The sequence below is a fragment of the Leucobacter sp. GX0328 genome (assembly GCF_053567315.1).
In genome coordinates this window covers 1187557-1301635 of sequence record NZ_JBSGPC010000001.1, presented here as the reverse complement: position 1 = coordinate 1301635, position 114079 = coordinate 1187557, and the positions used below count along the sequence as shown (strand labels likewise).

The 114079-nt window shown below is 68.7% G+C and carries 101 protein-coding genes (2 of these 101 running past the window's edge); 30 read left to right on the top strand and 71 right to left on the bottom strand.

Translation table 11 applies throughout. The annotated features are described in order from the left end of the window. The 6 genes from ACUYTF_RS05975 to ACUYTF_RS05950 all read right to left on the bottom strand — a co-directional run. Positions 1 to 485 carry the 5' portion of a hydantoinase B/oxoprolinase family protein gene (locus tag ACUYTF_RS05975; protein WP_434141987.1) on the bottom strand. Its footprint begins 1483 nt before the window's first position, so only the first 485 of its 1968 coding nucleotides appear in the window; it begins with the start codon at positions 483 to 485; the stop codon falls past the left edge of the window. Then, positions 485 to 2602 carry a hydantoinase/oxoprolinase family protein gene (locus tag ACUYTF_RS05970; protein ID WP_449279488.1) on the bottom strand — a complete coding sequence of 706 codons (2118 nt, stop codon included), beginning with the start codon at positions 2600 to 2602 and terminating at the stop codon, positions 485 to 487. Before ACUYTF_RS05970 ends, ACUYTF_RS05975 begins: the two co-directional genes overlap by 1 nt. Before the next feature lie 138 nt (positions 2603 to 2740). Beyond that, positions 2741 to 3478 carry a class II aldolase/adducin family protein gene (locus ACUYTF_RS05965; RefSeq protein ID WP_434141990.1) on the bottom strand — a complete coding sequence of 246 codons (738 nt, stop codon included), beginning with the start codon at positions 3476 to 3478 and terminating at the stop codon, positions 2741 to 2743. Next, complete coding sequence (locus ACUYTF_RS05960; RefSeq protein ID WP_434141993.1) at positions 3475 to 4230, bottom strand: SDR family oxidoreductase; 756 nt, start codon at positions 4228 to 4230, stop codon at positions 3475 to 3477. Before ACUYTF_RS05960 ends, ACUYTF_RS05965 begins: the two co-directional genes overlap by 4 nt. 93 nt (positions 4231 to 4323) lie before the next feature. Then, positions 4324 to 5838: an aldehyde dehydrogenase family protein gene (locus ACUYTF_RS05955; protein ID WP_434141995.1), complete on the bottom strand. Its 1515-nt coding sequence runs from the start codon at positions 5836 to 5838 to the stop codon at positions 4324 to 4326. Positions 5839 to 6079: 241 nt separating this feature from the next. Next, positions 6080 to 6865, bottom strand: a complete 786-nt coding sequence (locus ACUYTF_RS05950; RefSeq protein ID WP_434141997.1) for an IclR family transcriptional regulator domain-containing protein — start codon at positions 6863 to 6865, stop codon at positions 6080 to 6082. Positions 6866 to 6956: 91 nt separating this feature from the next. Between ACUYTF_RS05950 and ACUYTF_RS05945 the strand changes: the two genes are divergently transcribed. Next, the gene (locus tag ACUYTF_RS05945) at positions 6957 to 7619 is read left to right on the top strand and encodes an MBL fold metallo-hydrolase (RefSeq protein ID WP_434142001.1); all 663 of its coding nucleotides are present in this window, start codon (positions 6957 to 6959) and stop codon (positions 7617 to 7619) included. Positions 7620 to 7658: 39 nt separating this feature from the next. Here ACUYTF_RS05945 and ACUYTF_RS05940 read toward each other — a convergent pair whose 3' ends face one another. Both ACUYTF_RS05940 and ACUYTF_RS05935 read right to left on the bottom strand, forming a co-directional pair. Next, on the bottom strand, positions 7659 to 9119 hold the full coding sequence (locus ACUYTF_RS05940; protein ID WP_449279487.1) for a DUF222 domain-containing protein: 1461 nt from the start codon (positions 9117 to 9119) through the stop codon (positions 7659 to 7661). Between the two features lie 343 nt (positions 9120 to 9462). Continuing rightward, complete coding sequence (locus ACUYTF_RS05935) at positions 9463 to 10254, bottom strand: IclR family transcriptional regulator domain-containing protein (RefSeq protein WP_434142007.1); 792 nt, start codon at positions 10252 to 10254, stop codon at positions 9463 to 9465. A gap of 171 nt (positions 10255 to 10425) precedes the next feature. Here ACUYTF_RS05935 and ACUYTF_RS05930 point away from each other — a divergent pair, with 171 nt between their 5' ends. From ACUYTF_RS05930 to dmpG, 6 genes are all read left to right on the top strand, one after another. Then, positions 10426 to 11991 carry a bifunctional 3-(3-hydroxy-phenyl)propionate/3-hydroxycinnamic acid hydroxylase gene (locus ACUYTF_RS05930; protein WP_449279486.1) on the top strand — a complete coding sequence of 522 codons (1566 nt, stop codon included), beginning with the start codon at positions 10426 to 10428 and terminating at the stop codon, positions 11989 to 11991. A 106-nt stretch (positions 11992 to 12097) separates the two neighbouring features. Next, positions 12098 to 13075: a VOC family protein gene (locus tag ACUYTF_RS05925; protein WP_449279485.1), complete on the top strand. Its 978-nt coding sequence runs from the start codon at positions 12098 to 12100 to the stop codon at positions 13073 to 13075. A gap of 1 nt (position 13076) precedes the next feature. After that, the gene (locus ACUYTF_RS05920; RefSeq protein WP_449279484.1) at positions 13077 to 13967 is read left to right on the top strand and encodes an alpha/beta fold hydrolase; all 891 of its coding nucleotides are present in this window, start codon (positions 13077 to 13079) and stop codon (positions 13965 to 13967) included. A 2-nt stretch (positions 13968 to 13969) separates the two neighbouring features. Next, entirely contained in the window at positions 13970 to 14800 is an 831-nt protein-coding gene (locus ACUYTF_RS05915; protein WP_449279483.1) for a 2-keto-4-pentenoate hydratase, read from the top strand. Between the two features lie 33 nt (positions 14801 to 14833). Beyond that, the gene (locus ACUYTF_RS05910) at positions 14834 to 15793 is read left to right on the top strand and encodes an acetaldehyde dehydrogenase (acetylating) (RefSeq protein ID WP_434142018.1); all 960 of its coding nucleotides are present in this window, start codon (positions 14834 to 14836) and stop codon (positions 15791 to 15793) included. After that, positions 15790 to 16803: a 4-hydroxy-2-oxovalerate aldolase gene (gene dmpG / locus ACUYTF_RS05905; RefSeq protein ID WP_449279482.1), complete on the top strand. Its 1014-nt coding sequence runs from the start codon at positions 15790 to 15792 to the stop codon at positions 16801 to 16803. The genes ACUYTF_RS05910 and dmpG overlap by 4 nt, the downstream gene beginning before the upstream one ends. 69 nt (positions 16804 to 16872) lie before the next feature. On the opposite strand, the gene ACUYTF_RS05900 is transcribed toward dmpG, so the two are convergent. The 8 genes from ACUYTF_RS05900 to ACUYTF_RS05865 are packed head-to-tail and all read right to left on the bottom strand — an operon-like array spanning position 16873 to position 28463. Beyond that, the gene (locus tag ACUYTF_RS05900) at positions 16873 to 18450 is read right to left on the bottom strand and encodes a sugar ABC transporter ATP-binding protein (protein ID WP_449279481.1); all 1578 of its coding nucleotides are present in this window, start codon (positions 18448 to 18450) and stop codon (positions 16873 to 16875) included. Next, entirely contained in the window at positions 18447 to 19619 is a 1173-nt protein-coding gene (locus tag ACUYTF_RS05895) for a sugar ABC transporter substrate-binding protein (protein WP_449279480.1), read from the bottom strand. Before ACUYTF_RS05895 ends, ACUYTF_RS05900 begins: the two co-directional genes overlap by 4 nt. Before the next feature lie 44 nt (positions 19620 to 19663). Further along, positions 19664 to 20695, bottom strand: a complete 1032-nt coding sequence (locus tag ACUYTF_RS05890) for an ABC transporter permease (RefSeq protein WP_449279479.1) — start codon at positions 20693 to 20695, stop codon at positions 19664 to 19666. Between the two features lie 42 nt (positions 20696 to 20737). Then, entirely contained in the window at positions 20738 to 21466 is a 729-nt protein-coding gene (locus ACUYTF_RS05885; RefSeq protein ID WP_449279478.1) for a class II aldolase/adducin family protein, read from the bottom strand. 33 nt (positions 21467 to 21499) lie between these two features. Continuing rightward, positions 21500 to 23002, bottom strand: a complete 1503-nt coding sequence (locus tag ACUYTF_RS05880; protein ID WP_449279477.1) for an aldehyde dehydrogenase family protein — start codon at positions 23000 to 23002, stop codon at positions 21500 to 21502. Positions 23003 to 23057: 55 nt separating this feature from the next. Beyond that, on the bottom strand, positions 23058 to 24164 hold the full coding sequence (locus ACUYTF_RS05875) for an iron-containing alcohol dehydrogenase family protein (RefSeq protein ID WP_449279476.1): 1107 nt from the start codon (positions 24162 to 24164) through the stop codon (positions 23058 to 23060). Then, positions 24161 to 26317 (bottom strand): hydantoinase B/oxoprolinase family protein, encoded by a 2157-nt coding sequence (locus ACUYTF_RS05870; RefSeq protein ID WP_449279475.1) that lies wholly within the window; start codon positions 26315 to 26317, stop codon positions 24161 to 24163. Before ACUYTF_RS05870 ends, ACUYTF_RS05875 begins: the two co-directional genes overlap by 4 nt. Before the next feature lie 16 nt (positions 26318 to 26333). Continuing rightward, on the bottom strand, positions 26334 to 28463 hold the full coding sequence (locus ACUYTF_RS05865; RefSeq protein ID WP_449279474.1) for a hydantoinase/oxoprolinase family protein: 2130 nt from the start codon (positions 28461 to 28463) through the stop codon (positions 26334 to 26336). A gap of 88 nt (positions 28464 to 28551) precedes the next feature. Here ACUYTF_RS05865 and ACUYTF_RS05860 point away from each other — a divergent pair, with 88 nt between their 5' ends. Beyond that, a complete protein-coding gene (locus tag ACUYTF_RS05860; protein WP_434142038.1) occupies positions 28552 to 29349 on the top strand; it encodes an IclR family transcriptional regulator domain-containing protein in 798 nt (265 codons plus the stop codon). Position 29350: 1 nt separating this feature from the next. Here the strand turns inward: ACUYTF_RS05860 and ACUYTF_RS05855 are convergent, their stop codons facing one another. The 6 genes from ACUYTF_RS05855 to mdlC form a co-directional block, all read right to left on the bottom strand. After that, complete coding sequence (locus ACUYTF_RS05855; RefSeq protein ID WP_434142041.1) at positions 29351 to 30280, bottom strand: 2-dehydropantoate 2-reductase; 930 nt, start codon at positions 30278 to 30280, stop codon at positions 29351 to 29353. 14 nt (positions 30281 to 30294) lie between these two features. Next, entirely contained in the window at positions 30295 to 31782 is a 1488-nt protein-coding gene (locus ACUYTF_RS05850; RefSeq protein ID WP_449279473.1) for a benzaldehyde dehydrogenase, read from the bottom strand. 64 nt (positions 31783 to 31846) lie between these two features. Then, positions 31847 to 33250, bottom strand: coding sequence for a TRAP transporter large permease (locus ACUYTF_RS05845; protein ID WP_449279472.1), 1404 nt, complete (start codon positions 33248 to 33250; stop codon positions 31847 to 31849). Beyond that, positions 33247 to 33900 (bottom strand): TRAP transporter small permease, encoded by a 654-nt coding sequence (locus ACUYTF_RS05840; protein ID WP_449279471.1) that lies wholly within the window; start codon positions 33898 to 33900, stop codon positions 33247 to 33249. The genes ACUYTF_RS05845 and ACUYTF_RS05840 overlap by 4 nt, the downstream gene beginning before the upstream one ends. A 25-nt stretch (positions 33901 to 33925) precedes the next feature. Beyond that, positions 33926 to 35026: a TRAP transporter substrate-binding protein DctP gene (gene dctP, locus ACUYTF_RS05835; RefSeq protein WP_449279470.1), complete on the bottom strand. Its 1101-nt coding sequence runs from the start codon at positions 35024 to 35026 to the stop codon at positions 33926 to 33928. Between the two features lie 98 nt (positions 35027 to 35124). After that, positions 35125 to 36726 carry a benzoylformate decarboxylase gene (gene mdlC / locus ACUYTF_RS05830; RefSeq protein ID WP_434142051.1) on the bottom strand — a complete coding sequence of 534 codons (1602 nt, stop codon included), beginning with the start codon at positions 36724 to 36726 and terminating at the stop codon, positions 35125 to 35127. 232 nt (positions 36727 to 36958) lie between these two features. Between mdlC and ACUYTF_RS05825 the strand changes: the two genes are divergently transcribed. From ACUYTF_RS05825 to ACUYTF_RS05770, 12 genes are all read left to right on the top strand, one after another. Then, on the top strand, positions 36959 to 37861 hold the full coding sequence (locus ACUYTF_RS05825; protein WP_434142053.1) for a LysR family transcriptional regulator: 903 nt from the start codon (positions 36959 to 36961) through the stop codon (positions 37859 to 37861). An 11-nt stretch (positions 37862 to 37872) separates the two neighbouring features. Next, entirely contained in the window at positions 37873 to 39126 is a 1254-nt protein-coding gene (locus ACUYTF_RS05820) for an MFS transporter (protein ID WP_449279469.1), read from the top strand. A 259-nt stretch (positions 39127 to 39385) separates the two neighbouring features. Next, a complete protein-coding gene (locus ACUYTF_RS05815) occupies positions 39386 to 40360 on the top strand; it encodes an ABC transporter substrate-binding protein (RefSeq protein WP_449279468.1) in 975 nt (324 codons plus the stop codon). 7 nt (positions 40361 to 40367) lie between these two features. Continuing rightward, the gene (locus ACUYTF_RS05810; protein WP_434142059.1) at positions 40368 to 41171 is read left to right on the top strand and encodes an ABC transporter permease subunit; all 804 of its coding nucleotides are present in this window, start codon (positions 40368 to 40370) and stop codon (positions 41169 to 41171) included. Continuing rightward, on the top strand, positions 41168 to 42019 hold the full coding sequence (locus ACUYTF_RS05805) for an ABC transporter permease subunit (RefSeq protein ID WP_434142061.1): 852 nt from the start codon (positions 41168 to 41170) through the stop codon (positions 42017 to 42019). The genes ACUYTF_RS05810 and ACUYTF_RS05805 overlap by 4 nt, the downstream gene beginning before the upstream one ends. A 3-nt stretch (positions 42020 to 42022) precedes the next feature. Further along, positions 42023 to 42850 (top strand): ABC transporter ATP-binding protein, encoded by an 828-nt coding sequence (locus ACUYTF_RS05800; protein WP_449279467.1) that lies wholly within the window; start codon positions 42023 to 42025, stop codon positions 42848 to 42850. 201 nt (positions 42851 to 43051) lie between these two features. Continuing rightward, complete coding sequence (locus ACUYTF_RS05795; protein WP_449279466.1) at positions 43052 to 43981, top strand: SDR family NAD(P)-dependent oxidoreductase; 930 nt, start codon at positions 43052 to 43054, stop codon at positions 43979 to 43981. A gap of 35 nt (positions 43982 to 44016) precedes the next feature. Beyond that, complete coding sequence (locus ACUYTF_RS05790) at positions 44017 to 44910, top strand: amidohydrolase family protein (RefSeq protein WP_449279465.1); 894 nt, start codon at positions 44017 to 44019, stop codon at positions 44908 to 44910. Continuing rightward, complete coding sequence (locus ACUYTF_RS05785; RefSeq protein ID WP_449279464.1) at positions 44907 to 46118, top strand: acyl-CoA dehydrogenase family protein; 1212 nt, start codon at positions 44907 to 44909, stop codon at positions 46116 to 46118. Before ACUYTF_RS05790 ends, ACUYTF_RS05785 begins: the two co-directional genes overlap by 4 nt. A 175-nt stretch (positions 46119 to 46293) precedes the next feature. After that, entirely contained in the window at positions 46294 to 46989 is a 696-nt protein-coding gene (locus ACUYTF_RS05780; protein ID WP_449279589.1) for a FadR/GntR family transcriptional regulator, read from the top strand. A gap of 83 nt (positions 46990 to 47072) precedes the next feature. Next, positions 47073 to 48044 carry an ABC transporter substrate-binding protein gene (locus ACUYTF_RS05775; protein WP_449279463.1) on the top strand — a complete coding sequence of 324 codons (972 nt, stop codon included), beginning with the start codon at positions 47073 to 47075 and terminating at the stop codon, positions 48042 to 48044. Positions 48045 to 48046: 2 nt separating this feature from the next. After that, a complete protein-coding gene (locus ACUYTF_RS05770; protein ID WP_434142071.1) occupies positions 48047 to 48949 on the top strand; it encodes an amidohydrolase family protein in 903 nt (300 codons plus the stop codon). Positions 48950 to 49007: 58 nt separating this feature from the next. Here the strand turns inward: ACUYTF_RS05770 and ACUYTF_RS05765 are convergent, their stop codons facing one another. The 4 genes from ACUYTF_RS05765 to ACUYTF_RS05750 all read right to left on the bottom strand — a co-directional run bounded on the left by ACUYTF_RS05765 (position 49008) and on the right by ACUYTF_RS05750 (position 53386). Next, positions 49008 to 50216 carry a multidrug effflux MFS transporter gene (locus ACUYTF_RS05765; protein ID WP_449279462.1) on the bottom strand — a complete coding sequence of 403 codons (1209 nt, stop codon included), beginning with the start codon at positions 50214 to 50216 and terminating at the stop codon, positions 49008 to 49010. A 38-nt stretch (positions 50217 to 50254) separates the two neighbouring features. Next, on the bottom strand, positions 50255 to 51784 hold the full coding sequence (locus ACUYTF_RS05760; protein WP_449279461.1) for an acyl-CoA synthetase: 1530 nt from the start codon (positions 51782 to 51784) through the stop codon (positions 50255 to 50257). Positions 51785 to 51863: 79 nt separating this feature from the next. Then, positions 51864 to 52859 (bottom strand): ABC transporter substrate-binding protein, encoded by a 996-nt coding sequence (locus ACUYTF_RS05755; protein WP_449279460.1) that lies wholly within the window; start codon positions 52857 to 52859, stop codon positions 51864 to 51866. Positions 52860 to 52933: 74 nt separating this feature from the next. Beyond that, positions 52934 to 53386, bottom strand: coding sequence for a MaoC family dehydratase (locus tag ACUYTF_RS05750; protein ID WP_449279459.1), 453 nt, complete (start codon positions 53384 to 53386; stop codon positions 52934 to 52936). Between the two features lie 104 nt (positions 53387 to 53490). Here ACUYTF_RS05750 and ACUYTF_RS05745 point away from each other — a divergent pair, with 104 nt between their 5' ends. After that, positions 53491 to 54006, top strand: coding sequence for a MarR family winged helix-turn-helix transcriptional regulator (locus ACUYTF_RS05745; RefSeq protein WP_449279458.1), 516 nt, complete (start codon positions 53491 to 53493; stop codon positions 54004 to 54006). Between the two features lie 22 nt (positions 54007 to 54028). On the opposite strand, the gene ACUYTF_RS05740 is transcribed toward ACUYTF_RS05745, so the two are convergent. After that, positions 54029 to 55012, bottom strand: coding sequence for a PDR/VanB family oxidoreductase (locus tag ACUYTF_RS05740; protein WP_449279457.1), 984 nt, complete (start codon positions 55010 to 55012; stop codon positions 54029 to 54031). A 2-nt stretch (positions 55013 to 55014) separates the two neighbouring features. Further along, positions 55015 to 56160 carry an aromatic ring-hydroxylating dioxygenase subunit alpha gene (locus ACUYTF_RS05735; protein ID WP_449279456.1) on the bottom strand — a complete coding sequence of 382 codons (1146 nt, stop codon included), beginning with the start codon at positions 56158 to 56160 and terminating at the stop codon, positions 55015 to 55017. Positions 56161 to 56271: 111 nt separating this feature from the next. Between ACUYTF_RS05735 and ACUYTF_RS05730 the strand changes: the two genes are divergently transcribed. Then, on the top strand, positions 56272 to 56856 hold the full coding sequence (locus ACUYTF_RS05730; protein ID WP_449279455.1) for a PadR family transcriptional regulator: 585 nt from the start codon (positions 56272 to 56274) through the stop codon (positions 56854 to 56856). An 82-nt stretch (positions 56857 to 56938) separates the two neighbouring features. Here ACUYTF_RS05730 and ACUYTF_RS05725 read toward each other — a convergent pair whose 3' ends face one another. The 10 genes from ACUYTF_RS05725 to ACUYTF_RS05680 form a co-directional block, all read right to left on the bottom strand. Beyond that, positions 56939 to 58432 carry an aldehyde dehydrogenase family protein gene (locus ACUYTF_RS05725; RefSeq protein ID WP_449279454.1) on the bottom strand — a complete coding sequence of 498 codons (1494 nt, stop codon included), beginning with the start codon at positions 58430 to 58432 and terminating at the stop codon, positions 56939 to 56941. After that, complete coding sequence (locus tag ACUYTF_RS05720; protein ID WP_449279453.1) at positions 58429 to 59100, bottom strand: HD domain-containing protein; 672 nt, start codon at positions 59098 to 59100, stop codon at positions 58429 to 58431. Before ACUYTF_RS05720 ends, ACUYTF_RS05725 begins: the two co-directional genes overlap by 4 nt. 13 nt (positions 59101 to 59113) lie before the next feature. Then, complete coding sequence (locus ACUYTF_RS05715) at positions 59114 to 60388, bottom strand: NAD(P)/FAD-dependent oxidoreductase (RefSeq protein WP_449279452.1); 1275 nt, start codon at positions 60386 to 60388, stop codon at positions 59114 to 59116. A 2-nt stretch (positions 60389 to 60390) separates the two neighbouring features. After that, the gene (locus tag ACUYTF_RS05710) at positions 60391 to 60711 is read right to left on the bottom strand and encodes a 2Fe-2S iron-sulfur cluster-binding protein (protein WP_449279451.1); all 321 of its coding nucleotides are present in this window, start codon (positions 60709 to 60711) and stop codon (positions 60391 to 60393) included. Between the two features lie 29 nt (positions 60712 to 60740). Next, positions 60741 to 61502 carry an SDR family NAD(P)-dependent oxidoreductase gene (locus tag ACUYTF_RS05705; protein ID WP_449279450.1) on the bottom strand — a complete coding sequence of 254 codons (762 nt, stop codon included), beginning with the start codon at positions 61500 to 61502 and terminating at the stop codon, positions 60741 to 60743. 5 nt (positions 61503 to 61507) lie between these two features. After that, entirely contained in the window at positions 61508 to 63340 is a 1833-nt protein-coding gene (locus ACUYTF_RS05700; protein WP_449279449.1) for a PEP-utilizing enzyme, read from the bottom strand. Between the two features lie 30 nt (positions 63341 to 63370). Further along, a complete protein-coding gene (locus ACUYTF_RS05695) occupies positions 63371 to 64453 on the bottom strand; it encodes a PEP/pyruvate-binding domain-containing protein (RefSeq protein ID WP_449279448.1) in 1083 nt (360 codons plus the stop codon). Continuing rightward, entirely contained in the window at positions 64450 to 65730 is a 1281-nt protein-coding gene (locus tag ACUYTF_RS05690; RefSeq protein WP_449279447.1) for a cytochrome P450, read from the bottom strand. The genes ACUYTF_RS05695 and ACUYTF_RS05690 overlap by 4 nt, the downstream gene beginning before the upstream one ends. A gap of 86 nt (positions 65731 to 65816) precedes the next feature. Continuing rightward, positions 65817 to 66623 carry an IclR family transcriptional regulator gene (locus ACUYTF_RS05685; protein ID WP_449279446.1) on the bottom strand — a complete coding sequence of 269 codons (807 nt, stop codon included), beginning with the start codon at positions 66621 to 66623 and terminating at the stop codon, positions 65817 to 65819. Between the two features lie 27 nt (positions 66624 to 66650). Beyond that, a complete protein-coding gene (locus ACUYTF_RS05680) occupies positions 66651 to 67331 on the bottom strand; it encodes an HD domain-containing protein (RefSeq protein ID WP_449279445.1) in 681 nt (226 codons plus the stop codon). A gap of 111 nt (positions 67332 to 67442) precedes the next feature. On the opposite strand from ACUYTF_RS05680, the gene ACUYTF_RS05675 reads away from it, so the two are divergent. Then, the gene (locus tag ACUYTF_RS05675) at positions 67443 to 68195 is read left to right on the top strand and encodes an IclR family transcriptional regulator domain-containing protein (RefSeq protein ID WP_434142104.1); all 753 of its coding nucleotides are present in this window, start codon (positions 67443 to 67445) and stop codon (positions 68193 to 68195) included. A gap of 99 nt (positions 68196 to 68294) precedes the next feature. Further along, a complete protein-coding gene (locus tag ACUYTF_RS05670) occupies positions 68295 to 69476 on the top strand; it encodes a 4-hydroxybenzoate 3-monooxygenase (protein WP_449279444.1) in 1182 nt (393 codons plus the stop codon). Between the two features lie 181 nt (positions 69477 to 69657). On the opposite strand, the gene ACUYTF_RS05665 is transcribed toward ACUYTF_RS05670, so the two are convergent. The 8 genes from ACUYTF_RS05665 to ACUYTF_RS05630 form a co-directional block, all read right to left on the bottom strand. Further along, positions 69658 to 70899, bottom strand: coding sequence for an MFS transporter (locus tag ACUYTF_RS05665; protein WP_449279443.1), 1242 nt, complete (start codon positions 70897 to 70899; stop codon positions 69658 to 69660). A gap of 81 nt (positions 70900 to 70980) precedes the next feature. After that, positions 70981 to 71679: a substrate-binding domain-containing protein gene (locus ACUYTF_RS05660; protein ID WP_449279442.1), complete on the bottom strand. Its 699-nt coding sequence runs from the start codon at positions 71677 to 71679 to the stop codon at positions 70981 to 70983. Next, complete coding sequence (locus ACUYTF_RS05655; RefSeq protein ID WP_434142110.1) at positions 71676 to 72650, bottom strand: aldo/keto reductase; 975 nt, start codon at positions 72648 to 72650, stop codon at positions 71676 to 71678. The genes ACUYTF_RS05660 and ACUYTF_RS05655 overlap by 4 nt, the downstream gene beginning before the upstream one ends. After that, positions 72647 to 73609 carry a Gfo/Idh/MocA family oxidoreductase gene (locus tag ACUYTF_RS05650; protein WP_449279441.1) on the bottom strand — a complete coding sequence of 321 codons (963 nt, stop codon included), beginning with the start codon at positions 73607 to 73609 and terminating at the stop codon, positions 72647 to 72649. Before ACUYTF_RS05650 ends, ACUYTF_RS05655 begins: the two co-directional genes overlap by 4 nt. Before the next feature lie 76 nt (positions 73610 to 73685). Further along, positions 73686 to 74996 carry a protocatechuate 4,5-dioxygenase subunit alpha/beta gene (locus ACUYTF_RS05645; protein ID WP_449279440.1) on the bottom strand — a complete coding sequence of 437 codons (1311 nt, stop codon included), beginning with the start codon at positions 74994 to 74996 and terminating at the stop codon, positions 73686 to 73688. A gap of 1 nt (position 74997) precedes the next feature. Beyond that, complete coding sequence (locus ACUYTF_RS05640) at positions 74998 to 75933, bottom strand: amidohydrolase family protein (RefSeq protein WP_434142115.1); 936 nt, start codon at positions 75931 to 75933, stop codon at positions 74998 to 75000. Between the two features lie 2 nt (positions 75934 to 75935). Beyond that, positions 75936 to 76628 (bottom strand): 4-carboxy-4-hydroxy-2-oxoadipate aldolase/oxaloacetate decarboxylase, encoded by a 693-nt coding sequence (ligK, locus tag ACUYTF_RS05635; RefSeq protein ID WP_434142117.1) that lies wholly within the window; start codon positions 76626 to 76628, stop codon positions 75936 to 75938. Between the two features lie 28 nt (positions 76629 to 76656). Further along, positions 76657 to 77688, bottom strand: coding sequence for an amidohydrolase family protein (locus ACUYTF_RS05630; protein WP_434142119.1), 1032 nt, complete (start codon positions 77686 to 77688; stop codon positions 76657 to 76659). A 106-nt stretch (positions 77689 to 77794) separates the two neighbouring features. Here ACUYTF_RS05630 and ACUYTF_RS05625 point away from each other — a divergent pair, with 106 nt between their 5' ends. Next, on the top strand, positions 77795 to 78688 hold the full coding sequence (locus tag ACUYTF_RS05625) for a LysR substrate-binding domain-containing protein (RefSeq protein ID WP_434142121.1): 894 nt from the start codon (positions 77795 to 77797) through the stop codon (positions 78686 to 78688). 27 nt (positions 78689 to 78715) lie between these two features. Here the strand turns inward: ACUYTF_RS05625 and ACUYTF_RS05620 are convergent, their stop codons facing one another. Both ACUYTF_RS05620 and ACUYTF_RS05615 read right to left on the bottom strand, forming a co-directional pair. Continuing rightward, positions 78716 to 79369, bottom strand: a complete 654-nt coding sequence (locus ACUYTF_RS05620; protein WP_434142123.1) for a hypothetical protein — start codon at positions 79367 to 79369, stop codon at positions 78716 to 78718. 167 nt (positions 79370 to 79536) lie between these two features. After that, the gene (locus tag ACUYTF_RS05615; RefSeq protein ID WP_434142125.1) at positions 79537 to 84246 is read right to left on the bottom strand and encodes an NAD-glutamate dehydrogenase domain-containing protein; all 4710 of its coding nucleotides are present in this window, start codon (positions 84244 to 84246) and stop codon (positions 79537 to 79539) included. Positions 84247 to 84447: 201 nt separating this feature from the next. Here ACUYTF_RS05615 and ddaH point away from each other — a divergent pair, with 201 nt between their 5' ends. Next, on the top strand, positions 84448 to 85218 hold the full coding sequence (gene ddaH, locus ACUYTF_RS05610) for a dimethylargininase (RefSeq protein WP_449279439.1): 771 nt from the start codon (positions 84448 to 84450) through the stop codon (positions 85216 to 85218). Positions 85219 to 85412: 194 nt separating this feature from the next. On the opposite strand, the gene ACUYTF_RS05605 is transcribed toward ddaH, so the two are convergent. Next, positions 85413 to 86075 (bottom strand): histidine phosphatase family protein, encoded by a 663-nt coding sequence (locus ACUYTF_RS05605; protein ID WP_449279438.1) that lies wholly within the window; start codon positions 86073 to 86075, stop codon positions 85413 to 85415. Between the two features lie 79 nt (positions 86076 to 86154). Beyond that, positions 86155 to 87330, bottom strand: coding sequence for an acetyl-CoA C-acyltransferase (locus tag ACUYTF_RS05600; RefSeq protein ID WP_449279437.1), 1176 nt, complete (start codon positions 87328 to 87330; stop codon positions 86155 to 86157). Positions 87331 to 87466: 136 nt separating this feature from the next. Between ACUYTF_RS05600 and ACUYTF_RS05595 the strand changes: the two genes are divergently transcribed. Next, positions 87467 to 88732, top strand: a complete 1266-nt coding sequence (locus tag ACUYTF_RS05595; RefSeq protein WP_449279436.1) for a D-alanyl-D-alanine carboxypeptidase family protein — start codon at positions 87467 to 87469, stop codon at positions 88730 to 88732. Positions 88733 to 88766: 34 nt separating this feature from the next. Here the strand turns inward: ACUYTF_RS05595 and ACUYTF_RS05590 are convergent, their stop codons facing one another. The 4 genes from ACUYTF_RS05590 to ACUYTF_RS05575 form a co-directional block, all read right to left on the bottom strand. Further along, entirely contained in the window at positions 88767 to 89090 is a 324-nt protein-coding gene (locus tag ACUYTF_RS05590; RefSeq protein ID WP_434142132.1) for a type II toxin-antitoxin system PemK/MazF family toxin, read from the bottom strand. A 2-nt stretch (positions 89091 to 89092) separates the two neighbouring features. Next, complete coding sequence (locus tag ACUYTF_RS05585) at positions 89093 to 89326, bottom strand: ribbon-helix-helix domain-containing protein (protein ID WP_434142134.1); 234 nt, start codon at positions 89324 to 89326, stop codon at positions 89093 to 89095. Between the two features lie 132 nt (positions 89327 to 89458). Then, on the bottom strand, positions 89459 to 90823 hold the full coding sequence (locus tag ACUYTF_RS05580; RefSeq protein WP_449279435.1) for a M20/M25/M40 family metallo-hydrolase: 1365 nt from the start codon (positions 90821 to 90823) through the stop codon (positions 89459 to 89461). A gap of 29 nt (positions 90824 to 90852) precedes the next feature. Next, positions 90853 to 92319 carry an aldehyde dehydrogenase family protein gene (locus tag ACUYTF_RS05575; RefSeq protein WP_434142137.1) on the bottom strand — a complete coding sequence of 489 codons (1467 nt, stop codon included), beginning with the start codon at positions 92317 to 92319 and terminating at the stop codon, positions 90853 to 90855. 136 nt (positions 92320 to 92455) lie between these two features. Here ACUYTF_RS05575 and ACUYTF_RS05570 point away from each other — a divergent pair, with 136 nt between their 5' ends. Further along, a complete protein-coding gene (locus tag ACUYTF_RS05570; RefSeq protein ID WP_434142139.1) occupies positions 92456 to 93670 on the top strand; it encodes an alanine racemase in 1215 nt (404 codons plus the stop codon). After that, positions 93667 to 94995 carry a D-arabinono-1,4-lactone oxidase gene (locus tag ACUYTF_RS05565; RefSeq protein ID WP_434142140.1) on the top strand — a complete coding sequence of 443 codons (1329 nt, stop codon included), beginning with the start codon at positions 93667 to 93669 and terminating at the stop codon, positions 94993 to 94995. Before ACUYTF_RS05570 ends, ACUYTF_RS05565 begins: the two co-directional genes overlap by 4 nt. Positions 94996 to 95020: 25 nt before the next feature. On the opposite strand, the gene ACUYTF_RS05560 is transcribed toward ACUYTF_RS05565, so the two are convergent. The 12 genes from ACUYTF_RS05560 to ACUYTF_RS05505 all read right to left on the bottom strand — a co-directional run bounded on the left by ACUYTF_RS05560 (position 95021) and on the right by ACUYTF_RS05505 (position 108263). Then, the gene (locus ACUYTF_RS05560) at positions 95021 to 95233 is read right to left on the bottom strand and encodes a hypothetical protein (RefSeq protein WP_434142143.1); all 213 of its coding nucleotides are present in this window, start codon (positions 95231 to 95233) and stop codon (positions 95021 to 95023) included. 160 nt (positions 95234 to 95393) lie between these two features. Beyond that, positions 95394 to 96470: a 2,3-butanediol dehydrogenase gene (locus ACUYTF_RS05555; protein WP_434142145.1), complete on the bottom strand. Its 1077-nt coding sequence runs from the start codon at positions 96468 to 96470 to the stop codon at positions 95394 to 95396. Positions 96471 to 96747: 277 nt separating this feature from the next. Next, positions 96748 to 97716 (bottom strand): class 1b ribonucleoside-diphosphate reductase subunit beta, encoded by a 969-nt coding sequence (gene nrdF, locus ACUYTF_RS05550; protein WP_434142147.1) that lies wholly within the window; start codon positions 97714 to 97716, stop codon positions 96748 to 96750. Positions 97717 to 97754: 38 nt separating this feature from the next. Further along, positions 97755 to 99896, bottom strand: a complete 2142-nt coding sequence (nrdE, locus tag ACUYTF_RS05545) for a class 1b ribonucleoside-diphosphate reductase subunit alpha (RefSeq protein ID WP_434142205.1) — start codon at positions 99894 to 99896, stop codon at positions 97755 to 97757. Beyond that, entirely contained in the window at positions 99896 to 100297 is a 402-nt protein-coding gene (gene nrdI, locus ACUYTF_RS05540) for a class Ib ribonucleoside-diphosphate reductase assembly flavoprotein NrdI (protein ID WP_434142150.1), read from the bottom strand. Before nrdI ends, nrdE begins: the two co-directional genes overlap by 1 nt. Before the next feature lie 16 nt (positions 100298 to 100313). Continuing rightward, positions 100314 to 100550, bottom strand: coding sequence for a glutaredoxin-like protein NrdH (gene nrdH, locus ACUYTF_RS05535; RefSeq protein WP_434142152.1), 237 nt, complete (start codon positions 100548 to 100550; stop codon positions 100314 to 100316). Positions 100551 to 100800: 250 nt separating this feature from the next. Beyond that, entirely contained in the window at positions 100801 to 101142 is a 342-nt protein-coding gene (locus ACUYTF_RS05530; RefSeq protein ID WP_434142154.1) for a hypothetical protein, read from the bottom strand. Positions 101143 to 101251: 109 nt separating this feature from the next. Further along, on the bottom strand, positions 101252 to 102025 hold the full coding sequence (locus tag ACUYTF_RS05525; RefSeq protein WP_434142156.1) for an ATP-binding cassette domain-containing protein: 774 nt from the start codon (positions 102023 to 102025) through the stop codon (positions 101252 to 101254). After that, positions 102022 to 104280 (bottom strand): amino acid ABC transporter substrate-binding protein/permease, encoded by a 2259-nt coding sequence (locus tag ACUYTF_RS05520; RefSeq protein ID WP_434142159.1) that lies wholly within the window; start codon positions 104278 to 104280, stop codon positions 102022 to 102024. Before ACUYTF_RS05520 ends, ACUYTF_RS05525 begins: the two co-directional genes overlap by 4 nt. Positions 104281 to 104431: 151 nt before the next feature. Then, entirely contained in the window at positions 104432 to 104890 is a 459-nt protein-coding gene (locus tag ACUYTF_RS05515; RefSeq protein WP_434142161.1) for a 23S rRNA (pseudouridine(1915)-N(3))-methyltransferase RlmH, read from the bottom strand. 167 nt (positions 104891 to 105057) lie between these two features. Continuing rightward, positions 105058 to 106284 carry a pyridoxal phosphate-dependent aminotransferase gene (locus ACUYTF_RS05510; protein ID WP_449279434.1) on the bottom strand — a complete coding sequence of 409 codons (1227 nt, stop codon included), beginning with the start codon at positions 106282 to 106284 and terminating at the stop codon, positions 105058 to 105060. Positions 106285 to 106394: 110 nt separating this feature from the next. Further along, positions 106395 to 108263: an ABC transporter ATP-binding protein gene (locus ACUYTF_RS05505; RefSeq protein WP_449279588.1), complete on the bottom strand. Its 1869-nt coding sequence runs from the start codon at positions 108261 to 108263 to the stop codon at positions 106395 to 106397. 180 nt (positions 108264 to 108443) lie between these two features. On the opposite strand from ACUYTF_RS05505, the gene ACUYTF_RS05500 reads away from it, so the two are divergent. Continuing rightward, a complete protein-coding gene (locus tag ACUYTF_RS05500) occupies positions 108444 to 108935 on the top strand; it encodes an aminoacyl-tRNA deacylase (protein ID WP_434142165.1) in 492 nt (163 codons plus the stop codon). A gap of 7 nt (positions 108936 to 108942) precedes the next feature. On the opposite strand, the gene ACUYTF_RS05495 is transcribed toward ACUYTF_RS05500, so the two are convergent. The 5 genes from ACUYTF_RS05495 to ACUYTF_RS05475 all read right to left on the bottom strand — a co-directional run. Then, positions 108943 to 109527, bottom strand: coding sequence for an N-acetyltransferase family protein (locus ACUYTF_RS05495; protein WP_449279433.1), 585 nt, complete (start codon positions 109525 to 109527; stop codon positions 108943 to 108945). A 64-nt stretch (positions 109528 to 109591) separates the two neighbouring features. Continuing rightward, on the bottom strand, positions 109592 to 110479 hold the full coding sequence (locus tag ACUYTF_RS05490) for an ABC transporter permease subunit (protein WP_434142168.1): 888 nt from the start codon (positions 110477 to 110479) through the stop codon (positions 109592 to 109594). Then, the gene (locus ACUYTF_RS05485; protein WP_434142170.1) at positions 110476 to 111831 is read right to left on the bottom strand and encodes an ABC transporter permease subunit; all 1356 of its coding nucleotides are present in this window, start codon (positions 111829 to 111831) and stop codon (positions 110476 to 110478) included. The genes ACUYTF_RS05490 and ACUYTF_RS05485 overlap by 4 nt, the downstream gene beginning before the upstream one ends. Before the next feature lie 10 nt (positions 111832 to 111841). Then, positions 111842 to 113170 (bottom strand): ABC transporter substrate-binding protein, encoded by a 1329-nt coding sequence (locus ACUYTF_RS05480; protein WP_449279432.1) that lies wholly within the window; start codon positions 113168 to 113170, stop codon positions 111842 to 111844. A 152-nt stretch (positions 113171 to 113322) separates the two neighbouring features. After that, a protein-coding gene (locus ACUYTF_RS05475) for an MFS transporter (RefSeq protein ID WP_449279431.1) crosses the window boundary here: on the bottom strand, positions 113323 to 114079 show its 3' portion. Its footprint extends 485 nt past the window's final position; 757 of the gene's 1242 nt are visible here — the last part of the coding sequence; its start codon lies off the right edge, out of view — the gene reads right to left on this strand; it ends in the stop codon at positions 113323 to 113325.

Genomic DNA, 114079 nt, shown 5'->3' with positions numbered 1-114079 from the left:
ACCGCGCCGGTCCAGCAGAACAGCTCGCCGTCATGGAAGACCGGGGCGAGCACCGTCACGTCGTTCTGGTGCAGGCCGCCTCCGACCCACGGGTCGTTGCAGAGGAACTGGTCGCCCTCGTGAATGCCGGGCTCCTCGAAACGATTCTCGAGCGTCCACCGCGCGGCCATATCGAGCGACGACCCGAGCTGGGTGTTGTAGAGACCCACTTGGATCGTCTCGCCGCCTTCGTCCATGATGCCTGCCCCGAAGTCGTTGCAGTCGGTGACGACCACTGATCCCGACATGCGCTTGATCGTGTCGCCCATCTCGTTGGTGATGGCGACGAGGCGGTGGCGCACGACTTCGTAGGTGAGCGGGTCGACGCCGGCGATCTGGTCGTCATCGACCGTGTGCAGCGTCAGGCCGCCGAAATCCTGCTCGGTATCCACCGGCTGCCCGTTCTGGGCGAACCGTTCCGAACCGGCGACTGGGATGAGTGCCATCAGTTCTTCTCCTTCGTTTCTGCCTCCGCGAAGCGGATGGCCAAGTTTCCAAAACGGTCAACCTTCGCGATCGTCCCGAGCGGCAGCGCGACGGTGGTCGTCGGAGCCTCGATGACGGCGGGACCGGCGATCGCCTGGCCGGCGCCGAGCGCGCGGTAGTCGTAGATCGCGGCATCCTCCTTGCCCCGACGCGGGTCGAGGAAGACCTCGCGCCGACCGCTCACTTCGGGAGCACCCGCGTGCACGGCGTACTCGGGCAGCTGAGGGCGGATCTTGAGCTTGCCGATAGCTCGCACTCGGTAGGTGAGCACCTGCAGGCCGGCATCTGGGAACCCGGATCCCTCGCCGTAGAGCTGCTCGTAGCGAGCTTCGAATGCGTCGCCCACACCCACCACGGCCCGCTCATCGAGCACGCCGCCGGGGATCGATGTCGAAACCTCCCCCATCTGCATCGTGTACTTCATGTCTACTTCGCGTTCGAACTCGATCGAGTCGAATTCGAGGCCCTGCTCGGCGAGGCCGGTTTCGAGCTCCAGTTCGAGGTCGCGGCAGATCGCGGTCATCTCGGCGGGATCGACCGGCATCGCAGCCGGCTGCGAGCGCTCGGCCGTGAGCACGATGTCACTGGCAGCGAGACCGTACGCGGAGAACACCGCGGAAGTCGACCCGATCGGCACGACGACCTCTTTCACACCGAGCTCGGCCGAGTAGCTGGCGCAGTGCATCGGCCCCGCTCCGCCGAAAGCGTAGAGCACGAAGTCACGCGGGTCGTTGCCCGAGTCGACGACGACCTTGCGCACGAGGTCCGCGGTCTGCGCATTCTGGATCGCATAGATCGCGGCGGCGGCCTCATCGACCGTCATGCCGAGCGGGTCTGCAATGGTGCGCTTCATGATCGCCCGCGCACGCTCGACCGACAGCTGCTTCTTGCCACCGAGGAAGTTGTCCGGGTTGATGATGCCGAGAATCAGATCCGCATCGGTTACTGTCGGTTCTTCACCACCGTCGACGTAGCAAGCGGGGCCGGGGTGGGCGCCGGCGCTGCGCGGCCCGACCTTGAGGTTGCCTCCGGCGTCGATCCAGGCGATCGCTCCACCGCCCGCGCCGATCGTATGCACGTCGACCATGGGAGTGCTCACCGTGAACTGATTGAGAGTGGTCGAAGTCGCGGCAACGGGCTTGCCATCGATCACGAGTCCAACCAGGAAGGTGGTGCCGCCCATGTCGGTGGATATCACGTTGCTATCGCCGCGTGCATCTGCCAGACGGGTGCACCCGATCACACCGCCGGTGAGCACCGAACCGATGGTACTCACCGCGTACTTCGGGGCGATTTCAGAAGTGATGCAGCCACCGGAACCCTGCATGACGAGCAGCTTGCCGTTCAGGCCGCGCTCGCGCAGCTCTTCCTCGAGCGGGCGGAGATAGGCGCCGAGCTTCGGACCGACCTGCGTGTTCATGATCGTGGTCACGCTGCGCGAGTACTCGCGAATGCGCGGGCTGATCTCGCTCGAGATCGCGACGTAGAGTTCGGGCGCCTCTTCTTGGATGATCTCGCGGGTGCGGACTTCATGCGCATCGTTCTGGAACGACCACAGGTACGAGACGGCGATCGCCTCGACTCCGTCGGCGAGCAGGCTGCGCACGGCATCGCGTACCTGCTGCTCGTCGAGCGGCACGATCTCGGCTCCCTTGTAGTCGAAGCGCTCGCTGATCTCGATCACGCGATCGCGCGGCACGAGGCCGGCGGGCTTCGCAGTGCGGGCCATGCTCTGGATCTGGTCGCTTCCGAGGCCCGCGTAACGGCCTTCGAGGTTCATGATCCTGATCGAGTCGGCGTGGCCCTCTGTGGCGAGGAAGCCGACGTTCGCCACCTCGCCCGTGACGATCGCGTTGAGCGTCGAGGTCGTGCCATGCACGATGTAGTCGGTCTCCGAGAGCAGCTCATGCGTCGAGAGGCCGAGTTCGATAGCGAGTTCATCGATCGCGTTCAGAAAGCCGGTCGCGAAGTTCGGCGGCGTCGACGGAGACTTCGCGGCCGCCAACCGCTGCTGGTCGTCCGCCACGAACGCGTCGGTGAACGTACCGCCCGTGTCGATACCGATGACAAAAGACATCTTCCACTCCTTTGGGGATGTTTCGATCCGCTGCTCAGCGGATCTGTGAGTTTGAGCATAGGAAGACCGGAAACGGTCGTCCTAAGTGTTTCTGGCTGGCGGAAAGAGGCTCTCGTACGGAGACCTCAACCGGCCGTTCTATCGGGCTGCAGCTGGGCCTTCCAGTTTCCTCAGCAGGTACGACCATACGTTCGCCATCGCTCCGGGCGAATAAATGCGGTCGCGCTTCTCGACTGCCTCGGCCTCATCGGTCCAAGTGCTGATCTCACCGTAGCCCGCGGTGCGCAGCTGCTGCTCGCACGCCTCTTCGAGCAGCAGCGCCGTGATCGTCGCGCTCCGCAGATCGGGCCCGACGGCAGCGATCCCGTGATTCATGAGGAAGACCGCGTTGCGATCGCCGAGCTGCTTCGCGACATCGGCCCCGAGGCCCATGGTGCGGATCAGGTCGGAGGTATCGGCGTAGACCGGCGGCGATCCCGGCGCGAAGTGCGTAGCCTGGTGACTCACCGGCAACAGTTCGGATCCCGAGGCGGCGAGCGCGACGGCGTGCGGCGGGTGGATGTGCACCACGCCGCCGACATCCGGGCGGGCCTTGTAGATCTCGGTGTGGATCGGGTACTCGAGATGCGCCACGCCCTCGCCGTCGAGCACATCGCCCTCAGGGGAGACGAGATGCACGTCTTCGGGGGAGATCTCCGAGAGCCCGATGCCGGAGCGCTTGATCCAGGCACCGCGGCCCTGCGGGTCGCGCGCGGAAGCGTGGCCCCAGATGAAGTCGTCGAGTCCGGCTGCGCCGATGATCCGCGACGACTGAGAGACGAGCAGGCGGATCTCGTCGATCTGCTCCGTGGTCGGAGTCTGAACTGAAGTATTCATCGGTGGTAGAGCCCTCCGTTGACGCTGATGGTCTGCCCGGTCACATACCCGCTGTCGTCCGACAGCAGGAAGGCCGCGACCGCGGTCATATCGTCGGGGCCGGCCTTCCGGCCGAGCGCCGTGTTCGCGAGCATCGCCTTCGTCTGTTCCTCGGTCACCGTATCGCGAGCGACCTCGGTGTAGACGGGTCCGGGCGAGAGGGTGTTCACGCGGATGCCGAAGCCGCCGAGCTCTTTCGACATCCCGTAGGTCATGCCGGTGACAGCGGCCTTGCTCGCGGTGTAGTGCAGGTAGTTGGTGCGCCCCATCGGCACCGAATCGGAGCCGATGTTCACGATGCTGGCCTTGCCCGAGGCCTTGAAGAGTTCGAAGAGCGCGGTGCTGAGCTGCCAGACGCCCTTGAGGTTCACGTTCATGAGCAGATCCCACTCGCGCTCCGTGATCTCCCAGAAGGGGGCCATGCGAATGGTCGAGAAGATCGCGGCGTTGTTGATGAGTCCGTCGCAGCGGCCGTAGTCGGCAGCGAGCCGGTCGGCGAGCGCCCGGCACGAGTCGACGGATGAGACGTCGATCGCCACGGGTACAACTCGTTCGCCGAGCGAAGCGGCGAGCTTCTCGACCCCGTCGAGGTTGAGGTCGGCCGCGATCACGGTCGCCCCTTCCGCGACGAGGCGCCGCACGTAGGCGGCTCCGATGCCCTGGGCCGCGCCGGTCACGACGATGACCTTCTCGTCCAGTCCTGTGTATCCCATTTCTGGTCCTCTCCTTGTTCCGCGCAGCCGGTCTGCTTCGACCCGGTCCGCGCTGCTACTGATGCCTGCACTGCGCCCTTGACGGCGGTCGCGTCAGTATGTGATGTTGATGGTCTTGAGTTCGGTGTAGCTGAGCAGTTCTTCCATGCTTTCTTCGCGCCCCATGCCCGACGATTTCACGCCGCCGTACGGCACGTTGAGGAAGTGCTTGGAGGAGTCGTTGATCCAGGTGAAGCCGGCTTCGACGTCGTGCACGACCCGCAGGGCACGACCGATATCGCTGGTCCAGACGCTCGCGGTGAGGCCGTAATCGAGGGCGTTGGCGATCTCGAGGGCTTCCTCTTCGGTATCGAAAGGGATCACCGACAGTACGGGGCCGAAGATCTCCTCGGTGACGACCCTGCCGTCGAGCGGCAGCCCGGTAATCACGGTCGGGGGCACGAAGAGTCCGTCGCCGAGGGCGGGGTCGGCGGGCTTCTCGCCGCCGGTGACGATGGTGCCCCCTTCGGCGCGCGCCTGGTCGATGTAGCCCATGACGGTGTCATAGTGGCGTTCGTGGATGACGGTGCCCTGCTGCGCCTCGGGGTCGAGGGGGTCGCCGAGGCGGTGGCCCTCAAGATTCTGCGCGATGCGCTCGACGAGACGGTCGTGAATTCCCCGCTGCACGAGCAAGCGCGAGTTCGAGCCGCACGACTGGCCCGACCAGGTGAAGTTCATGCCGGCGATGGCGCCCTGCGCGGCCTTATCGAGGTCGGCGTCATCGAACACGATCATCGCGTTCTTACCGCCGAGCTCGAGCGATACGCGCTTGAAGCCGGTTTCGGCGGCGGCCCGGGAGATCGCCGCTCCCGTCGACTCCGAGCCGATGAAGGCGATCTTCGCGACTCGCTTGTGGCGTACGAGCGAGTCCGCGAGGGCGCGACCGCGAGCGGTCGATACCTGGAGCACGCCGGCGGGGAATACGTCGCGCATGAGCTCGCCGAGGCGCAGCGCCGACAACGGGGCGACTTCAGGCGACTTCAGAATGACGGGGCAGCCCGCGAGGATCGCGGTGAACACCTTCGCCGCGAACATGAAGGGATGGTTGAAGGGAACGATGCGCACCACGACGCCGACAGGTTCGCGCACGGTGAGGTGCAGCCCGCGGCTGGCGGGGATCGTCGTGCCCTTGAGCTCCATCGCAATGCCCGCGAAGAGTCGCATGTGCGCGAGGGCGAGGCCGATGTCCATGTTGGCGTTGGCGAGCGTCGAGCCAGCGTCGATCGCGTCGAGGAAGGCGAGCTCATCGCGGTGCTCCTCGATGATGTCGGCTGCGCGTGTGACAGCCGCGATGCGCTCGGGCATCGGGGTCTTGGCCCAGCCCTTCTTCGCGGCCCAGGCCGCCTCGGCGAGCACGTCGGCGTCGCCGGCGTCGCCGCTCGGCACGGTCGCGATCGCGTCTCGGGTGAACGGGCTGATGCGCTCGAACGTGGCGCCGTTCACCGCACCTCGCAGTTCGCCGTTCACGAGGAACCGCCACTCGCGGTCGCGCACCGCATGGTGGCCGCCGGTCGTGTCGATCCGGGGCGGCGCGCCCTGGTCCGCCGCCCGTTCCGTCATACTCGCCATCGAGATCTCCTTCCAGTTCCTGCCCTCGGTCGGTGAACCGAGGTCGCAGAAATGCGACGGATCACCCTCGCAGAGTCAGCTCAGAACTTCGGTATGCCTTGCACCGACCTCTTGCGTTCGAGGTTGGCCCCAGGCTATGAAGCCCGACACTGCTACTCGTATGACTTTCTGCTGGGAAGAAAGCAACCCGGGCACCGGCAAGTGCCTCAGAAGGGCGTGCACAGGTCTTGGATGGTCGGTTTCAGTCCTCGACCTGGAGCTGATCTCCGAGCAGCGTCGCAGCTCGTGCGATCTGGTCCATGCGATTCGCGTCGGCCAACAGTGCCTCGAAGCGATCGGCGGGAGTCAGCACAGCAATCGTGATTGAACGGGTACCCGTATATGAGGTCGGAAGAGCGACCGCGCTCACGCCCTTCACGGCATCTTCCCGCGACAGCGCAAAGCCTCTGGTCTTCGTCCGGTTCAACTCCCTCACCAATGAGCCGAATGCCTCATCATCGAGTGCCGTGCTCGCACGCTCCGCCGCCGGTCCTCGGAAAAGATGCTCGAGTTGTTCTGCACTGACTCCCACTAGCGCAGCTCGACCAGCCGCGGTCGTGTACGCCGGCAGGACTGCACCGCTGCGATCCATCTCCGCTCGACCATTCGTCCCGACCGCAAGGAGCACTCGCGCATGCGGTCCGACCCTCAGCGTCAGGTTCACCGTTTCTCCGACCTCGGCAGCAAGTCTCTCGATGATCGGTTCGGCGATCTGCCTCAACTGATCGACGTCCCGCGACATGAGGACCGGAGCACCCAAAGCGGGGCCAGGCAAATACTGGCGTTTGGCATCCTGCACGGCGAACCCGTGGAACACCAGCATCGCCATGATTCGATGAGCTGTCGAAACTCCGATATGTAGTTCTTTCGCAACATTGCTCACCCGAATCGGGTTGCCATCACGCAGCATGTGAATAACGCGCAAGGTCTTGTCCACCGACCCCAGTGCATAGGCCGGCAGGTCGAGATCCCGCACGTCACGCTTCATGATTCATATCGTAGGGCTCTCGAGTCTGATCGCCGCCGTGCGACCGCCTAGGATGCCTCACGGAACACGGATGTTCGAGAGGATTCTGGTTATGGAGATCACACGGTTCGGTCAGTCGGCGGTGCTCGTGGAAGACGGGGAGACGCGCATTCTTCTCGACCCGGGCACGCTCTCGGGCGACGCGGTGTTCGAAATCGATCGCCTCGATGCCCTGCTGATCACCCATGAGCATCAGGATCACGTCGACCCGGACCGCATCGGCGCACTGCTCGCGGCCAATCCCGCCGCACCCGTGCACGCGCCCGCCGCTGTGCTCGAGCTCATCGGGCTCGCGGGCGACCCGCGTGGCCGCATCGCTGTAGCAGGCGCCCCGTTCTCGATCGGAAGCATCGGCATCGAGCCGGTCGGCGAACTGCACCAGGTCATCCTGCCGTCGATGCCGCGCTGCACGAACGTCGGCTTCGTGCTGACGGGCGCCGACGGCGTGCGCGTCTTCCACCCCGGCGACAGTTACGAGACTGTGCCTGCAGGGATCGATCTGCTCGCCCTGCCGCTGCTCGGCCCGTGGAACAGCCTCCGCGAGACGGTCGAGTTCGCGAGCGCGGTCGCGGCGCCCCGCGTCTTCCCGATCCACGATGTGCACCTGAGCGGCACCGGCTTCGCCCTGTTCTGGTCGCTGATCACGCAGTCGGCCGCGCCCGGCGTCGCGTGCCTCGATGTCGAGCAGGGCGTGTCGTTCTCAACGACCCCGTAGCCCGGCGCGCACCACAGCCGAGCGGTCAGCGCTCTCCTGTCAGAAGGGTGGGGGTTCGCCGGTCTCGACGAACCTGACCCGGCCCTCCGGCACCGTCCGGGTCTTCCGGTCGGTCGGCGAGGTCCATTCGTAGGTCGCGTCCGGCAGTTGGACCACCCGCCAGCCTCCGTGATGCTTCACGAGATGATGGTTACGGCACAGGAATCCGAGGTTCGTCATCGCGGTCTCGCCGCCGTCTTGCACGGCGATCGTGTGGTCGATATCGCACCGGAACCCCGGCATGCGGCAGCCCGGCCACCGGCAATGCACGTCTCGGACCTGGAGCTTGCGCTTCTGATCCGCCGACGGCACCCGCGATGCGACCTCACGGATGTCGCCGGTACCGGGATGCACGGTGACTTCCGTCCACGAGGTCGCGGCCCCCGCGATGCGGCGGGCCATGTCGGCCGGGATGGGGCCGCAGCCCTCGAGCTCGGGCTGGAGCGTGGACTGTGGTCGTGCACCGGGGCCCGAGGATGCTTCAGTATCGGGGTCGCGTGCCATGTCGGTGTCGAGGCCGGGGTCGAGGTCGGGGTCGAGGTCGGTGTCGAGGTCGTCCGCGTGGACGATCACCTGCACGATGCCCTGCACATTCCCCGCAGCCGTCGACTCCGCCTGCGCTGCCGCATCCGCGACAATCTGCGCGCTGTCTTCGGTGGTGAAGTCGATGCCGAGGAAATCGGCGAGCAGATCCGCCCGGATCTCCCCCGCACCCCGCGGCCGCACCACCGGCAGTTCAGTGCCCTGCTTCTGGGCGTCCTCCCGCGCTGCGCGTGCCTCTGCCGCCTCGGACTGGGCGGTAGCTTGCGCCATACGGGTGAGGCGCGTGTAGATCGCCTGCGCCCGATCCACCGGCAGATACGCGCACAACAGCGCCATACCGTCGCCTGCCGTCTCGATCCACACTCGTCGGTGCTGCTGTTCGCGTGCATGCCGGTCATCGATCGATTCCAGCGCATACCGTTCCGCGATACGCCTCGCATACGGGCGCAGCTGGTTCGGAGACACGGTGCGGGCCTTGTCGAGCACGAGCCGCTCATACACCGCACGACGATCTCTGATCTCCGAAGTATCTTCACTGCCGGGGATACCGATGATGCGGCCGGCCTCCGCGATCACGCCCGCATGCTGCGGCGCCACCTCCCCCGCCTCGAGCGCCGACACGACCTGCGCGTACTGGGTGGTGAGCTCGACCGCTTTCTCGATGCGCTGCTGCACCGACTGCTCCGATAGTTTCACGGACGCCGCGACATCCGCCACCGCGCTCCGGTATGCGAGCGACCGCTCCACCGGACCATCCCCCGCCTTCCCGGCGCCCGAAGCGGCTTCACTCGAGCCCGGCTCCCGCACCACGAGGCCCGCGTGTTCGGCGGCAGCGACGGCCCGCACATACGCGTGCGCCCGCAGACGTTCCGCCTCCAGCGCGCGGGAGCGCCGCTCGATATCCTCGACCCACGACACCGCCTGATCCAACGCCGCAAGATTGCGACTGCCCGGCCCGAACACCCCCACCGGCACCGCACCCGAACGAGCACCCACACCCGCCCCGGCGCGAGCATCGGCAGCACCCGCACGCGCCTCAGAAGCACTGGGCTCCGCGGGCGAAAAACCTGGGCCCTGGGGCGCGTGGTCTGGGGTGGTGAACATGCTTCTATTGTCCCAGTTCCCACCGACATTTGCACCCCGAAAAGTGCTTCTGATCAGGAATTGTGGATAACTCGCCCGATTTGAGCGAATCCGCCCAAAACGCCACCCTGTGGAAGAAGAAGGTAGCCCGAAGAACCCCGAGAATCAGACCCAGGTCTCACATCGTGCGGCTCGCGTGCGGCAGCGCGCTGGCCTGTCTGCGCAACGCATCGATGGTCTCGCGCAGGGCGCGCTCGCTCGCCTCCAGATCCATATCGGCGAGCGCACCGGCGACCGAGAGCGCCGCGATCGGGCCGCTATGACCCTCGGTCAGAATCGGTGCGGCGATGCAGGCGACGCCTGGCGCCGATTCCTCCTTCTCGATCGCGATGCCATTCGAGCGCACCCGCCAGAGCGCGGCCCGCAGTGCGTCGGGGTCGGTGATGGTGCGCGGCCCGAGCCGCTCGAGCCCCGAGGCGATCAGCCGCTCGCTGACCTCGGGCGGCGAGAAGCCGAGCATCGCCTTGCCGAGCGCGGTCGCATGGGCGGGCACGCGACCGCCGATGCGACTCGGAATCATGGGGGTCGTGCGCGAGCGCAGAATCTCGATGTAGACGACATGCGACCCGTCGAGCACCGCGAGGTGCACGGTCAGCCCGGTCGTATGCCGCAGCCCGACCATGTGCGCATAGGTGAGCCGGCGCAGGTTGCGGGGCCGGGACGCCTTCTCGCCGAGCTCGAAGAACCGCAGGCCGAGCACATAGCCCTCCTCCTGCGCCTCGACGAGCCCGTGCGGCAGCAGCGATCGCACGATGCGCGCGGTCGTCGATTTCGGCAGGCCGGTGCGGCGCGAGATCTCCCCGATCGAGATCGGGGCACCGTGCTCCGCGACGCAGTTGACGATCGCGGCGATGCGATCGACCACCGCGGTCGGGTTGTCCCGCTCAGCCGGATGCCTCATCTGCGCCATATCGACCACCCTGTTTGCAATCGCGCCCGGTTCGAGCCCTCAGTCTCGCCCATACAAGCACACCTCGAAACCACCCGTCTCACTCAGTGGCACGGATGCTGGGGCATTCGGCCCGCCGCGACCTAGCTTGGTCGCAGTTGCAGAGGTCAAGGACGATCTGAAGGAGAAGCGATGCACCACGCAGACAGCACGGAGACGTTCGACGTCGCCATCATCGGTTACGGCCCCTCGGGGGTGATCGCCGCGAACACGCTCGCCTCGCGCGGGCTGAGCGTCGCAGCGATCGAACGCGACATCGATATCTATCCCCGCGCCCGCGCCGTCACGGTCAACGACTGGACGATGCGCATCTTCCAGGAGCTCGGCCTCGACGAGGACGTGCTGAAAGTCGTCGATCCGCAGCGCGCCCTGCGCTGGGTCGCCTACGACGGCACGGAGCTCATGCGCGTGAGCTTCACCCCGTCGACGCTCGGCACCGTCGAGGGCACGCGCTTCTACAACGTCTACCAGCCCGCGATGGAGCCGATCCTGCGCGCGGGAGTCGAGCGGCAGCAGGGCTCCGTCGAAGTGAGCTTCGGATGGGAGTCCACCTCGGTCGAACAGGACGAGACCGGCGTCACCGTGACCTCGCGCAACCTCGAGACCGGCGAGGAGCGCCGCGTGCGCGCCCGCTACCTGCTCGCCTGCGATGGCGGCAGCAGCGCGACGAGGCGCGCACTCGACATCCCGCTGCTCGGCGACACCCTCGATGTGCTCTGGATCGTGATCGACTGCAAGGTGAAGCGCTGGTGGCCCGACCGCGACTACCTCACCTTCTGGTCCGACAAGCAGCGCCCAGTCGTCGATATCCCCCTGCCCCTCGGCAACCACCGCTGGGAGATCCCGCTCCGCGAGAACGAATCGGAGGCCGATTTCACGACCGAGGAGCAGGTCTGGCCGCTGCTGCGCGACCTCGGCGTCTCGCCCGACGACGTCGAGATCCATCAGCACGCCTTCTACCGGCACCACGAGCGCATGGCCGAGCGCTGGCGCGACGGCCGCGTCTTCCTCGTCGGCGATGCCGCGCATCTCATGCCGCCTTGGGCCGGCGCGGGCATGCAGTCGGGCATGCGCGACGCCTACGACCTCTCGTGGAAGATCGCCCGCGTGCTCGACGGCACGGCTCCCGAGGCGATCCTCGACACCTACGAGACCGAGCGCCGCCCGAACGTCGAGTTCTTCACGAACCTCGCGATCGGTCTCGGCAAGATCATCAAGCAGGAGCTCAGCGACGAGGAGCTCGCCGCCGCGACGGCCCCGCCGCCCCCCGGCGTCGAGGTGCCCGACGCGCCGCTGATCGCTCCCCCGGTGCTCGTGGACGGCTGGCTGCGCGGCCCGATCGGCGATGACAGCATCATCGGCCGCATGGCGCCGCAGCCCCGCGTCGAGACGACCGACGGCTGGATGCTGAAGCTCGACGAGGCCCTCGGCCGCGAGTACGTGCTGCTCGGCGACGGCATCGACCCGGCCTCGCTGCTCACCGCCGACGAGAAGGCCGCCTGGGATGCCCTCGGCGCCCGCTACCTGGTGGTGCGCCAGCGCGATCAGGGCACCGACACCCCCGACGAGATCGTCGATCTGCAGGGATCGCTGCAAGCCTGGATGCAGCGCTACGGCGTGCGCGCCGTCGCCCTGCGGCCCGATCGGTTCGTCGCCGCGGCCGACACGAGCGGACTCGCCGCCCCCGACTGGGCATAGCGGCGATCCCTGTCGAGCGCCCTCGCACCCCAGCACCCCGCACCGAAGCACCGAAGCACCGCGGCGTCGCCCGCACCCGCACACCCCGAATCGAAAGAAGAAGACGATGACGTTTCAGCACTACCCGGAGGTCGCCAAGCTCGGCGCCGCGCACCTCTTCACCCCCGATCTCGAGAAGTCGCTCTGGTTCTTCCGCGACGTGATCGGCCTCGAGGTCACCGCGCAGACCGAGACCAAGGTGTACCTGCGCGCCGCCATGGAGCGCGAGCACCACAGCCTCGTTCTCGAGGCCGGCGACCGCGCGCGCCTCGATCATGTCTCGTGGCGGGTGAAGCGGCCCGAAGACCTCGAGGGCTTCCACACGCTGCTCACCGAGAACGGCAACGAGGTCGCCGTCGAGGCGCCGAACCGCGAAGACGGCTACGGCGAGTCGCTGCGCCTGCAGATGCCGTCGGGCCACAAGTTCCGCCTCTACTACGATGTCGACAAGCCCGGCGTCGCCGAGGCCGACCGCTCGGTGCTGCTCAACCAGCGCTACAAGTCGTGGAACCGCGGCATCGGCGTGCGCCGCATCGACCACGTCAACCTGTGGACCACCGAGAACCCCGAGGCGCAGCACGACTGGCTGACGCAGAACCTCGGGTTCAAGCTGCGCGAGTTCATCCAGACTCCCGGCGGCCGCGTCGGCGGCTGGATGAGCGTCACGCCCCTCGTGCACGACGTCGCCGTGATGCAGGCCGGCCCGCACGAGACGACACCGGCGCGCATGCACCACCTCGCGTTCTGGCTCGACAACGCCGCCGACGTGCTTCGCGCCGCCGACATCTGCGTCGAGGCCGGCATCATCCCCGACCAGGGCCCCGGCAAGCACGGCGTCAGCCAGGCGTTCTTCCTCTACGTTCGCGACCCGGGCTCGGGCCACCGCGTCGAGATCTTCAGCAACGGCTACCTCATCTTCGACCCCGATTGGGAGCCGGTCGAGTGGGGCATGGACGACATCGCGACGGCGCTCACCATGTGGGGCCCGACCGACTACGTGCCGCACACCGATGACAACATCATGAACACGACGACGGAGGCCTGACATGACCACGAGCACTGCGACCGCCGGATCGGCAGCGCACCCCGGTTTCACGGTGGAGCGCATCCGCACTGGCGACATCACGACCGAGTACCTCGATTCGGGCGGCGACGGCGACGTCGTGCTGCTGCTGCACGGCGGCGGCCCGGGCGCCAACGCGCGCACCAACTGGCAGGGGTTCATCCCGGGCCTGTCGGATCGCTACCGGGTCATCGCGCCCGACATCTTCGGCTGGGGCAACACCGATCACCCGGCCGAGGGCGAAGCGCCCGGTTCGAAGACGGCATGGATGCGCGCCCGCGTGAACCAGATTCTCGCCCTGCTCGACGCCCTCGGCATCGACAGGGTGCGCCTCGTGGGCAACTCGGCCGGCGGCGCGCTGTCGCTGTGGATCACGGTCACCGCCCCCGAACGGGTCGAGGACATCGTGCTCATGGGCAGTGCGGGCGGCAAGATGGCGGTCCCGCCCACCGAGGTCATCCGCATGGTGTCGTTCTACAAGGATCCGACGCAGGCGAACCTCGAGGCGCTCACCCGCTGGTTCGTGTACGACGAGAGCACGCTCGGCTCGTCGATCGAGGACATCGTCGAAGACCGCTTCGCCGAGGTCAGCCGCCCCGAGATCCGCCGCTCGTTCACGTCGATGTACGCGACCCCGACGTCGCCCGCCGAGATGACGCTGCCGCTGTCGGCGCTCGTGCGCATCAAGCACAAGGTGCTGCTCGTGCACGGCCGCGAGGATCGCTTCATCACACCCGACTCGTCGGTCTACTTCAACGGCCTGCTCGAGAACTCGCAGCTGCACATCTTCGAGAAGTGCGGCCACTGGGTGCAGATCGAGCGCCGCGACGGCATGCTCGCGCTCGTGCGCTCCTTCTTCGGGGGCGAGCTCTAGCCATGGCGCTCACCGAGCAGCAGCGCGAGGAGCTCGCGGCGGCACTGCACCGGGCCGAGACCACGGGCGAGCCGATCGAGCAGCCCTCGGCGGCATCTCCAGGGATCGCCGGGTCCGGCCCCGGCTCCGGCCTCGAACTCGACGATGCGTACCGGGTGCAGCAGCTCGGCATCGCACGGCGGGTCGCCCGGGGCGAGCGCGTGGTGGGGCGCAAAGTCGGCCTCACCTCGCTCGCCATGCAGCAGCAGCTCGGCGTCGACAGCCCCGATTTCGGGGTCGTCACCGACGCGATGGTGCTGGACGACGCCGGGGCGCTCCCGCTTCGCGAGCTCATCTCGCCGAAGCTCGAGCCCGAGTTCGCGTTCCGCATCGACCGCGCGCTGCCCGCGTCGCCCACCGTCGACGAGGTGCGCGACGCGATCGGAGCGGTCGCGCTGTCGATCGAGGTCATCGATTCGCGGGTGCGCGACTGGCGCATCGGCCTCGTCGACACCGTCGCCGACAATGCGTCGTCGGCGCGCATCGTGGTCGGCGCGTGGCGCGAAGCGAGCCCGGAGCTGCTGCGGCAGCTGCTCGAGACCGAGATCGTCATGACCCGCGGCGGCGAGCGCGTCGCTTCGGGGCCCGGCTCGGCCGTGCTCGGCGACCCGGTCGTCGCGCTGCACTGGCTCGCGGAGGCGGTCGGCCGGTACGGGCAGGCGTTCGCCCCCGGCGAGGTGGTGCTCGCGGGCGCCGTCACCGGCGCCGTCGCGGTCACGACCGCCGACATCGGATCGATCTGGCGCGCCGAGGCCGACGGCTTCGCACCGGTCTCGCTCGACATCGCCGCGTAGCCGGACACATTTCTCGACAACCAAGGAGGACAGATGTCGAAGACGAAGGTCGCCATCATCGGCTCGGGCAATATCGGCACCGACCTGATGTTCAAAGTGCTGCGCTCGGAGGGACGCCTCGAGATGGGCATGCTCGTCGGCATCGACCCGGCATCCGACGGCCTCGCCCGCGCGGAGCGGCTGGGCGTAGCGACCACCGCCGACGGCGTCGACGGCCTCATCGCGAGCCCGGGTTTCGACGGCATCGGCGTCGTGTTCGACGCCACGAGCGCCTCGGCGCATCGGGCGAACGCCGAGAAGCTGCTGCCGTTCGGCAAGCGGCTCATCGACCTGACGCCCGCGGCGATCGGCCCCTACGTCGTGCCGCCGGTGAACCTCGACGAGCACCTCGATGCCCCCGACATCAACATGGTGACGTGCGGCGGTCAGGCGACCATCCCGATCGTGCACGCGATCGCATCGGTCGCCCCGGCGCTCTACGGCGAGATCGTCGCCTCCATCGCATCGCGCTCGGCGGGCCCCGGCACGCGGGCCAACATCGACGAGTTCACCGAGACCACGGCGGCCGCCATCGAGCAGGTGGGCGGGGCCGCGCGCGGCAAGGCGATCATCGTCATGAACCCGGCGGAGCCGCCCATGATGATGCGCGACACCGTGCAAGTGCTCACCCGGCCCCTCGCCGACGACGAGCGCGCACGCGTCGCAGAGGCGGTGGCGGAGCGCGTGGCGGAGGTCGCCGAGTACGTGCCCGGCTACCGCCTGAAGCAGGAGGTCGTCTTCGACGACGAGCAGCTCGATGTCGGGCTGCTCGTGCCCGCCGAGCACCGTCGCACCGACGGCTACACCCGCGTCACCGTGTTCCTCGAGGTCGAGGGAGCCGCGCACTACCTGCCCGCCTACGCCGGCAACCTCGACATCATGACCTCGGCGGCGCTGCGCACGGCCGAGCGCATCGCCGCGTCGCCCGCCACCGCTTCGAAGGAGTCCGCATGAGCACCAGCACCCCCGTCTTCCTGCAGGACGTCACCCTGCGTGACGGCATGCATGCGATCAGGCACCGGATCACCCCGGAGCTCGTGGCGCGCATCGCCCAGGCCCTCGACGCCGCGGGCGTCGACGCGATCGAGGTGGCCCACGGCGACGGCCTCGCCGGGGCGAGCCTCACCTACGGGCCGGGCTCGCACGACCCGCTCGAGTGGATCGAGGCGGCGGCATCGGTCGTGCAGTGCGCCCGCCTCACGACGCTGCTGCTGCCCGGCATCGGCACGATCGACGATCTGCGCGCAGCCTTCGACCGCGGGGTGCGCTCGGTGCGCGTCGCCACGCACTGCACCGAGGCCGACGTGTCGCGGCAGCACATCGAGACCGCGAAGTCGTGGGGCATGGATGTCTCGGGGTTCCTCATGATGGCGCACTTGAACGACCCCGCGTCGCTCGCGCAGCAGGCGAAGCTCATGGAGTCGTACGGCGCCGACTGCGTCTACGTCACCGATTCCGCGGGCCGGCTCACCATGGACGGCGTGCGCGCCCGCATCAGGGCCTACCGCGATGCGCTCGACGAGCGCACCGAGATCGGCATCCACGCACACCAGAACCTCTCGCTCGCCGTCGCGAACTCGGTCGTCGCGGTCGAGGCGGGCGCGCTGCGCGTCGACGCCTCGCTCGCCGGGCACGGAGCCGGCGCGGGCAACACCCCGATCGAGCCGTTCGTCGCGGTCGCCGAGCTGCAGGGCTGGGAGGTCGCGGCCGATCTCTTCGCGCTGCAGGATGCGGCCGACGACCTCGTGCGCCCGCTGCACGATCGCCCCGTGCAGGTCGACCGCGAGACGCTCTCGCTCGGTTTCGCCGGCACCTACTCGAGCTTCCTCAGGCACGCCGAACGAGTGGCCGCAGGCTACGGGCTCGATGCCCGCGCGCTGCTCGTCGAGGCCGGCAAGCGGGGGCTCATCGGCGGGCAGGAGGACATGCTCGTCGACGTCGCCCTCGATCTGCAGGGCGCCTGAGGCAGGCGAACGCAGTAAGCGGCGCATCGCTTCGGACGAACCGGAGACGATGCGCCGCCGCGCCGTCGATCACGCGGCCACTGCGCCGGCTCCGAGCAGGGCGGCGGAGGTGATCGACTCGGTGGTCAGGGAGTCCCCGCTCAGCTCCGCGACGATACGGCCGTCTCCGATGACCAGTACGCGATCGCAGAGGTGAGCAAGATCCTCGTACTCGACGCTCGCCACGACGGTCGATAACCCGGCCTCCGCCGAGTCGGCGATCAGTGTGAAGATATCCGACTTCGCGCCGACGTCGACGCCGATCGTCGGCTCGTGGATGACGAGAACCGAGGGCTCCACCGACATCCATTTCGCGAGCACGACCTTCTGCTGGTTGCCGCCGCTGAGGTTGCTCGCCGCGAGTCGCGCATCGGGCGGCCGCACTCCGAACCGGTCGAGCAATCGCTCGGAATCAACCTGCTCGGCCCGTCTGTCGAGCCCCCCGCGCTTGACGAAGTCGCGCAGCCTCGGCAGCACCATGTTCTCGCGCAGACTCAGGTCGAGAGCGAGCGCACGACGCTTCCGATCCGCAGGTACGAGGGCGAGACCGAGCCGCAAGCGCTCCGAGATGGATGCGCGCCGCGGGTCTATCTCGGTCCCATCGATGAGGATCGACCCATCTGCCCCCGCCTCGGGGTCGACGAGAGCGTAGGGCAGGTCCTCGAATCCGGAACCCACCAGACCGGTGACCCCGAGCACCTCGCCTCGGCGCACTTCGAACGACACTTCGGTCAGTCGATGGTGCGACAGACCTCGTACTCGAAGGGCGGCTCCTCCCTCTTCCAGAGCAGAGCCCTCCCGCTCGGGGTAGAAGGAGTCGATCTCGCCTCCGACGATCTGCTGCACGAGACCGTCCGGAGTCAGGTCGGCGACCGCGCTCTCGGTGACGATCCGGCCCGCTCGCAGTACGGCGACCCGGTCGGCGGTGGCGAGGATCTCGTCGATGCGGTGCCCGATGAGCAGCACGCCGACGTGCTCCCGGTTCGCGAGCTCGCGCACCCAGTGCAGGAGCTCCTGCGAGTCGGCCTTCCCGAGCGAGGCCGTCGGCTCGTCGAGCACGAGTCCGGTGATGCGCTCGCCGGGCTCGGTGCGCAGCGCGCGGATGACGGCGAGCTTCGCCACCGTCGCGATCGGCAGCTCGCTCGGGTCCCGGTCGAGGTCGATGTCGATTCCCCAGCGGTCGAGCATGGCCTGCACACTGCGGCGTTCGGATCGCCAGGCGATGCGCCCGAGCCACCCGGTGCGGTAGACACCGATGAGCATGTTCTCGAGAACGGAAATGCCGGACACGAGCATCGAGTCCTGGTGCACGAAACGCATGCCCGCGGCCCGGGCTTCGTCTGCGCGCACCTGCCCCTCGACTCGGTGGTCGCCGATCATGATCTCCGAACCGTTATCCGGGGCCTGGTACCCCGAGATGATCTTGACGAGCGTCGACTTGCCCGACCCGTTGGCGCCGACCAATGCCGTGACTCGTCCACGCGGGATGTCGAGGTTCACATCGGTGAGCACGGGAATGCCCTCGATGTACGACTTCTTCACATTGCGGAGCCGGATGGCGGGCCGGTCCTCCGCCCCGCCATCCGTGAGCAAGGCCGTGCTGGTCATTTCTGCCAGAGCTCCGTGAAGAACTTATCGACGGTACCGGCGCCGCTGTACCACGAGCTGTCGTTCGCCGACGCCTCGTCGAGCGTCAGTTCGGCGACGTTCTCCTTCGTGAAGATGCGGGCCGGCGGGTGCACGCCCGCCACTGTCGGCTCGCCGGCCATCGCTCGCAGCGCGAGGTCCGCCTCCTGCCAGCCCTGCGCGTTGAGATCGAGGCCGATCATCGCGTGGATGAGGCTGTCGGGCTGCGCCAGCTCCTGCATGAAGGGCAGATTGCCGTTCACCGTGATGACCTTCACCGATCCCGCTCGCCCGGCCTGCTGGATCGCCGGGTTCGTGAACTGGGTCATCGGGTCGAATACCGGGAAGACGTAGTCGATGTTCGGGTCGCGCGACAGCGCGCCGCTCACCGTCTGCCCGAGGTCGGTCGCCCAGTTCGCGAGCGTGACGCCCTGCACGGTCACCTTGCACTGCGGGCAGAACTCCTGCATCTCGGCTTCGAAGCCCTCCTGCTGGCTGATCGATCCGACGACGTCGGGGGTCGTGATGATGAGCACGTTCGCGCTGGCATCGGAGTCGGAGATGATCCAGTCGGCCGCGAGTTGGCCGCTCAGTGCGAACGGCTGGCTGCTGATGCCCGACACCTCGGCGGGCACCGGATCCTCGGCGGCTCCTGCGGCTCCGACGAGCACGGGGATATCGGCGGCCGCTGCCGCCTGCAGGGAGTTCAAGTACATGTCGGGTTCGGGCCCGTCCACCTGGATCGCGTTCGCCTGCTGCGCCGTGGCCTGATCCACGCAGGTGCCGATGTCCACGGGGTTCGCCTTGCCGTCGCATTCCTTGACCGCGACTTCCTGCGATTCGAGCGCCCGCTCGAAGTTTCCTCCGACGGTCACGAGGAAAGGATTCTGCGAGGTCATCGGCACCCACCATACGGTGGAGCCGACGGCCGATGAGGCATCGAATGCGGGGCCGTCGTATTCGAACGGCTGCGCCGCACTGTACTGGTCGATCCGGTCGAGCACCTCTTGCGCGACCTCGGCATTCGTGCCGTCGCCCGGGGCATCGCCTCCGGCACCGCTCGAACAGCCGACGAGTGCGAGTGCGGCCGCAGCCGAGATCGCGGTGATGAGCGTGAGGCTCCGTCGCCTCACGAGCCTGGAAGTACGCATGACTCCACGCCTTTCTGATGAATGTTGATGGGAGGGGGAAAGTTCTAGACGAGATTCTTCTTGCGGGCCCGGACGTAGACGATCCGCGAGATCGTCACGGCGAGGATGACCGCAGCGCCGTAGAAGACGTTGTTGACCCAGGACTCGGCGCCGAGCAGGATCAGGCCGTTGATCCCTGTCGCGAGGAACAGCACCGCGATGATCGTGCCGATCGGATTGTGACTGCCCGGGTCGATGATGGCCGAACCGAGGAATGCGCCGGCGAAGGCTGGCAGCAGCAGCGTTTGCAGCGAGGTGGGCTGCAGGCCTCCCGCGATGGAGACGACCATGACCCCGGAGAGGCCCGCGAGGAAGCTGGTGACGACGAATGCCCCGAGCTTCAGCTTCGCGACCGGTAGGCCGGAGAGCCGCGCGACTTCGGCATTCTGACCGATGAACACGATGTGCCGGCCGACCGCGGTGTGGCGGTAGGCGTACCAGAGCAGAATGCCGATCGCGATCGAGATCCAGAAGGCGAGGTTGATTCCGAGCACCGGTGTGTTCACGAACCGTCCCAGCTCGGGCGAGACGCCGGTGATCGTGAGCGTGTTGCTCAGCCAGACCGAGAGCCCGACGAGCAGCGTGCTCATACCGAGCGTCACGACGATGCTGGCCACACCCACCCTGATGGTGAGCAGACCGTTGACCAGCCCGACCAGCACCGAGATCGCGAGCGCCGCGACGATCGACACCGCGATGTCGATCTTCCAGACGCCGTTGAGCTGGCCGACCGTCGTCGCGGCGATCGTCATAACGCCCGCGATCGACAGGTCGATCTCCCCGGCCGCCAGCACCGGCAGCACCGAGAGGGAGAGCAGAATCAGAGACGCCTGCGAACTCAGCATCGCGGACAGGTTGTTCGTCGTGAGGAACACCCCCGGCGAAAGCACGCTGAAGAGCAGGAAGATGGCGACCCAGACCAGCACGATGCCGTAGCGATAGCCGATGCCGTTCCATCGGTTTCGCGACGGCCCTCGCTCGTGCTGCTGTGGGTTGGAATCAGCCGCGTGCGATCGCGGTTCCGATACGAGTGTCATGTCAGACTCCTTTGTCTGTCGGTGTCGGTTCGAGGAGGACGCTCAGGATCGCAGCGCAGGGAGTTGGCGCACGAGGTAGTCCCAGACCTGGTGCCGCGCGTTGCCCCCGTAGATGTGCTCCCGCTTGGCCAGGGACTCCTCGGGACCGGACCAGCTCGGCTCGCCGCCGTACCCCGCGGTCAGCAGCTGCTGCCGGCAGGCGCGGTCGAGCACGACCGCGGCGACCGTCGCGGTCTGCAGGTCGGGGCCGACGACCGCCACGCCGTGGTTCACCAGGAACAGCGCTTCCGCCTCCCCCAATGCTGCGGCGACCGAACGACCGAGTTCCGTCGTCAGGATCAGGTCGGCGGTCTTCGTGAAGCGGGGGACGCCGTGCGGCGCGAAATAGTTCGCCTCGTGGCTCACCGGATGCAGCTCGGCCCCTGCGGCGGCGAGGGCGACGGAGTATCTGCTGTGCACATGGACGACGCCGCCGACATCGGGGCGCGCCGCCATGATCTCGGTGTGGATCGGGTACTCGCTGTGCCGCTGCCCGCCGCCGGCCAGCACCTCTCCATCGGAGTTCACGAGGTGCACGCGTTCCGGAGTGATCTCCTCCAGACCCCACGATGCCTGCTTCAGCCAAACGCCCCGCCCCTCGGGGTCCCGTGCCGAGACGTGGCCCCAGATGAAGTCGCCGCTGCCCGATGCCGCCATGATGCGGCTGGAGAGAGCGACGGTCTCCCGCAGTTCCTGGTAGTCGGTCATGATTTCCACTTGCCTTTCAGTCATTTCGTCATGCGTATCGCGATGCAGCCGTGCGCCTCACACGAGATTGATCACCTTCTCCTCGGTGTAGCTCAGCAGCTCTTCGAGGCACTCCTCCTTGCCGCCGACACCGGAGCCCTTGACCCCGCCGTAGGGCACATTCGGGTAGTGCGCGCTCGACCCGTTGACCCAGACGAAGCCGGCTTCGAAGGCCCGCGCGACGCGGAGCGCCCGGTCGATGTCCTTCGTCCAGACGCTCGCCGTGAGCCCGTAGTCGACGCCGTTGGCGATGCGCACCGCTTCCGCCTCGGTCTCGAAGGGGATGACGGAGAGCACCGGCCCGAAGACCTCCTCCTGCCCGATACGCGACTCGGGGGTCACCCCGGTCAGCACGGTTGGGGCGACGAACAGTCCGTCGCCGAAGCGCTCCCCGACGGGTCGCCCGCCTCCGGTCACCACGCGCGCTCCTGCAGCCTGCGCGACGCCGATGTAGTCGAGCGACTTCTCGTACTGGCCGCGGTCGATCATCGTGCCCTGCTGCGAGGCTTCGCTCAACGGGTCGTCCTGCCGCCGGGCCTCGACCAATGCGACCACCCGTTCGACGAGCGCGTCATGGATATCGCGATGCACGAGCAATCGCGAGGTCGATCCGCAGGACTGGCCGGACCAGGTGAAGTTCATGCCGTTCACCGCGCCGGCCGCGGCCTCGTCGAGGTCGGAGTCGGGGAAGACGACCATGGCGTTCTTACCCCCGAGTTCGAGGGTCACGTGCTTGACCGCGCTCTCTGCGGCCGCCCGCTGGATCCGGCGGCCGGTCGGTTCCGAACCGATGAACCCGATGCGTCGCACCGCGGGGTGACGAACGATACGGTCGGGCACCTCGGCATCGCTGCCGACGACGACGTTGACCACCCCTGGGGGGAACACTCGGGCCACGAGCTCGGCGAGGGCGAGCGGTGACAGCGGTGCCGTCTGCGGAGGCTTCGCGACGACGGTGTTGCCCGCGACGAGCGGAGCCGCGATACGGCAGAAGAACATCAGCGGGTGGTTGTACGGCCAGATCTTGGCGACCACACCGACCGGCTCCCGCACGGTGATGTGCAAGCCGTTCGACGCAGGGATCGTCTGCCCCTTCATCTCGAGGGCGAGACCCGCGAACATGCGCATCTGCTGCAGCGCGATCTGCACATCGAAGCGGGCGTTGACGATGGGCGAGCCGGCGTCGATCGCGTCGAGCAGGGCGAGGTCGTCCGCATGCTCCTCCACGAGGTCCGCGAACTCCAGCACCAGTGCCGCCCGTTCGAGCGCCGGGGTCTCGCGCCAGCCCGTGCGGGCCGCTTCGGCGGCCGCGACGGCCGCATCCACATCTTCCGGAGTACCATCGGGCACATCCGCGATGGGCTGCAGCGAGAACGGGTCGGTCGAGGCGAAGGTGCTGCGGTCGCTCGCGGCGCGCAGCTCGCCCCCGATCAGCATGCGCCATTCGCGGTTCAGCAGACGCTCCACCTCGGCCGCGTGCTCGCGGCCTTCGAGCGCTGAGCTCAGGTCGATTCCAGTCATCATTTCCTCCTCGGTCGGCTCGGTCGTACGGGGCCTCGCGATCGCACCCGCGGCATCACGCGGCGGCTGCGCCGGCGAGCCGGAGCAGCTCGTGCAGCTCGCCATCGCTCGAATTACGGGCGTTATTGTTTCTGAACACATGTCCACGGCTGGCATCGATCATCGCCTCGGCCTGCGCCTGACCCGCATCGAAGCGGGCTTCGAAGCCGATCCGGTGATAGAGCTCGTCGATCCGGTCGACGAGCTCCTGCCCCTCGCGGGAGAGCTCGCCCCGGTTGAAGTCCGCGACGTAGGGCAGCAGGATCCCGTTCTGCAGGCCATGGGGCACCTGCACCGCGGGGGACGACGAGAGCGCGTGCACGAGCGCGAGGCCGCTGTTGCCGCACGCGATGTTCGCAAGACTCGCGGCTTCGAGCAGACGCTGCAGCGCATCGTCGTTCTCGCCGCGCGCATTGCGCCCATCGATCGCCCCCTCGACGGTCTCGGGCAGCGCATCGAGAATCTCGGAACCGGCGTGCAGTGCGCACGCATCGGTGAAGACGTTGCGCCCGCGCGACCACAGAGACTCGAGCGCATGGGTGAGCGCGTCGAGAGCGGCGAACACCAGCGGCTCCTTCGGGAGCCCGCGCAGCACGGTCGCATCGAGCACCGCAGCCACGGGTTCGTATCCAGTGCCTCTGATGACCATCTCCCGGATCTTCCCGGGCTCGTGCAGAACGAGCGCGTTCGAGACCTCGCTCCCGCTGCCGGCGGTCGTCGGCACCGCGACGGTCGGAGCGGGCGGGTGCGCGGCCCGACCATCGCCCTCGAGACTGCCGATCGCCACGGGATTGGTCATCAGCAGGGCGACGGCTTTCGCCGCGCTCAACCCGCTGCCGCCGCCGATCGCGAGGACGCCGTCGGCGCCCGCGGCGAGCGCTTCGGCCGCCGCCGCTTCGACCTCGGCCGGGGCGGGGTTCACACCGACGAGGGACGTCCCGACGATGAGATCGCGTACCCCGGCGGATTCGACCAGGCCGTCGAGGAGCCCGAGCCGGGCGAGGCCGCCGTCGACGACCACCATCACCCGGGATACGCCGATGCCGCGGAGGATTCCTGCGGTGCCGGCGAGCGTTCCGAGCCCCGAGTGGATCCGGGTGCCGACGGTGAACCCGGTACTCATCGGAGTTCCACCGGGACGAGGTCGGGCGTACCGATGCGGCTGACCGCGGTCCACAGCAGTCGACCGCTGACGGGGCACAGGTACTCGCGCAGTTCGAGCTCCTCGTGCAGCGCGATGTACGGGCCGTGCTCCGCGGCCGGCACGATCCGTCGGACCGCTCCCGTCGCCCAATCGTGCGGGCCGCCGAGCAGCGCGCCGGCGCGGGTGCGCACCTCTTCGCCGCTCTGGAACACGTCCGGGGTGATCCATACCGCATCGTCAGGGACCGGGACATCCGTCTCGGAGCTCGCGCCGGCGACGCGCGCGGCGCGGATCGCGGCCCGCCGTGCTTCGGTCGCGGCGGCATCGAAGTCGGGTCCCGCGACCTCCACCCCGTAGATCTCGCGCGCCGCCGATTCGCTCACATAGCCGTCGAGCACGTCCGCCACGACCGAGAGCGGGTCGCGATCGAGCGGGTCCCCGAAACCGCCGCCGCCCTGGAAGCTGTAGGCGATGACGTCACCGCGTTCGAAACCGAAGAAACCGGGCTTCGCCCCGAAGTTCTCTGTTTCGCCCGGCCACTTCGGCAGATCGTCGATGCCCGAGATGCGGCCCACCGGGCTGCTCCCGTCCGCATGCAGCTTGGCGTTGCGATTGCACGACCCTTCGAGCCCGCCGAAGAGACCGAGACTGTTGGGCACCTCGACACCGTGCCCGACGATCATCCCGTTCAGACTCTCCGTGTCGTGCGGGGTGATGGCCAGGCCGAGGGATGCCCCGCCGCGGTGCCGCCCGGGGCCGCCGGTGTCCGCGATGATGCCGCGGTAGAGGAAGAGGATCGGACCCGATGCCTCGTGCGATTCGACGTTCGTGATCGCCGGGCGCGGCACGCAGAAGTCGCCGGATCCGTTGAGCCCGTCGTGATCGTCGTACGCCCCGCCGCCGCCCGCGGTGGAATCGAGGAGGAAGTTGCCGTAGGGGGTGCCGTCGCGGTTCATCCCGTTGATGACGAACGCGCTCATCGACCCCTTGGTGACCGCGGTCGCATCGGCGAGGGTCTCGGGCGTGGTCGCGGCGAGCCTCGAGAGCGCCTGCACCGCGACATTGGTGACGACCCAGGTCGCCGAGATCGTCGCGGCCGAGACCGGGGAGGGGAAGCTGGCGTTGCACACGATGCCCTCGGGGGCCTCGATCTCGATGACTCGGAGCAGTCCTTCGTTCCAGCGCAGGGTCGGGGCGAGCGTCGGCAGCAGGGCCGAGAACACGCCGGCGAGCATGCCCGACCAGGTGCAGTTGATGAAGCCGGGCGCCTGCTCGCTCGTGCCGGTGAAGTCGAAGACGAGCCGGTCCCCCGTCTTGCGCACTTCGAGGCGGAACTCGTAGAGCTTGTTCGTGTGGCCGTCGTGCTCGATGTAATCCTGTCCCCGGTAGACGCCGTCCGGCAGTTCCCGCAGGCGATCCCGCAGCTGCTCTTCCGAGTGCTCGATCTCGAGCCTCATGACCTGCTGCACCTGATCGAGCCCGTAGCGATCGAACAGCTCGATCAGACGCTTGGCCGCGACGTTGTTCGCCGCGATCATCGCCTTGAGATCGAGCCCCACTGCGAGCGGCATGCGCGTCATGCCGAGCACCATGTTCCAGACGTCCTCGCGGATCTCGCCGGCCTCGACGATGCGGACCCCGCTCATCAGCACGGCCTCCTGCTGCACCATCGTCGCACCGATGCCCCAGGATCCGAAGTTCAGGCCGCCCATATCGATCTGATGCGCGCAGCATCCGACCCAGGCGACCCGCTTGCCGCCGGAGAAGACGGGGGCGACGATCGACACGTCCTGCTGATGCAACGCGCCCTTGTAGGGATTGTTCAGTATGAACATGTCGCCCTCCCGGATGCCTGGGTTCTCCGCGCAATCGGCGACGATGTTGCGCACGACGCTCGCCATCGATCCCGAGTGGAAGAGCACCTGCGGGCCCATGGTGACGATCTCGCCATCCGTGAGGTAGGTGCCGACGTTGAAGTCCGTGGCGTCGGTCACCACGGGCGACCCCGACACCGCTTTCAGCGTGATCGCCTGCTCCTCGGTGATCGCGGTCAGGCGGTTGCGGACCACCTCGAAGGTGATCGGATCGACGTCGGTCGTCGCCGTGTCGTTCTGCTGCACGGTGATATTCATGTTCGTGACCTCCTTGTCACACGGTGGGAGTGATGACGAGGTTGCCGATGGCGTCGAGGGCGACCTGCTGCCCGCTCGCCACATAGACCGTCGTCGTGGGGTGTTCGATGACCGCGGGGCCCGGGATCGGGTCGGTGCCGAGCCCGTTCCAGTCGATGACCGTCGCGTCGAACCATGCCGCCTGGTTGACGTCGTAGACCTGTCTGCTGGTGGGCGCCGCCGGCGCCGTCTCTCGCGCTGCTTCGGCGAAGCGCGGTTTCGGCGTCCGACCGATACCGGAGACCCGGAAGGTCGTGATCTCGAGCCCGGCTTCCCGGAACCCGGCGCCGTGGCCGTAGGTGTCCTCGTAGATGGTCTCGAATCGCGCGACCAGCCGCGAGACCGCATCGGCATCGCTCAGCTCTTCGCTGACGGGAACGATCAGCTCGTGGGTCTGCATCCGGTAGCGCATGTCGATCGACCGATCGATGATCACGTCCTCCGGTTTCACTCCATCGCGCTCGAGCTGCTCCCGCGCGAGCACCTCGAGCTCGGCGAACACCTCGCGCAGTGCGGTCGCGTCGAAATCGGAGGCGGGGTCATCGCTGCCCGGTGCAGAACGGAACGAGATCGACCGTTCGGCGCTGTGGTGGATGTCCGCGGCGAGCGCTCCGTACGCGGAGTGCGCCATCGAGGTCGCGGGCACCAGGATGGTGCCGACTCCGAGGTCCGCTCCGAAGCCCGCGCAGTGCATCGGTCCGGCACCGCCGTAGGCGTAGATGACGAAATCTCGGGGGTCGTGTCCGTGGCCGACCGTGAGCTCGCGCAGGGTGTCGGCCATGCGGGCGTCCACGATGCGCTTGATGCCCGCCGCGGCTTCGATCGTCGAGAGGCCCAGCGGCTCGGCGATCTGGGTGCGGATCGCCTCTTCGGCCGCCGCCTTGTCGAGGTTCATGCGCCCGCCGAGGAAGACGGCCGGGTCGATCACGCCGAGCACGACATCGGCATCCGTCACCGTGACCTGGGTTCCGCCCCGCCGGTAGCAGATGGGGCCGGGGAAGGCGCCGGCGCTCTTCGGGCCGACTCGCAGCTCGCCCGACACGACCTCGGCGATGGATCCGCCTCCGGCGCCGATGGCGGTGATGTTCACCATCGGCACGCCGACGTGGTACTGCGCGACTTCGGTCACCTGCGAGACCACGGGTCGACCTGCGACGACGAGGCCGACGTCGAAGCTCGTGCCGCCCATGTCGGTCGTGATGACGTTCCGATGTCCGAGCTCCTGGGCGAGGAAGTGCGAGCCGAGCACGCCGCCGGTGGGGCCCGAGGCGAGCAGCAGCACCGCCCGCTCGGCCGCGTCGTGGGCGCTCATCACGCCACCGATCGAGTTCAGCACGCTGAACCTGCCGACGAGGCCCGCATCCCGCAGCACTCGTTCGAGACGTTCGAGGTATCGGGCGACGGTCGGTCCGAGGTACGAATTGAGCAGAGTCGTCGCGGTGCGCTCGTACTCGCCGAGCACCGGATTGACCTCGCTCGACAGGCTCACGTACACGTCCGGGCCGGCCTCTTCGCGGATGATCTCGGCGATGCGCTGCTCGTGCGCCGGGTTGCGGAACGACCACAGCAGGCTGATCGCGTACGCCTCGGCTCCGGCGTCGCGCAGACGCCTCACCTCGGTCCGCGCCGCCTCCTCGTCCAATGGGAGCAGGATCTCGCCGGCCTGATCGACGCGTTCCGGCACTTCGGCGATCAGACGACGGGGAACGAGAGGTTCCGGGTAGGCGCGCTGGCTGAAGCGGCCGAGCAGCTCGTTCGGCATCCCCGCGGTGAAGCCCATGAGACGCTGCACGAGGATCGTGTCGCCGAAGCCGCGCGTCGTCAGCAGACCGGTCATGGTGCCTCGCCGCTCGATGAGCGCGTTCGTGGCCTGGGTCGTGCCGTGGCCGAAGCTGACGACCTGCGCGAGCATCTCGGCGAGTGTCTGCCCCCGTTCGTCCGCGATGAGGGTGAGCGCGGCGAGCACGCCTTCTTCGAGCGCGTGCGGGGTGGTGGGGGCCTTGTTCGTGATGACTCCGCCCGCTCCATCCATCACGACGACATCGGTGAACGTGCCGCCCGTATCGACTCCGACGTAGAGGTCGTCGATCACTGTCGTATCGGCCATCTGCTTCTCTCCTTCGAGTTGGCGCTGACAACGAGTTGTTGACATCGACTCTTTACTCGCAGAAGAAAATAGACAATGATCTTCTGGTGTGAAGAAGAAACTGCTCCAGCAGAAGCCCCCCTACCCGATCGAGTCCGTCGACAACGCTCTGCGCCTCCTGCAGATGCTGCGCGACGGCGGCGATATCCGCCTGACCGATGCGGCGGAGGAGCTGCAGATCGCTCAGTCGACAGCGCACCGGCTGATGGCGATGCTCATCTACCGGGGCTTCGCGATGCAGAACGACAGGCGCCGGTATGTCGCGGGCCCGGCACTGGGCGTACGGGCGGTGGGCGCCCCATGGCTGCACGAACTGCGCCGCGAGGCTCAGGAGCCCATGGAGATCCTGTCATCGCAGCTCGACGAGACCGTGAACCTCGTAGTGCGCGTCGGCGTGAGCATCAGATTCCTGCACACCGTCGAAGCGAGCCAGATGCTGCGCATCGGCGACCGGAGCGGCACGGTGATGCCGGCGATCGGCGCATCGAGCGGCAAAGCGCTTCTCGCTTACGAACCTCGAGAGAAACTGGAGAATCTCTACCGCGGTCGCGCCGCGCAGATCGCGGGTACCGCCCTCGACGAAGCGGAGTTCGAACGGTTCACGCAGGAGCTCGACCAGGCGCGCGCCTGGGGGTATGCGCTCAGCCGGGGCGAAACCGAGATGGGGGTCGGCGCAGTCGGCACGGCCGTGCTCGGCCCGCAAGGACGACCCGCAGTGGGCATCTCGATCGCGACGCCGATCGTGCGACTCGATTCGATGCTGCGGCGCGACCGGCTCGCACTGCTGTTCCAATGCCGTGATGAGATCGCCGAGATCGTTGCCTCGCTGCAGCCCGAAGCTGCTTGAATCATGCGGTCCGCTGCAGCGCGGCCTCGCGCAGGCGCACGATGTCGCAGAGCGTCGAGAGCACGGGCGTCGGCACGCCGACCTCCACCCCGATGCGGCTGATCGCGCCGCCGATCGCCTCGATCTCGGTCGCGCGACCGGCCTCGAGGTCGACGAGCATCGAGGTGCGGTGCTCGCCGTGCGACTGCTGCGCATTCCGCACCGCCGCGCGCACACGGGCCTCGTCGACCGCGACGCCGCGCGCAGCGGCCACGGCGAACGTCTCGGCGAGCACGTCGTCGACGAGGCGCAGCGCCGGCAGCTCGCGCCCCGTTGCGCCGACGGTGAGCCCGGTCGCCGCGGTCAGCGTGTTCAGTACCGCATTGAAGATCGCCTTCTCCCACACCGCCTCGTACACCCGTTCGTGGTGCAGCGCGCGCATGCCCGCCGCCGCGAAGACCTCGGCGAGCTCGGCCGCCCGGTCGGACCCTGCCGCACCGAGGCCGCCGATGACGATCTTCCCCTCGGCCGAGGTCGCGATGCCGCCCTCGGGCTGGCGGTCGGCCGGATAGTCGGTGGTGCCGATGAAGGCCCGATCCGCCCCGACCCGATCGACGATCGGCCGCTCGTTGCCGAGCCCGTTCTGCAGGCTCAGCACGAGCGTGCCGTCGTCGATGAGGTGCGCGACCGAGTCGAGGGCGGCCTCCGAGTGCATCGTCTTCGTGAAGACCATGACGAGCTCGACGGCCCCTGCGATCTCGGGGGCGAGGGCGGCCCGCACCTGAGCGCGGAATCCGCCCCCGTCGCCCGTGCGCACCGCGATACCGTGCGCGTCGATGGCGGCGACGGCCTCGGCCGACACGTCGATCAGCACGGTGTCATGGCCGGCCGCGCCCAGGTGCGCCCCGAAGAGCTGCCCCATCGCTCCGGCGCCGACGATCGCGATGCGCATGGTGCGTCCTCCGATCAGAACGGGTACGGCGCGATGTCCGACCGCACGGTCAGCCACTGCACCTCGGTGAAGGCCTCGATGTTCGCGGTGTAGCCGCCGAAGCGCGAGCCGGTGCCCGAGTCGCCGAAGCCGCCGAACGGTGCGTTCGACTCGTCGCTGACGGTCTGCTCGTTGATGTGCACCTTGCCCGAGCGCACGCGATCCGCGACCTTCATCGCCTCCCCGACGTTGCCGAGGATGCCGACCGAGAGACCGTAGGCGCTCTGGTTCACGAGCGCGACGGCCTCGTCGAGGGTCGAGAACTTGATCACCGGCGCGACGGGGCCGAAGATCTCCTCGGACCAGGCGGGGTTCTGCGTGTCGATGCCCGACACCACGGTCGGGCGGTAGAAGAGATCCTCGTAGCTGCCGCCGGCCTCGATGGTGCCGCCCGCGGCCTTCGCGGCCTGCACGATGCCGTCGATGCGGTCGCGCTGCTTCTCGTCGATGATGGGGCCGATCGGCGAGAGCGTGGTCCACGGGTCGCCGACGGGCAGATGCTCCGCCTTCTCGCGCAGCGCCGCGACGTACTCGTCGTACACCGATTCGTGCACGATGTGGCGCCCGGTCGTCATGCAGACCTGGCCCTGGTGCAGGAACGACCCGAAGGCGCCGGCCGAGGCAGCTGCGGCGATGTCGGCGCCGGGCAGCACGACGAGCGCGTTGTTGCCGCCGAGCTCGAGGTGGGCGCGCTTGAGGTTGCGGCCGCAGGCCTCGCCGACGGCGCGGCCCGCCGGGGTCGAGCCGGTGAACGAGACGACGTTCACTTCGGGCGCCTCGGTCAGTGCGGCGCCCGCGTCGGCGCCGCCGGGCAGCAGCTGCAGCACGCCCGCCGGCAGACCGGCCTCCTCGAAGGCCCGCATGATCGTGACGCCGCCCGCGACAGGGGTGCGGGGGTCCGGCTTCAGGATCACGGCGTTGCCGAGGGCGAGCGCCGGGGCGACCGAGCGGATCGACAGGATCAGCGGGAAGTTGAACGGCGAGATGACGCCGACGACGCCCGAAGGCAGGCGCCGTGCGAACGACCAGTGATCCTCATCGGAGGTGAGCACATCGCCCATGGGGTGATGCGGCAGCGCCGCGCCGTCGAAGCATTCGTTCGAGGCGACGAGGGTCTCGAGCCCGGCCTTCGGGGCGATCGCACCGGTCTCGCGCTGCACCCACTCGCCGAGCTCCTCCGCGTTGCGCACGAAGAAGTCGCCCGCGGCCCGCAGCACCGCTGCGCGCTCGGCCGGCTTCTTCGCGGCCCACTCCCGCTGCGCCTCGGCAGCACGGGTCGCCGCGGCGAACACGTCATCGGCGTTCGCGAGGCCGACCTCGGTGAGCTTCTGCAGCGTGCCGGGCTCCATCACATCGATGGTGCCGCCGGCCGCGACCGTCCACCCGTCGGTGTACACCTTTCCGCGCCACCGCTCGACGTCCATCGCGTCTCCGCGGGGCTCTGCCGATGCATTCTCTGACATGATTCCTCCTTCTTGCTGGTCTGATTACGAGTCAAGCCGCACCCGGGTGCGGCTCACAAGGGGCCTACTGCACGAACGACGGCAGCCAGGTCGCGAGCTGCGGGAACACGAACAGGATCGCGAGCAGGACGAGTTCGACGACGACGAAGGGCCAGACCCCCTTGAACACCTCGGCCGTGGGGATGCGCGCCGTGCCGGCGACGACGAAGCAGTTGATGCCGACCGGCGGCGTCACCATCCCGATCTCGATGAGCTTCACGATCATGACGCCGAGCCAGATGCCGTCGAAGCCGAGCTCGGTCGCGACCGGGTAGATGAGCGGCACGGTGATCACGAGGATCGAGATCGACTCGAGCGCCATGCCGAGCGGCAGCAGGAAGGCGAGCAGGATCGCGATCACAAGCCACGGCGGCACGTCGAGGCCGCCCACGAAGTCGCCGATCGACTGCGGCACGCGCGCGACGACAAAGAACAGCGAGAGCAGCGCCGACGAGAAGACGATCGCGAACACCATGCTCGTCGTCTTCGCGGTCTCCTTCAGCGCATCCACGAACTGCGCGACGATGGTGCGGATGCCCTGCCTACGGAATTCGAGCACGAGCATGATGAGCGCGGCGAGGGCGCCGATGGCGGCCGATTCGGTGGGCGTGAAGAAGCCGAGGTAGATGCCGCCCATGATGATGGCGAAGATGATCACGAGCCGCACGAGGCCGCGCCAGGGCAGGCGCGTGCGTTCGCCGGCCTCGCGGGCGTCGGCGATCGCGGTGCCGAGGGCGTCGTCGAGGCCGGCACCGCTCGCACCGCTGCCGGCCGACGCGCCGACGAGCGCGCCGGGGCGCGCCAGGGTCTCGGCCAGTGCCGGCATCTTGCGGGTGCGGATGAGTACGTAGACCGCGAAGGCGACGGCGCTGAGCACGCCGGGGATGATGCCGGCGACGAGCATCTCGCCGATCGGCTCCATGGTGAGGATCGCGTACAGCACGAGGAACAGGCTCGGCGGGATCATGGCGCCGATCGTGCCGGCGACGGCGACGAGCGCGCCCGCGAGGCTCTGGCTGTAGCCGGAGCGCCGCATCTCTTCGACCGACAGCTTCGCCATGGTGGCGGTCGTGCCGATCGTGGAGCCCGACACCGCCGCGAACCCGGCGCACGCGGCGACGGTCGCGATGCCGATGCCGCCCGGGGTCTCCCGGAAGATGCGGCGGGCGATGGCGAAGACCTGTTCGGCGATCTTCGCCTTCACCGCGAAGACGCCGAGCAGGATGAACATCGGGATGATGGTCAGTGTGAAGCTGGAGGTCTGCTCGTAGGCGACGGCCGCGAGCGTGTTGGTGACGAACGATTCGCCCCGCAGCAGGAACAGGCCGGCGGCTCCCGAGACCGCGAGCGACAGCCACACGGGCAGGCGCAGCAGCAGCAGCACGAGCAGCAGCGCGACGACGACGGGCACGGCGAGTGCGGCGCTCATGCGTTCTTCTCCGTTCGTTCCGCGCCCGAGGCCGCGGCGACGCCGGCGGCGTCATCTTCGATGGTCGGGACGGCGGCGGTCTCGGGCCGCGGGTCGCCCGTGGTCGGGTCCCACTCGTCCTCGCCGAGCAGCAGCCTGCCGCGCAGGCCGAGATAGGCGTTGATCAGGGCGATGACGAGGAAGGCGATGAGGCCGATCACAATGATCCACCGGGCCGGGTAGACCGGCCATTCCATGAGCCCCTGCGTGACCTCGCCGCGCTGAGTGCTCTGCACTGCGCGCTGCCAGCACGCGTCGATGAACCAGACGGTCATCGCGGCGCCGAGCAGCCACATCGCTCCGCCCATGCGGCGCGATACGCCGGCCGGGAGCTTCGACGACAGCAGGTCGACCGAGACGTGCGCGTTCGTCGCGCCCGCATAGGCGAGCCCGAGGAAGACCGTCGTGACGAGCAGCGTCTCCGTGAACTCGAGCAGGCCCGCGATCGACTGCCCGAAGAAGTTGCGCGAGATCACGTCGGCGGTGATGCCGATCATCATCGCCACGGTCGAGATCGACCCGAGGGCGCCCAGCGGGCCGGCGATGGCGCCGGCCGCGCTGCGCAGCACTCGCTCGGCCCGGTCGGGCGGCGCGCTCTGCTGAGTTTCCATGTGCTTCGGCTCCCGGTCGTTCGGGTCAGCGGGTCGCGCAGGCGATCGCGGGATCGACCTGCGTCGAGGTCGCCTCGTACTCCGCGAGCTTCTCCTTGTACGCTGCGAGGTAGCCCTCGGCGTCCTGCAGGCCGTCCTTCTCGGCCGCGGCGATCCACTTGGCCTCGATGTCCTCGCTCTCGAGCGCGGCCCTCCACTTCTCGGTCTCGGCGTCGTCCCACTGCTTCAGGTCGCCGACGGTCTCGAGCAGCTGGTCGCAGTGGCCTTCGCCGGTCTCGGAGTAGATGCGGGGCGCGGCCTCGCGCACGAACTCCTCGGTCACCTCGTCGACGACCTGGCGGATGTCTTCGGGCAGGCCGTCGTAGACGTCCTTGTTCATCCACATGCCGATGGTGGTGTAGGTGCCGACGCCGGGGTCGGTCCACTCGGGCAGGATGTCCTTGAGCTGGTATGCGATCGTGCCGTCGAGCGGGAAGCCGGCGGCGTCGGCGACGCCGCGCTGCAGACCTTCGAAGGTCTCGGGGGCGGTGAGCGCGACGCTCGAAGCGCCGGCGGCGTCGACCGCCTGCTGCGCGTACTGGCCGGCCATGCGCAGGCGCAGGCCCTCGAGCGACTCGACCGAGTTCAGGTCTTCATGGCCGCCGAGCAGCAGTCGCCCGGGCGGAATGTGCGCGAGGGGCTGCAGGCCGTTCTGTTCCCAGAGCGCGGCCGCGCCTTCGTGCTCGGTGCCGAGGTCGTAGATCGCGTTCGCCACGACTTCGCTGCCGGGACTCAGGAACGGGATGCTCGCGACCGAGGCCATCGGGAAGAGCTGCGATGAGTAATCGGTGAGCGTCTGGCCGACGTCGGCGCGGCCGTCGCGCACGCACTCGGGAATCTCGGAGGCGCTGCAGAGGGTATCGCCCGCCGCGACGTCGAAGGTCACGCGACCGTCGGTGCGATCCTCGATCTCGGCGTACCACCAGTCGGCCATGTACTCGCTGATGCTGTTGGGGCTGGCCCACGAGGCCACGTGCAGCGTGATGGTCTCCCCTTCTGCGCTGCCGCCCGCTCCACCGCCGCACCCGGTGAGGGCGAGCAGAGCCGCCGCTGTTCCTCCGACGAGCGCCGCTGCTCGACGTTGCATCCTCTTCATCGTTCTCCCTTTCCTCCGCCCCCTCGGGCTCTCGGTCTTTCTCTGGTTCGTCTGGACGTGTCCGGGAGGGCGCCGCCCGCCCGGCATGGCTAGTTCTCGCGCACGATCTGCACGTCGATCAGTACCGGCCCCTCGGCGTCGAGGGCCGCGCCGTACGCACGGCGGAACTGGTCGACCGTAGCGACCCGGCTCGCGGGCACGCCGTATCCCTCGGCGATCGCGACGAAGTCGATCTCGCCGAGCTCGAGGCCCGGCACCGACGAGGCGCCCATGCGCTTCGTGAATCCGGCCAGCGCGCCGTACCCGGCATTGTTCATGATCACGAAGACCACTCCGGCACGCCTGCGCGCGGCCGTATAGAGCGCTGTGATGCCGAAGTTCGCAGAGCCGTCGCCGACCGTCGCGACGACCCGCTTCGCCGGGTCGCCGATCGCATGGCCGACGGCGACGGGCAGGCCGAAGCCGAGGCCGCCCGAGGCCGGGAAATGGTACATGCCGGGCCGATCGATCGCGACGCGCTCGAAGTAGTCGACATCGAGGCTCGTCGTCTCGTTCACGTAGACCACGTCATCGCGCACGAGCTCGTTGAGCGCGTCGAGCACCTGGGTTCCGGTCATGCCGGCGTCCGAGAGCGTCGGCGGGGTCATCGCCCGGCTGCCGCGCTCGCCGCGCCGCGACCCGCGATCCGGCACCTCGCGCGCGAGCCCGCGCACCGTCGATGCGACGTCGGCGACGAACGAGCGCCCGAACGGGGCGCGGGTCGCCTCGCCGGCGTCCTCGGTCACCTGCATCAGCGCGACGCCGGCTCCGAGGTACTCGCTCGGCTCCCAGCGATGGTAGCGGAAGACCGGTGCGCCGATCACCACGACGAGGTCGTACCCCTCGAGCGCATCGCGGATCGATTTGATGCCCGGCACGAGCGCGCCGGCGAAGTTCGGGTGCGTGGTCGGGAAAGCGCAGCGATCGGGCGACGGTGCCGAGAACACGGAGGCGTCGGCGCGTTCGGCGAGCTCCATGGCCGCCGTGTAGACGGCGGCATCCTGGACCGCGGCGGCGTCGACCTGCGGACCGAAGACGATGGCGACCCGCTCGGCCGCAGCGATTGCCGCGGCGACCTCGGCGACGGCACGGCCGCGCTCGCTGGTGTCGACGACCACGCTCCGCTGGGTCAGCAGCGCGTCGCTGTCGAGCGCTTCGGCCTGCCAGTCGTCGAGCGGCACCGAGACGTAGACGGGGCCGGTCGGCGCGGTCGTCGCCTCGAGCAGCGCCTGCGAGAGCGACCGCGGCACGTCCTGGGGCGAGAGCGGTTCGTGCGAGTACTTCACGAGCGGCGACGGCAGGGTCGCGGCTTCGGCGTTGCCGAGCATGACCCGCTGCCCTACCGTACGGCGCACCTGCTGCCCCGCGAGCATGACGAGCGGGGTATGGCCGTTCTGCGCGTTCGTGAGGGCGCCCATGGCGTTGCCCGTGCCCGATGCGGCGTGCAGGTTCACGAGCGCCGCTGCGCCAGTCGCACGCGAGTAGCCCTCGGCGAGGCCCATCACGACCTGCTCGTGGAGCCCGAGCACGAAGTCGAAGTCGGCCGGGAGGTCGGCGAGGAAGGGGATCTCGTTCGAGCCCGGGTTGCCGAAGATCTTCGTGATCCCGTGCGCACGGAACACGTTGAAGGTCGACTCGAGCACTGACGTCATCGTTCCACTCCTGCGGTTGCTGCGGCGGCACTCGCGGAGCCCGATTCGGCTCCGCTGCCGGCTCACCCCGTGCGGGGTGGCGCTGGATTCGACGCTATCGAGGAATATGCCAAGTTTCTAATAGATGTTGCGTCAATATCTATAGACCCAGCCTATAGAATGGGCAGATGTACCGCCGCTCACACCGGCGTCCCCAACACCGGAGCACGTTCGAGGGCGAACGAGGAGCGACATGGATCTCAACCTCATCCGCATATTCACCGCGGTCTACGAGGAGGGCACGGTCACGGCCGCGGCGAAGCGGCTGCACATGTCGCAGCCCTCGGTCACCCAGGCCATCAACCGCCTCCGGAGCGAGGCGGGCGACGCGCTCTTCACTCGCATCGGCCGCGGCATCGCCCCGACGCGTTCGGCCACCCAGCTCTACCTCGAGATCGGCCACCTGCCCGGCGCGGCCGAAGCGGCAGTGCGCAAGCTGACGCTCTTCGACCCGACGACGACAGCCGAGACCTTCAGCGTCGCGCTCACCGACCTCGGCCAGACGCTCTTCCTCCCCGCACTCGCTCCGGCGCTCGCCCGCGTCGCGCCGCACAGCAGCCTCGTGGCGGTGAACCTCGACATCGACACTGCCCCCGAGGAGCTGCTCGCCGGGCGGCTCGACCTCGCCGTCGCATCGACTCTGCTCACGGGCGACGTGCGCACCTCGGTGCTGCGGCACGACGTCTACTGCTGCGTCGCGCGCGCCGGTCGCTTCACGGGCGAGCCGGGCTTCGACGAACTCTCGGCCCTGCCGCGCATCGTCACCCCCAATGCGCTCGGGCACCAGCTGCTCGAATCGCACATGGCCGCGCCGCCGCCGGGGTCGCTGCACCTGCCCGCCTTCGCGGCCGTGCCCGCCATCGTGGCGCACTCCGACCTCGTGGCCTTCGTACCGCGCAGCATCGCACAGGTCTGGACGCCGGCCTGGCCGCTCGAGGAGTGGCCGCTGCCGGCCGAGCATTTCACGAGCACCGTGCGCGGGCACACGGCACGGCAGGCCATGTCGAACGCGAGCGCGTGGTTCGCGCAGTTCGCGATCGAGACCATCCGCGCGATCCCTTCGGGCAGCGACGCGCACCCCGCCGTCATGGGATAGAGTGCGGTTCCGTGCCCCCGTCTTCCCCGAACGCCCCGGGCTCCGCGGCCGACGAGCGCCGCCCCTGGCTGCTGCTCTTCGTGGCGGTATGCCTCGTCGCAGTCAACCTGCGCATGACGATCACTGGCGTCGGCCCGCTGCTCGATCAGATCGGCGCCGATCAGGGCATCAGCACCGCGGTACTCGGCCTGCTCGGTTCGCTCGTGCTGCTCACCTGGGGGCTCTTCTCGCCGCTCGCCCACGGCGTCGCGGCCCGCATCGGCATGACGAACGCGGTCTCGTGGTCGCTCGCAGTGCTCGCGGCCGGCACGGTCTTGCGGTCGCTCCCCGGCTCCCCCGCGAACCTCTGGGTGGGCACCGCGATCACCGGCCTCGGGCTCGCGATCAGCAACGTGCTGCTGCCCGCGGTGATCAAGCGCGATTTCCCGAACCGCATCCCCCTCGTGATGGGCGTCTACTCGGCGCTGCTCGGCGGGCTCGGCGCGGTGGGCGCGGGCATCGTGGTGCCGATCTCCGAATTCGAGAGCGGCGGCGCGCCGATCGGATGGCGGGCAGCGCTCCTGGCGACCGGCGCGCTGATCCCTGTCGCGCTCGTCGTCTGGATGCGGGCCACCCGGTCGAACGCGCCGCGCCGGGCTGTGGCGAGCACGGAGGCCGGCGAGCCGCAGGGCCCGGGCGGCGATCAAGCGGGGCGGCGCATCTGGGGCGACCCGGTGGCCTGGCTCGTGTCGCTGTACATGGGCACGCAGTCGACCATCTTCTACGTGCTGGCCGCTTGGTTCCCGCTCTACCAGGTCTCGCTCGGGGTGTCGGCGGTCGCGGCCGGCGTCGGGCTCATGATCTTCCAGTTCCTCGGTATCGCGGGGTCGCTGCTCATGCCCGCCCTCGCCCGCGGCGGGCTGCGCCGGTGGCTGCCCGCACTACTGCCCGCATTCGGCACGATCGCCTGGGCGGGGCTCATCGTCGCACCGGCCGCGCTCCCGGCATGGATCGTGATCGGCGGGCTCACCTGCGGCGCGCAGCTCACGATGTCGCTCACGCTCATGGCGACCCGCGCCCGCACGAGTTCGCACTCGACTGCCCTCTCGGGCATGGCGCAGTCGGTGGGGTACCTGATCGCGGGGGTCGGGCCCGCCGTCTTCGGCTGGCTGCTCGGCACGCAGGGCGATTGGGCGCTCGCGTTCACGGTGCTGTGGGCGGCTGCGGCGGTGCAGTTCGCGGTCGGGGTCGCGGTCGGGCGCCGTCGCTTCGTGCTCGACCGTTGAGCCGCGACGAAGGCCGATTCTCCAGGGATCGCCGCCGCCACTGCCGCGAGGACCTGTCGCCGGCGCGGGCCGCATGCGAGACTTCATTACGAAACGGTCTCTTCTGCGAGAGGGTTTTGACGTAGCGGAGATCGCGGTCTAACGTGGATAGAAGGTTTTTTCAAATGTTGGAAAATCCTATGATTCGTCGCGTCGGCGGATCGAGCTTTCGGTGAGCGACCTGGCATTCAGGCCTCGAACGGTTCGAAGGAGAACTCTCATGCGCAAATCTGCAACGCTGCTCGCACTCGCCGCAGCGGGCGCCCTCGCTCTCACCGCGTGCAGCGGTGGCGGCTCCGAGGCCCCGGCCTCGGGCGGCGAGGGGGAGTCGGGCGGGCTCACCCCCATCACCGTCGGCGTCATGCCGATCGTCGATGTCGCCGCGATCTACGTCGGCGTCGACGAGGGCTTCTTCGAGGAGGAGGGCCTCGACGTCACGCTCGAGCTCGCGCAGGGCGGCGCCGCCATCACGCCGGCCGTCGTCTCGGGCGACTACCAGTTCGGCTTCAGCAACGTCACCTCGCTGCTGCTCGGCACCGCCAACGGCGTGCCGCTGCAGGCCGTGAGCGCCGCGAACTTCAGCACCGGCAGCGAGCCCGACATCGGCGCCGTCGTCGTGCCGGGCGACTCCGACATCCAGTCGACCGCCGACCTCGCCGGCCACACCGTCGCGGTCAACACTCTGAACAACATCGGCGACTCGACGATCCGCAACGTCGTCGAGAACGACGGCGGCGACCCCGAGTCGCTGCAGTTCGTCGAGATGGGCTTCCCCGACATGCCCGCCGCAGTGTCGAGCAAGCAGGTCGACGCCGCGTGGATCCTCGAGCCGCACCTCACCCGCGCGCTCAACGACGGCGCCCGCGTCGTCTCCTGGAATTTCATGGAAACCGACCCCGACCTCATGATCTCGGCGTACTTCACCAGCAAGCCCTACGCCGCTGAGAACCCCGAGGTCGTCGCATCGTTCACGAAGGCGATGCAGAAGTCGCTCGCCTTCGCAGAAGAGAACCCCGACGCGACCCGGGCAATCCTCGATCAGTACACGAAGATCGACGACGACATCAAGGCCGCGATGACGATGCCCCGCTTCGACACCGAGATCAACACCGACAGCGTGCAGCTGCTCGCCGATCTCGCCCTGAAGTACGGCATGGTCGACGAAGCCGTCGACATCACGCAGCTGCTGCCGTAACCCTCCGATGTCGACAGCCAAGTCAGGCGCCACGAGGCCGGGCCTCCCCAACTGGGGGCTCGGCCTGGTGGGCGTCGCCATCATGCTCGTGCTGCTCGAGCTCATTCCGAGGCTCGGCATCATCGATGCCCGCTACCTGCCACCCGTCTCCGAGATGCTCGTGGCCCTCGGCCAGGCCGCGTCGACCGCGGAGTTCTGGAAGCAGCTCGGCAGCACCGTCTTCACCTGGGGCATCGGCCTCGCCATCTCGCTCGTCGCGGGCGTCGTCATCGGCGTACTCCTCGGCACCGTCGGTTTCCTGCGCGAGTTCACCGCTTCGACGGTCGAGTTCCTGCGCCCCGTGCCCTCGGTCGCGCTGATCCCCGTCGCCGTGCTCACGCTCGGCACCGGCATCCAGTCGACGCTGCTGCTCGTCATCTACGCGAGCTTCTGGCAGGTACTCATGCAGGTCATGGCCGGTGTGCAGGATGTCGACCCGGTCGCATCCGACACGGCGCGCTCCTACCGCTTCCGCCCCCTCACCCGCATCCGCACGGTGATCTGGCCCACGACGCTGCCGTTCGCGATGACCGGTCTGCGCCTCGCCGCCTCCGTTGCCCTGATCCTCACCGTCACCGGCGAGCTGCTCATCAGCGGCACCGGCATCGGCGGCGCCCTCGCGCTCTCGCGCGAATCGGGTCAGGTCGCCCCCATGTACGCCTACGTCATCGTCGCCGGCGTGCTCGGCGTGCTCGTCAACCTGCTCGCGCGCGTCATCGAGCGCCGCACACTGTCGTGGCACCCCTCGATCCGCATGGAGGTGAACTCGTGACCACGACCGTTCTCAAGACCATCGCGAAGCGCGGCAAGAAGCCGAATCGCGCAGCCGGCGCGATTCGACGCATCCTGATGATGATCGCGCTACCGGTGATCCTGCTCGCGATCTGGTGGTTCGCCTCGGCGAACAGCACCAACTACCTGAACCCGCCGCTGCAGACCACCTTCGCCGAGTTCGGGCCGACCTGGTTCGGCGGCGACTCGTTCGGCGAGACCCGCTTCATGAAAGACGTGATCCCGAGCTTCTGGCGCATCATCGCCGGCTTCGGCATCGCGCTCGTCATCGGCATCGTGCTCGGCATCGCGATCGGATCGTCGCGCAAGCTCCGCGCGACCGTCGAGCCGGTGCTCGAGTTCTTCCGCGCGATCCCGCCGCCCGTGCTCGTGCCGATCTTCATGCTCTTCATGGGCATCGGCGACAGCATGAAGATCGCGGTCATCGCGATCGGCTGCGTGTGGCCGATCCTGCTGAACACCGTCGAGGGCGTGCGCGCGCTCGATCCGGTGCTGAAGGACATCTCGATGAGCTACCGCTTCACCTGGCACGGGCGCCTCTTCAAGCTGATCCTGCCGGGTTCGAGCCCGCAGGCCGTGACGGGCGCCCGCCAGGCGCTCTCGATCGGCATCATCCTGATGGTGATCAGCGAGATGTTCGCTGCGAAGGACGGCCTCGGTTTCTCCATCGTGCAGTTCCAGCGCAGCTTCGCCATCCCCGAGATGTGGGGCGGCGTGATCCTACTCGGCCTGCTCGGCCTGTTCTTCGCTCTCGTCTTCCGCGTCGTCACCGGCGCCATCCTCAAGTGGTACTACGGGTACCTCAATACGCAACGCGGAGGTGCGTAAACCATGACCGACTCCACTCTTACATCCGCGACTCTCGAGGTCCGCGATCTGGGCAAGACCTACACGGGTCGCGGCGAACCGGTCGAGGCCATCCAGCGCCTCGACTTCACGATCGCCGCCGGCGAGCTCGTCTGCATCGTCGGCCCCTCGGGCGCCGGCAAGACGACGCTGCTGCGCTGCCTCGCGGGCCTCCTCGCCCCGAGCCGCGGCGAGGTCGTGCTCGCCGATAAGGTCATCTCGGGCCCGCCGCCCGGTCTGGCCGTCGTACTGCAGGAGTACGGCCGTTCGCTGTTCCCGTGGCTCACCGTCGCGCAGAACGTCGAGCTGCCGCTCAAGGAGAAGAAAGTGCCCGCGGCGAGGCGCAAGGAGCTCGTACGCGAAGCGCTCGAGGCCGTGAGCCTGCCCGACGACGGCGACAAGTACCCCTGGCAGCTCTCGGGCGGCATGCAGCAGCGCGTCGCGATCGCCCGCGCGGTCGCGTACGAGCCGGCGGTGCTGCTCATGGACGAGCCGTTCGCTGCCGTCGATGCGCAGACCCGCTTCGAGCTCGAAGATCTGGTGCGTTCGCTCTGGGAGCGGCTGAAGGTCACCGTGGTATTCGTCACGCACGATATCGACGAGGCGATCTACCTCGGCGAGCGCGTGCTCGTGCTCTCGGGCCGCCCGACGATCATCCTCGAGGACGTGAAGGTCGATCTCGGTGATCATCGCAGTCAGCTCGAGACCCGCAGCCACCCCGAGTTCTCGCGCCTGCGCACGCACGTGTACGAGCTCGTGCAGGCCGCGAAGAAGGGCGCCCGCTCGGTGGCGGAGGCCGGCCTCTCGCACTGACCCGGAACGCTTCTCCGGAAGCCGCCGGTCCATATGGGATCTGCCGCAGATCTGTCGTTCCTCCCGCGGAACGGCCCGATCTTCGGCGGATCCCATATCTATTGGCGTCAGGGATCGCTCCGCTCTCGCGTGACTTCTGCAATGATTGACTTTTTCAATGGAATACGATCTGATAGAACTACCGCAAACGAAGGAGTTTTCATGACACTCGCCGGCAAGGTCGCCATCGTCACCGGATCGGGCCGCGGCCTGGGTCTCGCCTACGCGCAGGAGCTCGCCCGGCAGGGCGCGTCCGTCGTCATCAACGACGTCGACGCCGCCACCGCTGCGGAGGCCGTCGCCTCCATCGAGACCGTCGGCGGCAAGGCCACCGCGGTCGTCGCCCCCGTCGGCCCGACCGAGACCGCGCAGCAGCTCGTCGCCGCCGCGGTCGAGACCTTCGGTCGTCTCGACATCCTCGTCACCAATGCCGGCGTGCTGCGCGATACCGTGCTCTGGAAGATGAGCGACGAAGACTTCGACCTCGTCATCGACGTGCACCTGCGCGGCACCTTCACCTGCGTGCGCGAGGCCGCCGCCTACATGCGCGAGCAGGGCGAGGGCGGCCGTATCATCGCGATCGGCTCCCCTACCGGCCAGCGCGGCAACTTCGGCCAGACCAACTACGCCGCCGCGAAGGCGGGCATCGTCGGTATGGTGCGCACGTGGGCGCTCGAGCTCAAGAGGGCCGGGATCACCGCCAACGCCGTCATCCCCGTCGCCGCGACCGCGATGACCGCCACCGTCCCGTACTTCCACGCAGCAGTCGAGGCCGAGGCGCAGGGCGAGGTCATGCCCGCGTTCTTCCGCCACGATCTCGGCTTCGGCGACGCGGGCGATGTCGCACCGCTCATCGCCTACCTCGCATCCGACGACGCCACGGGCGTCACCGGCCAGGCCATCGGCGTGGGCGGTGACCGCCTGCAGGTCTGGGGCCATCCCGAGCCCGTCGCGACCGCATACCACGAGGGCGGGTGGGACGCCGAGGCGTACGCCGGCGGGGGCGGCGCGCTGATCGGCGAGAACGTGCAGTCCGTCGGCGAGAAGTTCCCGGCTCTGCCCGACGAGCTGCAGCCCCCGGCCCGGGCGTAGGCTCGAAGCCCGGCACTCGCGCAAGGAGACCGACGATGACCCGTTACGAACCCGCGATCGACGTCGACGAGCTCGTCGCGATCGACATGCACGTGCACATCGAGATGGATGCGCACGGCCAGAACTCGCTGCCCGACGACCTCGCCGAAGCCGCGGCCGCGTACTTCAAGAACGGCGGGCTGCAGCCCGAGCTCGACTCGGTCGCCGAGTACTATCGCGAGCGCAAGATGGCCGCCGTCGTCTTCACCGTCGACGCGACCACGAACCTCGGGCACGCGCCGATCTCGAGCGCGGACATCGCGGAGGGGGCGGCGCGCAACAACGACGTGCTGATCCCCTTCGGGACGGTCGACCCGCACCTCGGCGCCGAGGCCGTCGACCGGGCCCGGCGCCTGATCGAGGAGCACGGGGTGCGGGGCTTCAAGTTCCACCCGACGGTGCAGGGCTTCGACCCGAGCGACGACGCGTACTTCCCGCTCTATCGGGCGCTCGAGGAGGCGGGCTCGATCGCGCTCTTCCACACCGGTCAGACCGGCATCGGCGCGGGAATGAAGGGCGGGCGCGGCCTGCGTCTCGGCCTCTCCAACCCGATACTGCTCGACGACGTCGCGGCCGAGTTCGGCGACCTGCAGATCATCATGGCCCACCCCTCGGTGCCGTGGCAGGACGAGGCGATCTCAGTCGCCACGCACAAGCACAACACCTGGATCGACCTCTCGGGGTGGAGCCCGAAGTACTTCCCCGAGAGTCTCGTGCGCGCCGCCGGCACGTATCTCAAGAAGCGGGTGCTGTTCGGCAGCGACTACCCGATGCTGAGCCCCGACCGGTGGCTGAGCGACATCGAGCAGACGAAGCTCAAGCCCGAGGCGCTGCCCGGCATCGTCAAGGACAACGCCGTGCGCCTGTTGCGATTGGGCGGTGCGGCATGAGCACCGGCGGGCTACGCGACCCCGAGATCGCACCGCACGGCCCCATCGGCATCGACCCCTTCCAGTTCGCGGCCGGCCGGCTCAGCGATGCCGCGCTGGCATCGCTCGGACGCCTGCAGCGCGCGCTCGACGACGAGGTGAAGCCCCTCATCAACGAGGCCTGGGACACGGCCACGATGCCCCCCGGCATCATCGGCGCCCTCGCCCCGCTGAAGCTCATGGAGCCCGAGGGCGTGACCGCCGAGGAGGCGGCCTCGTCGCTCTACAAGGGCTTTCGCACCTACGTGCTCGCCCGCACCGACGTCTCGGTCGCGACCGTCTACAACGCGCAGGCCGGGCTGTTCCGCGCCACCGTGCAGCAGGGCGGTTCGCCCGAGCAGGCGGCGGAGCTCGACCCACGCATCCGCGACTTCGACCTCACGGGCGTCTTCGCCCTCACCGAGCCCGAGCACGGCAGCGACATCGCCGGCGGTATGACGACGTCTGCGACCCGTCACGGCGACGAGTGGGTGCTGAACGGGCACAAGCGGTGGATCGGCGGCGCCGTGAGCGCCGACGTGATCGCCGTGTTCGCCCGCGACACCGCCGACGGTCAGGTCAAGTGCTTCCTCGTGCCGCGCACCGCCGATGGCGTCGAACTCTCGACGATCACCGGCAAGGTGTCGCTCAGGCCGATGCAGAACGCCGACTTCACGCTGACCGATGTGCGCGTGCCCGAGAGCGCGCGCCTGCAGCGCATCGACTCGTGGCGCGATGTCGCCTCGATCATGGGCACCCTGCGCGCCGATGTCGCCTGGATCGCCGCGGGTCTGCAGGCCGGCGCCCTCGAGGCCGCGACGCGCTACGTGCGCGAGCGCGAGCAGTTCGGCCGCCCGCTCGCGGGCTTCCAGCTCATCCAGGAGAAGCTCGCCCGCATGGCGGGCAATGTCGTCGCGTCGCTGGGCATGGTCTGCCAGATCTCGGAGCTGCAGGACCGCGGCGTCTTCAGCGACGCGAACTCGTCGCTCGCGAAGATGTGGACGTCGCTGCGCGCCCGCGAGACGGTCGCGCTCGCGCGAGAGGTCGTCGGCGGCAACGGCATCGTCGTCGATTACGACGTCGCCCGTTTCTTCGCCGATGCGGAGGCGGTGTACTCGTACGAGGGCACCCATGAGGTGAACTCGCTGATCGTGGGCCGCGCGCTCACCGGCGCCTCCGCCTTCGTGTAGTACGGCACCGCAGTCTCCGCGAAGCCGAAAGCCTGCAACGATCGCATCGCTGACGAGAAGCCGACTTCATTGCGACTCGACAATTCCGATGTTAAATGTTTGACATTTGCCATCTGCGCGAGAAGAATTGATCCGACTTCCCGAAACACGCCTCCGATCAAGAAGGGTCACATCTATGAGTCTCCATAGCCCGACCCGGAACGTTCCTCTCGCCACCCAGGCCGTCGTTCAAATGCGTCAGCTCATCGCCGATGGGGAATGGCCGGTGGGGTCGAAGATTCCCGGCGAGTTCGAACTCGCCCGGGCCATGGGCATCAGCCGCGGAACCATTCGAGAGGCTCTGCGTTCACTCGTGCATGCGGGGCTGCTCGAATCCCGCGCCGGCGACGGGACATACGTGGTCTCTGGCAGCGAGATTCAGGCAGTACTTCGTCGGCAGATCGGCAGGTATCGCGTCGAGGAGGTCTACGAGGTTCGCGACCTTCTCGAGGTTCGCGGTGCCAGACTCGCGGCAATGAACGCGGACGAGGCCGATCTCAGCGCACTCAGGGCCTCGCTCAGCGCCCGCAATTGTTCTGAAACCACCGCGGATTATGTGCGCCATGAAGTCGAGTTCCATCGCGCGCTGCTCCGCGCGAGCAAAAATCAGCTTCTCGCAGACATGCACGAGAGCATCGACGACCTGGCCGGCCACATCTCGGACATGGTCAGTACGCTCTCCAGCCCGTTCGCCGTCGAGAACAGCGAGCTCAATCTCAAGCACGATGCGCTCGTCGATGCGATCTCGGCGAGAGACCCCGACCTCGCAGAGCGCATCGCTTCGGAGATCATCCAGCTCGCCCGCCGATCCCATGCATCAGGACGCAGCTAGACGCATCGTCAGCTCTGGCGGTAAGCGCGCAGTGCAGCGCTCCCGGCGCCCCGAGGCACACCCCCCTCCCGGAAGGAACGTCAATGAAGACATCACGAATCTGGCAGACTGCTGCGGCCGCCCTGTGTGGGCTCGTACTGCTGTCGTCCTGCGCATCGGAAGGCGCGCCCCAAGACGATGCAGCACCTGCTTCCGGTCTTGAGACCATCAGGGTCGGCGTGCTCAGAAGCGTTGCCGACGCACCTTTCGTCCTGGGAGACGAGAACGGCATATTCGAGAAGCACGGACTCGATATCGAACTCGAGAAGTTCAACGGCGGCGCAGCCATGGTACCCGCGGCGCTCTCCGGGAGCATCGACATCGGCGACGGGAACCTGCTTTCGGTCGCGATCGGCGCTGAGCAGAACGTTCCGGTACAAGTACTGACCTCCTCGTTCATCGTCGATTCCGACCCGACGGCCGACATGTCGTCGATCGTCGCATCCACCGACTCCTCCATCGAATCCGCCGCGGACCTCGCAGGGAAGACCGTCGCGATCAACGCGCTGGCGAGTATCAGCGAGCTCGCTGTACGCGACGCGGTCGAAGCCGCCGGGGCAGATCCCGAATCCGTGCAGTTCGTGGAAATCGCTTTTCCTGAGATCCCGGCCGCCGTCGAGACCGGCAACGTCGATGCTGGCTTTCTCGTCACGCCATTCCTCGAACTCAACGCGGACAAGCTGAAGCCGATCGCACATCCCTATTCCGAACTGTACGCCGGCGAAGCGGTGGGCGGATACTTCGCCGCCAGCGGATGGCTCGCAGAGCATCCGCAGACCGCCGAGAAGTTCATCGCAGCAATGGCGGAAGCCGCTGAGTACACGAATGCGCATACGGATGAAGCCCGAGCTTCGCTTCCCGGCTATCTCGACCTCCCGGAGGAGGTCGTGTCCGAGATGCCGATCCCGGTATTCGGCGGCGGGCTCGTCGAAATGCCGAAGATCGCCGGCAGCGCGAAGCGGTACGGCATCCTGACAGACGGCCCCGACTACTCGACTCTGTACTGGAAGGGATAAGAATGTTCACGGTAGACAACCATCTCCATGTCGGAGAACCGAACAAGCACGTGTCCGCGTGGGTGTACTCGGAACTCCGGAAGAACTGGGACGATCGCGGAAATATCTACAATACCGGCCCGATCTCCGGCGAGAAGCGCGATACGCTCGGCCTCGTCGACACGCTCGACGCGACCGGCGTCGACCTCGGATTGATCATGGCCGGCGACTGGAACCGCGTGCTCACGCCCGAACAACGGCCTTACAACGTCAGCAACGACTACGTCGCCAGCGTAGTACGCGAGTCGAACGGCAGGCTGCTCGGAATCGCGAGCGTTGACCCAGTAGCCGACCCCTGGGGTGCTGCCACCGAGGTCGAACGCATGGTCAAGGAACACGACTTTCGCGCGATCAAGCTGTTCCCGACATACCAGCACTACGACCCACGGGATCCTGCGGTGGAGCCCGTCTACGAAGCCGCACAGGCGCTCGATGTTCCCGTGCACTTCCATATGGGCTGGACGCCGGTGGCCTCCGCGAAGATGGATTTCCAACGGCCTTGGCTGCTCGACGACGTAGGCCGCAGGTTTCCGAACCTCAAGGTGGTGATGTGCCACCTCGGCAATCCCTGGACCGATGAAGCCGCGGCCGTCATCGCCCGGCACGAGAATTTCTTCGGCGATGTGAGCGCCTTGGGGTTCTGGCATCCGCGCAAGGTCTATCAGATCATCCACGACTTCGGTTGCCTCAACCCCTACGACAAGTTGCTGTACGGCTCGGAGAACCCGTTCTCGACCGGATATCTCGACACGATCAGGAACCTCGACCGGATCGGCAAGGAGATGGGCCTCCCCGGTATCAGTGACGAGAACCTTGCGAAGATTCTCGGCGAGAACGCGCGAAGCCTGTACAAGATCACCGACTGAATCGACGTCGCCGGAGCCCTCTTGATACAACGGGCTCCGGCGGGCGCCAGCCGGGATCTCAGCGCGCTCGTCGGATGGAGACGCCGGCGAGCACGAACGAGAGCAGAGCGAAACCCGCCATCGCGATGAGCGTCGGCAGCGCCGTGCCCGTGCCGAAGAGCCCGCCGAGCGGGGTGCCGATCGCGGCGAAGAGGAACTGGCTGAACCCGACGAGCGCCGACCCCGCCCCCACGACGCCGACCGCCTGCGCGACCGCGAGCGCCGACGACGTCGGCATGATCATGCCGGTGCCGCAGGTGAAGCTCGCGACGACCACGAGATAGGTGCCGAACGGGAAGACGCCCGTGAGCACCAGCACGATGCCGAGGCCCGCAGCCGACAGCTGCACGGTCTGCCCGGCCCGGAGGGTCGCGACGCCGCCGAACCGGGGCACGAGCCTGCGGCTGACCCACGCGCCGCACATGAACGTCGCCGACGTCAGCGCGAAGGTGAGCGAGTAGCCGAGGGGCGAGAGCCCGAAGACGTCCTGCACGATGAACGACGACGCGCTGATGTACGCCATCATGCCGGCATAGGCCAGCCCGAAGGCGCCGGCGAAGCCCGCGAACAACGGCGTGCAGGCGAGCCGTTTCAGGTTGCCGAGCAGCCGGCCCGCATGGAATCTCTGCCGGTGGCCGTGCGGGAGGCTCTCGGGGACGGCGAGCACGGCGACCGCGAACATGCCCGCCGTCAGCACGGCTAGGCCGGCGAGCGGGGTGCGCCAGCCGCCGAGCTCGGTGAGCCAGCCGCCGAGCGGGTTCGCGACGGCGGGGCCGAGCGCGATCATGACGAACAGCGTGCCGTACGCCCGCGCGGTCTCGGCGGGCGGCAGCAGGTCGGCGATGACGGCCCGTGCGAGCACGGCGCCCGCGGAGCCCGCGAAGCCCTGCACGAAGCGCGCGGCGATGAGCAGTTCGATCGACGGGCTCATCGCGGCGGCGCAGGCGCAGGCGGCGAAGACCGCGAGGCCGACGATGAGCGTCGGCCTGCGGCCGAGCGCGTCCGACAGCGCGCCGATGACGAGCTGGCCGAGCGCCGCGCCGAGCATGAAGGCGGTCAGCGTCAGCTGCACGATCGACGGGCCGACGGCGAAGTGCTCGGCGATCCCTGGGAATGAGGGGAGGTAGAGGTCGGTCGACAGCGACGCCGCCATCGACACGTACCCGAGGGCGATCATGAGACCCGGCGAGATGCGCCCGGAACTCCCGACGTGCGAGGGTGCGCGCATCAGCATCCCCTCCGCGGCGACCGCCGTCTCACCGCGCCCTACCCGTACTGCCGGCGCAGGTCGGCCTTGCGGATCTTGCCGCTCGCCGTGCGGGGGAACTCGTCGATGAACTCGACGCGCTTCGGAATCTTGTACTTCGCGAGCCGGCCGGCCAGGTGCGCCATGATCGCGGGCCCGTCGGGCGTCGCGCCGGGCTTCAATTCGACGACCGCGAGCGGCACCTCTCCCCACTTATCATCGGGCACCCCGATGATCGCGACGGCGCCGACCTCGGGGCGCTCCATCACGATCGCTTCGACCTCGGCCGGGTAGATGTTCTCGCCGCCCGAGATGATCATGTCCTTCAGGCGGTCGGAGATGTAGATGTAGCCGTCCTCGTCGAGGTGGCCGATGTCGCCCGAACGGAACCAGCCGTCGATGAAGGCCGCCTCGGTCGCCTCGGGGTTCTGCCAGTACTCGGAGATGACGTTCGGGCCCATCATGCAGATCTCGCCGTCGACCCCTGCCGGCACCTCGGCGCCGGTCTCGTCGATGACGCGGATGTCGCTGAAGAAGTGCGTGAGGCCCGACGACCCCGGCTTCTCGCGCGTCATCTGCGGCGGCATCGCGGTCGCACCGGGAGAGGTCTCGGTCATGCCGTAGCTGGCCGCGAAGGCGAGGCCGCGCTGCTCGTACGCTTCGATGACGCGCAGCGGCACGGCCGATCCGCCGCAGGTGAGCCCGGTGAGGCTCGAGATATCGGTGGTCTCCCAGGCCGGGTGCTCCTGAATCAGCTGGAACGTGGTCGGCACGCCCGAGAGCATCGTGATGCGTTCGGCCTCGATGGTCTCGAGCACGTGGCCCGGGTCGAACTTCTCGTGCAGCACGAGCATGCCGCCCTGCAGGAGCGACGGCAGGGCGCCCATGCCGAGCGCCGCGACGTGGAAGAGCGGCGAGATCAGCAGCACGCGATCCTGCTTCGTGATCTCCTTGTCGACGATCGCGTTGAAGCTGTTCCAGGTGAAGTTGCCGTGGGTGAGCACGGCCCCCTTCGGGCGCCCGGTGGTGCCCGAAGTGTAGAGGATCATGGCGCGGTCGTCGAGACCGACGAGCACGTCGTACCGCTCGGTGCCGGCATCGCGCAGCACGGCGTCGTAGTCCTCGACGCCGTCGGTCGCGAGGTCGCCGCCGGCCTCCTCGACCATCATTCGGCGCGTGACGCTGGTCGCGGCGCTGCCCGCGAGGGCGACGCCCTGCAGGTTCTCGTGGAAGATGAGCACGGTCGAGCCCGAGTCGTCGAGCGCGTACTCGATCTCGGGGGCGGCCAGGCGGGTGTTGAGCGGAACGAAGATCGCACCGAGGGTCGCGACTGCGAAGAGGGTCTCGAGGAAGGCCGGATGGTTGTTGCCGAGGTACGCGACCCTGTCGCCACGCGCGACGCCGCCCGCGAAAAGCGCGTTCGCAAGGCGGTCGATGCGCTCCGCGAACACGCCATAGGTGATGCGCTGGTCACGGTACACGAGAGCGATGTCGTCAGAGTAACGGGTCGCTTTGCGGGCGATCCATGTGCCGATGCCTTGATGCTGCACAGCTGTGTCCTTCGGTGGTGCCGGCCGTCGCGACGAAGGCCCGGCACCGCGTCGCAGCACTGCCGGGCCCTCGGGCGGATTACTTGAAGATGACCTTGTCGAGGTCGGGGGCCTCTTCGATGACGCCGTACTTCACGGCGAGGTCGTTGAGCTGTTCGAGCATCTCGCGGTTGAGGTCGCCCGACATGTACTCGAGGTTCACCTTGTCGACGACCGCGGCGTCCATGCCGGTGAAGTCGACGATCGCGGCGCGGAACGCGTCGGTATCGCTCATGGCGAGGTCGGCGGACTCGGTGATTGACGTGGCGAAGGCCTTCACCACGTCGGGGTGCTCATCGGCGAACTTGCCCGAGGTGAAGGTGACCATCGTGTTGAGGTTGTCGATGATGCGCAACGGGTCGCCGAGCTGCTCGATGCCCTCGGTGGCCTTCGCGCCGCTGAGGAAGGGCTCGGGGATCCAGGCCGCGTCGATGTGGCCGCTCTCGAGCTGCGCGGTCTGGTCGGGGAAGCCGATCTCGGTGAAGTTGATCTTCGAGGGGTCGCCGCCATCGGCCTCGACCTGCGCCATGATGCTCAGGTCGCCCAGGCCCTTGAAGACATTGACCGCGACGGTCTTGCCCTCGAGGTCCTTCCACGACTCGATGCCCGAGTCGCTCTTGACGACGACGGCCGAAGGCGCCTGATCCTCGGGATCATCGGGGCTCTGCACGTTGCTCGAGTAGCCGGTGACGATGCGCATGTCGATGCCTTGGCTCGCCGCGAGCAGCACGGCGAGCTCGTTGCCGACCGCGAACTCCATCGAGCCGCTCGAGACGGCGGGCAGCAGGGCGGTGCCGCCCTGCCCGCTCTGCAGCTCGACCTCGAGGCCGTTCTTCTCGAAGATGCCCTCGTCGATGCCCATCTGCACGACGGCGGAAGGGGCGATCGGCAGGACCCCGACGGTGACCCGGGTGAGCCCGTCGCCGCTGCTCTTCGCCGCTTCGTCGGATCCGGTGGACCCGCCGGAGCAGGCGGTCAGCAGCAGGGCCGTCGTCGCCGCGAGTGCGGCGGCGACGGCAAGACGCTTCTTCTTCATATTCAGTGACTCCTTTGTTACTGAGCGGTTCTCGGGGTTCGAGAGGGTTGGGTGGTGCTGATACGGCCGGGAGGTCAGGCGTAGAACTGCTGCAGGCTGCGCGCGACGACGGCGGGCTTCGAGCCGCCCTCGATCTCGATCGTGACGTCGATGACGAGCTGGGTGCCGCCCGGCACCTCGTTCGCCTCGGCGATGACCGCGGTCGCGCGGATCTTCGCGCCGACCTTGACGGGCGAGATGAAGCGCACCTTGTCGAGGCCGTAGTTCACCTTGGTGCTGACGCCGTCGACGTCGAAGAGCTCGGTCTGCAGCGGGATGAGCAGCGACAGGGTCAGGAAGCCGTGGGCGATCGCGCCGCCGAAGGGGCCGTCGGCCGCGCGCTCGGGGTCGACGTGGATCCACTGGTGGTCGTCGGCGGCATCGGCGAACTGGTTCACCCGCTCCTGGGTGATCTCGAACCAGTCGGTGTACCCGAGGTCCTTGCCGACGTAATCGGGCAGTTCCGCGTACGGAATCATCGTGGTCATTGACGCTCCTTCGAATCAGATGGTTTCATGAAACAGTAAATACTTGAAAAAGTCAACCATTATGAACTTCCAGTATTTCGGAGTTGGAGAATACAATGAAGCGCATGACCACCACCGCACCTTCGACGGAGAATGCGGCCACCGCGACACCTCCTGCTCCCTCGCACGGCTCGTCGAGCTCCGACCGGCTGTGGGACACGCAGGTCGGCAAGGATCCGGCATTCCTGCTGGCCCGCGCCAATGCACTGTCCCTGGCCCGCATGCACGATGTCCTGGCGGAGTTCGGGCTGCAGGCGCGCTCGTATTCGCTGCTCGCCATCGCCGCGGCCGACGCGCGCCCGTCGCAGCGCGAGCTCTCCGAGTTCCTTCGCCTCGACCCGAGCCAGATCGTCGCACTCATCGATCAGCTCGAGCGCCGCGAACTGGTGCGCCGCGAACCCGACCCGAACGACCGCCGGGCGAAGGTCGTCATCGCGACCGATGCCGGGCGCGAGCTCGCCGACCGCGCCCGCAGCAGAGTCGTCGAGAGCGATCAGGGCTGGTTCGCGCAGCTGCCGAGCGCCGACGACCGCGACGCGCTCTTCCTGGCGCTGCGCACGCTCGCCGACCCCCGGTTCTGAACCCACCGCCCGCCCGCCCCGCTCAGCTGGTCTCGATGACCACCCGCGCGGGCCGGCCCGGGCAGCCGCCCGCCATGCGCGAGACACAGCAGCACATCTTCTTGTTCGGCGCCTTCTGCCGCTCCGAGTAGAAGACGTCGCGGTGATCCACCTTGCCCTCGACCTGCAGGATCTCGACCTCGCAGAGCCCGCATTCGCCGCGCCGGCAGTCGAACATCATGTCGACCCCCGCGTTCTCGAGCGCCTCGAGCATCGACTCGCCCGCCTGCACCTGCACCGTCACGTCGTACTGCGGCACGCTCACCTCGAACGCCTCGGGTTCGTACCAGCCCGAGTTGCCGAAGGTCTCGAAGCGCAGCGCCGTCATGTCCCGCTCGCCGCGCTCCCACGTGCGCTTGATCTCCTCCATGAGGCGGATGGGCCCGCACATGTAGAGCTCGGCGTCGCGCGGCACCGATTCGATCAGGCCAGCGACGCTCATGCGCCCGTGCCGGGCGGTGATGTGCGGCACGAGGCGATCGCCGTGCTCCTCGGCGAGGCTGTCGAGGTACGCCATGCGCTCGGGCGAATTGCCGACGTAGTGCAGGGTGTAGTCGGCGCCGAGGCGCTTCAGCAGCGTGGCCATGCCTCGGATCGCGGTGATGCCGACGCCGCCCGCGACGAGCGCGTACGACGGCGCGCCCACCCGCAGCGGGAAGTCCTGCAGGGGCTTGGTGATCCGCAGCCGATCGCCCGCCGTGAGGCCGTGCATGAAGCGCGAACCGCCGCGCGACGTCGGCGACTCGTAGACGCTGAGCGCGATGCGGTCACCGCTCGCACTGGCGCCCGCGATCGAATACGAGCGCTCATCGCCGCGATCCTCGAGCTCGACCGCCACATCGACGTGCTCGCCGGGTTTCACCGGGGTCGGGCGCTCGGGGCTCAGTTCGATCCTGAGCACTCCCGTCGCGATCTCCGTCGCCTCGACGACCGTCGCCCACTGCCATTCGGACTGCTTATCGGCCACGGCTACGCCTCTGCCCCGGCAGCGGCGGGCGCCTTGCCGACCGAGCGGAAGCCGCGGGGGGCCGCGGTCGTAGAGCGCCCCTCGGCTTCCATCGCCCGCTCGAGCATGCGGCGCACCCACATGCCGCCGGCGTCGATGTTGAGGCTGGTGAACTCGTAGTCGGGGTTCAGGTCGATCGCGTCCTGCTGCGCCTTCAGCATGCGCTCGTCCTCGCCGAAGACGCCGTGCACGCCGTCGCGCAGCTGCGTCGTGATGAGCTGGCTGTCGAGGCGGTAGTTGCGCTGGAACGACCAGAAGTAGTGGCAGCTGCGATCCTGCTCGGGGCTGATCGTGTTCATCACGTAACCGTTCACGCCCTGCGAGCGGTCGCCCTCGGGGGCTCCGGTGCCGGCCTTCGCGACGCCCACGTCGATGCAGATCGTCGACGGGTAATAGCAGTGGATGATCTGCCAGCGGTCGACCTTCCCGTCGAAGCCGGGGAACTTGTCGCGCATGTTCTTGAGCCAGAACGGCGGGGCGTCGATGTTCCGCATCCACCGGGTCACGGTCACCGAGTCCTCGGTATGCGTGACCTTGAACTCCGACTCGCTGAGCTCCTCCTGCCCGATCGAGGAGCTGTGCACGAACTCCTCGTGCGTGAGGTCCATGAGGTTGTCGAGCACGAGCTGGTAGTTGCAGGGGGCGTAGATCGTGCGCCCGTCGCCCGTCCAGCCCTCGGCATCCATCTGGTGCATATCGGGAATGGTCGCGGGGTCGGCGAGGGTCGGGTCGCCGAGCCAGACCCAGACGTAGCGGTAGCGATCGACGACGGGGAACGACGGCACGGTCGCCGACGGGTTCAAGGTCTCCTGCGCCGGCATGCCGGTGCAGCGACCTGCCGAGTTGAAGCGCAGGCCGTGGTACGGGCACTGGATCTCGTCGTTGCCCATGAGCTTGCCCTGGGAGAGCGGAGCGAGGCGGTGCCAGCAGGCATCGGCGAGGGCGACCGGGCGCCCGTCCTGCGTGCGGTAGATCGCGAGCGGGCGGCCCGCGATGGTGCGCGCGAGGATCCCCTTCGCGGTGACCTCGTGATCCCACGCCGCGACGTACCAGCCGTTCAGGGGGTACGACAGCAGCTTGGCCACGGTGGACGACGATTCGGCATTCATTGCGAGCTCCCTTGCTCAGTCGACGGCTTCCTGTCGAAGATGTGCAATAACTATATACATAGCTATTTGGTTTTGCGCAAGAATATGAGTCACGACGAAAGGAACCACGCAGTGAGTCTTCGCTCGGCGCTCCTCGCGCTCATCTCGGCCGGCCCGCTCACCGGGTACGACGCGGCGAAGCAGTTCAGGGGTTCGGTCGGCCACCTCTGGCACGCCCCCGATTCGCAGATCTACCCCGAGCTGCGCAAGATGCAGGCGGAAGGGCTGCTCGAGGCCGAGCAGGTGCCGTGGGGCCAGAAGCAGGCGACGAAGACCCAGTACTCGATCACCGATGCGGGGCGGGCCGCGCTCGCGAGCTGGCAGCGCACACCGCTCAGCTACGCGCCCGAACGCGATCAGGCCCACCTGCTCGCCGCGTACTTCGAGTGGGGCGATGCCGAGTCGGCGCGCGAACGGCTCATCGAGCACCGGGAGGCGTTCCGAGAGGTGAAGCGCGTCGCGCAGCGGCAGATCGACGAGATCAGGGATCGCACGAGCCCCGCGATCCAGCGCCGCTTCGCCGTGACGGATCCGGCCGACAGGGATCGCGTGGCCGCCTTCAAGACCTTCGCCTACGAGGGCAAGATCTCGCGCGCCGACACGGAGATCGCGTGGGCCGAGCGCGGGCTCGAGCTGCTCGACGAGCTCGACGGGTAGCGCCACCGGTCCCGGGTCCGGCAGCCGCCCCAGCGGTTTCCCACTCGCCCGACGAAGAGCACAAGCATGCCGCCGCGCCCGCCTACCTGCGGTGGATCGACTTGTACGAGACGTACTGCTCGAGGCCCTCGATGCCGTACTCCACGCCGAGGCCCGAGTCGTGCCGACCGCCGAACGGCGCGGCGTGGTTCGAGGCGAAGAAGTTCACGCCGACCGACCCGCTGTCGACCTGCTCGGCGATCGCGAAGGCCCGGTCGGGGTCGGCCGAGAAGACGATGCCGCCGAGCCCGAACGGGGTGCTGTTGGCGAGCTCGATGGCCTCATCCTCGGTCGCGTACCGCTGCACCGTGACGACGGGGCCGAAGATCTCCTCCCGGGCGACGCGCATCTCCGGGGTGACGTCTGCGAGCACCGTCGGGGCCACGAAGAAGCCCGGCCCCGGCAACGGCTCGCCGCCCGTCGCGAACCTCGCACCCTCGGCGCGCGCCGATTCGAGGTGCTCGAGCACCGACTCGTACTGCGGGCGGTTCGCGACCGGGCCGAACACCGTCGACGGGTCGAACGGATCGCCCTGCGGGCTGCTCTCGACCACCTCGGTGATGCGCGCCACGACCTCCTCGTACCGCGACTCGGGCGCGAGAATGCGCGTCGAGATGTAGCAGGTCTGCCCCGTGTTGCGCATGCTCGAACGCACGAACACCTCGGCGAACGCGTCGAGATCGACGTCGTCGAGCAGGATCGCGGCCGACTTTCCGCCGAGCTCGAGCGTGACCGGCCTCAGCAGCTCGCCGCACGCCGCGGCGATGCGGCGGCCGACTTCGGTCGACCCGGTGAAGGCCACCTTGTTCACGAGCGGATGCTTGACGAGCACGTCGCCCATGCGGCCCGGGCCGGTGATGAGGTTGACGACTCCGTCGGGTACGCCGGCCGCCGCAGCGGCATCCACGATGTGCCGGATCGACAGCGGGGTGGGCGAGGCCGGCTTGATGACGACCGAATTGCCGGCGAGCAGCGCCGGCGCGAGCTTGATGACGACGAGGTTGATCGGGAAGTTCCACGGCGCGATGAGGGCGCAGACCCCCAGCGGGTCGCGGCGCACGACGCTTCGCCCCGTGCCGTTCGGGAACTCCCGCACGTCCTCCTGTTCGAGGTGGCCCGCGAGCGACGCGTAGTAGCGCAGGATGCCGGCGGCGTTCGCGGCGGCTCCTCCGGATTCGGCGACCGGCGAACCGTTCTCGCGGGTGTTCGTCGCCGAAAGCTCGTCGGCCCGCGCCTCGACCTCGTCGGCGAAGCGCAGCAGCACCTCGGCGCGCGCGCTCGGCCGCATCCGCGCCCACGGCCCCTCGACGAAGGCGGCACGGGCGGCCTCGACTGCGGCGTCGACGTCTGCGGCGTCGCCGGCGGGCACGCTCGCCCACGCTTCGCCGGTGGCGGGGTCGACGACGTCGATGCGCTCGGTGCCGTGCGAGGGCACCCAGGCGCCCCCGATGAACTGGTCGGTCGGGTGCCACGTCGACTCGCGAGGCCCGCCGGGCTCGATGCTCGACGCCGCCGCAGCCGCGCCCGCCCCGCTCATCGCAGCACCGCCGTCTTGAGCAGCGCGTCCGAGCGATCGAGGTCGGCGTTCGCCATCTCGATGGCGGCCTCGCTGAGGAGCTCGGGCACGATCTCGGACCTGAGACGCGCGGTATAGGTCGCGGGGTCGAGGCCGAACCAGCCCGACGCGAGCGCGATGCCTGCATGATCGAAGCGCCAGAGCCGGTCGGCGTCTCGTACGAGCGCGTCTTCGAGCGTGTGCGCCACCGGCCGGGTGTCGTGCCCGTCGATGATGGCGCAGACGGCCTCGACGAACTCGGCGTCGTAGCCGAGCGGCGGCAGCACTTCGCGGGCGATCTCGCAGCCCTGCTGCTCGTGCTGGTACCGGATGTCGGCCTTGCGCCAGTCGCCGGTGAATCCCTCCGAGAGGATGCGGTCTTCGTCGACGCGCCCCCAGCCCGTGTCGTGCAGCAGGATGGCGACCCGCACGAGCAGCGCATCGGCCTCGGGGTGGGCGGCGAGCAGTCGCTCGGCGTAGGCCAACGAGATCGGCAGGTGGATGTCGTTCGAGCGCGCCCGCGTCTCGGGTACGACGGCGGCCCAGATCGGGTCGAGGTCGTCGCCCGCGGCGGGGGTGCTCGCAATGGGCGAGGTGTCGACCGGCCCCGCGGCCCGGATCGGCAGCTGGGGCAGAGGATGCGTCTGCATGGTGGTCACTTCCCTAGGAATTCTGCGACGCCGCGAGCAGCGTCTTCAGCGGGGTCGCCGGGTCGGCGACGGCTTCGGCGGAGAGGTTGATGCCCTTGGTGAGCGCTTGGCGCACCATCATGAAATCGAGGGGCGCGTTGATGCAATCGGCCGCGATGAGCCGGTCGCCGCGGTAGTAGAGCAGCGAGAACTTGTTCGGGCCCTCGGGGCTGCGGTCGACGACGCGATCGTAGCCCGTCGAGACGCCGGCGATCTGGAGCTTGAGGTCGGCCTGGTTCGACCAGAACCACGGGATGTTCTCGTACTCGGCCTGGCGTCCGGTGAGCGCGTAGGCCGCGACCTTCGCCTGCTCGATCGCGTGGTTCACGCTCTCGAACCGCACGCGCTCCCCGTCGGGCGCCCCCGGGATGGGGTTCGGCAGGTTCGCGCAGTCGCCGATGGCGAGCGTGCTGCCATCGGATGCGGTCGCGTACCTGTCGACGACGATGCCGTTCGACACCTCGAGGCCCAGCTGCTCGGCGAGCCCGGTGTTCGGGATCACACCGATGCCCACCAGCACGATATCGGCGGCGATCTCCTCGCCGCCCGCCCGCACCGCGCGCACCCGGCCGTCCATCCCGACGATCTCGTCGATATCGGTGCCGAGGCGGATGTCGATGCCCTGCCCGCGGTGATGACGCAGGATGAAGTCGGACGTCTCGGGGCCGACGGCCCGCCGCACGAGCCGGTCGCCGCGGTCGATGAGCGTCACGGTCTTCCCCATCGAATGCAGGCTCGCGGCCGCTTCGATGCCGATGAAGCCGCCGCCGACCACGACGATGCTCTGGGCACGTGCGACGCGCGCCTTGAGGTCGAGGGCGTCGTCGGCGTTGCGCAGGTAGAGCACGCCGTCGAGCATCGCGCCGGGCTTCTCGAGGTGGCGGGCGCGGGCGCCCACCGTCAGTGCGAGGCGGTCATACGCGAAGGTCGCACCGGTGGCCGAGATCGCGGTTCCAGAGCCGTCGGGCCGCTGGTCCAGCCGCACGATCCACTCGCCCTTGACGACCTCGATACGGTGCTCGTCCCAGTACTCCTGCGTGCGGAAGATGAGGGATTCCTTCGAGATCTTGTCCTGCAGGAACTCCTTCGAGAGGGCCGGTCGCTGGTACGGCCGGTGATCCTCATCGCCGAGCAGCCGGATCGGAGCCTCGTAGCCGAGCGCTCTCAGCGACACCGCGAGCTGCACGCCGGCCTGCGACGAACCGATGATGAGCAGGCCGTGCTCGGCCGATCGAGCGGGCGCGGTCACGATCAGACCTGGGTCTCGGGCAGGGTCACGTGCAGATCGGTGCCCTCTTCGATGCGCAGCTGGCAGCTCAGGCGCGAGTTGTCCTGGCGGTCGACCGAGGTGCCCCAGAGCATCTCGTCCTCCATCTCCTCCATCGGGGCCAGCGAGGCGAGCTGATCCTCGCGCACGAAGACGTGGCAGGTGGCGCACGACAGGGATCCCCCGCACTCGGCGACGATGCCCGTGATGCCGTTGCGCACCGCGGTCTCCATGACGGAGTCGCCGACGTTCGCCGCGATAACGGTCTCGGCGCCGCTCGAATCGGTGAAAGTTACCTGAGGCATGACTGCTCCTTTGCTTCGTTGCTTCGTTGTCAGATGAACTGCCGGCCGCCGTCGACGACGAGGGTCTGGCCGCTGATGAAGGCCGCGTCGGGGCCGGCGAGGAAGAGCGCTGCGCCGACGATGTCCTCGGGCGTGCTGGCCCGGCGCAGAGCACCGCGATCGACGCCGTAGCTGTCGGCATCGGCCATGTGCCCGTAGCTCGCCTCGGTGAGGGTGAACCCCGGGGCGATCGCATTGACCGTGATCTCGCGCACGCCCAGCTCCTTCGCCATGACCCGGGTGAGCGCGATGACCGCCCCCTTCGACGAGACGTAGTGCGCCCACTGCGCCGACCCCGACATGACAGTCGCCGAGGCGATGTTGACGACGCTCGAGCCGGCGCCGAGGTGCGGGCTCGCGGCGCGGGTCATGAGCCACGGACCCTTCGCGTTCACCGCCATGACCCGATCCCATTCGGCCGGGTCGAGCTCCTCGATCGAGGCGCGGGTGATGCCCGCGTAGAGGGCGGCGTTGTTGACGAGCACATCGATGCGCCCGCCCCCGAATTCGGCGACCGCGGCGGCGACCTCCTCGGTCGAATCCACCGAGGTCACGTCGAGGCGGCCGTGCCAGGCGCGCCCGCCGGCGTCGGCGATGAGCGCCGCGGTCTCCGCGGCGCCCGCCTCGTCGACATCGGCGACGGCGACGGCGTAGCCGCGCTCGGCGAATCCCAGGGCGAACGATCGCCCGAGGCCGCCGGCCGCGCCCGTCACGAGGGCGGTGCGGCCGGCCGCTGCGGATGCCTGCGCCATGCCGGTCACCCCTCGAGCACTTCGACGCGGCCGGCGTTGCCGTCGACGCGGATGAGCTGGCCGGTGCGGATGCTCGTCGAGCCGTTGCCGGTACCCGTGACCGCCGGGAGGCCGTACTCGCGGCAGACGATGGCCGCGTGGCTCATCATGCCGCCGATATCGGTGACGGTGGCCTTGATCTTGCCGAACACCGGCCCCCACGACGGTGCCGTGATGGTGGCGACGAGGATCTCGCCGTCCTGCACCTCTCCGAGGTCGTCGGCGTGGTAGACGACGCGCGCGCGGCCCTCGACGAGGCCCGGCGATGCGGCCATGCCCTTGATCGCACCGCTGTCGTCGGCATCGTCGTCTTCGAGCCAGGTCTGCACCTGCTCGGTCGTGATGCCCCAGAGCATCTGGGTGAACGGCTCGGTGATCTCTGCGGGCGGCGTGCCGAGGGCAGGCTGGGGCCGCTGGCTCTGCAGCGCATCGACGATCTTCGCGCGGCGGGCGATCTCGGCCGGCCAGTACTGCGGGCCGACCGAGTCGCAGCCGACGGCCCAACCGGTGACGTAGTCGAAGAGGGCGTCGCGCACCTCGTTACGGGTCAGGTAGAGGATGTCGCTCTCGTCGTCCCAGAACCCTGCTGCGACGAAGACGCGCCCGAGCTCGCGCACCTTCCGCCAGAAGACGCCCATCGTCCAGTGCTCGATGTAGAAGTTGTGGTTCTCGACGTAGGGGTAGGCCGTCGCGGCGAGGCCGCACTTGGCGTCGAAGACGGCCGCGTTGTCGGCGTCGAGCATGCCGCGGTACTCGCCGATGATGCGGTCGCGTTCGGCGATCAGCTCCTCCTTCGGGCGCAGGATGGTCTGGCCCGCATCGACCCGGCGCATGTAGTCCCTGATGTAGCCGAGCGGGATCTCCTGGTACTCGTTCCAGTACTTGTCGTGCCCGTAGAAGCCGTTGCCGACCGTGAAGTTGAACCAGGGATCCTGCGCCTCCTCGTAGCGGGCGAGCCAGCGCTCGCCGCCGGGCAGCGCAGCGACAGCCCTAAGGGTGCCGGCGACATCGTCGGTGTTCTCGAACGCGCTCTGCAGCCCGAGCTCCGAGGCGAGCGTCGCGAGCGTCTTGAGCTCGTCATCGGGGCGGAAGAGCTCCATGTCGACGCCCTGCACCATCTTGGCGATGGCCTGATCGGGGATGCCAGGGAAGGCCTCCTTCGCGAAGTTGAAGAAGTCGAGATAGGCGAGGTAGCCGAGGTTCAGGAACTCGAAGTGGTACTGCCAGTTCTGGTAGGCGAGCTGGATGAGGCGGTCGTAGCCCTCGAGCAGCACCTCCGAGCCGTCCTTCGCTGTGCCGTTCTCGATGTCTTCGAACGGCACCATGTCGGGCAGCGTCGCGAAGCTCAGCGCCTCCATATCGGCGATCGTGCCGCGCACCTTGATGCGCCAGTCGTCGAGCAGGCGCTCCCAGTTGCCGAAGTAGTGGCCGACGCGGCGTTCGAACTCGGGCACGCGGGCCGCCATGTCCTCGGGCGCCACGGCCACGGGACTCATGTAGAGGTAGCCGAGGTGCACCTTGAACTCGATGCCGTTGGCCGGCGGGATGAGCAGGTGGCGCGTGTTGTACTGGCCGAGGCACTTCACGGCGAACTCGCCGCCGATCGTCTCGAACGGCTTGTACGCGGTCGGCCAGTGCTGGCTGTCGCAGAACCAGAACTTGTTCTCGGAGCCGTCGCCCTCGCGGAACGGCAGGTAGTAGGGATAGAGCTGCTCCCATCCTTCGGCACCCTCGGGCACGGGGATGTCTGCGGCGCTGGGGAACGATTTGAGGGCGTGTGCCGGGGATTCTGACGTCATTGTTCTGATCCTGTTCGTAAGGTGATGTGCTTATGGGAGTTTGATGGAGCCGGTCAGCATCGAGGTGAGGCTGCCCACGCCGATGGTCGCGGTGACGGGCTTCGCCTCCTGCGGCTTCGAGGAGTGCACCGTCTCGGGGCGAGCCTGGAGCAGCAGCAGGTTCTCGCCGTCGGGGAGGTCGTTGTCGATCGCCCATTCGACGTCCTGCGGAGTGCCGTAGTGCTGCTCGGCGCGCTTGGCGAGCTCTGCGACCGCTCGCACTTCGGCGTCGCTCAGGCAGCGCACAGTGCGGCGCGCTTCTTCGACCGGCCGTTCGACGAGGCCTTTCTCGCCCGCGACCGGCACCATCTCGATGTGCTTGTCGCCGATGTGCTCCTCGATGATGCTGAGCATCACCTTGTCGAGCATCAGGTTGTCGGGGGTGACGAAGCCCGAGACGACGGCCTCGCCGATGCCCCACGAGGCGTCGATGACGACCTTCGATCGGTCGCCGGTGCTCGGGTTCAGCGTCATCGCGACGCCGGCGGTGCGCGCCGACACCATCTTCTGCACGGCGACGGCCATCGACAGGCCCTCTTCGGGGATGTCGTTCTTGAGCCGGTAGGTGATGGCGCGGCTCGTGTAGAGCGAGGCCCAGCACTTGCGGATGTGCTCGCGCATCTCGGTCTCGTCGGTCAGCCAGAGGTAGGTGTCCTGCTGACCGGCGAAGCTCGCGTCGGGCAGATCCTCCGCCGTCGCCGAGCTGCGCACCGCGACCGGCACGGGCTGCGGAAAGCGGCCCTGCAGTTCGGCCCAGCCGGCCGAGACGGCGTCGTGCAGCGCCTCGGGCACGGGGCTCTCGCAGATGCGATCCCTGATCGTCTGCGAGATGCGGTCGATCACCCCGACGTCCTCGGGATCGAGCCCTTCGAGCGCGCCGACGATGAAGCCGGCGACGCCCGATTCGGTGACGAAGCGGTCGTAGGCCGCGGTCGTGACGGCGAAGCCCGGGGGCACGGGCATGCCGGCCGCGGTCATCGTGACGAGCGAGGCGCACTTGCCGCCGAGCTGGTCGTGGTCGGGCGCGATCCCCGCATCGAAGAACTGCACGTAACGGGTGTCGATGGCGTTCATGCCGCCGCCTCCTCGGTCTCGGCCCAGGTCACGGGCACCTCGAGGGGCACTCGGAACGAGAGGTTCTCGCGGAAATCGATGTCTGCGCCGTCGGCGAGCCGCAGCCCGGGCAGCAGGCGCGCGGTCTCTTCGATCGCGATCTTCGCCTGCAGCTTGGCGAGCATGTTGCCGAGGCAGTAGTGGATGCCGAAGCCGAAGCTCAGGTGCTCGCGCGCGTTCTCGCGGCCGATGTCGAAGGCCTCGCCGTCGGCGAAGCGCTCGGCGTCGCGGTTCGCCGAGCCCATGACGAGCAGCAGCTCGGCCCCCTCGGGGATCGCGACGCCGCCGACCTCGGTGTCCTTGAGCGCCTTGCGCCGCCAGGCGACGATCGAGCCGCTGTAGCGCAGCACCTCGTCGACGGCCGCGGCGATGCGGCTCGGGTCGTCGACGATGCGCTGCCACTGCTCGGGGTGGTCGAGCAGCACGCGCAGCGAGTTCGCGATGAGGGTCGTCGTCGTCTCGTGCCCGGCGAAGAGCAGGCTGTACACGACCGAGGCGATCTCGTGGTCGCTGATCTCGTCGCCCGCCTGCTGCGCGCGGATCATGTCGCCGACCAGCGTGTCGCGCTCGTGCTCGTGGGCGTCCGCGACGAGACGCAGGCACTCCTGCCAGTAGTCGACGAGATTGTGGGCGTGCGGAATCTGCTCTTCGTCGGAGAGGTCGCCCCAGGTCATCGCGGCCCGCGAGTCGCTCCACTGCTTGAAGAGGTCGACCTGGTTCGTGTCGGCGCCGATGAGCGTCAGGATCGTGATGGTCGGCACGTCATAGGCGAGGTCGGCGAAGAAGTCGCCGGTCGCGTCGGGGCGGGCCTTCATGGCCTCGAGACGGTCGACGACGTGCTCGCGGATGGAGGGCTCGAGCGCCTTGAACCGGCGCGGCGTGAAGGCCTTCTGCGCGACCTTGCGGATGCGCGAATGCTCGGGCGGGCGACGGGCCGAGAGGCCCGAGTAGGCCGTGAAACCGCCCTCCTCCATGATCCGCTTCGTCTCCGCGCCGCGCTGGCGCACTGGGGCCTGCGCGTTCTCGCTGCTGAAGGTCTCCCAATCGTCGAAGACGGCCTTCACATCGTCGTACCGGGTCACCACCCAGTACCCCACCCGCTCGTCGAACATGACGGGCTCTTCGCGCCGCAGCTCCGCATAGGCGGGGAAGGGATCCTTCTGCGCGAACGGCTCGAAGCCGTGATGCCCGTGAGCCACGGGGCAGCCGCCCTGCGCGGCGCTCTCCGATGCGGTCATGACCTGTCCTCCACGATCTCTTCTTCGAAAATGCGTCTGCCGAAAGTATGCGTCGCGGCCCACGGAGCGCGAACCGGGGCTTCCACTCAGCGGAAACGACTTGGGTCGTCGCTGGTGACGCCGAGGGAGCCGAGGCGAGGCTGGAAGTTCTGCTCGATGCGCCGCGCGATGCCCTGCAGCGCCGGCAGGTGGTTGGTGAGGCTCGACCACTGGTCGAGCGGGCAGACCAGCCCGATCGCCGCATCCACGATGTTCGGCACCGAACCGCGGCCGACGAGCATCGGTACGGCGATCGAGCAGGCGCCGGTGCGCGCCTCCTCCCCGGCCACCGCGAAGCCCTGATCGGCGATCTCATCGAGCTCTGCGGCGAGCGCGACGGGGTCGACGTGCGTGTACGGAGTCAGGCTCACCAGTTCGCCCGCAAGATAGGCGTCCTTGAACCACTGCTCTTCGCCTGCGAGCAGCACCTTGCCGACCGCGGTCGCGTGTAGCGGCAGGCGGCCGCCGATGCGCGACGCCTTCGGCACGCGCTTGGAGCCGTAGATGCGATCGACGTAGAGCACCTCATTGCCCTCGCGGATGGCGAGGTGGGCGGTCTCGCCGGTGAGCGAGAAGAGATCCTGGATGAACGGCCGCGACGCCTCCCGCAGACGTCGGCTCGCGTTCTGCGCGAGCTCCCACAGGCGCAGCCCGACCTGATAGCGCCCGTGCGCGTCGCGCGCGAGCGCGCCCCATTCCTGCAGCTCGGCGACGATGCGGTGCGTCGTCGATATCGGCAGGCCCGAGCACTCCGCGATCTGCGTGAGCGACAGCAGGGGGCCGTGATCCTCGAAAGCCTCGAACACGGCGAAGATGCGGGAGGCCACGCTCCGCCCCGAGTCGCCGGTCCTCATCCGCTCCGCCTCAACTACCCGCCTCCATCAGCCCAGCGCGACCCGCTCGGGCGCGGCGTCGATCGAGGCGATGGCGGCGAGGCCGCGCGCGAGGGTCCGCGCTGCGTCGGTGTGCACGTAATCCTGCACGCGCCACGAGCAGAGGCGCGCTGCTGTCGCGCGGTCGAGGCCGAACCAGTCCATGACGGTGTCGATGCCGTGCGGGCTCAGGCGCCAGAGCTTGTCGGCGTCTTTCACGATCGCGTCGTTGAGCGACTTCGCCGCCTTCATGCTGTCGTGCGTCGAGATGATGTCGACGATCTCGGCGATGCGATTCGGAGCGAAGCCGAGGGATTCGAGCATGGCGGTCGCGAGGCGCACTCCTTCGCGCTCGTGCAGCAGCACGAGTTCGGGGTCGCCGCCCGCCGGGCTGATCGCCCGCAGCACGAGCTCCCCGGGCACCTGCGACCAGCCCGTGTCGTGCAGCAGGATGGCGGGCAGCACGATGCCGGGGTCGGCGTCGGGCTCCGATGCGCAGAGCGTGCGGGCGAGCCCGTAGGCGTAGACCGTATGGGCGTCGTTGTCCCGCACCTTCAGGTACGGCTCGGCGAGTTCCCAGACGGCGCGGTGCTCGGGCTCCATCGCGAAGATGCCCGTGACCTCTGCGGGAATGAACTGCGCAACAGGTGCGCCGTACTGGTTCTCGGTCGGTTCGAGTTTCGGCAACATGGATCGATCTCACACTCCTTCGTGCCCATCGGCAAGCCGCGTTTCCGCCCAATCGAAACGCTAGCGGATCGCGGGGCCCGGGTCGAGCTCCGCACGTGGCATGCTTTCAGCATGGCGAATTCGGCGAGCGGCGACTCGATGATCACGCGCGTGGTGCGGGTGCTCGAGACCTTCGAGGCCGACCGCACGCTGCAATCGGCGAGCGAGATCGGGCGTCGGGCCGGGCTCCCCTCGTCGACCGCGCACCGCCTCATCGACGAGCTCATCGAGGCCGGCATGCTCGAGCGCGACGAGGATCGGCGCATCAGGCTCGGCATGCGCCTGTGGGAGCTCGCCCTGCGCGGCTCGACGGCGCTGCGGCTGCGTCAAGCCGCGCTGCCCTACATGGAGGCGGTGCAGGCCGAGATCCGCGAGCACACGCAGCTCGCGGTGCTCGAGCAGGAGGAGGCGCTGTTCATCGAGCGCCTCTCGCACCCCGACGCCGGCGCCAACATCACGCGCATCGCCGGGCGCCTGCCCCTGCACGCCTCGTCTTCGGGCCTCGTGCTGCTGGCCTTCGCCCCGGCGCGGGTGAGGGATCGCCTGCTGTCGGCTCCGCTCGCGTCGGTCGGGCCGGCGACGATCACCGACCCCGACCGTCTGCGGCGATCCCTGGCCGAGATCAGGCGCACGGGGCTCGTCGTCGCACCCGGCTCGATCGAGTCGGTGTCGACGGGCGTCGCGGTGCCGGTGCGCGATGCGGGCGTCGTGATCGCGGCGCTATCGGTCATCCTGCCGCGGGATGCGCCGGTCGCGGGAGCTGTCGAGTCGCTGAAACGGGCTGCCGCGCGCATCGAGGAGCAGCTGCGCGCCAACCGCCCCTGATCGCCCGCCGCTCGGTCGTTTCTCATTGATTGGGAAGAATGTGCGAGCGGGCGCACGACATCGCACACTGGCATCAGACCGAGTCGAAGGAGACACCCCATGACCGCAGAACGCACCCGCGTCGCCATCGTCGGAGCAGGCCCCGCGGGCCTCCTCCTCTCGCACATGCTCGCCGAGGCCGGCATCGACTCGATCATCGTCGACTCGCGCGACCGCGAATCGATCGAGTCGACCATCCGCGCCGGCATCCTCGAGCAGGGCACCGTCGAGCTGCTCGAGAAGATCCCGCACAGCCGCGTGCACGAGATCGGCGACCGCCACGACGGCATCGAGCTGCACTTCGACGACGAGGCCCATCGCATCGACTTCAAGACCCTCATCGACCGCAGCGTATGGCTCTACCCGCAGCACGAGGTGCTGAAAGACCTCATCGCGGCCCGCCTCGAGGCCGGGCAGGATCTGCGCTTCGGCGCCCGGGTGACCGCCGTCGAGGGCGCCGAGACCGACTCGCCCCGTGTGCTCGGCACCGACGCCGACGGGAACGACTTCGAGATCGTCGCCGACTTCGTCGTCGGCGCCGACGGCTCGCACAGCGCCGTACGCCCCACAGTCACGGGCTCGCGCTCGTCGGGCCACTTCCGCGAATACCCCTTCGCCTGGTTCGGCGTACTCGCAGAGGCGCCGATGAGCGCGGAGGAGCTCATCTACAGCAACTCGCCCGACGGCTTCGCGCTCATCAGCCAGCGCAGCCCCTCGGTGCAGCGCATGTACTTCCAGTGCGACCCGCTGACCGACCCCGAGTCGCTGAGCGAGAGCGAGATCTGGGACATCCTGCAGCGGCGCACCCCCGGCCACGATCTCAAGGAAGGGCACATCTTCCAGCGCGATGTGCTGCGCTTCCGCAGCTTCGTCGCGAGCGAGCTGCGCCACGGCCGTGTCGCCCTCGTCGGCGATGCCGCGCACACCGTGCCGCCGACCGGCGCGAAGGGCATGAACCTCGCCATCGCCGACGTCGTGCTGCTCAACGAGGCGCTGCGCCGCCTGCTCACGGAGAACGACGCGTCGGGCATCGACAACTACAGCGAGGCCGCCCGCAAGCGCATCTGGAAGTCGCAGCACTTCTCGTGGTGGATGACGAGCATGCTGCACCTGCAGCCCGAGGCGAGCGAGTTCGACCGACTGCGCCAGCTCGGCGAACTGCGCTCGGTCGTCGACTCCGAGGCGGGCAAGCAGTACCTGGCAGAGGCGTACACCGGCTGGCCGCTGCGCACCGACGTCTGAGCGCCGCGAGCTGCGGCCGGCGCCTTCGGCTCCGCACCCTGGCTCCGGGCCCCTGACGCGAGGCCGGCGTAGAGGCGCGGAACGACCGGATAGCGGAATCACTGCACTTCGACTGTCCGGTCGTTCGGCGCCGATACGCCCGTCGATCCCTGGAGCAACACCTCCCCTGAGGCGGTCGCGCCTACCGCTTCGCGGTGATGTAGCGCGGGATCCAGCGCGCGAACCCGCAGGCGCCGGCGAGCGAGATGACGCCGACCGCGGCCGTCGCGATGCCGATCGTAGCGACCCCCGCGAGGGCCGAGAACAGCAGCGGCGCCGCCGCACCGCCCGCATCGCCGATGAGGCGCCACGACCCGAGGAACGGCGCGGGGTCGCCTCTCGGCGACAGATCGGCACCGAGCGTCATCAGGATGCCGGTCGAGAGGCCGTTGCCGACGCCCGTGAGCACCGCCATCGCCGCGTACCAGACCCCGGCGCCCGGGAGGTCGTGCGAGAGGGCGAGCAGCAGGAAGCCGAGGCCCATGATCAGCATCGAAGGCAGCACCGCCATCAGCCGCCCGAAGCGATCCATCACCTGACCGCTCGCGTAGAACAGCGCGAAGTCGATCGCGCCGGTCACACCGATGACGAGCGCGATGGCCTCGGGGTCGAGGCCGAGGGAGACGCCCCACAGCGGCAGCACGACCTGCCTCGACTGGCGCACCGCCGACAGCGCCGAGGCCGAGACGCCCATGCGCGCGAGCACCCCGCGATGGCGCCACATGGTGGCGAGCACCCCGCTCGGGCCGACGATCGGGCCCGTCGCGGTCACGGCATCGGCCGGGCCCCGCGACTCCTGCCGCTGCATCTCGAGCTCGGGATCGGGCCCGAGACCCGCCAGCGCCGCGCAGCCGACGAGGCAGGCGACGAAGAACCAGGCGGCCGACTCCGTCGCGCCCGTGAGGGTCAGCAGCAGGGCGGCGCACATGGGCCCCGCGAACATGCCGAAACGGAAGGTGCCGCCGAGCAGCGCGAGCGCGCGGGCGCGGAAGGCCAGCGGCACGTGCACCACCATGAACGCATGCCGCGCCAGGCCGAACGCCGCCGCGGCGAGACCGATGACGAACACCGACGCGGCGAGCACGCCGAGGTTCGGGGCGAGGCCGATGCCTGCCGCGCCGACGAGCGCCACCACGGCCGCGAGCACCATCGTCTTGCGCTCGCCGAGGCGCGCGACGAACCAGCCGGCCGGCAGATTGCCGCACAGCTGCCCGACGACGAGGGCAGTCGCGATGAACGCTGACAGCGACAGATCGGCGCCCAGCTTCGTCGCGATCACCGGGATCAGCGGCACGACCGCGCCCTCGCCGAGCGCGAAGAGCAGGTTCGGCCCGTAGATCGCCGGAGCGAACCTGAGCAGCACGCTCCTCGCAGAATCCGTCACCTTCGCGTCCTCTCCACTGTTGTGCACCCGCTCCTCGGCCGCTGTCGCGCCGTGAGAACGGCCGCCTCGGCCACGCCCGGGTCAGGCCGCCGCGAAGCTGTGCGCGGCCTTGACGGGAGCGGCGTCGGCCGAGCCGAAGAAGCGCAGCACCGCTTCGGCCCCCGCGACATCGGCGGCGGTCGCGGCGACCGCCCCGGAGAACACGGTGTCGACCGCGCAGTCGGCGGGCATCACGCCGAGTATCCGGATGCCGGGGGCGCCGACCAGCTCGCTCAACTGCTGGAAGCCGAGGTCGACCTCTCCGTCGGCGAGCGAACGGGCGACGGGGATGCCGGGCCGCGCCTGGGTCAGGCGGTCGCCGATCTCACCGGAGAGGCCCCACTCCTCGATCATGCCGACGAGCGCGGCGCCGCTCGGCCCGGTCGAGTATCCGATGCGCGCGGCGCCTCGGAGCGCCTCCCGCAGCGCGGCCGCATCGGCGAACGCCGGCCCCGACGGGGCCTCTGCCGCCTCGACGCCAGGTGCGGGCACCGCGACGGCGACCTGGGACACGACGAGCGGCGTCACCGTCTCGGCGCGCACATGCCCGGCCTGCGCGAGCTTCGAGAGCGCGCCCGATGCGAGGAACACGAGGTCGAACGGCTCGCCCGCGGCGACGCGCGTCGCCGCATCGACGCCGCCCACCGACTCGAGTTCGAGACCGGGAAGGCCCGCCCGCCCGGCTTCGGCGCCGAGGGCCGTCAGCACGTGGCGGGTGGCCATCGACGAGATCGCCCTCATGCCGCGACCTCGAAGGTCTCGGCGTCGACCTCGGCCGACGAGGCCGCGTTGTAACGGGGGCCCGACACCGTCTCGGTGCCGATGATCTCGCCCGCCCGCGCGAGGAGCGCGGCATCGATCGCGAGATCGGCCGCGGCCTCGTTCTCGCGCAGGTGCGCGATGCTCGTGGTGCCGGGAATGACGGTGACGTGGTCGCCGCGCGAGAGCACCCAGGCGAGGGCGAGCTGGCCCGGGGTGCACCCGGCCTCGACAGCGAGGGCGCGCCAGGCCGGCAGCAGCGCGGCATTCGCCGGCCAGTGCTCGGGCTGGAAGCGGGGCATGTTGCGGCGGATGTCCTTCGGGGCGAACTCGGCCGGGTCGTCGACGCCGTCGCTCAGGAAACCGCGCGCGAGCGGCGAGAACGCGACGAACGCGACGCCGGTCTCGCGGGTGGCGTCGAGCATGCCGAGTTCGGGGTTGCGGCTCCACAGCGAGTACTCGTTCTGCACCGCGGCGATCGGCGTCTCGGCCTGCGCCTCGCGCAACCGCTGCACCGACACCTCGGAGAGGCCGATGGCGCCGATCTTGCCGGCGTCGCGGATCTCGGCGAGGGCGCCGACGCTCTCGGCGATGGGCACCTGCTTGTCCCACCGGTGCAGGTAGTAGAGGTCGATGTGCTCGACGTCGAGGCGCCGCAGCGACGCGTCGATCTGCTGGCGCAGCGTCTCGGGGCGGCCGTCGATCTTCTTGACGCCGTCGACGATCGCCATGCCGCACTTGCTCGCGAGCACGACCTCGTCGCGACGCCCGCGAAGAGCCCGGCCCACGAGCTCCTCGTTGCGGCCGCCGCCGTAGAGGGTGGCCGTATCGAGCAAGCCCGCACCGGCCTCGAAGGCGGCGTCGAGTACCGCGAGGCCCTCCGCCTCTGAGGGCGGGGTGCCGTACGCGTGGCTCAGGTTCATGCACCCGAGGCCGGTGCGGGGCAGCATCATGCGAGCTGCTCTTCGAGCGCGCCGAGCACGCGGTAGCAGTCGATGACCTGGCCGAGCGACGAGTTCGGCTCGCGGCCCTCGCGGATGGCGCTGACGAACTCGCGATCCTGCAGTTCGATGCCGTTCATGCTGACCGCGACGCCCGACACGTCGATCTGCTCTTCGCGACCGTTGAACAGGTCGTCGTAGCGCGCGATGTAGGTCTCGGTGTCGCCGATGTAGCGGAAGAACGTGCCGAACGGGCCGTTGTTGTTGAACGAGAGGGAGAGCGTGCAGATCGCGCCGCTCTCGCTCTTGAGCTGGATCGACATGTCCATCGCGATGCCGAGCTCGGGGTGGATCGGGCCCTGGATGGCGTGCGCTTCGACGATCTTGCCGGCCTGGTAGGCGAACAGGTCGACCGTGTGCGCGGCGTGATGCCACAGCAGGTGGTCGGTCCACGAGCGCGGCTCGCCCTTGGCGTTCGTGTTCGTGCGGCGGAAGAAGTACGTCTGCACATCCATCTGCTGCACGTTGAACTCGCCGGCGGCGATGCGGTCGTGCACGAGCTGGTGCGACGGGTTGAAGCGTCGGGTGTGGCCGACCATGGCGACAAGGCCCGACTCGGCGGCGGTTTCGGCCGCGGCGAGCGCGCCCTCCGCATCCGCGAGGGAGTCGGCGAGCGGGATCTCGACCTGCACGTGCTTGCCGGCGGCGAGCACCGCGCGGGTCTGCTCGGCGTGCATGCCGGTCGGCGTCGCCAGGATGACCGCGTCGACGTCGTCGCGCTCGAGGACGGCCTCGAGCCCGACGACGGCGTGCGGCACGCCGTACTTCGCGGCGACGCCGTCGGCCTTCTCCTGCGACGTCGCCGCGACGACGGTCACCTCGGCGTCCTCGATGTTCGCGAGGCCGTCGAGGTGCTTCATGCCGAACGCGCCGTTCGCGCCGACCACTGCAATTCGAATCTTGTCACTCATGCATGTCTCCTGGGGTGTGCCGAGCCGCCCGGTTCTCGGGCGGCTCGGGAGTTCGGATCGCTCAGCTGCGCGTCGCTCAGCTGCCGGGGTTGCTCAACACCAGGTGCCCGACCGCCGTGTTCGAGGCGGGCACGTGGTAGAAGCGGTGGTCGACCGACGGGGCGCTGCCGCCGAACTGGTCGTCCATCGCGCCGCGGGCGATGAGCCAGTCGACGAGCTCGATGCCCTCGGAGCCCGCCTCGTCGACGTACTCCATGTGATGCCACTCGGTGAGGCCCAGCGGGTCGGCGATCAGGTGGTCGAGGAAAGCGTTGTCCCACTCCTCGTTGATGAGGCCGGCGCGGGGGCCCTGGAGCTGGTGGCTCATGCCGCCGGTGCCCCAGATCTGCACGTTGAGCTCGGGGCCGTCCCACTTGTCGAGCGCGCGGCGCAGCGCCTTGCCGAGCTCGTAGCAGCGGCGGCCCGAGGGCACGGGGTACTGCACGACGTTGACGGCGAGCGGGATGACGCGCACGGGCCACTCGTCTGCCGGGTCGATCTCGCCGTAGACGAGCGACAGCGGCACCGTGAGGCCGTGGTCGACGACCATCTCGTTGACGAGGGTGAGGTCGAAGTCGTCCTGGATCACCGACTGCGCGATGTGCGCGGCGAGTTCGGGGTAGCCCTTCACGTCGGGCACCGGGCGCGGGCCGTAGCCCTCGTCGGCGACCGGGTATTCGACGCCCGTGCCGAGCACGAAGGTCGGGATGATCGACGAGTCGAAGGCGGTCGCGTGGTCGTTGTAGACGAGGATCACGACGTCGGGGCGGTTCTCGCGCGCCCACTTGCGGGTCCATTCGTACCCGGTGAACACCTTCTTCCAGTACGGCTCCTCGGTCTTGCCGAGATCCATCGCGGCGCCGATCGCGGGCACGTGCGAGGTGAAGAGCGCCGAGGTGTACTTGGCGGGCGGGTTCTCGCGCATGACCTCGGACTTCTCGCCGGGCTTCGGCGGCTGCCAGCCGTCGAGATCCTTGGCGCGCGCGCCCTCGGGGCGGCGACCGCCGTTCACCATCATGTCGCGGTACGCGGCCTCGGACATGCCGGTCATCGAGCCGGCCATCTGCTGGAAGCTGAGGCCGTGGGTCGCGCCGATCTTCGACAGGAAGTAGATGTTGCCGCCCTCTTCCATCATGGAGTTGAGATCCATGTCGAGCACGGCCTGGCGCTGCTTCGGCGAGAGCGGCCACTCGTCGAGGTAGGCCTCCTGGTCGGCGAGGAAGCGCTCGCGGTTCTCGGGCTTCATCAGCGACATCGAGAACTGATTGAGGTGGTAGCCCTTCCGGGCCATCTCGGCGTCGAAGATGATGGTGCCGGGAACGTCCTTGTACGGTTTGTCGAGTGCCATGTCATGCTCCTTCGGGCCAGTAGAGTCGCGCGGGGTTGTCGACCAGCAGCTGCCGCTGCAGTTCGGGGGTCGGCGCGATCCGGGGGATGTAGTCGACCAGCAGCCCGTCGTCGGGCATGTGGTCCTTGAGATTGGGGTGGGGCCAGTCGGTGCCCCACAGCACGCGGTCGGGGAACTCCTCGACCACGCGACGGGCGAACGGGACGACGTCGGTGTAGGCGTGCTGCTCCCCAGCGAGGGCCCGGGGGCCCGTGATGCTCAGCCGCTCGGGGCACGAGACCTTCGTCCACACATTCGGATTCTCGCGCATGAACCGGAGGAACAGCTCGAAATCCGGTCCGTCCGGATCCTTCGAGACGTCGGGGCGGCCCATGTGGTCGACGACCACGTCGGTCGGGATGGCCGAGAAGAAGTCGTAGAGCTCGGGCAGGTCGGCGGCCTCGAAGTAGATGACCACGTGCCAGCCGAGCGGCGCGATCTTCGCGACGATCTCCTCGAGCGAATCGGTCGGTACGCGATCGACGAGGCGCTTCACGAAGTTGAAGCGCACGCCGCGCACGCCGGCCGCGTGGAGTTCGGCCAGCTGCTCGGCCGTGACGTCGCGCCGCACCGTGGCGACGCCGCGCGCCCGGCCCTCGCTGCGCTCGAGTGCATCGACCAGCGCCCGGTTGTCTGCGCCGTGGCAGGTGGCCTGCACGATGACGTTGCGCTCGAAGCCGAGGTGGTCGCGCAGGGCGAACAGCTGCTCGGCCGAGGCGTCGCAGGGCGTGTACTTGCGCTCGGGCGCGTACGGGAACTGCTCGCCCGGCCCGAAGACGTGGCAGTGGGCGTCAACCGCCCCCGCGGGCAGCTGGAACGCGGGCTTCGCGGGCCCGTCGTACCAGTCGAGCCAGCCCGGGGTCTTCTCGAAATCGCCGGTGGTGTCTCCGTGCGCCATGCTCAACCCTCCACGTACTCGATGCCGGCGTCGGCGAGACGTTCGCGCATGCCGTAGATGTCGAGGCCGAGCACGCCGTCGCGGAACTGCTGGCGCTTCGCCTCCTCGTTGTCCTCGCGCTTCTGGCTCGCATCGGCGACCGCCGACACGTACTCGCGCGGCACGACAACGACGCCGTCGACATCGGCGACGACCACATCGCCCGGGTTCACGAGCGCGTTCGCCACGACGACCGGCACGTTGACCGAGCCGAGCGTCGCCTTGACGGTGCCCTTCGCGTTGATGGCGCGCGAGAAGACGGGGAAGCCCATCTCCTCGAGGTCGGCGACATCGCGCACGCCGCCGTCGATGACGAGGCCCTTGCAGCCGCGGGCGGTGAGCGAGGTCGCGAGCAGGTCGCCGAAGAAGCCGTCCTCGCTCTCGGTGGTGCAGCCGGCGACGACGACGTCGCCCTCCTGCACCTGCTCGGCGACGACGTGGAACATCCAGTTGTCGCCGGGCTGCAGCAGTACGGTCACCGCGGGGCCGCAGAGCTTCGCGCCGTGGTAGACGGGGCGGATGTAGGGGCGCATGAGGCCGACGCGGCCCATCGCCTCGTGGATGGTCGCGACGCCGAACTTCGACAGACGCGCGACCTCGGCGGGGTCGGGCCGCTCGATCGCGGTCCGGACGATACCCAGGTTGTTGGTGCGCATGGAGATCCTCTCTCGATCTTCGGCGGTGTCAGAGACCGCGGGCGGTCAGGGCGCGGTCGAGGCGCGGGTAGATACGGCGGGCGTTGCCCTCGAAGATCTGCGCACGCGCCTCGTCGCTCAGGTTCGGCGTCGCGTCGACGTAGCGCTTGGTGTCGTCGAAGTAGTGCCCGGTGCGGGGGTCGACATCGCGCACGGCGCCGATCATCTCGCTCGCGAACAGGATGTTGTCGGTCGGGATGACGTCGGTGAGCAGGTCGATGCCCGGCTGGTGGTAGACGCAGGTGTCGAAGTAGACGTTGTTCAGCAGGTGCTCTTCGAGCTCGGGCTTGCCGAGCGCCATGGCGAGGCCGCGGAAGCGCCCCCAGTGGTAGGGCACCGCGCCGCCGCCGTGCGGGATGACGAGCTTCAGGTCGGGGAAGTCGCGGAAGAGGTCGCCCTTGAGCAGCTGCATGAACGCCGTGGTGTCGGCGCCGAGGTAGTGGTCTCCGGTGGTGTGGAAGACGTCGGGGCGGCAGGTGGTGCTCACGTGCACCATGGCAGGGATCTCGTACTCGACGAGCTTCTCGTAGATCGGGTACCACGAGCGGTCGGTGATGGCGGGCGCCGACCACTTGCCGCCCGAGGGGTCGGGATTGATGTTGACGGTCACCGCGCCGAGCTCCTCGACCGCGCGGGTGAGCTCGTCGAGCGTGGTCTTCTGGTCGACGCCGGGCGACTGGGGCAGCATGGCGCCCATGAGGAAGCGGTCGGGGAACAGCTCGCTGACGCGGGCGACGAGGTCGTTGCAGATGCGCGCCCAGGTCTCGCTGACCGCGAAGTCGCCGATGTGGTGCGCCATGAACGAGGCGCGGGGGCTGAACACCGTGATGTCGCTGCCGCGGTCGTTCATGAGGCGCAGCTGGTTCGCCTCGATCGTCTCGCGGATGTCGTCATCGGAGATATGCAGCGTCTTCGGGTCCGGCGCCTCGCCCGTCCCATCGGCGAACGCGATCTGCAGATCGCGCCAGGCGCCGAGCTGTGCGGGAGCGGTCGTGTAATGGCCGTGAATATCGATGATCAACGCGGGACGTCCTTATCACTGAGTGGCTGATGACCTCCAGGTTAGGTCGCTTCATGCATATAGTCGAATAGATACTCAGGGATCCCTGTATAGATACAATCTATGCATGGCGCTTTCGGATCTGAACCACCTGCGCACCTTCGTCGCGCTCTACGAGCTGCGCAGCGTGACGGCCGTCGCCGACCTGCTGCACGTCACGCAGCCGACCGTCAGCTACACGCTGCGGCGCCTGCGCGAGCAGTTCGACGACGCGCTCTTCCAGCGCGAGGGGCACGCGATGGTGCCGACCGGCAAGGCGACCCAGCTCTTCGGGCCGCTGCACGAGGCCCTGGCCCAGATCGACACCACCGTCGACGAGGCGGACGCCTTCGACCCCTCCGAGTTCAGCGGCGAGCTGAAGCTCGGGCTCACCTCGATCGGCGAGCAGACCTTCCTCCCCCCGATCATGACGGCCCTCGCCCGCGCCGGTTCGTTCCCGCACCTGCAGGTCTCCCGCCTCGACTCCGATCAGGTGGAGGACGGGCTGACCCGCGGCACCGTCGACCTCGCGATGACCGTATCGATGATCGCGAGCCCTCGCCTCTGGCGCAGCCATGTGCGCGCGGTCGAGTACGTGGCGCTCACCTCGGGCGAGCACCCGCTGCCCGAGACCGGCCCCGACATGTTCGAGGGGCGCCGCTTCATGCGGGTGTCGGCCCGCGGCGGCCACATCTTCCCCCTGCAGGCGCTCACCGACCACGGCCTCATGCCGCGGGTCGCGCTCACCGTCGAGGAGTACGCGACCGTGCCGGCCGTGCTCGAGGCGACGAACCTCGTCGTGCTCGTGCCGCGCCACGTCGCCGAAGTGTTCATCGGCTGGTACCCCGGGCTGCGGCTCGCCGAGCTCCCCTGGCCCGCGCACAGCACGCCCGTGTCGCTGTACACGCGCAGCGACGCGGGCCTGTCGCCGGCGCAGCGCTGGTTCCGCGCCCTCGTGCTGCAGGCGGTCGCCGCGCGCTGAGGCCCGGCGCCCGGGCGACCCTCGGGGCTATTGGCGCTTCGTGCGGTTCCAGCTCGCCTTCGCCGGCGCGAAGGGGCTGCGCACGTGGATCGACCACGACGAGTGCGGGTGGATCGACAGGATGCAGCGCTCGTACCAGGCGCGCGCCTCGTCGGACAGCTTCGGCACGACCGCGTCCTTGTCGACGTCGTCCTCGGGCCGCGGGCGCAGCGCCTTCCACACGAGCTGCACCTCGGGGGCTCCGGTCGGAATCCCGTCGAGGTCGAGCACGGCGCGATCCCACGCCAGATTCAGCCGCGGGTCGCGCTTGTAGACCCAGGCGCGCGGGGCGCCGTCTTCGACGTTGATGCGCAGCACCCAGACGTCGCGCCCGATATCGCGCACGAGCACCGGCTGCACCTCGTCTTCGGCCGTCACCTCGGCGAAGGGTACGAGCCGCTCGTCGCGCACGGCCCACGCGTCGACGCCCTCGGGCAGGCTCTCGATGAGCGCCGGGAGGTCGGCGAGCACGACGCTCGCATCGATGTTGCGGCGTTCGCGGATGGGTTCGCCGAGCCAGCGGTCGAGCGCCGCACCGCCCGAGAGCCACCAGCGCACGGGCGACGCCCCGAAGAGGCTCCCGACCGCTTCGGGCGTCAATGCGTCCCACGGCAGATCGAAGGTCGGTGCGGCATCAGTCATGGGTCCAGGCTACCGCGCGGCGGTGATCCCTGCGGTGCCCGTCGATGCCCGCCGCCGAGCGCAGCACAGGGTCGCAATCTGGGGTTCCCGGGACAGGGATCCCCCAACTTGCGACCCTTTGTCGCCTGCAGCACGGGTTCGGGCCCGTGCTGCAGGCGGTCGATGCGTCAGCGCGTCAGCGAGCGCAGGCGGCGCAGCGCGACCGACAGCGTCGCGAGCCCGGTCTCCTCGCCAGCGTGCACGGCTTCGCTCGCCTCGCCGAGGGCGCGGCGACCGGCCTCGCCCGACTGCTCGACCCAGGCCTCGACGCGCGCCTCGGGATCGCCCGACTCGGTCTTCTCCATGACGGCCGAGGCGAGCTCGATCATCACGGCGTAGAGGTCATCGCGCATGGCCGCACGGGCCATCGAACCCCAGCGGTCGTCCTGCGGCAGCGCGGTCACACGGGTGAGCGTGTCATCGAAGTGCACGCGCTCCGAGAGCACGTAGTAGACCTTCGCGAGCTCCTCGAGATCCCAACCGCGCACGCGCGAGCGCTCGATGATGTCGAGCAGCGGCATCGCCTCGAGCAGGCCGGCGCCGAGACGTGCGAGGCCCTGCGGCACGGCCGCCGCCTCGAACTCCGTCGCGCGGGCCTCGAAGCGGGCGAGCTCCTCGCCGCGCATCAGCTCGCCCATGCGACCCGTGAAGCGCTGCACCGACTCGCTGAACAGCTCGATCTCCTCGCCGATGCTCACGCCCTCGGGGCGGTGCTGCACGAACCAGCGCGTCGCGCGGTCGAGCAGGCGGCGGAAGGTGAGGTAGAGATCGGTCTGCACGGCTGAGGGCACGACGTTGTCGGTCGCCTCGACGTCGACGACGAAGCCGCGCAGGTCGAAGATCTCGCGTGCCGCGACATAGGCCCGGGCGATCTGCTCGCTCGACGCGCCGGTCTCATCGGCGGCGCGGTAGGCGAAGGTGATGCCGCCGCGGTTGACCATCGAGTTCACGACCGAGTTCACGATGATCTCGGTGCGCAGCGGGTGGCCCGAGAGGTCGGCCTCGTACTGCTCACGAATGGGCCCCGGGAAGTATTCGGAGAGCGTGTGCGCGTCGAACCAGGGGTCGCTCGAGAGCTCGGTCTCCCCGAGGTCGCGCTTGAGCGCGAGCTTCGAGTAGGCGAGCAGCACCGCGAACTCGGGGCGCGTGAGCCCCCGGCCTTCTTCGATGCGGCGCGCCACCTCGGCCGGGTTCGGCAGGTACTCGAGCTCGCGGTCGAGCTCGTCGCGCCCCTCGAGCCACTCGATGAGACGCTCGTGCGACGGCAGCATCTCGACCGCATTCGACCGGGAGTTGCCGAGCAGCACGTTCTGCTCGTAGTTGTCGCGCAGCACCTGCACGCCGACCTCGTCGGTCATGGAGTGCAGCAGCTCATTGCGCGCCTCGCGCTCGAGCCGACCGTCGCGCTCGACGGCGCCGAGCAGGATCTTGATGTTCACCTCGCGATCGGAGGTGCCGACGCCCGCGGAGTTGTCGATCGCGTCGGTGTTGATCGAGACGCCGGAGAGCGCGGCCTCGATGCGCCCGCGCTGGCTGGCGCCGAGGTTGCCGCCCTCGCCGACGACGCGCACCCGCAGCTCGTTGCCGTTCACGCGTACCGGGTCGTTCGCGCGGTCGCCGATCTGGCCGTTCGTCTCCTCGCTCGACTTGATGTAAGTGCCGATGGCACCGTTCCACAGCAGGTCGACCGGCGCGAGCAGCACGGCCTTCTTCAGCTCGAGCGGGGTCAGAGTCTTCACCGACGGGTCGATGCCGAGCGCCTCGATGATCTCGGGGGTGAGCTCGACCGACTTCGCCGAGAGCGGGAACACGCCGCCGCCCTGCGACATGACCGAACGGTCGAAGTCGTCCCACGACGAGCCGGGCAGGTTGAAGAGGCGCTGGCGCTCGACGAAGGTCGACGCCGCATCGGGGTTCGGGTCGACGAACACGTGCCGGTGGTCGAACGCCGCCACGAGGCGGATGTGCTCGGAACGCAGCATGCCGTTGCCGAACACGTCGCCCGACATATCGCCGACGCCGACGACCGTGAAGTCCTCGGCCTGCGTGTTGTGCCCGAGCTCGCGGAAGTGGCGCTTGACCGACTCCCAGGCACCGCGGGCGGTGATGCCCATGCCCTTGTGGTCGTAGCCCGCCGAACCGCCCGACGCGAAGGCGTCGCCGAGCCAGAAGCCGTACTCCTCTGAGATCGCGTTGGCGATGTCCGAGAACGAGGCGGTGCCCTTGTCTGCGGCGACCACGAGGTACGGGTCGTCGCCGTCGTGGCGCACGACGTCGACTGGAGGGATCACCTCGGCGCCGTCGCGGTTATCGGTGATGTCGAGCATCGCGCGGATGAAGGTGCGATAGGCGGCCTTGCCGCCCTCGAGCCAGGCTGCGCGGTCGCTCGGCGCCGGCAGGCGCTTCGCGACGAAGCCGCCCTTCGAACCGGTGGGAACGATGACGGCGTTCTTCACCATCTGCGCCTTGACGAGGCCGAGCACCTCGGTGCGGAAGTCCTCGCGCCGGTCGCTCCAGCGGAGGCCGCCGCGGGCGACCGCTCCGAAGCGCATGTGCACGCCTTCGACCTCGGGCGAGTACACCCAGATCTCGGCCATCGGGTGCGGCTTCGGCAGGCCGGGCACGCGGGCGCAGTCGAGCTTCATCGACACCCACGGCTTCGCCGAGCCGTCGGCCGCCTTCTGGTAGAAGTTGGTGCGCCACGTCGCCTCAATGACGCCGATCATGGAGCGCAGAATGCGGTCGTGGTCGAGGCTCGAGACAGCGTCGAGGCCGCTGCGCAGCGCGGCGGTCTGCTCGGCGACGCGCGCGTCGCGGTCGTTCGATTCGGTCGGGTCGAAGCGCAGCTCGAAGAGGCGCACGAGCCCCTTGGCGAGTTCGGGGTTCGCGGTGAGCGCCTGTTCGATGTACTCCACCGAGAACGCCGAGCCGATCTGGCCGAGGTACATGCTGATGGCGCGCAAGATGACGATGCGCCGCGAGTCGAGCCCCGCGAACAGCACGAGGGTGTTGAGCCGGTCGCTCTCGGCCTCGCCCGTCCAGGAGGCCGCGAAGGCGTCCTCGAACGTCGCGCCCCATGCGGGGTCGCTCCACGACTCGACGTCGGGCGCGGTGAGCCCGAAGTCGGAGATGTAGCGGATACCCCCGTCGGCGCGCGTGATCGTGTACGGGTGCTCATCGACGACGTCGACGCCGAGGTCGGTGAGGATCGGCAGCACCTGGGTGAGCGGGTACTGGCGGTGCGAGGCGACCGTCAGCACGCGTCGGCCCGGGTCGTCGGTCTCGGGCTCGTAGAGGCGCACCGCGAAGTCGCGCTCCTCGAGACTCTCGAGCAGGGCGATGTCGCCGAGCGCCTCCTCGGGGGTGATGGCCTCCTTGTAGGCGCCGGGGAAGGCGTCGCCGTACTCGCCGAGCAGCTGCGCCGCCTCCTCCTCGCCCACGGTCTGGTGCAGGGCGTCGACGAGGCCCTCCTCCCAGCCGCGGATGGCGCGCTCGAGCTCGGCCTGCAGCGCGGTCTCGTCGACCTCGGGAATCGACGCGCCCTTCGGCAGCCGCACGACGAAGTGCAGCTGCGCGAGCGGGGAGTCGCCGACGCGGGTCGTATGATCGACGAACTCGGCGCCGAAGGTCGAACGCAGCAGCGCCTCGACGCGCAGACGCACGGAGGTGTTGTAGCGATCCCTGGGCAGGAAGACGAGGGCCGAGACGAAGCGGCCGAACTCGTCGCTGCGCAGGAAGAGGCGGGCACGGCGGCGCTCGCGCAGGCGGCTCACCTCGGTCGCGACCTCGAGCAGGTGCTCGGCCGAATCCTGGAACAGCTCGTCGCGCGGGAACTGCTCGAGCACCTGCAGCAGGTCCTTGCCCGAGTGCGAGGTCGGCGAGAAGCCCGACGCCTCCTGCACCGCGCGCACCTTGTTCGCGACGATCGGGAGCGTCAGCACCGATGCCGCGTAAGCGGTCGAGGTGAACATGCCGAGGAAGCGGCGCTCGCCGGTGACGTTGCCCTCCGCGTCGAAGGTGCGCAGGCCGATGTAGTCGAGGTAGACGTCGCGGTGCACCGTGGCGCGCGAGTTCGCCTTGGTGATGGTCAGGAGGCGCGGCTCGCGGGCGGTGCGCTCGGCCTCGGGGGTCAGATGGGCGACGGTCTCGGTCGACTTGCGCAGAATGCCGAGACCCGACTGCGGCAGCGAGCGCAGCACCTCCAGGCCGTTCTCATCGGTCTCGAGCACGTGCTCGCGGTAGCCGAGGAAGGTGAAGTTGTCGTCGGCCAGCCAGCTCAGGAAGTCGATCGTCGGCGCGACCGTCGCGGGGTCGGCCGTCGCCGGGGCGCCCGTACGCAGGTCGGTGATGATGTCGAGGCAGGCGCGGCGCATGGCCTGCCAGTCGCCGACGGCGGCGTGCACATCGCCGAGGGCGCCGTCCAGGCGCTCGGTGAGCTCGACGCGGCCCTCTTCGGTCGGGATACGGTCGACTTCGAGATGGATCCACGATTCGAGCTCGCCGCCGTGCGCGTCGGTCTCGAGCAGGGTGCCGTCGTCGTCGCGGCGCACCGAGACGACGGGGTGCAGCAGCGCGTGCACCGAGAGGCCCTGCTGGGCGACGGTCATGGCGACCGAGTCGACGAGGAACGGCGAGTCGGCGGTGCAGATGTTGACGATCGTGCGGCGCGAGGTCCAGCCGTGCTCGGCGAGGGTCGGCGTGAACACCGAGACGAGGGTCTCGCCGGGTGCGCGCTTCGAGGCGAGCTCGTGCATCGAGCCGGCCGCGCCGACGATGTCGCGGGGCTCGCGCGCATCGAGGTCGGCATCGCCCAGCTTCTTCAGCAGTCGCTCAAGCACGGGTCTCAGGGTCGGGTCGACCGTCTCCAACGCTTCTTGAATGGTGGCAAATGCGGCGTCGCGACCCATGAACCTCTACGTCCTGTTCTGAACTCAATGCAGGCCCGATCAGGACCCGATCACCATCCTAGCTCCGCGCCGCATTCCCGAACCGGTACCCTGAATCGTGAAAAAAGCCAGATCTTGGGAGTAGGAGAATTCATGTCGAAGATTGCGCTCGTGCGCCAGCCCAGTCCGTTGCTCGATAACGGCATCGTCGATCACATCGAGAAGGTGGCGGTCGATCTGGAGCGCGCCCGTGCGCAGTGGCAGGGCTACGTCGCGGCGCTGCAGGAGCACGGCTGGAAGACCGTCGAGGTCGAGGCCGCCGACCACTGCCCCGACTCGGTGTTCATCGAGGACACGGTCGTGATGTTCAAGAACGTCGCCGTCATCTCGCGCCCCGGCGCCGACAGCCGCAAGCCCGAGACCGCCGGCACCCGTCGCGCGCTCGAGGCGCTCGGCTGCCCGGTGGTCGAGATCCAGGCGCCCGGCACGCTCGACGGCGGCGACGTGCTGAAGATCGGCGACACCGTCTACGTCGGCCGCGGCGGCCGCACGAACGCCGAGGGCGTCGCGCAACTGCGCCGCATCCTCGCACCGCTGGGCGGCAACGTCGTCGCGGTGCCCGTCACGAAGGTGCTGCACCTCAAGACCGCGGTGACGGCGCTGCCCGACGGCACCGTCATCGGCTACCCCGACTTCGTCGACAACCCGGCGGTCTTCAGCCGATTCGTCGCGGTGCCCGAGCCCCACGGCACCGCCGTCGTCTGCCTGAGCGACTCCGAGCTGCTCATCTCGGCCTCGGCGCCGCAGACGGCCGAGATGCTGCGCGGCTTCGGCTACGCGGTCACCGAAGTCGAGATCTCGGAGTACGAGAAGCTCGAGGGCTGCCCCACATGCCTGTCGGTGAGAGTGCGAGCACTCGACTGACGCACCGCGTCGGGCGAGCACTCGCAGTGCCGCACACGGCGGCAGCCCACGGAGCGCAGCGAGGGGTGGCGGGCACTCGACTGACGCACCGCGTCACTTCAGTCGGATCTGAGAGCTCGTTCGGACGAAACTGCGAGGGAACGTCCGAACGAGCTCTCACATCCGAATGATCTCACCGGCACGGCGCTGACGAGCTACATCTCGAGCGGCGCGGCGGTGGGGTCGGGCAGGAGGCCCGAGGAGAGCTCGGCGCCGCCCGCCGGGTGCTCCGACCATTCGACGAGATCCCACCCGCGGCGGAAGTCGCCTTCGACCACGACGAAGCCCGTGTTCGGCATCGACCGGTGCTCGACGACCGCGACATCGGCGCCCCGGGCGCGCAACGCCGCCCATGCGCGGATCGCGGCGCCGTGCGACACCACCACCGCCGACTCCGTGCCCGTGGCGACGAGCTGCTCGATCGCCGCATCGTACCGCGCGAAGAACTCGGCCCCGCTCTCGCCTCCCGGCATGCGCCGCGCGGTGTCGCCCCGCACCCATCCGAAGATCGTCGAGATGTAGGTGCCGATGGCTTCGTGCTCGCCGAGCATCTCGAGGTCGCCGGCGCGCACCTCGCTGAGGCCGTCGAGCACACCGAGCTCGAGCGCCCGAGCCTCGGCGAGCGGCGCCGCGGTGAGCGAGGTGCGCACGAGCGGCGACACCGCGACCGTGTCGATGCCGCGGGCGGCGAACGCGGCAGGGATCGCCGCCGCCTGCCGCAGCCCGAGCTCGGTCAGGCCGGGCCCGGGGGCGGCGGTATCGAGCAGACCGGCGACGTTCGAGGGGGTTTGTCCGTGTCGGACCAGGACGAGACGCATGCCTCCATCCTGGCCCAGCGGTGCCGCGGGTTCCAGTTCGCCCGCGACCCGGACAGTTCGCCCGCGGGGGCGCCCGGCGCTACACCGCGCGCAGCACGACCGCGCTGCCCTGGCCGCCGCCGCCGCAGATACCGGCGGCGCCGAGCGAGCCCGGGCCCGCAGCGGCGAGCTGGCGCGCGAGAGTGCCGACGATGCGGGCACCCGACGCCCCGATCGGATGGCCGAGGGCGATCGCTCCGCCGTGCGGATTGACGATGGCCGGGTCGATCCCGAGATCGCGGGTCGACTGGATGCCGACCGCGGCGAAGGCCTCGTTGATCTCGACGGCCACGAGATCGGCGGACTCGGCGCCGCCCGCTACCCTGCCGAGCGCGGCCGCGATGGCGCGCGACGGCTGCGAGTGGAGCTGCGTATCGGGGCCGGCGACGAGCGCGGTCGCCTCGATGCGCGCGAGCGGCGCGAGGCCGAGGCGAGAGGCCGCCTGCTCGCTCACGATCACGAGCGCCGCGGCGCCGTCGGTGATCTGGGAGGCGTTGCCCGCGGTGATGGTGCCGCCCTGCGCGAATGCCGGGCGCAGGGCTGCGAGCGACTCGGTGCTCGTGCTCTCGCGCACGCCGTCGTCGGCCGAGACCACGGTCTCGCCCCGGCGCGACGCGACCGTGAACGGCGCGATCTCGCCGGCGAAGAATTCGGCTGAGGCCGCTGCGCGCTGGTGCGAGGCGGCTGCGAACGCGTCCTGCTCCTCGCGCGTCAGCTCGAGCGGGCCATTGCCCTGCTCGGTGAGCTCGCCCATCGCGACCCGGTCGAACGCGTCGGAGAGGCCGTCGTGATCGACGGTATCGACGAGGGCCGCCGATCCGTACTTGACCCCGGCGCGCATCGGCACGATATGAGGCGCGAGCGACATGGACTCCTGCCCGACCGCCACGACGATATCGGCCTCGCCGGCGTTCACGAGCCGGGCCGCATGTGCCACGGCTTCCATGCCCGAGAGGCAGACCGCGTTCAGGGTCAGCGCGGGCACGGTGAACGGGACCCCTGCACCGACCGCGGTCTGGCGCGCCGGGTTCTGCCCGGCTCCCGCCTGCAGCACCTGACCCGCGATCACGGCGTCGACCTGCGCGGGAGAGACGCCCGCACGCTCGAGCGCAGCGGCGACCGCACCGGCTCCCAGGACCGTCGCCGGCTGCGCGGCCAGCTGGCCGGTGAATCGGGCGAACGGGGTGCGGGCGTAGCCTGCGATGAGCGCGGTCATGGCGGAGTCTCCATCTGTTCGGTGCGGTGCTCTCATCATGCCGGATCGCGAATCACCGCGGGAGCCCATCATGCACATTCCGCAGCGCCGGGGCCGTGCACCGGGTCGGACGGTGCGCGCTCGTTAGGGTGGTGGAGTGAGTTCCCCAGCAACAGACGCCCGCCTCCGCCGTCGCCGCCGCGCCCGCAGGCTCGCCACGACGCTCCTGGTGACAGCCATCGTCGTCGCCGGGGCGGGATACGCGGTCGCCGCGGCCCGAGCGCCGATCCCTGCGCCCGAGGTCGCGCCCGCCGCCGATATCGCCCAACCGGTCATCGCCGACGCCGCTGCCGCGCAGGCCGCGGTCGACGCGCAGGCGCTGCCGACCGCCATCGGATTCGCGGAGAGCGACGCGGTCTGGGCGAACGACGACACCGCATACCCTCTCGGCAGCATCACCAAGCTCATCACGATCCTCGTGTGCATGGACGCCAAGCCCCTCGAGCCCGGCGCCGAGGGCGACACCTACGTGTGGACGGAGGAGGACGCGGCGCGCACCGACTCCTACCTCGCGGTCGACGGGGTGGCGTACTCGATCCCTGTCGGCACCGAGCTCACGCAGCGCGACATGCTCAAGTTCATCTTCCTGCCCTCGGCCAACGACTACGCCCACGCGTACGCGCTGTGGACCTTCGGCACGAACGAGGCGTATCTCGAGGCGCTCGCCGCGTGGACGGCGGAGCACGGCCTCGAGTCGATCTCGCTGATCGAACCGACCGGTATGGAGGCGGAGGACGTCGCGAGCGCCGCCGACCTCGTACGCGTGGCGCGACTCGCCCTCGCGAACCCGACGATCGCCGAGTTCAACGGCATGAAGTACGCCGACATGCCCTGGGGCGTCGGCATCATCGAGAACTCGAACCCGCTGCTCGGCGTCGTGCCGGGCGTCATCGGCACGAAGACCGGCACGCTCAACTCCTTCGGCCGCAACCTCATCGTGTCGCAGCAGGTCGACGCCCTCGGTCGCCCCATCACCAACATCTCGGTGACGCTCGGCCGCCAGTCGAACGAGGAGCGCGCGGCCTCGGGCGCGGAGATGCTCGAGGCGATGGCGCCGCTGCCGCAGGAAGTGCCGCTGCTCGCCGAGGGCACGACCGTCGGCGAGGCGACCCTCATCGACGGCTCGACGGTGCCGCTCATCACCGCGGGGTCGGCGAGCGCCGTCATGCTGCCGGGCGAGGAGGCGACCTTCGAGGTCGTGCTCGGCGTCGCGCAGACGGCGAGCGAGGCCGGCAGCGAAATCGGCACCGTGCGCGTCGCGACGCCCACCGGGGTGCAGGAGGTGCCGGTCGTGACGGGCGGCGCGATCAGCGAGCCCGACTTCTGGTGGCGGCTCACGCACCCGCGCATCGTCTTCGGGTAGCGCGCCCCGAAACCCCTGGCGGCGAGGAAACGGCTCAGCGGTCGAGCCCCAGCAAGGGAACATCGAGGTCGAAGGCGAGCACGATCGCTCGAGCGAGTTCTGCCTCCTGGCGCTCGGTGAGCAGCCCGATCGACCGGCCGAGCGCATGGGCCGGCACCGTCATGACGTTGTCTATAGATACGGCGCTCACGCGATCAAGGCCGTTCTCGGGCCCGACCAGCACTTCGCTGCTCAGCCCCTTCACTGTCGAGGTGATAGGGGCGATGGTGACCTTGGTCATCGCCTGCCGCGCGATCTCCCGAGTGAGGATCACCGCGGGCCGTGTCTTATCGAGCCGCACGAGGCAGATCTCGCGCACGATCAATCCTCGATGCGAATATTCGAGGCGGTCCAATCCACGAGCCCGTCGAGATCATCTGCTGCGCCATGGCGCTGCAAGAGCTCGACATCGCGCTCGGCCAGCATGCGCCGCATCTCTCGCTCGATCGCAGAGGACACGAGCGCGGCACGACTCGATGCGCGACCCTCGGCGACGGCATTGTCGAGAAATTCGACCATGCGCTCCGGGAGGCGAACGGCGATCTGGGTGCTCATGATCTCATCATACATCCCATTTTGGGATGCAAGCGCGATCTACTTCCTCGGCGCTACGGCTGGGGGCTCGAGGGGCGAGAAATCGTACGTTTCGACAGGGATCGCCGCGAAGTCTCGCCCTTCGGCAACGACTCAGGGGGCTGGCTGCGCCCCGACGCGGTCGGCGACGATCAGCCTGAGCGCCGCCAGCGACAACTCGATCGACTCGAGATCGATGCGCTCGTCATTGCCGTGCACTCCCTCGCGGTAGCGCTCGTACGTCCAGCCCGGGCCGAGCAGCCCGAAGCCGTAGGCAGGGATGCCGAGCTCGCGGATGACGCGGTTGTCTGAGCCGCCCGCCGCCATGATCGGCACGACCGGCGCGCCCGATACCGCGGTCACCGCGCGCTCGATCGCGCCGTAGAGCGGGGTGTCGGCAGGCGAGGCCGTCGCCGCCCAGCCGCGCAGGTGCTGGATCTCGATGCGCTCGGCATGCGAGCCGAGCACCGCCGCAAGCAGGGAGTCGACCTCGGCGTCGCCGGTGCCTGGGAGGGTGCGGATGTCGAGGTCGATGGTGCCGACGGCGGGGATCACGTTGTGCACGCGCCCCGCGCGCACGACGGTCGGCGACAGCGTGGTACGCGAGACCGCGTGCGCGTAGCCGGCGATGCCGCCGAGCTGCGGCAGCGCGGCGTCGAGCCGCACCGGGTCGAGCAGCTTCTCGGCGAGGTCGGGGTCGGCGATGCGGGCGGCGACGAACGATGCCCAGAGCGGGCCGAGCTCGGCCGCGGGCTGCACCTCGGCGAGCCGCTGCAGTACTTCGCCCACCTTGTAGGCGGCGCCGGCGGCGCCGTACGGGGTCGAGGCGTGCCCGGGCCTGCCGCGGATGACGAGGCGGCGGCCGGCCGATCCCTTCTCCGCCACCTCGATGGCGACGTGCTCGCCCATGCGCATGCCTCCCGACTCCGAGATCGCCTCGGTGACGCGCACGACGTCGGGGTGCTCGCGCACGAGCCAGTGGATGCCGTGCTCGCTGCCGGCCTCCTCGTCGGCCACGGCGAGCAGCACGAGGTCGCCGCGGGGCGGCTCTGCGGCGAGCGCGGCGTCTCGCACCACCGTCGCGAAGGCGGCCGTGAGGTAGAGCATGTCGACGGCGCCGCGGCCCCACACCTCGCCGTCGATGAGGTCGCCGCCGAAGGGGTTGCGGCTCCAGCCCTCGGGGTCGACGGGCACGACGTCGAGGTGGCCGAGCAGGCCGAGCGCGGGGGCATCGGGGTCTGTGCCGTGCACGCGGGCGATCAGCGAGGCCCGGCCGGGCGCGGCCTCGAAGACCTGCACGTCGAGCCGTTCGGTCGCGGCGGCCTCGGCGAGGAACCGCTGGAGCACGCGGACGTTGCGGATCTCCTGCCCCGAGTCGAGCGCGCCGTCGTTGACGCAGGCCTCGCGGATCATCGCGCGCAGCAGCTCGACGGTGTCGGGCAGGCCCGCGCTCATCTCGTCCGGTCCGATGGTGCTCATTGCTGCCAGCCTACCCGCCCGAGCCGGAGTCATTCCGGTCGGGTCGGTCGGGCGCGGGCGCCACGACGACGCGGAGCTCCCGTCATGAGGCGCACGATGAGCGCGGTCGCGGCGCCCCGATACGGCGGGTAGACGAGTCGCAGCGTGTCGGGCTTCAACGGCTTGTCGAGCACGGACTTCAGGTGGCTGAACGCGGTGAACGAGCGCTCGCCGTGATAGCCGCCGATGCCGCTCGGGCCGACGCCGCCGAACGGCAGGTTCGGGGCGCTCAAGTGCGCCGCCGGCACGCCGAAGGCGAGCGCGCCCGAAGAGGTCTGCTCGAGGAAGGCGCGACGCACCCGGCGGTCGTCCGTGAAGACGTACGCCGAGAGCGGTTTCGGGCGGCGCCTGATGAACGCTCGAGCGTCGTCGGCGGATCGCACGTGGACGATCGGGAGGATCGGGCCGAAGATCTCCTCCTGCATGAGCGGGGACTCCGGGTCGGTGCCGTCGATGACGGTGGGGGCGGCGTAGCGCCGCTCGGCCGCGACCCCGCCTCCGAAGGCGGGCTGCTGGCCCTGCAGCAGGCGGGCGAGGCGCTCGGCATGACCGGTGGTGATGATGCGCCCGTAGTCCTCGCTCAACTCGGGGTCTGCACCGTACATCTCGTGCACCGCGCGCTCGAGATGCGGCAGCAGGGCGCGCGCCGTCTCCGGCGTCGCGAGCAGGTAGTCGGGGGCGACGCAGGTCTGCCCGGCGTTGAGCAGCTTGCCCCACATGATGCGGCGCGCTGCGGCGGCGAGATCGACGGTGCCGTCGACGTAGACCGGAGACTTGCCGCCGAGCTCGAGCGTCACGGGGGTGAGCGTGCGCGCGGCAGCCTGCGCGACGAGGGTGCCGACGCGTTCGGAGCCGGTGAAGAACACGTGGTCGAAACGCTGCTCGAGCAGCCTCCCGGTCGTCTCGGCGCCGCCCTGGGCGACGGCCACGGCACGGGGGTCGAGGTAGCGCGGCACCAGCCGGGCGAGCGTCTCGGCCGTCGCCGCCGCGATCTCGCTCGGCTTGAGCACCGCGGCGTTGCCGGCGGCGATCGCGCCGACGAGCGGGCCGAGCATGAGCTGCAACGGGTAGTTCCAGGGGCCGATGACGAGCACGACGCCGAGCGGTTCGGCGACGACGCGGCCCGAGGCCGGGGCGAGCACCAGCGGCAGGGAGACGCGGCGCGGCCGGGCCCACCGCCGCAGATGCTTCTCGGCGTGCGCGATCTCGCCGAGCACGATGCCGGTCTCGGTGATGGCGGCTTCTGCCGCGTGCTTGCCGAGGTCGTTGCGCAGCGCCGCCTCGATCTCGGAGCGGTTCTCGAGCAGCAGGCGGCGGATCGCGCGCAGCTGCCGGCGTCGCCACCGGAGGGGCCGGGTCACCCCCGCGTCGAAGGCGTGGCGGAGCTGCGCCGTGTCGCTCGGGGCATGCACGACTTCCGTTCCGTCGATGCCGGCGTCTGCGCTTTCGGTGCTCATGAGGCCTCCTGGTGACACGAGCGCCGCTGTGCCGACCGGTGCATGCGAGGGCACTTGATCCGGCCTCGGCGCCCACCTACACTCTATGCGCAGTGGCGGTCGTTTCAGGCCCGCCGCTGCGACTCGCGAGGAGGCGATGGTGCTCAGGCGATCTCGGCGGGATGCGCTTCTCTGGGAGGCCTGGAGCACGGCGACCGCCGACGAGGAGCCGCCGTTCGCGGTGCTCGATCTGGAGGCGCTGCGCACCAACGCTGCGAGCATGGTCTACCGCGCATCGGGCAAGCCCATCCGCCTCGCGACGAAGTCGCTGCGCGTGCGCGGCGCGATCGAACGGGTGCTGCGGATGCCGGGGTATGCGGGCGCGCTCGCATTCACCCTGCCCGAAGCGCTGTGGCTGGCCACCGATTGCGCCGATGTCGTCGTCGGCTACCCGAGCGTCGACCGTGCGGCGATCGCTCGGCTCGCCGCGGACGAGCGGGCGGCCGCGCGTGTCACGCTCATGATCGACGATTCCGCGCAGCTCGACCTCATCGATGCGATCGCCCCGCCCGCGAAGCGGCCCCCGATCCGCATCTGCCTGGAGCTGGACGCCTCCTGGCCAGGCCCTCCCCCGCTCGGGCGGCTGGGGGTGCTCCGTTCGCCGCTCGGCACCCCCGACGAGGTGCGGGCGCTCGCCGAGGTCGTGGCCCGTCGCCCCGGGTTCCGCCTCGTCGGGCTCATGGCCTACGAGGCGCAGATCGCCGGCGTCGCAGACGGTGTCCCGCATCGCGGGGCCATGAACGCCGCGATCGCCGCGATCAAGCGACGGTCCCGGGCCGAGATCGCGGAACGGCGGACGCAGACGGTGGCGGCGGTCTCGGCGGTCGCCCCGCTCGAGTTCGTGAACGGCGGGGGTACGGGATCCCTGGAGAGCACTGCCGCCGATGCGTCGGTGACCGAGGTCGCCGCGGGCAGCGGTCTGTTCGCCGGCCACTACTTCGACGGCTACGCGGGTTTCAGCCCGAGACCCGCGACCGGGTTCGCCCTCAGTGTTGTGCGCAAGCCGCGCCCCGACTGCGTCACGGTGCTCGGCGGCGGCTGGGTCGCCTCGGGCCCGCCCGGCACCGACCGGCTGCCTCTCGTCGCGCACCCCGCGGGGCTGCGCATGGCGGCGCGTGAGATGGCGGGCGAGGTGCAGACCCCGCTCATCGGCGAGGCCGCGCGGCGGCTCGGCATCGGCGACCGCGTCTGGCTGCGCCACGCGAAGTCGGGGGAGCTCAGCGAGCACGTGAACGAATTCGTGTGCGTCGAGGAGGGCCGCATCGTCGAGCGCCTGCCGACGTACCGCGGCGAGGGGAAGGCATTCCTATGAGGCGGAGCAGGTCAGCCGGGTCCGAGACAGTCTGGCGCAACTGGGGGCGCACGGTCGAAGCCCGCCCGCTGTCGGTCGTCGCGCCCGCCTCCGCCGACGAGGTGAGCACCCTCGTGCGCATCGCGGCCGCTGCGGGCCATCGGGTCAAGGCGGTGGGCGCCGGGCACAGCTTCACCGGGATCGCGCAGCCCGAAGAGGTGCAGATGACGCTCGACCGCATGACCGGTCTGGTGCGCGTCGATGCCGCTGCGCGCACGGTCACGCTGCGCGCGGGGACCAGGTTGCACGCGATTCCGGAGCTGCTCGCACCGTACGCGCTCGCCATGGAGAACGTCGGGGACATCGATGCGCAGTCGATCGCCGGTGCGATCTCGACGGGCACGCACGGCACCGGCCGCGGGTTCCGCGGCATCGCGGCGCAGGTGCGGGGCGCCGTGCTCGTGACGGCCGACGGCGAGCTGCTGCGCGTCGACGCGGATCACCGACCCGAGCTGCTGCCCGCCGTCGCGCTCGGACTCGGCGCTCTCGGCGTGCTCGTCGAGGTCACCCTGCAATGCGTGGAAGCCTTCGACCTCGCGGCCGTCGAGACGGCGGAGCCGCTGCACGATGTGCTCGGCACGCTCGACGAGCGCGTCGCCACGACCGACCACTTCGAGTTCTACTGGTTCCCGCACACCGACCGCGCGCTGACGAAGAGCAACACGAGAGTCGCGGCCGGAGCGAGCCGCGCCCCGCTCTCGTCGACCCGGCGCTGGTTCGACGAGTCGTTCATGGCCAACGGCGTGTTCGGGGCCACGACGGCATTCAGCCGCGCTGTCCCCGCAGCCGTGCCCGTGCTGAACCGGGCCGCCGCGGTGCTGTCGGGAGAGCGCGCATTCTCGGACGTCTCGTCGAAGGTGTTCACGACGCGGCGCTCCGTGCGGTTCGTCGAGATGGAGTACGCCATCTCCGCCGAGCACGTCGTCGAGGCCTTCGCCGAGGTGCGGGCCGCCATCGACCGGGCCGGATGGCGCATCTCGTTCCCGATCGAGGTGCGCTTCGCGGCGGAGGACGAGCTGTGGCTGTCGACCGCGTACCGCCGGCGCTCGGCCTACATCGCCGTGCATCGCACGGCCGGCGAGGATTTCGCGCCGTACTTCCACGAGGTCGAGCGCATCATGCGGCGCTACGACGGCCGCCCCCACTGGGGCAAGATGCACTGGCGCGAGGCCGGCGACCTCGCCGAGGCCTACCCCCGTTTCACGGACTTCACCGCCCTCCGCGAGCATCTCGACCCGCAGGGCGTGTTCCTCAACCCGTATCTGCGCCGCGTGCTCGGGGCCTGAGGCCCGCACGCCGAAACAGACGAGCCTAGTTCTTCGGGGTCTCTTCGCCGGTGAGCGCCTTGCGCAGCGCAGAGGCGTTGAGGATGTCGCCCTCGAGGAACCGAATCTCGTTCTCGTCGCCGCCCTGGTCGCGCAGCGACTCGATCCGCGAGAAGGAATCTTGGATCTCGGCCTCGAGGCCGGACGTCACGATGTCTTGCACGGACTGGGGCAGCCGAAGGAAACTCTCTGAAGCCATGCCTCGACGATACGTCACCGAAGGGCCTCACGGGAACCGACACGACGAACTTTCCGACTCCGGTGCCGGGATCCGAGCCGAGTGCAGCCGCACCAGACCTGGATGCGAGGACGGCCCGGATCCGCGGGATGATGCGGATCCGGGCCGTCGAGAGAAGCTGCTACAGCCCCTTGCCCGTCGGCGAGACGAGAATCTTGACCGCCGTCTCGTTGTGGTTGATGAGCGTGTCGAAGCCCTTATCGACCAGGTCCTCCAGACCGATTCGGTCCGTGATGAAGGGCTTCAGATCGATCTTGCCGGACTCGACGAGGGCGATCGTGTCGGGGTGCGAGTTCACGTACCCGATCGTGCCTCGCACGTCGATCTCCTTCATGACGAGCTTGTGCATGTCGAAGGTGGCGGGCTTGCCCCAGATCGAGATGACCACAATGACGCCCGTCGGTCGCACGGCATCCATGAGCGTGTCGAACACGACCTGCACCGAGGTCGCCTCGAACGCGACGTGCGCCCCCTTGCCATCGGTCAGCTTCTTCACTTCTTCGACGACGTCGACCTCGGCCGGATTCAGCGCGACATCGGCGACCCCCGAGTCGAGAGCCTTCTGGCGGCGCAGCGGCGACAGCTCCGAGACGATGACCCGCACGCCGATGGCGTGCAGCACCGCGGCCGTGAGCAGGCCGATGGGGCCCGCACCCCCTACGACCGCGGTCTGGCCCGCGACAACGCCCGATCGCTTGACCGCGTGATACGCGACCGAGAGCGGCTCGATGAGGGCGGCCTCGTCGAGCGCGACCGACGGATCGACCTTGTGCACCCAGCGGCGCTTGACCACGATGTTCTCGGAGAGGCCGCCGCCGCGCCCCGCGAGTCCGATGAAGTTCATGTCGGGCGAGAGGTGGTAGTCGTTCGACTCGGGGCCGGTGTTCACGTCGTCACGGATGATGTAGGGCTCCACGACGACATGGTCGCCGACGGCCAGGTCGGCGACGCCCTCCCCGATCTCCGAGACGACGCCCGAGAACTCATGGCCGAGGGTCACCGGCGCGTCCTCACCCGAGATCGGGTGCGGGTGGCCATGGGCGGGCACGAAGATGGGGCCTTCGAGGTACTCGTGCAGGTCGGTGCCGCAGATGCCGGTCCAGGCGACATCGATGCGCACGGTGCCGGGTTCGAGCGCCTGCGGTTCGATGTCTTCGATGCGGATATCGCCGCGGTCGTAGTAGCGCGCTGCCTTCATACTGATCAATCCCTCGATTCACGGGAGCAACTGATCGGAAGCCGTCGGGCCTCGTGGGCCCGGCACCAGCAGGTCAGTCGCCGGATGGGTGTTCCACTCGATCGCCGGCGGGGCCGCCCGCGGTCGATGGCTCCAGCCTACGCCCGCATTCGGGCCCGAGGCCGGGTTTCTCCAGGGATCGCACAGGCTTCGACGAGGGCGCAGAAAGCCCCCACGGCGACCGAGCGAAAAGCTCGGCGCCGCAGGGGCGACCTCCGCGATGCGGTTGGCGGGTGCTCTAGAAGTCCCAATCCTCGTCTTCGGTGGCCTCGGCCTTGCCGATGACGTACGACGAGCCCGAACCCGAGAAGAAGTCGTGGTTCTCATCCGCGTTCGGCGAGAGCGACGAGAGAATCGACGGGTTCACGTCGGTCGACTCCTTCGGGAACATCGGCTCGTAGCCGAGGTTCATGAGAGCCTTGTTCGCGTTGTAGTGGAGGAACTTCTTCACATCCTCGGTGAGGCCGAGCGGATCGTAGAGATCCTGCGTGTACTTCACCTCGTTCTCGTACAGGTCGTACAGCAGCGAGAAGGTGTAGTCCTTGAGCTCCTGCTGGCGCTCCTCGCTCTCCTTCGCAAGCGCGATCTGGTACTTGTACCCGATGTAGTACCCGTGCACGGCCTCGTCGCGGATGATGAGGCGGATGAGGTCGGCGGTGTTCGTGAGCTTCGCGTGGGCCGACCAGTACATCGGCGCGTAGAAGCCCGAGTAGAAGAGGAACGATTCGAGCAGCGTCGAGGCGATCTTGCGCTTCAGCGGGTCGTCGCCCTCGTAGTAGTCGACGATGATCTGGGCCTTCTTCTGCAGGTTCGGGTTCTCGACCGACCAGCGGAAGGCGTCGTCGATCTCCTGCGTCGAGCAGAGGGTCGAGAAGATCGACGAGTAGCTCTTGGCGTGCACCGACTCCATGAACGCGATGTTCGTGTACACCGCTTCCTCGTGCGGGGTGATGGCGTCGGGGATCAGTGAGACTGCACCGACGGTGCCCTGGATGGTGTCGAGCAGCGTCAGGCCGGTGAAGACGCGCATCGTCATCAGCTTCTCGTCGTCGGTCAGCGTCGCCCACGACTGCACGTCGTTCGACAGCGGCACCTTCTCGGGCAGCCAGAAGTTGTTGACGAGTCGGTTCCAGACCTCGAGATCCTTGTCGTCCTCGATGCGGTTCCAGTTGATCGCGCGCACCGCGTGGCCCAGCTTGTAGTTCATCTCACTCTTTCTTCAGTCGCAATCCGCAGTCGAACCAATTACAGCATGCAGCTGACGCACTCCGTCATGTCCGTGCCCTCGAGCGCGAGCTGGCGCAGGCGGATGTAGTAGATCGTCTTGATGCCCTTGCGCCACGCGTAGATCTGCGCCTTGTTGATGTCGCGCGTCGTCGCCGTGTCCTTGAAGAACAGCGTGAGCGAGAGGCCCTGGTCGACGTGCTGCGTCGCCGCGGCGTAGGTGTCGATGATCTTCTCGGGGCCGATCTCGTAGGCGTCCTCGTAGTACTCGAGGTTGTCGTTCGTCATAAAGGGCGCCGGGTAGTAGACGCGGCCCAGCTTGCCCTCCTTGCGGATCTCGACCTTCGACGCGATCGGGTGGATCGACGACGTCGAGTTGTTGATGTACGAGATCGAACCGGTGGGGGGCACCGCCTGCAGGTTCTGGTTGTAGATGCCGTGCTCGATGACGCTCGCCTTGAGCTCGTGCCAGTCGGCCTGCGTCGGGATCGCGATGCCCGACTGCGCGAACAGCTCGCGGGTGCGCTCGGTCGCGGGCTCCCACGCGCTCTCGGTGTACTTGTCGAAGAACTCGCCCGTCGCGTACTTCGAATCGGCGAAGCCCTCGAAGGTCGTGCCGCGCTCGATCGCGATGCGGTTCGACGCCTTCAGCGCGTGGAACAGGATCGTGTAGAAGTAGATGTTCGTGAAATCGACGCCCTCTTCCGAACCGTAGTGCACGTGCTCGCGGGCGAGGTAGCCGTGCAGGTTCATCTGGCCGAGGCCGATGGCGTGCGACTTGTCGTTGCCGTCTTCGATCGACCGCACCGACGAGATGTGGCTCATATCGCTGACGGCGGTGAGCGAGCGGATCGCGAGCTCGACCGACTGGCCGAAGTCGTCGCCGTCCATCATCTTCGCGATGTTCATCGAACCGAGGTTGCACGAGATGTCCTTGCCGATCTCGTTGTAGCTCAGATCCTCGTTGTAGGTGGTCGGGGTGTTGACCTGGAGGATCTCGGAGCAGAGGTTCGACATGTTGATGCGGCCCTTGATCGGGTTCGCCTGGTTCACCGTGTCCTCGAACACGATGTAGGGGTAGCCCGACTCGAACTGCAGCTCGGCGACGGTCTGGAAGAACTGGCGCGCGCTGATCTTCGTCTTGGTGATGCGCGCATCGTCGACCATCTCGTAATACTTCTCGCTCACGGAGATGTCGCCGAAGGGCACGCCGTAGACGCGCTCGACGTCGTAGGGCGAGAAGAGGTACATGTCCTCGTTCTTCTTCGCGAGCTCGAAGGTGATGTCGGGTACGACGACGCCGAGCGACAGGGTCTTGATGCGGATCTTCTCGTCGGCGTTCTCGCGCTTGGTGTCGAGGAAGCGCATGATGTCGGGGTGGTGCGCGTTGAGGTACACGGCGCCGGCGCCCTGGCGCGCACCGAGCTGGTTCGCGTAGCTGAAGCTGTCTTCGAGCAGCTTCATGACGGGGATGATGCCCGACGACTGGTTCTCGATCTTCTTGATCGGGGCGCCCTGCTCGCGGATGTTCGAGAGCGAGAGCGCGACGCCGCCGCCGCGCTTCGAGAGCTGCAGCGAGGAGTTGATGCCGCGCGAGATCGACTCCATGTTGTCCTCGATACGCAGCAGGAAGCAGGAGACGAGCTCGCCGCGCTGCGCCTTGCCGAGGTTCAGGAAGGTCGGGGTGGCCGGCTGGAAACGGCCCGAGATCATCTCCCGCATGTAGCCGCGTGCGAGCTCCTCGTCGCCCTGGGCGAGACCGAGGGCGACCATGACGACGCGGTCTTCGAAGCGCTCGAGGTAGCGCTTGCCGTCGAACGTCTTGAGCGCGTACGAGGTGAAGAACTTGAAGGCGCCGAGGAAGGCCGGGAAGCGGAACTTCAGGGCGTACGCCTCATCGGTCAGCGTCTCGACGAACGACATCGAGTACTGGTCGAGCAGCGGCTTCTCGTAGTAGTCGTTGTCGATGAGGTAGCGCATGCGCTCCTCGAAGTTGTGGAAGAACACCATGTTCTGGTTGACGTGCTGCAGGAAGTACTGACGGGCCGCCTCGCGGTCCTTGTCGAACTGGATGCGACCATCGGCGTCGTACAGGTTCAGCATCGCGTTCAGCGAGTGGTAGTCCATCTCGCTGATCTTCGACGACTCGAGCCCCGGCTCCATCACTGCTGTTTCCAAAACTTCTCCAATCCTTCTTCGACGGCTGCGACGTCGTCGGGTGTTCCAAAGAGTTCGAACTTGTAGAGGAAGGGCACCTGGCACTTTCGCGCGATGATGGCCCCCGCGAGCCCGTAGGCCTCGCCGAAGTTCGTATTGCCCGCGGCCATCACGCCCCGGAGCAGCGAGCGGTTGCGCTCGTCGTTCAAGAACTTGATGACCTGCTTGGGAACGGCCCGCGTATCCGGGCCTCCTCCGTACGTCGGGACGAGGAGGACATAGGGCTCGGTGACGACTAGCGGCTCCTCACGCGCGTACAGCGGGATGCGGAGCGCCGGTCGTCCCAGCTTCTCGACGAAACGGCGGGTGTTGCCGGAGACGCTGGAAAAATACACCAGGTCGGGCATGGTCCCTGCCGCTCGATTAATCTGCGAGGCGGCTTGCGAGCTCCGAGATCTTGTCGGGGCGGAAGCCCGACCAGTGCTCATCCTCGGTGACCACCACGGGGGCCTGCAGGTAGCCGAGACCCTTCACCGTCTCCAACGCCGTCTCGTCCTGCGAGAGGTCGAGCACGTTGTATTCGATGCCCTTGCTGTCGAGCGCCCGGTAGGTCGCAGTGCACTGCACGCACGACGGCTTCGTGTATACCGTAATGGCCATTTCACGCCCTTCGTTGAAAATCTGCGTTGCCCGCTTCGGGCACTACATATAGTGAACCACACCTCGACTGACCACAACATGATGTAGTTACATCAATGTAGTTTTCCACGGGAACTCCACCGGCGCAAGGCCCTTGTTGGGGAGAACTTTCGGCGCGGTTCCGCCCATCGAGGCGAGTTATCCACAACCCGGGAGAGCGGAAAGATATTTCTCCACCGACCGCTCCCGGCGTGTCGCGGCGGACCCCGTTCTAGAGCGCGATCGGCCACAGCAGCTCCTCCCCCTCGGGCTGGAACCAGCGCAGCACGAGCATCGCGTCGGGCGCGAGTGCGGCCCCGTCGGCCTCGGGCCCGCGCACCCGGGCGCGCACCCGCTCGCCGGGCAGCACCGTGCGGGGCAGCGACAGGCCGAGCATGCCGCCGCCCGCGAGCGAGAAGCGCACCGAGTAGAGCGGGCCGCGGCCGCGGTGCTCGACCTCGATCACGCCGTCACCGGGTCGCAGCACCCGCCACGGCACCGCGGTCGCGCTGGGCGCCGGGCGGCGCAGCAGCGGTGCCGGCAGGTGCTGCGCGGGGATGCGGAACGGGTTCATGCGGGCAGGGTAACCGGCCCCTCGGACATGCGGAGGCGGCCCCGCTCGCGATCGTCTCGCGCGCGGGGCCGCTCGGCCGCCGAGCGGCCCTCCGGTGCTTCCGTCCGGGTCAGAGCACCTTGCTCAGGAACTCCTGGAGACGGGGTGTCTGCGGGTTGCCGAATACCTGCTCGGGCTCGCCCTCCTCGCACACGACGCCGTCGGCGAGGAAGACGACCTTGTCGCACACCTCGCGGGCGAAGCCCATCTCGTGGGTGACGAGCACCATGGTGATGCCGGTCTTCGCGAGCTCGCGGATCACCTCGAGCACCTCGCCGACCATCTCGGGGTCGAGCGCCGAGGTGGCCTCGTCGAACAGCAGGATCGCGGGCTCCATCGCGAGCGCGCGGGCGATGGCGACGCGCTGCTTCTGGCCGCCCGAGAGCTGCGACGGCCGCGCATCGGCCTTCTCCTCCAGCCCGACGCGGCGCAGCAGCGCGAGCGCCTGTTTCCGCGCCTCCTCCTTGCCCCGCTTCCCGGTCTCGACCGGTGCGAGCATGACGTTCTCGATGACCGACATGTTCGGGAAGAGGTTGAAGTGCTGGAACACCATGCCGACGCTGCGCCGCACCTCGTTGATGTCGACCTTCGCATCCATGATGTCGAAGCCATTCACCACGACGGTGCCGGAGGTCGGCTCCTCGAGCTTGTTCAGACAGCGCAGAATGGTCGACTTGCCGGAGCCCGATGGGCCGATGAGCGAGACGATCTCGCCCGGCGCCACTTCGAGGTCGATGCCCTGCAGCACCTCGACCGGGCCGAACGACTTGCGCAGCCCGCTCACGGTGATACCGGCTCCGCTGACGACGACGGGCACCGTGCCCGACGTGAGCTTCTCAGTCACTTGTTCACCTTCTTATCCACGATGTTGGCCACCCAGGTCAGCAGGGTGATCACCACGAAGTACATGATGCCGACGATGATCAGCATCTCGGTCGTGCGGTAGTTGGCCGCGTAGATCTGCTGCGCCTGGTACAGCAGCTCGGCGAAGCCGATGGTGAGCAGCAGCGACGAGTCCTTCAGCGTAATGACGAACTGGTTGATGATCGCCGGCGTCGAGATCTTCACCGCCTGCGGCACCACCACCCGTTGCATCGACTTGCCCCAGCCGAGGCCGAGCGAGCGGGCCGCCTCCATCTGGCCCGGGTCGACGGCCTGCAGCCCACCGCGCACGATCTCGGTGAGGTATGCGCCCGCGTTCAGGGCGAGCGTCGCGACACCGGCCCAGAAGATGTCGCCCTTCATGCCGGTGAGCTGCGGCAGACCGAAGTAGAAGAGGAACGCCCACACGAGCACGGGGGTGCCGCGGAAGATCGCGACGAAGGTCGAGGCGATCCCTCGCAGGATGCGCGAGCTCGAGATCTTCATGAAACCGAACGCGAGGCCGAGCGCCAGGGCGATGACGAAGGAGGTCACCGTGATGCGCACGGTGTTCCAGAGGCCCTGTCCGAGAGCGGGCATCGAGTCGACGAGCAGTTGGAAGAAGCTGGACTTCTCGGTCGGGGCGGCCGTTCCGCTCGCCGAGGTGTCCTCGCCGAGGTACTGCGCGAGAATCTGATCGTAGGTGCCATCCGCTTTGAGGCGCGCGAGGCCGTTGTCGAATGCTTCGAGCAGGTCGGCGTTCTGCCCCTTCGCGACGGCGAAGCCGTACTGGCCGCCAGGGATCTTATCCGTGACCACCTTCAGCCCGTTGCCCTGCGCGATGCCGTACTTCAGCACCGGGTAGTCATCGAACACCGCCGCGGCCGAACCGTTCTTCACCGACTCGATGAGGCTCGTCGACTGATCGAGCGCCTTCACCGTGAAGCCGTACTTCTCCGACAGCTTCTTCGCCTCCGACTCGCCCTCCGAGCCGCCCTTGGCGACGACCGTCTGGCCCTGCAGATCCTCGTAGCCCGTGATGTCGCTGTCATCGGCGACGGCCATCTGGATGCCCGAATCGAAATACGGGTCCGAGAAATCGAACGTCTGCTTGCGCTCATCCGTGATCGACATGCCCGCGATCACGCCATCGGCCTGACCCGATGTCACCGCCGACACCGCCGCCTGGAATCCCAGCGACTGGATATCGACCGTGAAGTTCTCCTCCTCCGCGATGCGATTGAGCAGGTCCATGTCGATGCCGACGAGCTCGCCGCCCTCGCGGAACTCGAACGGCGCGAACGTCGTATCCGTCGCGATGGTGAACTGTTTGCCGCCGAGATCGAGGGCCTCGGGCGCTTCGCTCTGCGCGGCGTCCGAGCCTCCGGCATCGCCGAGGTACTGCGCGAGGATCTCGTCGTAGGTACCGTCGGCCTTGAGCTCTGCGAGCCCCTCGTCGAACGCTTCGAGCAGGTCGGCGTTCTGCCCCTTCGCGACGGCGAAGCCGTACTGGCCGCCAGGGATCTTATCCGTGACCACCTTCAGCCCGTTGCCCTGCGCGATGCCGTACTTCAGCACCGGGTAGTCATCGAACACCGCCGCGGCCGAACCGTTCTTCACCGACTCGATGAGGCTCGTCGACTGATCGAGCGCCTTCACCGTGAAGCCGTACTTCTCCGACAGCTTCTTCGCCTCCGACTCGCCCTCCGAGCCGCCCTTGGCGACGACCGTCTGGCCCTGCAGATCCTCGTAGCCCGTGATGTCGCTGTCATCGGCGACGGCCATCTGGATGCCCGAATCGAAATACGGGTCCGAGAAATCGAACGTCTGCTTGCGCTCATCCGTGATCGACATGCCCGCGATCACGCCATCGGCCTGACCCGATGTCACCGCCGACACCGCCGCCTGGAACCCGAGCGACTGGATATCGACCGTGAAGTTCTCCTCCTCCGCGATGCGATTGAGCAGGTCCATGTCGATGCCGACGAGCTCGCCGCCCTCGCGGAACTCGAACGGCGCGAACGTCGTGTCCGTCGCGATGACGAACTTCTTGCCGCCGAGATCGGCGGCCTTCGCGGGGCCGGGCGCGACCGCCCGGTCTGGTACTGCCGCGACCGCGGCACTGGGCGGCGTCTGCGGCACGGCCTGCGCCGCGCCTCCTGCGACGAGCAGGAAGAGCCCGGTGAGGGCCGCCCCGATCGCCAGTCTGAGGCCGAATGATTGTGTCCTCTGGTGCACTGGGTGCTCCTCCTTCACTGGAGGCTCCGCGGTTTGCGAAGCGCACGCCACCCAGGCTACGCACATCTGCGGGTCCGTGCGGGGACGATTCCCGGTACTGGCCCCGATCCGATGCGAAATCGCAATCTGCGGCGGCCCTGCGAATGGCGGGCTACACGTGGTGGTACGGCCGCCCGGCCGCGATCTCCTGCGCGCGGTAGAGCTGCTCGGCGAGGATGAGCCGAACGAGCTGGTGCGGGAACACGAGCAGCGACAGACTCCACACGAAGTCGGCCCGCTCGCGCACGCGGTCGTCGACCCCGTAGGCGCCGCCGATCGCGACCGTGACGGGCCTACCGCGGTCGAAGGCCGAGCGCAGTCTCGCGGCGAGCGCCGGCGAGTCGACGCCCAGGCCGCGCTCGTCGAGCAGCACGAGGAAGTCGTCGCGCCCGACCTTCGCGAGGATGCGCTCCGACTCCTCGGCGCGTGCGGCCTCTCCCTCGCGCGCCGAGTGCGGCAGCAGCTGCCAGCTCGCGTCGAACGGCTTGCGCAGCCGCTTCTCGTAGCGGTCGATGCCGTCGACGACCCAACTCTCGTGCTTCTTGCCGACTGCCAGGATGCGGACGCTCATACGAGAGAACATACCCGCAGCTCAGAGAGCCGCGGCGCTGGCGTCGCGGCGAAGGCCAGAAATGGCCTTCGCTCCCAGCTCCAGCGCGCGTGCTTCTTTCCCACGGCGAGGATGCGGACGCTCATACGACGCACCCTACCGGGGCCGAGACGGCCCCGCCCCCTCCCTCACGCGGCGCGCACGCTGTCCAGGTGCTCGGCGATGCGCCCGATCGCCTCGGTGAGCACCGGCACGCCGGGCAGCGTCACGAAGCGCAGGTGGTCGGCGGTCGGCAGGTTGAATCCGCGCCCGTTCGTCACGAGCACCCGCGTCGCCCGCAGCATGTCGATGACGAAGGCCTGGTCGTCTTCGATCGGGTACTGCTCGGGGTCGAGCTTCGGGAAGAGGTACATCGCCCCGCCCGGCAGCTCGCAACTGACGCCCGGGATGCCGGTGAGCAGTCGGTGCGCGGCGTCGCGCTGCTCGCGCAGACGCCCGCCGGGGGCGCACAGCTCGGCGATGCCCGACCAGTTCGATTCGGCGGCGAGCGCGACGGGGATCGCGTATTGAGCTGGCACGTTCGCGCACATGCGCATGTTGGCGAGCAGCGTCAGCCCCTCGAGGAAGTCGCGGGCGCGCGCCCGGTCGCCGGAGATGGCGGCCCAGCCGGAGCGGTAGCCGGCGACGCGCTGCGCCTTCGACAGGCCGCTGAATGTGATGCAGAGCGTGTGCGCGACGTGCAGTGCGGCGTGCTCGAGCACGGCGTCGTCGTAGAGGATGTGCTCGTAGATCTCGTCGGCCATGAGCACGAGGCCGTGGCGCTCGGCGAGGGCAGCGAAGCCGCGCACGAGTTCGGGTGAATAGACGGCGCCCGTCGGGTTGTTCGGGTTGATGAGCACGATGCCCTTGGTGCGGGTGGTGATGAGCGCCTCGATGGCGTCGAGGTCGGGCATCCACCTGTTCGCCTCGTCGCACGGGTAGTGCACGGCGAGGCCGCCCGCGAGGGTCACCTGCGCCGTCCACAGCGGATAGTCGGGGGCGGGAACGAGCACTTCGTCGCCGTCGTCGACGAGCGCCTGCACGACCAGCGAGATGAGCTCGCTCACGCCGTTGCCGATGAAGACGTCGTCGGGGCCGATACCCGCGATGCCCTCGTCGGCGTAGTAGCGGGCGACGGCCTCGCGCGCCGGAAGGATGCCGAGGGAGCTGCTGTACCCCTGCGCGACGGGGAGCGCTTCGCGCAGCGCCTCGACGATCTCGGGGGGCGCCTCGAAACCGAAGGGGGCGGGGTTGCCGATGTTGAGGCGGAGGATCTCGTGCCCCTCGCGCTCGAGGCGCTCGGCCTCCTGCAGGATCGGTCCGCGTACGTCGTAGCGGACCCCGGCGAGCTTCGAGGACTGGTTGATGGGCTTCACGAGAAGATTATTCCACGCGCGAAGCGATGATTTCTGCAGGAACTGCGACGAGGCTGCGGAAGACCGCACGATCCCGCAACTTTCTGCGGTGCGCGGCTGCTCCCTCGCGGTCAGTGCACTTGGCGCGCGTAGAGCTCGGCGTAGGCCCCGCCGAGCGCGAGCAGTTCGTCGTGCGTGCCCGCTTCGCGGATGCGCCCGGCGTCGACGACGTAGATGCGGTCGGCGTCGACGACCGTCGACAGCCGATGCGCGATGGCGACCGTCGTACGCCCGCTGCGGGCGTCATCGAGGGCGCGCTGCACGATCTGCTCGTTCACTGTGTCGAGCGCGCTGGTGGCTTCGTCGAGCACGAGCACGCGCGGGTTCTTGAGCAGTACGCGGGCGATGGCGATGCGCTGCTTCTCGCCGCCGGAGAGACGGTAGCCGCGCTCGCCCACGATCGTGTCGTAGCCGTCGGCGAACGATTCGATGGTGTCGTGGATGTTCGCGAGACGGGCCGCGGCGACGATGTCGTCGTGGCTCGCGCCGGGCTTCGCGTACCGCAGGTTCTCGGCGATGCTCGCGTGGAAGAGGTAGGGCTCCTGTGTGACGACCCCGATGCGGTCCATGAGCGACTCCTGCCGCAGTTCGCGCACGTCGTCTCCCCCGTACCGCACCGAGCCGCCGCTCGCATCGTAGAGGCGCGGGATCAGCGAGCCGATGGTGGTCTTGCCCGAACCCGAGGCGCCGACGAATGCCACGAACTCGCCGGGTTTCACGTGGAACGACACCCGGTCGAGGGTCGGGCGGTCGTCGGGGCCGGCATCCGGGTAGCGGAACACGACGTCGTCGAACTCGATGCGGCCGGCCCGGCCCGGCTCGTCCGACGGCTCGCGCGCATCGGGGGCGTCGACGATCGCCGGGTCGAGGTCGAGGTATTCGAAGATGCGGGCGAAGAGCGCCCGCGAGGTCTGCAGGTCGAGGGCGACGCGCATGAGCGCCATGAGCGGGAAGAGCAGGCGCGACTGCACGGTCGTGAAGGCGACGATGGTGCCGGCGGTGATGCCCGGGTCGAAGCCCTGCCCCATCGCCCGCGAAATGAGCAGCCCCGACACGAGGTAGACGATCGCGGGCACCGCGGAGAGGAAGATCTGCACGAGCGCGAAGAACACCTGCCCGCTCATCGTCTGCCGCACCTGCAGTTCGATCTGGTTGCGGTTCTCGGCCGCGTAGCGCTCGGTCTCGGTGCGCTGCTGCGAGAAGGTCTTCGCGAGCAGCACGCCCGACACCGACAGCGTCTCCTGCGTGATGGCTGTCATCTCGGAGAGCGACTCCTGCGTCTTGCCCGCGATCTTCGCGCGCACCTGGCCGACGCGGCGCTGCGCGAACACGAGCACCGGCATGAGCACGAGCGCGACGAGGGTGAGCTGCCAGCTCAGCAGCACCATCGCGATGCCGGCGGCGATGACCGTGACGGTGTTGCCGAGCACGCTCGACACCGTGTTCGTGAGCACGTTCGCGACGCCGCCGACGTCGTTCTGCAACCGCGACTGGATGACGCCGGTCTTCGTGCGGGTGAAGAAGCCGAGCTCCATGGACTGCAGGTGGGTGAAGAGGCGCACGCGCAGGTCGCCCATGACGCTGTTGCCGACGCGCGCCGTGAGCAGGGTCTGCACGATGCCGAATCCCGACGAGACCACGAAGATCGCGACCATCGCCCCGACGAGCCAGCCGAGCAGCGGCAGGTCGGGGCCGCCCTGCGGGAAGAGCCCGTCGTCGAAGACGCGCTCGGTCAGGAGCGGGGGCAGGATGCCGAGGCCGGCGGAGACGAGCACGAGCACGACGATGGCGGCGAGCTGCCCGCGGTAGGGGCGGAAGAGCGCGGCGATGCGCGACCCGAGCTCGGGGATGACGGGGGCCGCGCTGTTGATCTCGCGCTGCTTCGAGGCGTCGCCCGCCGATACGCGGCCGCCCCGCCCGCCTCCGCCGCCACCGCTCATACTCATGACTCGGAGAATACGCGGGACGGGCGGCATTGCGGGCGTTGTTCGCTGGCGGCATTGCTCGGCAGGGGCATGCTTCGCACGGCATTGTCCGCCGGGGCGCGGTCTCCAGGGATCGCCGCCGCCCGCGTCCTGGCAGAATGAGGAGCAGTACTCGTGGCACGAGCGGAGGCGCGCATGTCGGAAACCCAGGAGCAAGAGCAGGGCCACGCCCGCGTTCGCGAGGCCGCCGCGGCGCGCGGCCTCGACGTCGAGATCGTTGCGCGCCCCGAGGCGCGGTCGCTGCACGAGGCCGCCGAGATCCTCGGTCTCGAGGATTCGGACATCGTGAAGACCCTCGTCGTGAAGCGCTCGGACGGCACCTACCTCTTCGCCCTCGTACCGGGCGGCCGGTCGATCTCGTGGCCGAAACTGCGGGCGGTCGTAGGCGTGAACAAGCTGCGCATGCCCGACCCCGATCTCGCCCTCGAGGCGACGGGGTACGAGCGCGGCACGATCACGCCGATCGGCAGCACGACCGACTGGCCGGTCTTCGCCGATTCCTCGATCGTCGGCCGCCGCATCGCGATGGGCGCGGGCGCCCACGGCTTCAGCCTCTTCGTCGAGGCCGATATGCTCATCGAAGCATATGCGGCGACGGTCGCCGATATCTCGACCCCGGAGGCCTGATCCGAGCTCAGGCGCCGAGCAGTTCGCGGCCGAGCACGTCGTCGGTGCACAGAGTGTCGCCGACGCGGAATCTGCGTCTGCCGCTCACCGCGAGCCCCGCCTTGAGGTAGAACGCCCGTGCCCGGGCGTTCTCGTCGTTCACGCCGAGCCAGAATGCGGCGCAGCCGTCGGCGCGCGCGGTCTCGAGAGCCAGGTCGAAGAGACTCCGGGCGACGCCCGCCCCGCGGCTCTCGGGATCGACGTAGAGCTTCGAGAGGTACGCCGTGCGCTGCCCGGCCCACTGCTCCGGGTTCTCGTCGTGCAGGCCGTGGAGGCAGACTGCATAGCCGACCAGGGCCCGGTCGGGGCCTTCCGCGACGAGCACGTGGCTGTCGGGGTCCGCGAGCCAGGCCGCGAACTGGCGTTCGGAGAGCCCCTCGGCGATGAACGCCAGCACGTGCTCCGCGGGCATCCATTCCGGGCACGCGTCGGGGAAGGTGCGCGCGGCGAAGGCGGCGAGCGCGGCGGCGCTCGCCGTGCCGACCTCGGCCTCGCGCGGCACGACCGCCCGTGCTCCTGCTGCGGTGCTCTGCTGGGATGCTTCTGCATGCATGAGATCACGCTACCGCGCCGGCGCCCGCCCCGCTCCCCCTCGCCCGCCGGCAGCGGCCGCCGAGCTACTTCTGGGACCCTGCGAGCAGCGCCTGCACGAAGTACCGTTGGAAGGCGAAGAACACGATGAGGGGCACGATCATCGACAGGAACGCCCCGGCCGACAGCACGTCGATATTCGACCCGAACTGGCGCAGCTGCGACTGGATCGCGACCGTCAACGGCTGGGAGTCGGAGTTCGTGAAGATCAATGCCACGAGCATGTCGTTCCAGGTCCACAGGAACTGGAAGATGGCGAGCGACGCGATAGCGGGCAGCGCGAGCGGGAGCATGACCTGGAAGAAGATGCGCCAATCCTTCGCGCCGTCGATACGGGCGGCCTCGATCAGCTCCGCCGGCACCTGCGCGAAGAAGTTGCGGAGGAGGAAGATCGCGAAGGGGAGCCCGAACGCGGTATGGAACAGGATGACCCCGAGCACGCTCCCGAAGATCCCGAGCGCCCCGAACAGGCGCGCGAGCGGGATGAGCGCAACCTGCAGCGGTACGGCGAGGAGCACGATCACCGCGATGAGGAGCCAGTCCCGGCCGGGGAACTGCAGCCAAGCGAACGCATACGCCGCGAGTGCGCCGAGCACGACGACGAGCAGGGTGGTCGGCACCGCGATGACGATGGTGTTCCAGAACGATCCCGTGATCGTCGGGTTCGCGAGCAGGCCCGCGTAGTTCTCGATCGTGAGCTCTGCGGGCCTGGTGAGCACGGTCCACCAGCCGCTGGACGCGTTGTCACCGGAGCTGCGCAGCGAGGTCAGCAGCAGCCCGACAGTGGGTACGAGCCAGAACACGGCCACCACGAGCAGCACGGCGTGCACCGCCCCGCGGCTGAAGAAGCCGAGCACGCGCTGCGCGGCGCTGCGAGGCGGGCGTACGCTCCCGGTGGCGGCCTGCGTCGTCATCTGCTTCGTTCCTCCCTGAATCGGCGCACGTTCATGATCATCGATGGCAGCACGAGAACGAGCAGCAGGATCGCCAGGGCGGAGCCGAGGCCCTGATTGCTCCCGCCGCCGAACGAGACGGTCCACATCTCGACCGCGATCACGTTGGCGGCCGGCTTCGATGCTCCGGGAGGGATGACATAGACGAGATCGAAGATCTTCAGCACGTTGATGATCAGCGTGACCAGCACCACGATCAGCACGGGGGCCAGCAGCGGCGCCGTGATGCGCCGGAACACCTGCCACTCGTTCGCGCCATCGGTGCGTGCAGCTTCCTGGAGCGAGCGGTCGATCGAGGACAGCCCGGACGCGATCATCACCATCGCGAATCCGGCCCAGATCCAGATGTACGCGAGGATCACGACGACGTTGATGAACGTCGCGCTCAGCCACGATACGCCCTGCGCTCCGCCGTCGAAGTTCGCGGCCGGCAGCGCTACGCGGTAGTGCTCGCCGGGCTCGAGCCCCATGATCGTAAAGGCGCCGCCCGCCCCTGTGGTGGCATACCCGCGAATGGCGCCATCGGGGTCGACCGCGTCGACGCGCACCCCCTCGAGCCCCTTCTTGCCCGCTTCGAGCTCGCCGTTCGTTCCTCCGCCGCCGCGGATCACATCGAGGAACACGGTTCCGGTGATCTCGTCGTCCGAAGCCGTGGCGGCGGGCAGCCCGTCGACCAGCCCGTCGGGGAGGTCCCCCTGCTTGATTCCGGTGAGCGGGAAGTTCTGCACGCTCCCGGGAATCACGGCGTCGCTCGACACGATGATCCCGTCGTCCGCCTCGATCCCTGCGTCGCCCCTCGGCTTCGCCCCGGGGTAGCTGGACTGCTCACCGAATGCGCTCTGCACCCCGACGATCGCCGCGTTGACGACGCCGAGCTGCGGGCTCTCCTGGAACATCCCGCGGAAGATCACACCCGCGGCGAGCATGGAGATGGCCATGGGCATGAATACGATGAGTCGGAACGCGACCTTCCATCCGATCCTGTCGACCAGCACCGCGAAGATGAGCCCCAGCACTGTGACGGCGAGCGGCGCCACGATCACCCAGATGACGTTGTTGCGAATCGCGGTGAACGTGGTGTCGTTCGTGAACATCGTGACGTAGTTCTGCCACCCCACGAAACTCGTGCCGCCCTTGTCGAACAGCGACCGGACGACCGTGTAGACGATCGGATAGACGACGAACGCTCCGAGCACCACGAGTGCGGGCCCGAGGAAGGAGGCGATGATCAATGCGCGACGCGCACGGCCGGAGCCGCGGGGGCGGAGCCCGCGACCCCGGAGGTGCACCGGGACGGTGTGCGTTCGTGTCATGGCTCAGCGGTCAGTAGGCCGCAGCAGCCGCCGCCTCGAGCCGCTGCATCGTGCCGTCGATATCGCTCGGGTTCTGGTAGAAAGCGATCATCTCCTGCCAGAAGCCCTGCCCGGGCGTGCCGCCGAAGGCGCTCGGCGTGAGGTCGGACATATCGAAGCGGAACACCTCGGCGCCGGTGAGCGCTTCGGCGATCTGACGCGACACGTCATCCGGATACAGCGAGGTGTCGACCGCCTGATTCGGCGAGGTCAGGCCGCCGTTGGGCACCCAGATCTCCGCCGCTTCCGGAGAAGCCAGATACTCCATCAGTGCGGAGGTGGCCCCGTCGTCCGTGAACTGCACGGCGACGTCTCCGCCGCCCATCACCACCGGTGCGGAGCCGTTCACCGCCGGGAAATCGTAGAACAGGGCATTCTCTCCCACGGTGGAATTGCCGTCATCCGCGATGTTGCCGGCGACGAAATCGCCCTCGTAGACGGTGCCGGCCTCGGGGTCGGCGCCGAATACTTCCGTGACGCTCGTGGGGAAGTCGCGCTGGTCACCGCCCGGCTGCACGAGATCGGTGCCCCAGAGCGAGGCCAGCACCTCGAGCGCTTCCTTGACCGAGGGGTCCGTCCACGGAATCTCGTGGTGGGTCAGCTGGTCGTACTTCTCGGGGCCGGCAGTGCGCAGATACACGTTCTCGAACCAGTCGGTCAGCGGCCACCCGACGTCGGCCCCGATCGAGATCCCGGAGTATCCGGCGTCGCTGACCAGACCCAGCTGGGTGAGGAAGTCGTCCCAGTCCTCCGGCTCGGAAGCTCCTGCCTCGTCGTAGATATCGGCGTTGTACCACATCGTCGACTTGTTCGCGCCCTTGAACCAGACGCCGTACAGTTCATCATCCACACTGCCCAGATCGAGCCACGACTGCGCGTAGTTCTTCTCCACCGCCGATTTCACGGAGTCTCCCAGCGGCTGGATGTCTCCGTTCTCCGCCAGCGACTGCATCAGGGCCGGCTGCCCCAGGACGGCGACGTTCGGCGGCGTTCCGCCCTCGAGCTGACCCTGGATATAGGTGGGTCCGTTGTCACCGAAGCTGGTGTAATCGACCTTCGCACCGGTGGCATCCTCGAACGCCCCGAGGACCGCCTCGAAGTTCTTCTGCTCGGCACCCGACCAGGCGGCCGCGATCGTGAGCGTCTCGCCCGAGAAGTCGCCATCGACCGCGACATCGTCGCCGCTCGTTCCGCCCGAGCACCCCGTCAGCACGAGCACCGCCGTTGCGGCGAGGGCGACCGATGTCACCCCGATGCTTCTCAGGGATCGGGCACGGCGTGGAATAGGTTGCGTGGACATGGCACTCCTTCACTCTCCTCGGTCGAAGACTCGTGGTCGACGAGCATCATGGAGAAGCAGTGCTGCTGGTGGAGAGCAACCCTGCTTCCGCATTTCACACTATCCAAGCCGCTGGCGGTACTCAATCGTCCGCCGAGAGCGTCACCCCACCGTTATCTGCGCGGCCGCGGTCGGGGCCTTCTCCGTGCCGGCCGGAGCGCGATAGACAGTGCTACGCCCAGCGTTCCTTGGGTGAGCGCCCCGAGGATCATGACCGCGATCACCGACGACCATGCCCCGCTCGACGCGGCGACCCACCCGGCGGAGAGAGAGCCGATGCCGCCGAGGAAGTACCCGACGACTTGCGTCAGGGCGGAGACTCGGGCGACCTGTACGTGGTCTTCGCCGATTGACGACAGCAGCGCGAGGGCAAAGGGGAACCCGCTCATCCCGATCCCGAGGAGCACTGCCCAGGCTTCCGGTGCCGCAGTCGGGGCGCTGAGGAGCCCGGTTGCGCCGGCTACGGCGCATGCGGTCGTGATCGTGATGCCCAGCACTCGGGTGGCATGCCGTGCAGCTGCGGGGACGGCGAGGGCGGTGGACGGGATTCCTACGGCCATCACGATTCCCAGCATGACCCCGGCACGCCTGTCGTCGATACCGCCGTCTGCGGCGATGAGCGGCAACCAGCCGATGATGGTGTAGCTGAGCACCGTCTGCAGCGCGAAGAATCCGAGCATGGGGAACGTGCCCCGTGGCCATCCGAGATTCGCGCCGGACGCGGTGGCACGATCTCGAGTCGGCGAGCCGGAGCGCTTGAGGGGTAAGGCGAGTGCCGATTGCGACTGGGATCTGGTGAGGGAGATCCACAGCACCCCCGCCGCCAGGGAGGGCAGTGCCCAGATCGCGAGGCCGACCGTCGGGAGCCCG

Coding starts and splice junctions, on each gene's coding strand:
- ACUYTF_RS05965 (WP_434141990.1), bottom strand. CDS start 3,478: ATGAATACTTCAGTTCAGACTCCGACCACGGAGCAGATCGACGAGATC.
- ACUYTF_RS05810 (WP_434142059.1), top strand. CDS start 40,368: ATGTCGACAGCCAAGTCAGGCGCCACGAGGCCGGGCCTCCCCAACTGG.
- ACUYTF_RS05845 (WP_449279472.1), bottom strand. CDS start 33,250: ATGAGCGCCGCACTCGCCGTGCCCGTCGTCGTCGCGCTGCTGCTCGTG.
- ACUYTF_RS05710 (WP_449279451.1), bottom strand. CDS start 60,711: ATGCCTCAGGTAACTTTCACCGATTCGAGCGGCGCCGAGACCGTTATC.
- ACUYTF_RS05685 (WP_449279446.1), bottom strand. CDS start 66,623: ATGAGGACCGGCGACTCGGGGCGGAGCGTGGCCTCCCGCATCTTCGCC.
- ligK (WP_434142117.1), bottom strand. CDS start 76,628: ATGCGCACCAACAACCTGGGTATCGTCCGGACCGCGATCGAGCGGCCC.
- ACUYTF_RS05885 (WP_449279478.1), bottom strand. CDS start 21,466: ATGACTGAAAGGCAAGTGGAAATCATGACCGACTACCAGGAACTGCGG.
- ddaH (WP_449279439.1), top strand. CDS start 84,448: ATGTCGAAGATTGCGCTCGTGCGCCAGCCCAGTCCGTTGCTCGATAAC.
- ACUYTF_RS05780 (WP_449279589.1), top strand. CDS start 46,294: ATGAGTCTCCATAGCCCGACCCGGAACGTTCCTCTCGCCACCCAGGCC.
- ACUYTF_RS05765 (WP_449279462.1), bottom strand. CDS start 50,216: ATGCGCGCACCCTCGCACGTCGGGAGTTCCGGGCGCATCTCGCCGGGT.
- ACUYTF_RS05735 (WP_449279456.1), bottom strand. CDS start 56,160: ATGAATGCCGAATCGTCGTCCACCGTGGCCAAGCTGCTGTCGTACCCC.
- ACUYTF_RS05485 (WP_434142170.1), bottom strand. CDS start 111,831: ATGACACGAACGCACACCGTCCCGGTGCACCTCCGGGGTCGCGGGCTC.
- dctP (WP_449279470.1), bottom strand. CDS start 35,026: ATGCAACGTCGAGCAGCGGCGCTCGTCGGAGGAACAGCGGCGGCTCTG.
- ACUYTF_RS05585 (WP_434142134.1), bottom strand. CDS start 89,326: ATGAGCACCCAGATCGCCGTTCGCCTCCCGGAGCGCATGGTCGAATTT.
- ACUYTF_RS05655 (WP_434142110.1), bottom strand. CDS start 72,650: ATGATGCTGCCCCGCACCGGCCTCGGGTGCATGAACCTGAGCCACGCG.
- ACUYTF_RS05675 (WP_434142104.1), top strand. CDS start 67,443: ATGGCGAATTCGGCGAGCGGCGACTCGATGATCACGCGCGTGGTGCGG.
- ACUYTF_RS05490 (WP_434142168.1), bottom strand. CDS start 110,479: ATGACGACGCAGGCCGCCACCGGGAGCGTACGCCCGCCTCGCAGCGCC.
- ACUYTF_RS05720 (WP_449279453.1), bottom strand. CDS start 59,100: ATGCAGACGCATCCTCTGCCCCAGCTGCCGATCCGGGCCGCGGGGCCG.
- ACUYTF_RS05790 (WP_449279465.1), top strand. CDS start 44,017: ATGACCCGTTACGAACCCGCGATCGACGTCGACGAGCTCGTCGCGATC.
- mdlC (WP_434142051.1), bottom strand. CDS start 36,726: ATGACGTCAGTGCTCGAGTCGACCTTCAACGTGTTCCGTGCGCACGGG.
- ACUYTF_RS05745 (WP_449279458.1), top strand. CDS start 53,491: ATGACCACCACCGCACCTTCGACGGAGAATGCGGCCACCGCGACACCT.
- ACUYTF_RS05625 (WP_434142121.1), top strand. CDS start 77,795: ATGGCGCTTTCGGATCTGAACCACCTGCGCACCTTCGTCGCGCTCTAC.
- ACUYTF_RS05945 (WP_434142001.1), top strand. CDS start 6,957: ATGGAGATCACACGGTTCGGTCAGTCGGCGGTGCTCGTGGAAGACGGG.
- ACUYTF_RS05925 (WP_449279485.1), top strand. CDS start 12,098: ATGACGTTTCAGCACTACCCGGAGGTCGCCAAGCTCGGCGCCGCGCAC.
- ACUYTF_RS05865 (WP_449279474.1), bottom strand. CDS start 28,463: ATGGCCGATACGACAGTGATCGACGACCTCTACGTCGGAGTCGATACG.
- ACUYTF_RS05575 (WP_434142137.1), bottom strand. CDS start 92,319: ATGAGCACCGAAAGCGCAGACGCCGGCATCGACGGAACGGAAGTCGTG.
- ACUYTF_RS05775 (WP_449279463.1), top strand. CDS start 47,073: ATGAAGACATCACGAATCTGGCAGACTGCTGCGGCCGCCCTGTGTGGG.
- ACUYTF_RS05840 (WP_449279471.1), bottom strand. CDS start 33,900: ATGGAAACTCAGCAGAGCGCGCCGCCCGACCGGGCCGAGCGAGTGCTG.
- ACUYTF_RS05570 (WP_434142139.1), top strand. CDS start 92,456: ATGGTGCTCAGGCGATCTCGGCGGGATGCGCTTCTCTGGGAGGCCTGG.
- ACUYTF_RS05875 (WP_449279476.1), bottom strand. CDS start 24,164: ATGAGTACCGGGTTCACCGTCGGCACCCGGATCCACTCGGGGCTCGGA.
- ACUYTF_RS05480 (WP_449279432.1), bottom strand. CDS start 113,170: ATGTCCACGCAACCTATTCCACGCCGTGCCCGATCCCTGAGAAGCATC.
- ACUYTF_RS05580 (WP_449279435.1), bottom strand. CDS start 90,823: ATGAGCACCATCGGACCGGACGAGATGAGCGCGGGCCTGCCCGACACC.
- ACUYTF_RS05785 (WP_449279464.1), top strand. CDS start 44,907: ATGAGCACCGGCGGGCTACGCGACCCCGAGATCGCACCGCACGGCCCC.
- dmpG (WP_449279482.1), top strand. CDS start 15,790: ATGAGCACCAGCACCCCCGTCTTCCTGCAGGACGTCACCCTGCGTGAC.
- ACUYTF_RS05915 (WP_449279483.1), top strand. CDS start 13,970: ATGGCGCTCACCGAGCAGCAGCGCGAGGAGCTCGCGGCGGCACTGCAC.
- ACUYTF_RS05600 (WP_449279437.1), bottom strand. CDS start 87,330: ATGACCGCGCTCATCGCAGGCTACGCCCGCACCCCGTTCGCCCGATTC.
- ACUYTF_RS05495 (WP_449279433.1), bottom strand. CDS start 109,527: ATGCATGCAGAAGCATCCCAGCAGAGCACCGCAGCAGGAGCACGGGCG.
- ACUYTF_RS05620 (WP_434142123.1), bottom strand. CDS start 79,369: ATGACTGATGCCGCACCGACCTTCGATCTGCCGTGGGACGCATTGACG.
- ACUYTF_RS05960 (WP_434141993.1), bottom strand. CDS start 4,230: ATGGGATACACAGGACTGGACGAGAAGGTCATCGTCGTGACCGGCGCG.
- nrdH (WP_434142152.1), bottom strand. CDS start 100,550: ATGGCCATTACGGTATACACGAAGCCGTCGTGCGTGCAGTGCACTGCG.
- ACUYTF_RS05560 (WP_434142143.1), bottom strand. CDS start 95,233: ATGGCTTCAGAGAGTTTCCTTCGGCTGCCCCAGTCCGTGCAAGACATC.
- ACUYTF_RS05850 (WP_449279473.1), bottom strand. CDS start 31,782: ATGTCAGAGAATGCATCGGCAGAGCCCCGCGGAGACGCGATGGACGTC.
- ACUYTF_RS05935 (WP_434142007.1), bottom strand. CDS start 10,254: ATGGCGCAGATGAGGCATCCGGCTGAGCGGGACAACCCGACCGCGGTG.
- ACUYTF_RS05650 (WP_449279441.1), bottom strand. CDS start 73,609: ATGAGTGACAAGATTCGAATTGCAGTGGTCGGCGCGAACGGCGCGTTC.
- ACUYTF_RS05855 (WP_434142041.1), bottom strand. CDS start 30,280: ATGCGCATCGCGATCGTCGGCGCCGGAGCGATGGGGCAGCTCTTCGGG.
- ACUYTF_RS05695 (WP_449279448.1), bottom strand. CDS start 64,453: ATGAACGCCATCGACACCCGTTACGTGCAGTTCTTCGATGCGGGGATC.
- ACUYTF_RS05670 (WP_449279444.1), top strand. CDS start 68,295: ATGACCGCAGAACGCACCCGCGTCGCCATCGTCGGAGCAGGCCCCGCG.
- ACUYTF_RS05920 (WP_449279484.1), top strand. CDS start 13,077: ATGACCACGAGCACTGCGACCGCCGGATCGGCAGCGCACCCCGGTTTC.
- ACUYTF_RS05750 (WP_449279459.1), bottom strand. CDS start 53,386: ATGACCACGATGATTCCGTACGCGGAACTGCCCGATTACGTCGGCAAG.
- ACUYTF_RS05605 (WP_449279438.1), bottom strand. CDS start 86,075: ATGCGTCTCGTCCTGGTCCGACACGGACAAACCCCCTCGAACGTCGCC.
- ACUYTF_RS05690 (WP_449279447.1), bottom strand. CDS start 65,730: ATGACCGCATCGGAGAGCGCCGCGCAGGGCGGCTGCCCCGTGGCTCAC.
- ACUYTF_RS05660 (WP_449279442.1), bottom strand. CDS start 71,679: ATGAGGGCGATCTCGTCGATGGCCACCCGCCACGTGCTGACGGCCCTC.
- ACUYTF_RS05725 (WP_449279454.1), bottom strand. CDS start 58,432: ATGAGCGGGGCGGGCGCGGCTGCGGCGGCGTCGAGCATCGAGCCCGGC.
- ACUYTF_RS05640 (WP_434142115.1), bottom strand. CDS start 75,933: ATGGCGCACGGAGACACCACCGGCGATTTCGAGAAGACCCCGGGCTGG.
- ACUYTF_RS05705 (WP_449279450.1), bottom strand. CDS start 61,502: ATGGCGCAGGCATCCGCAGCGGCCGGCCGCACCGCCCTCGTGACGGGC.
- ACUYTF_RS05870 (WP_449279475.1), bottom strand. CDS start 26,317: ATGAATATCACCGTGCAGCAGAACGACACGGCGACGACCGACGTCGAT.
- nrdI (WP_434142150.1), bottom strand. CDS start 100,297: ATGCCCGACCTGGTGTATTTTTCCAGCGTCTCCGGCAACACCCGCCGT.
- ACUYTF_RS05755 (WP_449279460.1), bottom strand. CDS start 52,859: ATGAAGAAGAAGCGTCTTGCCGTCGCCGCCGCACTCGCGGCGACGACG.
- ACUYTF_RS05530 (WP_434142154.1), bottom strand. CDS start 101,142: ATGAACCCGTTCCGCATCCCCGCGCAGCACCTGCCGGCACCGCTGCTG.
- ACUYTF_RS05825 (WP_434142053.1), top strand. CDS start 36,959: ATGGATCTCAACCTCATCCGCATATTCACCGCGGTCTACGAGGAGGGC.
- ACUYTF_RS05500 (WP_434142165.1), top strand. CDS start 108,444: ATGTCGGAAACCCAGGAGCAAGAGCAGGGCCACGCCCGCGTTCGCGAG.
- ACUYTF_RS05770 (WP_434142071.1), top strand. CDS start 48,047: ATGTTCACGGTAGACAACCATCTCCATGTCGGAGAACCGAACAAGCAC.
- ACUYTF_RS05555 (WP_434142145.1), bottom strand. CDS start 96,470: ATGAAGGCAGCGCGCTACTACGACCGCGGCGATATCCGCATCGAAGAC.
- ACUYTF_RS05505 (WP_449279588.1), bottom strand. CDS start 108,263: ATGAGCGGTGGCGGCGGAGGCGGGCGGGGCGGCCGCGTATCGGCGGGC.
- ACUYTF_RS05900 (WP_449279481.1), bottom strand. CDS start 18,450: ATGACCAGCACGGCCTTGCTCACGGATGGCGGGGCGGAGGACCGGCCC.
- nrdE (WP_434142205.1), bottom strand. CDS start 99,896: ATGGAGCCGGGGCTCGAGTCGTCGAAGATCAGCGAGATGGACTACCAC.
- ACUYTF_RS05515 (WP_434142161.1), bottom strand. CDS start 104,890: ATGAGCGTCCGCATCCTGGCAGTCGGCAAGAAGCACGAGAGTTGGGTC.
- ACUYTF_RS05880 (WP_449279477.1), bottom strand. CDS start 23,002: ATGACTGGAATCGACCTGAGCTCAGCGCTCGAAGGCCGCGAGCACGCG.
- ACUYTF_RS05930 (WP_449279486.1), top strand. CDS start 10,426: ATGCACCACGCAGACAGCACGGAGACGTTCGACGTCGCCATCATCGGT.
- ACUYTF_RS05970 (WP_449279488.1), bottom strand. CDS start 2,602: ATGTCTTTTGTCATCGGTATCGACACGGGCGGTACGTTCACCGACGCG.
- ACUYTF_RS05955 (WP_434141995.1), bottom strand. CDS start 5,838: ATGGCGAGTATGACGGAACGGGCGGCGGACCAGGGCGCGCCGCCCCGG.
- ACUYTF_RS05950 (WP_434141997.1), bottom strand. CDS start 6,865: ATGAAGCGTGACGTGCGGGATCTCGACCTGCCGGCCTATGCACTGGGG.
- ACUYTF_RS05800 (WP_449279467.1), top strand. CDS start 42,023: ATGACCGACTCCACTCTTACATCCGCGACTCTCGAGGTCCGCGATCTG.
- ACUYTF_RS05815 (WP_449279468.1), top strand. CDS start 39,386: ATGCGCAAATCTGCAACGCTGCTCGCACTCGCCGCAGCGGGCGCCCTC.
- ACUYTF_RS05910 (WP_434142018.1), top strand. CDS start 14,834: ATGTCGAAGACGAAGGTCGCCATCATCGGCTCGGGCAATATCGGCACC.
- ACUYTF_RS05680 (WP_449279445.1), bottom strand. CDS start 67,331: ATGTTGCCGAAACTCGAACCGACCGAGAACCAGTACGGCGCACCTGTT.
- ACUYTF_RS05645 (WP_449279440.1), bottom strand. CDS start 74,996: ATGGCACTCGACAAACCGTACAAGGACGTTCCCGGCACCATCATCTTC.
- ACUYTF_RS05700 (WP_449279449.1), bottom strand. CDS start 63,340: ATGACGTCAGAATCCCCGGCACACGCCCTCAAATCGTTCCCCAGCGCC.
- ACUYTF_RS05565 (WP_434142140.1), top strand. CDS start 93,667: ATGAGGCGGAGCAGGTCAGCCGGGTCCGAGACAGTCTGGCGCAACTGG.
- ACUYTF_RS05890 (WP_449279479.1), bottom strand. CDS start 20,695: ATGACACTCGTATCGGAACCGCGATCGCACGCGGCTGATTCCAACCCA.
- ACUYTF_RS05895 (WP_449279480.1), bottom strand. CDS start 19,619: ATGCGTACTTCCAGGCTCGTGAGGCGACGGAGCCTCACGCTCATCACC.
- ACUYTF_RS05795 (WP_449279466.1), top strand. CDS start 43,052: ATGACACTCGCCGGCAAGGTCGCCATCGTCACCGGATCGGGCCGCGGC.
- nrdF (WP_434142147.1), bottom strand. CDS start 97,716: ATGAACTACAAGCTGGGCCACGCGGTGCGCGCGATCAACTGGAACCGC.